We start from the raw sequence: 115,343 nt of genomic DNA on the forward strand, positions 1-115,343 counted from the left end.
CTACTCTTCTCCGCATACGCGGAGGTATTTCCTTCGATTTGTTATCTGTCTCAGACCACGGGAACTCTTCTCCGCATACGCGGAGGTATTTCCATGTCGAAGGCGGCGGCGGAGTTTATTTGTGACTCTTCTCCGCATACGCGGAGGTATTTCCTATGCGGAACGCAACGTTGTGCTGCGGCTCAACTCTTCTCCGCATACGCGGAGGTATTTCCGGCACCCTGTCCGGCACTCCGACCGCTGAGGGCTCTTCTCCGCATACGCGGAGGTATTTCCCGAAAATCGTGCCCATCTCAGACATGCTGGTGCTCTTCTCCGCATACGCGGAGGTATTTCCAAGTTCGCCGAGTTCCGTAAGTGGGCGGAAAACTCTTCTCCGCATACGCGGAGGTATTTCCATCGCGGAGAAAATCACCGAGTGGATCAACGGCTCTTCTCCGCATACGCGGAGGTATTTCCAACCCTGGGTCGTCTACCGCACTAACGGCAAGCTCTTCTCCGCATACGCGGAGGTATTTCCCTGTGCCCGGAAAGGCGCATGCCCCTCCAAGACTCTTCTCCGCATACGCGGAGGTATTTCCAACTTGCACTGCTCTAGCCTCCTCGAAATAAGCTCTTCTCCGCATACGCGGAGGTATTTCCAGGTTCTTCGAGTCCTTCACGGTCACCTTCGCCTCTTCTCCGCATACGCGGAGGTATTTCCCTCGCCGGTGTACCACGCCGCCATATCAACGACTCTTCTCCGCACACGCGGAGGTATTTCCAGTCCCGCGCCAGCCCCTTTTCTTTTTTCGAGCTCTTCTCCGCACGCGCGGAGGTATTTCCGTATAACCCCGCGCCGTTAAATCAGCAACAGCCTCTTCTCCGCACACGCGGAGGTATTTCCCCCAGCCGGGAGGAACGGGTTCGGCCACACGTCTCTTCTCCGCACACGCGGAGGTATTTCCACCGTGCAGTCCCCGGCGGATAAGCCACGCCTCTCTTCTCCGCACACGCGGAGGTAGTTCTCAGGTACCAAGCGTCAAGCTCGCCACCTACCTTGTGGCTCAGCCTTAACCCCCTACCGCTTTCGCAGCACCAGCACCAGGTTCGACACCGCGAACTCACGTAGCCCCGGCACGTGAACCATCCACCAGGCCCACCACGGGTGGTAACGCGGAAACGCGGCCAGCAGTTCACAGTCGCCGGCCTCCGCGGCAGCGTGCGCCCACTTCAAACCTTCACCGCAACCGACCTTGAACAGGGACTCGCCAAAGTAGTTCTTCGGCCGCTTGCCGTGCTTCTTCTCATACATGCGCCGCGCGCGGTCGCCACCCAGGTAGTGCGTCATCCCCATCTCGTGACCACCGAATGGGCCGTACCAAATGGTGTAGGAGTAGACGACCAGCCCGCCCGGCTTGGTTACGCGCAGCATTTCCTCGCCCATCGTCCATGGCTCGGGCACGTGCTCGGCAACGTTCGATGAGTATGTCAGGTCAAAAGCATCATCGCGAAACGGCAGTTCCAGCCCCGATCCGCGTACCGACGACTCCAGCTTGATACCTGCCGCCGCCATCTCGCCCACATCTGGTTCACAGGTGTAATATTCCACGCCACGCTGGGCAAATGCTCGGCCAAAGTACCCCGGGCCGCCGCCGACATCAAGGATGCGCTTGCCACGCAGAGAGGTATTCGTCGTAACGCTTGACGACGTGCCCACCGGCCTCCCTGCGCCCGGCGACTCCGCCGTACCAGCGGTGCCCGTCGCATCCACTGAACCATCCGCGCCAGCCGCGATGCTTTCTAGGAGGCCGATGGTGTCCTCGGCAAGGTGCCCGTAGAAGATATCGGGATCGGTTTGCTCGTATTTGAAGTCGTTGAGCAGACCGAATGAGCGCGACAGCGTAGCAAAGCTGCGCAGCTCTTTCAGAGCGGGCGGGACGATAAAAGCGGGAAAGCGAAAGCTGGTCACGTCAAACAATCTAATGGACTGGTTGGGTTTGGGAGTATGGATTTGAGCTAAAGCGGCAACGAAAGCCGCGCCGAGCGTTAGGCTCATATTGTTATGAAAATCTTATTGTTGTGTTGGCGCGACACTGGTCATCCCGAAGGTGGAGGTAGTGAGCGCTATTTGGAGCGCGTCGCAGGTTACCTTGCCGACCAAGGTCACACTGTGGTGTTCCGCACGGCCAGCTATGCAGGAGCACCGGCCCTTTCGCGTCGTGACGGCGTGACTTTCTCCCGCGCTGGTGGAGACTTCTCCGTCTACGTGCGCTCCTGGACCGCGATGCTGGGGGCTAGATTTGGCGTGGGGCCAATTGCCAAGGCGCTCGGCGGCAAGCCGGATGTCGTGGTCGATACCCAAAACGGTGTCCCCTTTTTCGCGCGGATTTTCTCCGGCGCGCCGACGGTGCTGCTGACACATCACTGCCACCGTGAACAGTGGCCAGTGGCGGGGCCGATTATTAGCCAGCTGGGGTGGTTCATCGAGTCGCGTCTGTCGCCGATGATTCACCGCCGCAGCCGCTACATCACGGTTTCCGAACCAAGTGCCGCTGAACTGGTAGAACTCGGAGTGTCGCCGGGGCGCATCGCGGTGATTCGCAATGGTGTGGACCCGATTCCGGAGGAATTGCAGTCGACCGAAATCATGGCAGACCTATCCGAGTGCGACGGTCCGGCACCGCATCTGGTGACGCTGTCGCGATTGGTCCCGCACAAGCAGATTGAGCACGCCATCGATGTGCTCGCAGATCTTGTGCAGGATCGTCCAGGTGCAATTCTCGATGTTATTGGCTCGGGATGGTGGCACGACAATCTCGTGGAATATGCCCGTGACAAGGGCGTTTCGGATCACGTGGTCTTCCACGGGCAGGTCACAGAGGCGGATAAACACCGCATCCTCTCCAAGTCGTGTCTGCATCTGATGCCTTCGCGCAAGGAGGGCTGGGGGCTCGCCGTCATCGAATCGGCGCAGCACGGCGTGCCGACGGTCGGTTACCGATCCTCGGCGGGCTTGCGTGATTCGGTCAACGACGGTGAAACTGGCCTGCTGGCCAGCGATGAAGCTGACCTGATTGCCAAGACACGACAGATTCTCGATAACGGCGAACTGCATCGCGCAATGTCCAAGGCCTGCGTCGCCCGTGCCGCGGAATTTGGCTGGGACAAGACCGGTGAGGCAGTTCTGAATGTCTTGGAAAACCCAACACTGGATAAGTTGCTACCTGCGGCGGGGCAGTAGCGCTTCCATTACTCCAGTCAGTAGCCCCGCCAGCAGCCCAGCGAGTAGGCAAAGAGTCCAGATTCCAAAGGCTGTCCACGCAGCTGCATAGGCCCCCTGGCTTGGTTGTGTGGCCGGCTCGATAACGCCGGGGACATGGTATAGCTGCAGGTCAGGTGTTTCATAGACGGGGTCTAACGCTGCCACAATGTCAGCGGAGTCGCCGAAGTTGCCGGGCGAATTCTCCACTAGGACCCAGCCAACGCCTTGGTCTCGAAGACTCTGGAGCGCAGACTCAAGCTCCTCGTGTCTCTTCGCACCACCGAGCAGCGTGCGCTCAACGGTTGTGGCTCCCTCGCCAGACACCGACTGCCCAGAGACAATCAGTTCGCCAGAGCTCACCACCGGAGCGGGCAAAATCTTCGTAGCCGGGTCGAGGACAGGACGCCCATTAATAATGCGGTAAGAACCGGCAGGTAGAACCGCAACGCGATCGTCGTCAAGCGCGACCACACCGGAAACCGCCGACCAGCCTTCCCATGACGGAATGGGGCGGAGTGGAGCGACATCGGCGGGCAGCGTGGGGACAGCGGCGATGATGATGAGCGCGCTGACGCCAGTAGCCAACCACTGGCCGATGTTGGCGGTGGCCCCGCGAGCGCGGCGTGCCAGGTATTCCGCACCGCTTGCGGCGAGGATGACATAGGCGGGGACGGCGAGCGCGATCCACTTTTGCGTATCACGAAGCAGGCCCGCGCCCGGGATGTGCTCCAGCGCCCAACCCATCATCAAAATGCCCGGCGTTGTTGCGGCGAGAGCGACGAGCATGATGGCCGTGGCGCCAGTGATAATCAGCCCCCGCCAGCGCTCTTGCGAATGCCAGGCACGACGGAATCCCAGACCCATAAGCACCAGGAGTGCCAGCACCATAATCGCCGAAAAACCAACCTCGCGCGTCAGTGGCACAGCCTGCTTATTCCAGATGCCACCCAATCCCAACAGGCTGCCGAGCGTGCCGACGTGTGCCTCTGCTCTGGCCGCAAATGCGGCAGCGCCAGTCGCATCGGAGGACCCAGCTGCACTCGGGTTCAGCAAAGATGCCACTAGCCACGGTGAACTGACCGCTACTGTTGTGGCCACAATCCAAGCGCGGTCGCGGCTATTGCGAGCGGTAACAATGCCGGTGATACCAGCCAAAAGGGCACCGGTCGGCGTGAGACCCGCAGCGGCAATTGCGCTGGTGCGCCACAAGGCACTACCCATCTGCGTTGCCAGAACAACTGCCGGAAGCAGCAATACGGCGATGACCAGTGACCACTGTCCCTGGAGCAAACGCTCGACCACAAACGGGTTCCAGAGCAGCATCGTCGGTGCAATCAGCTGGCTGGCTAAGCTCGGAGTCATGGGTACAAGGCCCGCACCGGATGCGCTACTGGTGCCCGAGCCGTGGCGAGTGAACCTGCGGGCGAGCTCAGCAGCTGCAAGACCACCAATCAAACAGGCGCCCACCATGCCGAAGCGCACCCAATGGCTGGCATCCACAAAGTAGCCCAGTGCCCACAGTGCGGTGTCCTGCGGAACAGCTCGTGCCGCAGCGGGGCCGAGTCCCAGGGCCGCGTCGGTAAGCGGTGGGTGATTGGGGATGACCATGTCGCGCAGCAGAAACATCGGTGCCCCAAAGCGACCATCGGCCGGGGCCTTGTGGGGCACAAAGAGCGGCCAGCACACGGCAGCGGTCAGCAGGAGAATCCACGACAACACAAAAACCCAGGCGACTCGCTCCGAATGAGAGTGAGCCGACTGGGTCAGAGTAGTGCGGAAACGTTGTGTCACGTGCCCTATATTAAATTATTTTTCGCTTTCCTCAGTGAAACTTAGGGTAAGCGAGAGCCTGTGGCACCGTAGTTTCGCGTCTTAGGCGGACTTGCTGCGAACACGGAAGCCAATCACGATGAGAACCAGGCCGAGGATACCGAGAATCCACGGTGCGACAGTGCCACCGATAGTCAGCGACTTACGGGCTTCCTTAGCGCGGTCCATCTGGCGGCCCTTGGAGCCTTCGTCCCACTGAGCGGTGTACTTCATCGCGGTACGGTTCTGCTCCTTGGCCTCCTTTTCACGGCCAGCCTTGGAAGCAATTTCTTCCGCTTCCTTGTCGTCCTTGGCGTAGAACATGAACATCTCTTCAGTACCGTTGACGATCACGCCAGAGGTCGGCTCGACGCGGACAGTACGGACGTTGGTGTAGTAACGATCCAGCTCGACGTCGTCGTCACCCTCCAGGCCCCACTTGTGAGCCGGGAAGCTCAGGCGCATGGAAGCCAGCGAGGACTTGTCAGCCTCGGTGAGCTTGCGGCCGTCGCGAGTGAAGTGCTCGGTCAGGGACTCGTAGAGGTTCTGCGGCGGAATGGTCATGGAGTACTTGTAAACCTTGACGCCATCCTGAGTTTCCTCACCGACAAAGTCAATCTCGAAGTTACGCATCGCCTGGACGTCGTAGTACGGGTAGGACTTCTTCTCAGCACCAAACGGGAACTGGTACTGGATGCCCGGACGGGTGAACGTCGGCGGCTTGGTGTCCGAACCACCCTGCGGTGCGTTAATAGCAACGCTGGAGATCGGGTCATCTACCGGGTACGCAGTGCTGCGGTCAACAGTGATGCGGTCGAGGGTCGCATTGATGAGGTTCTTCGGCTCTTCGCGGTCATCGCGCAGCAGAGTGGTACCGACCTGGAGAGTTGCAATCTTGTCGTCAGCCGGCTCCTCAATCTCAACGTGGCGCTTCGACTGCATCGGAGTCTTGTCGTTGATGAAGCAGTGGACCGGGAGATCGCGCTTCTCTTCGTCCGTCTCTGCCTTGCAGCGCGGGTCATTCTTGCGGTTTGGCGTTGGCTCATTCTTGCCCAGCTGGCTGGAGTCCAACAGAGTGCCGTCGCGCACCTCCGTGATGGTATCGCTCACAGTGTCAAGTGGGATGACCCGGAGGCGAGGCACCAGGAAGGTTGGCAGAAGGACGGCAATGACAATCAATGCAGCACCGATAATAATCAGTGCATGTCCGAGAGTTCTCTTCATCAGCGGATAGTCCTTTAACTGTACGTAACTTTCTGCTGCAAAACCTAGCAGGAAGTTAGGAGTTATGTGGTGTGTTTTTTAAAAATAACTTGTCGGGAAAACAAAAGAGTTTTGGAAAAACCGGCCTGAACAGGACTTATTTCATAATAAAATACAAGTGATTTTACTCATTCCGGTATCCGTGTAAGAAAGTACTATGACGTCCAAGGCATATGCGGCAGCGCCAAACGCTGGGCAAGACACAGTGTCGAGCTCTGTGCCGAACTCTACGCCGAACACTGTATCCAGCTCGGGATCCAGCACTGCATCGAGCTCTGCCACCACATTCCGCCCAGGCTTCCTGCCTTCGCTGGAGGGCCTGCGAGCTGTGGCTTCGATGGGCATCATCGGCACGCACGTCGCATTCCAGACCGGGCATGATGTGGGAGCCCTGTGGGAGCGCATCCTCGGCCGCTTCGACTTCTTCGTGGCCGTTTTCTTCGTGCTGTCCGGATTCCTGTTGTGGCGTTCTCACCGCTCGGGTTACGGCGGAATTCCCCGTCGTAAAGCATTGTCCGATGCCGACGGCGGACGGAAGAAGAGCTGGGCGAAGTACTACAAGAAGCGCGTCGCGCGCATTATGCCCGCGTACTGGGTGCTAGTGCTTATTGTGCTCATCGCACTGCCGGTGGGGCGCGGCGCGGATCTCAAGATTTGGCTAACAAATCTGACGCTGACACAGGTGTATTTCTCCGGCTCGCTGCACGGTGGGTTGACGCACCTGTGGTCGTTGTCGGTGGAGGTCGCGTTCTACATCTCGCTGCCGCTGTTTGCCATTGGGCTTAGCCGGTTGGACCCGCATCGCCAGCAGGGGCGCCGCATAGTGGCAATTTCCCTGCTTGCGATCTTGAGCTTCGGCTGGCCCTACCTGCCACTGCCGTACCCAGAAGGCGTTAACCCGCATATTCAGCCGATTGCCTACTTTTCCTGGTTCGCAGCTGGCATGATTCTCGCCGAGCTGGAATCGCTCCAGGGCGTCGATACCGATGCCGCCCGCGCGAAGGTGGAGACCATGCAGCGCTGGGCACGCCGCCGTTCGCTGTGGCTGGCGATCGCCGTTGGTGCGCTGGTTCTGGCTTCCTACCTGGGTCCCGAAGGGCTAGTCGAGCTCACCAACTGGGAATTCACCCGCCGCCTGCTGTGCGGTCTGGTCTTCGGTGCCGCCATCATCGGCCCCTGGACGATAGCGCCGGAGTCTCGCTTCCTTGAACACCCCATCATGCAGGCGCTAGGGCGCTGGTCGTACGGTATCTTCCTCTGGCACGTGGCGATGCTCTCCATTGCATTCCCGCTGCTTGGCGTGAAGCTGTTCACCGGACATCTGCTCAGTGTCACCATTGTCACGGTCGCACTGTCGATTCCGGTGGCCGCCGCCTCCTACGCGCTCGTCGAGGAACCTGCCCGCCGCTTCTTCGCACGCGTCTGGGTCAACCGCTAACGGCTTTTAATCAGCGGTGTTGTCGGTGTCGTCATCAGCACCGCCACCGGAAAGCATCGAGCAGCACGCCACGATCGTCAGCGCCGCCGTCAGCAGTAACTGAAGCGGCCAGCCGGCACCGGCGTAGTCATCCTTTGGCCATGGGTTCGCCGCCAGCACCAAGCCCGCAATCGACATCATCGCAGCAAGCGCCACAATTAGTGCATTTCGCACGTTCAGCCATGGTTTGACGACGTCCCCACGCTTCCGTGCCCAGAAAACCGCACCAAGGGTAGCGGCAACCACCACGAGGGCAACGACCACGCCAGGCCAGCTGGATACCAGGGTCACTGTCGCGGCAGCCGCAATGCCAATAGCCGCCCGCGGCAAGTCATTGCCCAGCGAAGATGCGGGAATCGGAGAGGTGAGAGCGAATCGTCGCCAAGCGAAAGCCAGCCCCACAGCGACCAGTGCGTACACAGCTGCGAGTGCGCCGCCTGCGAGGATTCCAGTACGCCAGGTCTGCTGCGGTGGATAGGTCAGCTCGACTGCACCACCAATTCCAGCCGGAATCGTCCAACCCTGCTGCCAACCAGAGACCGTTACCGGCTTCATGGGGGCACCTCCGACACGAAGCTCGTGGCCAGCATTGACAGAGATTGGCAACCACACGATGCGATCGTGGTCGGCAGCGTCAATAGGATTGTTCAGGTCGATTGGCGTGGCTTTCTGCTGCTCAGCTGACGGTGCGAAGTAGTCAGTCGAGGTGAGCGATACCCAATCGGACTTGGCATCGATGCGCCATGGCCCCGGCGAGAGCTCAATCTCTTCACCACAGGTCAGCCCGCGGTGATCAGAACCGTCACCGCGCTGGAGGCTGGCCCACGGGTCTCCGATGCTGCTGCGGCAGGTATCAGCATCGACCTTCACCTTTACCGGCTTCGGAACGGTGAACAGGCGCACCAGCGTGCCCTCGTGAATCTCCTGGCCAAAGACCCAACGCTGAGCCAGCGACGAGGAATTCGGTACCACCGGGACACGAACCGGCGTGAGGTCCTCCGCTATATCCTCGGCGGAAAGTTCCGCCTCTTCATCGGAATCGGGGTTGCTGGATTCGAATGCGTCGAAGCCAGTGTCCCGCTTTGGAATCACCAGTCCTAGCTCGGAGATAGCAAAGCCCACAGGAGCAATCTTTGCTGTGATGCGCAAAGATGTGGTCTTGCCGCCGGGCAGCGGAATGCGAGTCGTCTCACCCGGCACCAACTGTACGGAGCTGGAAGCCGTATCGGTCTGGATGCGCAGTTGCGCCGGAACGCGAGCACCGGTCAGGCTGAGCACTGCGTTATCGGTCGGTTCCTTCCACGACAGCTTGACCCACTCAGCCTGACTCTTGCCTGCCAGGGGTTCCCACCAGGTAGAGGTGTCGCCGTCGAGCATTGCGTTGACCGAGTGGTCAGCCGATGCACCACCGACGTTGTATGGCTCAGAGGCCGACGATGAAACCTCAATTGTGGCGCGACCCGTTGCTGTCTGTGTTAGCGGCAGTCCCGCGACGGGGTAGTCCGGAACGAGGTTGCGGACATATGAGTCCTCGTCTTCGGCCAGGATTGCCGACTCCGCTCCGACGACTTCACCATAGTTGCGGCCGCGGCGTGCGGGAGTGTCGGTGACAGTGCCGGCGTTCTTACCGGACAGGATGCGCACCGGGGCATCGGAATCGACCTCATCAAGCCGCGGGAGCACTTCAGGACCACCGGCGACCAGCGGCACCTGTGTAGTGTCCACCAACCGCGGCGAAAGGGCGTGATTGCGCAGCTCCTTCGGGCCCGCGCCCCAAATCTGGATAGCGGTATGGCCGTCCTCGTCCGTGAACTCCGCCACCTTTTCCATGGTCGGGGAGTCCTGCAGCGTGGAGGTGATGGCGCGCAGCGAATCGCCCCTCGAGGTAACTCTCAAGTCGTGGCGGACCAGCACATAGCCGATGCCATTGTTGCGCAGGGTGGCATCCAGTGCCGGTACCTCGCGGCCCCGAGTCAGCGAATCGCGCAGACCGTCGAGGCCGCGAATCGCCTCTGGGGGCACTAGTGGCACGGTATCGCGGACGGCCCAAGGCACGTCGGCAAGCGGCTGGAGCGGTTCGTCGCGAGTATTGCCCCATGTCTGATCAGCAAACGGCGATGATGGCACCACCAGCGTGCGGGTGTCCTCGCCCTGCTCATTCAGCCAGTCGGCAGCTTCGTGCCAGTAACCCGGAACCTCGGAAAAACCGCCTGCCGGAGCGAGGCGTGCGCTCCACGTAGGTGCGGTGGCACTGGCGATAACCACCAGAACCAGCATCGATGCGATAGCGCGCGGGTGCTTCTCAGGGTGCAGCCACTGCTGCCAGCCAGTGGCTGTTGAATCGCTCGCCGTCTCGTTCTTGTGCTCGTTCGCCGGCTCTCGCCACGGCCATGGCAGCTGGGCTGTCGCATGAGCGAAGCCGATAACAAGTGGCAGACGCACAATAGTGTCAAATTTGTGCAGGTTGCGCACTGCTGCGAGCGTGGAATCGAGCACCTCTCGAGCCGATTCCCACGCCAGTCCGAATGGCTCCGTCCAGGCCGCCATGATGACAAGCCCGATGAGCAGCATCATCAGCCACATTCGACGCAGCGGCAGCGAGCGCATGACCAAGCCAAGTAGTCCAATCGCCGCTACAGCCAGGGTGGCGTAAATGAGAATGGGCTCCGCGACCAGCGCATTTCCGCCGACTCGTTCGAAAGAGACAAACGGTGTCCACGAGGTGGAACCGCGGAGTGTCTCGCCGAGACTCAACCAACGAGTGGTCACACCGGAGGACTCGATGTAGTCCGTAAACGGTGGTGAGTACTTGCCCAGCAGCAGTAGCGGCACAATCCACCACATGCTGACCGCTGCACACGCAGCCAGCCAACCGCCGAGCATCGCCCACGCACGCCCGCGACGAGGCCCCGTAAAAGCGAAGAAGAGCAGCATCAGACCTGCGGGGATGCAAGCCGCCGCTGTACTGACCGCATTGACCGCGCCAGTGCACAGTACCGCTAGACCGGACAGCAATACGGCACGGGCAGTCGCACGCCAGGGCAGTTCCTCGCGCCGGGCTGCGACCCGCAGGAGCGGAAGCAGAATCCACGGTGCCAGCGCGACGGGCCAGGTCTCGGACGAAATCGCGCCCAACGTCGTAATCACACGCGGCGACAACGCGTACAACAATGCCGCCAATACGCGAGAGGTATGCGTGCCGACGTTTATAGCTTCGGCCACGCGATATGCGCCGGTAAAAGCCACGCAGAGAGTAAGGCTCCACCACAGCGCCTGAACCAGCCAGCCGGGCGCTAGGACATCGGGCAGCAAACTAAACAGCGCGAAGAATGCGCCCTGTGGAAAGAGATAGCCATATGCCTGGTTTTGGAGCTGTCCCAGCGGCATGGTGTCTGACCACATGTTGAGCGAGGCGGACAAAAACCCGATGGGGTCTTCTGTCAGGTCGTGCTTTGTGTCAGCGACAGTCTTGCCGGGAGACTGGATGAATGCCAGCAGGCACAGCAAAGCCCACCAAGGTACAAGCACGCGCTTACGCGCTCGAACAAAGGTGGGCATAGCTTTAAAGGAGGGTTAGCGTTAAAAACTTAACGCTGACCGTACTCGACACCGCCAAGCAGAGCGTCATCGGTGGAAACAGCCTGTGCTTCCGGAATTCGGTCTTCGGTCAGAGCCTGGCCGATGCCGAAGATAGCGGCACCACCGAGAAGGGCGCCAATGAGCGCCGAGGCCAGGGCAGGGCCAACGCTACGACGCTGCTCGGAATCAGTTTCGTATGCCATGTTGAGGACTCCTCGTGTGCATTAAGTCAATACTGTTTATAAAACTACACTCTGTGACTTCTGTAAACCAGTGGAACAGCTGGGATTCTCTCCCCGCCTTGAATTTTGAGCGGTTTCAGCGGTCATTGAGTTTTCTTAGTTGAGAGATTAACCCATTTTCTATCAGCTAAGTAAGTTTTTAAAAATTTTCTAGAAATTATTCCTTTTCCCCCGGAACGACGAGGACCGGGCGGCCAGCATTCTTCAGCAACGCGTCAGAGGTCGAGGCGGTGAACAGACCACGCAAACCAGTCACACCACGAGTGCCGGAGATAATCACGCCCGCATCGAGGTCGTGAGCTGCATCGACGATGGCCGACCAGATAGTAGTTTCCGTCTCTACCAAGTAGGGCTCCGCGACGAAGCCAGCCTCAGCGGCAATCTGTACACCCTCACGGCAAATACGGACGGCCTCGTCGTGAGCCGGATCGCCGTCTTCAGTCGTGGCATCCCAGTCGGGCTGCATCATGCCAGAGGCGCCAGCAGTGCGCGCTGCAGCGCGCTGCAGGGGTTCCCAGGCAGTCAGAATGTAGGCCTTCTTAACGCGCAGCAGTTTTCCGGCGTAGGCCAGCGCCCGCTTGGCTTCGTCGGAGCCGTCATAGGCAATGAGCATGGAATCAGAAATCGGTTCAACCATTTTCAGTTCAATCCTTACGTCAGAGATAGCCGAAAGACTGTCAATAGATACAGAAAAAGAGATGTCGCTGTAGTCCAGGATAGGACAACAGCGACATCGAGTACGTCAATCTTTAAAGCTACTCCGAACGAGCGGCTTGAATCAGATAGAGAGTCATTAACAGAAAGCGGTAACGTCCACTGTTATGGCAGCAGAACAAAATCCAGGGCAACCTCAATCAAAAGTTCCTGGGTCCTCGAAGAACGCCATTGCACTCGGCGTCCCCGTCCTTGTCATAGCCGTAATCGTTGCGGCGCTGAACTTGCGACCGAGTATCGCGTCGATCGGTCCGGTGCTCGATCAGCTCCTCTCCGACCTCGGCGCATCCTCCGCCTTTGGTGGTCTGATTACGGCCATTCCGGGGCTCGCGTTTTTCGCGATTGGGTTGTCCGCGGTGTCCGTCGGCAAGCGGATGGGCTTAAGCGGCGCGCTTACACTGTCTGCGACGTTGCTATTTGTCGGCCTTGCGGTGCGCCCGTGGGTGAGCAGCATCTGGCTATTGCTGTTGTTTACTGCGTTATCGGTTGCGGGCATTGCGCTGGGAAATGTGCTGCTACCTGCGTGGATTAAGGTGCACGGTGGTCGCCATACGGTCGTGCTGATGATGCTGTACTCCAGCATGATCGCCCTCGGCGGTGGACTGGGGCCAGCGACGGCATTTTTGATTAGCGATTCTCCCGAGACATCTGCAGGTGGTATCGAAATGTGGCGCTGGGCGCTTGCCGCATGGGCAATCACCGCCCTGGTGCAGCTCGTCGTGTGGTTGCCGCTGCGTGCACGCATCGGATTCGACTACCCGAAGGCGCCGGTCAGTGCCTCGGCAAGCACACCAATCTGGAAGTCACCGACAGCCATTGCACTGGCAGTTTTCTTCGGCGTGCAGTCGATGAACGCCTACGTGCTCATGGGCTGGATGCCGAAAATGCTTATCGACGCAGGTATCAGCGTAAACATAGCCACTGCAGCGTCCATGATTGTTCAAGGGTTGGGCATCATCGGCGGACTGCTGATGCCGCCGCTGATTGCACGGCTCCGCACCATGTCCTACGTCGCCTTTGGTCTCGGCTGCCTTTTCTTCCTCGGGTACGCGTTGATGATTCTGATCGACCAGCGGGGAGCGGCGGAAACTGGTGTTGGATACGCGATTGGGGCTGCGTTCCTGCTGGGCGTGGGTGGTTTTTGTTTCCCCATGGCTATCGCGCTGATTCCGGGCCGCACGCGCAGCCATGAGCTGACCGCGCGGCTGTCCGGCTTCGTGCAGCCAATCGGCTACATTTTCTCCGCAGTCGGGCCATTCCTGGTGGGTGTGGCCGCTGGAACGACGGAAACGTGGACACCTATTCTGGTCGTACTGCTTGGTACTACGGTCGTGCTTGCAGTGCTTGGGCTGGCTGTCGGTCGGCCAACGTACATTGATGACGAACTGGCCGACCGAGGTATCGGTGAAAAGAAGCCGGGGCGTATTCAGCTCGACTGAATTTAGGGGAGTTAGCTCCACTGCATTTGAACCCGGGCCAACTTAGCTTTGAACCTATGACAAAGAAAAAGAATTTAATCGCGCTGGCCTGGAGTTTTATTCTCGGACTGCTGTTCATTCCGGGTTTGATTGCCTCTGTTGTGCTTCTGCCGTGGATTCCGCTCATCGGCCGAGGTGCCGACTGGCTCTCTCGCTGGGTGGCATCGTGGTCCGGCACCCCGATTGCCAACCGCGTGACCAATCGTTGGTTCGACATCCGCAACTTCGTCAACTTGCTCGTCCAGTTGGCCATTGGCTTTGTCACCTTCACAGCGTGGGTCGGCGGCGGCTTCACTGTCGGTGTGCTCTTCGCTGCACCTTTCCTGGTTGATGAAGTGCAGTTTTTCAGCTGGACTCTGACGGACCCAACACAGAAAATTGCTGTTGCCTGGGTTTTCGCCATCCTCTTTTTGGCGCTGACCATCGCCATCAACTTCGGTGCCGGCCTGCTGTCCATTTGGCTCTCCCGCGTCATCCTCGCACCATCCAGCGAAGAAGTTACCCAATCCCGCGACGTGCTCATTGACTCCTTCTCAGGCGAGCGCCGCCGCATCGAACGCGAGCTTCACGACGGCCCTCAGCAACACCTGACCGCCTTGAAACTCAACATTGCCGCTGCTCGCATGGGTAAGACTGAAGAAGAGGTAGCCGAGGCGCTCACCGCCGCCGATAACAATGCAACGCAGGCGCTTGCACAGCTGCGCTCGGTGGTGCTTGGCATTGCTCCGCCGGTACTGTTTGAAAACGGTCTGGTGGCAGCAGTGGAGGAACTGGCCGCGCACTCCGGAATGCAGGTAGCCGTCCATGAAGATGGTGTCTCCGACTTCGGCCCGCTCGATGAGACCACAGCGTTGCTGGCGTACCACTGTGCAGCGGAAGCGTTGACCAATGCCACCAAACATGGTCACGCCGACAGCGCCGAGATCACTCTTGCGGTTCAGGCTCCAAAGAAGGCGCTCGTGTCCCATCTCGGTACGCTTACGGTCACCGTGCGCGACAATGGCGTAGGCCTGGAAGCACCATCGGGGGCGGACGCTGTAGACCTCGTAAAGCATGACGATGGAACCGGCATTGCAGGCCTGCGGGAACGGGCGGCAGCGCTCGGTGGCACCGTGTCGCTCACCAACGCCGACGGTGGTGCCGAATTGCGGTTGGAACTGCCCGTTCGCCAAGGAAGGACACGATGAAAATACTGCTGGCAGAGGACTCCGTACTCCTGCGCGAGGGGCTAACCGGCCTGCTGCGGGCGCTGGGGCACGAGGTCGTCGCCGTCGGCGATGCGGATCAGCTGCTCGCCACCGCCGAAGGGCAAGCGTTCGATGTCATCGTCACCGATGTCCGGATGCCGCCGAACATGCGTGACGACGGACTGCTCGCGGTCTCCACACTTCGCCAGGACAACCCTGACCAGCCGGTTGTGGTGCTCAGTCAATACGTAGCGGCCAGTTATCTGGATCGCCTGCTGCAGCATGGTGGCTTTGGGTACCTGCTTAAGGAACGCGTCTCGGATGTCGACCACTTCGTCGCAGCACTGGAAGAAGTGCGTGGTGGTGGTACCGTGGTTGACCCTGAAGTGGTCGCAACGCTGCTTACTGCAAAGCAGGACGGCATCGCCGCGCTGACCCCGCGCGAGCGCGAAGTGCTCGACCTGATGGCGCAGGGGCTTAGTAATAAGGAAATGGAAAAGCGCCTGGTGCTGACCGCTGGTGCAGTGAGTAAGCATGTGGCGAATGTGTTTTTAAAGCTCGGCTTCCAGCCGGAGGATAGCAACCGTCGTGTTAAAGCAGTGTTGCGGTGGCTGAGATACACTGCACCGTCGCCGTCGCCGTCGTCGTCGCCGTCGGCTTAGGTTGCGCCCCTGAATCAGCTCCATACCCACGCAAAAGCCCCCGCGCCGACTCCTTCGAAACGGGAGTCGGCGTGGGGATTATGGGTAATTGGTGCTACTCGGATATAAGAAAGGCGAGGGTGGAAGCCTCGTCATCGACGAGACGCAGGCTCCGACCGTGCGGTTGATCTACCAGCTGTTCCTTGATGGGATAGCGATCAGTGAGATTAAAACCGAGCTCGCTGCCCGCAAGATTCTCACCCCGCGCGGGAAAGAAGTGTGGTCAACCTCGACAGTGTGCTCCATCCTGTCCAACGAAAAATACAAGGACGACGCCCTGCTGCAAAAGACGTTCACCACCGATTTCCTTACTAAGAAGATGAAGGTCAACGAAGGCGAAGTACCCCAATACTATGTATCAGGTAATCATGAGCCGATTACCGAACCGCGTATCTGGGATCAGATGCAATACGAACTCGCCACCAGGCATGGCAACATATAGTCAGCGAAAGTCGGGTTGTTCTCCACCCGGCTGGAATGTGCTCGGTGTGGGGCGTGGTATGGGCGTAAAACGTGGGCGTCGAACACGAAATGCAAAGACGCAGTTTGGCAATGCAACCATAAATACACAGACGAACATCCCTGCAGCAGCGCGACGGTGAAAGACGAGCAGATCGAAGCGCTGATTGCGGAAAACCAGCGGTGTGCGCTCGACCAGGACGCCTGCCAATCCGCGTACGCCGAACTCGATACTACCTACCGTAAGACGCTCGCACGTAGAACAAGCCTGGAAAAAGATATCGCAGCGAACACCGCCAAGCACGCCGCCATCACCACAACCCTGAATGATCTGACAGGGGAACCTGTGAGCGAGTTTCACCCCGCACAATGGAGCGCACTTATCGACCACGCCATTGTCACCGAGGACGCGATCCGGTTCGTGTTCCGCACCGGTGAACAGGTGAGGATTGCCCTGAAAGGGTGATGTTCGTATCAGTTGACGTGCACAGTAGACACACCTCCCAGAAATATAGTAAGGTTAGGCATGCCTAAGAAGGATGGTGCTTACGTGAACGAAAGTGCAACGGATCGGGTTGTTGAAGGCGAGTATGGGTCGGCGAAGGAAAAATCAGTCGCTGGCCAGAACGCGATCCGTCAGCTATCGCAGCCGGTGAAAGGCAAACTGTTTATCGCGCAGGCCTTAACGTTCGCCTCTGGGGTGTTGGCTATCGCACCCTATGTGGCTTTGGTGGAGCTGGGAGCTGCGCTGATGCAAGACCGGGTGGACCCGGCGCGGGTGAACTGGATCGTGATGCTCCTTGTTTCTGCTTACATGGCGCGGTTGACTTTGTATTTTGTTGCGTTGGGCGTGACGCATTTTATTGACCTGTCGTTGCGTAATCAGATGCGTCGGCAAATTGCCGCCCGAATGTCGACTGCTCCGCTGTCGTGGTTTACCCGCGAGGGCGAAGGGAAGATCCGCAAGACCATTCAGGATGATACGGCCACGGTGCACACAGTGATCGCACACGGGCCGATCGAGAAACTGAACGCAATCGTCTCCCCGCTCGCCTTGTTGGCCTATGCGTTCGTGGTGGATTGGCGGCTCGCTCTGCTGTCGATTGCGACGATTCCGGTTTATGTGGGCATGTATGGCATGTCGATGCGTGGGATGAATGAGAAGACCGCGGAAATGGACACCAAGCTTGCTCAGGTTTCGGCAACGATGGCCGAGTTCGTTGCCGGTATCTCAGTGGTGAAAGCGTTCGGCAAGGTTGGCCAAGCACATAAAGCCTATTTAGATGCAGCTAACGAGTTTTCTAAGTTCTACCGGGCGTGGTGTATGCCGCTGGTGTCGATGTCGGTCGCCTCATTTTCGTGGGTGTCGATCCCGGTGTTGTTGATCGTGAACCTTGGCGGTGGCGCGTTGATGATGAACGCCGGTTGGGTGAGCATCTACGAGGTGATAGCGACGACGTTGATTGCCTTGGTGCTGCCGGGAGCGTTGATGGCAGTCGCAACCATCGCCTGGTCTTATCAGCTCGCAGGTTCAGCGGCAGTACGGCTGGTGAATGTCATGGAGCTACCGGCGTTGAGTCAGCCCGATGCGCCACAGACACCACACGGTCATGATATCGAGATTCGGGGTGTGTCGTATGCCTATGACGACACCCAGGCATTAGACGAGGTGAGCCTGAGCATTCCGGCAGGCACGGTGACCGCGCTGGTTGGCCCGTCGGGTGCGGGGAAGTCGACGTTGGCGAGTTTGATGGCCCGCTTTGATGACCCGGACGCTGGCACGATCACCATCGGCGGGGTTGATCTAAAGAGCATTTCCCAGGATGTGTTGTATTCGACGGTCGCATTCGTCCTGCAAGATGCACAGCTTATTCGCGACACCATCCACAACAACATTGCCCTGGGCGCGCGAGACGCAACCTTGGATCAGGTGCGGCAGGCGGCGAGAGCAGCGCAGATCGACGAGTTCATCATGAGCCTGCCAGATGGTTACGACACTGTGTTGGGGGAGGACACCCACGTTTCGGGCGGGCAGGCAGCCCGTATCGCGATCGCCCGGGCGCTCATGGTTGATGCCCCAGTGTTGGTGCTGGACGAGGCGACGGCGATGGCGGACCCGGAATCGGAATCGAAAATCCAACAAGCTCTCTCGACTCTTGCCAAAGGCAGAACCGTGATTGTGATCGCCCACCGACTGGCCTCGATCAGGGGCGCGGATCAGATTGTCGTCATGGAACGCGGGGGCATTGCTGTGGTCGGTAAACACGACGAGTTGTTGGGTAATGCGCACTATCAGGCACTTCTTGCCCAAGGTGCATGCGAGGAGATGACACGATGAATCAACTATTGCTGCCACGCTTTAAGCGTTTGATGGAACCCGCCTCGTGGCGAGACCTTTCGGTTGGTCAAGCGTGGGGTGCGGTCTCAGGACTGTGTCACGGCTTTGCCCTGCTCGCGCTACTCCCTGCAGCAAGCGCCTTGGCGACCGGAATGCCGGTGTGGGGGCTGTCGTTTTGGGGCTGGCTCATCGCCTTGGCGGTGTTCGCGGTGCTGGGCGTGGGCACGGAGTTTTATGGCATGCGCACCGGCTATATCGGCGCGCTTGGATTCATTCACGACGTCCACCAGGCAGTAGGTAACAAAGTAGCCCGCCTACCGTTGGGAGTGTTCGATTCGGGTAGCTCTGGACGGCTGTCGCGCATGGTCACCCAGGAAATGATGAACTTGGGCGAGTCGGCGGCACATTTCATTTTCTCTCTCGTCCAAAAACTCTCGGCCGTGCTGGTGATCACTGTGGGAACCTGGTTCTGGGATTGGCGGCTGGGACTGACCTTGACGATCGCGTTCCCGATCATGCTTGCCTTCCTCCATATTTCCCGTGTGCTTCTCGATAAGGGCAAGAAGGTTTCCGAACCAGCCGAATCGGAGCTGGCGGCTCGCATGGTCGAATTCGCCACCTGCCAAGGCGCGCTGCGCTCCTGCCATGTCGCCGACGACTACCCGGCCCTTGATCGGGCATTCAAACAGGCTGACCGCAAGGGTCGCAAAGCATTGTGGATCGAAACACTAGCGAACCTGATTAATGGGATGTTCGTTCAAGCGCTCATTGTGGTGATGATCTGGCTGACCGCCCAACTCGCCCTCGGCGGGCAAATGAATGCGCTGAACGCCGTGGTCACAATCGGCATGTGCCTGCGGTTCACCACCATGCTCCAAGACATCGGTGGCTGCATGACCGGGCTGGAAGAACGCCGCCAGCAGATGAACCACGTCGACAAGGTCATGGATGCCCCCGAACTGTCCGAACCCGATGCCTCTACACCGATAAACGCCCCTGGTGATGTTCGTTTCGAGGACGTCACCTTCGGCTACGATCCGGACACCCCGGTTCTCCGTGATATTTCCTTCCATGTCCCGCAAGGTGGCATGTGTGCCCTGGTTGGTCCATCTGGGTGCGGGAAGACGACGATCGCCCGGTTGGTTGCACGTTTCTGGGATGTGCAGTCCGGCAGCGTGCGCGTTGGCGGAGTGGACGTGCGCGAGCAGACCACCGAAGATTTGATGCGCCAGGTGTCTCTTGTCTTCCAAGACGTCTACTTATTCAACGACACTCTCGAAGCCAACATTCGCCTTGGCAACCCAGAAGCCACCGATGAAGAAATCAGGTGGGCCGCTGACCTGTCGGGCGTGACGGAAATCGTCAACCGCCTCCCAGATGGCTGGAATTCATTGGCGGGTTCTGGCGGGCGTGCACTGTCAGGTGGGGAACGGCAACGCGTCTCTATCGCTCGCGCCTTGGTGAAGAAGGCCCCGATCGTGCTTTTCGATGAGGCCACCAGCGCATTGGACGCGGAAAATGAAGCCAATATTGTTGCGGCGATGAATGAGCTACGCAAGCACTCCACGCTGATCGTGATCGCCCACAAACTTGAAACCATTCGACAAGCTGACCAAATTATTGTGCTCTCCCACGGTGGGCGTATCGCCCAGCGCGGGTGCCACGACGAGCTGGTCAACCAGCCGGGTCAATACCGCGATTTCTGGCAAGAGCGCATCAACGCAGGCGGATGGCAACTCGTCTAAACACAGCGCATATCAGCACATAAAAGGAAAAACTATGTCCACACCCACATCCTCGCGCCTCAACGCGCGCGACTTCATCAATATCGGCGTCTTCACTGCCTTGATGTTCGTCATCGTGTTTGCATTCGGAATGCTCGGGTTCATTCCGGCTGCCATGTATGCCGGCTTCTTGCTTTCTATCCTCGTTAACGGCATCGTCTTTGCGCTGTTTACTGCCCGCACTCCGAAGATGGGGGCGTTGACAATCATGCTGATTATCATCGAAATCCTCTTCTTCGTGACCGGCCACTGGGTGGGAGGAATTGCGATCGCCGCTGTGTTCGGCCTGCTCGCTGACTTGGTGATCACCAAGGGGCCGAAGAGCGTGAAAGTTCGTGTCCCGCTGGCATATGCACTGTTTATTCTGCCGATCTATGTTTCCCCGTGGATTCCGCTATTTATGAACCAAGACGCATATATGTCGCAGATCGCCGAACAAATGGGTGCCGAGTATGCCGCCAAGATGGCACAGGTCGTCACGATTCCGATTCTGCTGGGCTTCTTCGGCGTGATGCTCATCGTGGGCTGGCTTGCTGGTCTGTTGGGAACCAGGGTCGCGCGCAAACACTTTGAACGGGCCGGTCTTGTCTAAACTTCCCGACCCGCGCACCATTATCGCAGCGCTCGTCATCGTCTCCACCACGATCTACAGTGCCTACTCGCCGTGGTTCGTGTGTACTCTGGGCGGATTCGCCGCCGTGATGCTGACGAGCGCTACGATCAACCCCAACACGCTCGTGCGCCCGAGCTGGGTGGCCGTCTACCTGGCCACGTTTGCGGCTCTCGGCACACTCGTCTTCGTGATACCCCTGGTCTGGAAATCAACAGCCAGCGCGTTCCTCGTGCTGTTTCTGCAGTGGATGTGGCGATTCAGCGTCAGCGCAGGAATGGGAGCCTACGCGATCGGCGTAATCCGACCCGCCACCTTGCAAAAAGCACTCGCCAGCTCACGAATCCCGACCTGTTTCACGATCCCGATCTCAGTCGCGTTACGTGTGCTGCCCGTGATCGGCCACGAAGTTAAAGCGATCTCAGATGCCATGAAACTACGCGGCATGTCCGTGCTCTCACTGCGTGCGGCGCAATACTTCACAATCCCTCTGCTATCGACCGTGGTACGCAGCGGGGACGAACTGGCATCGGCCGCCCTCGTGCGCGGACTGGGCGGAACCGCAAAGCCCACCTCAGTCACAGTCGTGAAATTCCGAGTGGTCGACGCAGTCATTCTGCTCATCGTTATCGGCTTCGCGATATGGAGAATCGTCCTATGACAATAGCCCAAGCAACTAGGGTCACCTTCACCTATCGAGGAGCAGACCACCCCTCAATCAACGACGCAACCATCACCATCACACCCGGAACCGTCACCTTGCTGTGTGGCGCATCCGGGTCAGGAAAAACCACCGCACTACGGCTATTTAACGGGCTCATCCCGCACTTCCACGACGGCGACCTTACCGGAAACGTCACAGTCGACGACATTGACGTGGCACAAACAGACCTGCCACGCCTTGCCCACCACTGTTCGACAGTGTTTCAAAACCCGCGCACCCAGTTCTACACCACCCACGTGCGCCAAGAACTCGCCTTCGGCCCAGAAAATCTCGGCCGCGACCCGCAGGAGATCTGTGCCCGCATTGACGAGGTCGCAGCCGAGTTAGGTATCGCCGACCTGCTGGAATCCCGCGTCACACAACTATCAGGCGGACAGATGCAACGCGTGGCCTGCTCCGTCGCCATGTGCAACAACACGTCGCTGATCGTCTTTGACGAGCCAACCGCGAACTTGTCCGCTGACGTTATCGACCAACTCGCCACACTCATCGCCAGGCTCAAAGCCGATGGACACACCATCATCATTGCTGAACACCGGCTAAGTTTCCTTTCCGGGATCGTCGACCGTGTCTACTGCTTCGACAAAGGCAAGATTGTCCTCACCGCAACCGGCGAAGAGTTCTACGCTACCTCGGATGAGGAGCGCAAACAGCTTGGGCTGCGATCCCTAGTGCCCGTATCCATGCCGAGCCTGCCCGAATCAGAAGGTGAAGGGCTCACAATCGACAACCTCGCCTTTGCCTACCGCCACGGAAACACAGTCCTCAATATTAACCACGTGTTGTTTCCGGCAGGGAAAATCACGGCACTCCTCGGCCCGTGCGGGTCAGGCAAATCAACACTGGCACGCATTGTTTGCGGACTAGAAAAAGCCAAACATGCATCCATCACACTCGGCGGACAAAAATTCACCAGCCGCGACGCCTACCTTGTGATGCAAGACCCTACCCGACAGTTGTTCTCAGATACCGTCATCGACGAAGTCACGCTCGGCACGACCAAAGCCGAAAAGCAACACATCGATGCCCACGCGATCCTTGAAGAACTCGACCTTGCCGACCACGAGGCTGATCATCCGCAAGCACTCTCTGGCGGGCAACGTCAACGTCTGGTTATTGCTACAGCGCTTGCTGCGAACAAGAAAGTTTACATCTTCGACGAGCCCACGTCCGGTGTTGGCTACAAACACCTTGTCGCGATTTCCCGAGTAATGCGTAAACTCGCTGACACTGGTGCCGTCGTCATCGTCATCACCCACGATGCTGAACTCGTTACCGAGGTCGCCGACCACGCTATCCACCTCGACCAAATCAACGCCTGCTAACGCAAACGCTCACTCAGCCGAAAGAGAGGAAAGTGTTTCTACAGGTCAGAGTTAACGCGCTATACACTCGCTAACGCAAGCGATTTTCTTGACCCCCTTGGGGCATACTCGCTAACGCAAACGCCTACTTATCATTTTCGACGTCTAAGTGGAGCCGATGACGGGAATCGAACCCGCGCCGCCTGCTTGGGAAGCAGGAGTTCTACCATTGAACTACATCGGCACACAGTAGGCGGAATGATTAAAAGCACGCCACGGGATTGGCACAGTAGGTGTGGCATGCAGGAAATCAGTCGCCCTCTGTAACTTCAATGTAGCACTCTCGATTCGCGTCGAAAAAATTGGTTGGCAGCAGCTCCGCTGAATTTATCGCGGGCATATCCTGCAACCCGCGCACGCTGTGCATTACAGAGCGGTTAAGCTGGTCTATGTGTTGCTCTCAGATCGTGATATTCGTGCCGCTATCGATGCCGAAGGCTCCGGCCATCTCGGCATTGATCCTTTTGACCCGAAGATGATTCAGCCTTCGTCCATCGACGTGCGTCTGGACAAGTTCTTCCGAGTTTTTAACAACTCGCAGTACACGCACATCGATCCGAAGTTGCCGCAGGAAGAACTGACGTCCCCGCACGAGGTTCCAGAAGGGCAGCCCTTCATTCTTCACCCGGGCGAGTTCGTCCTGGCATCGACCCTGGAGTACTTCACTATTCCTCCGAACTTGGCAGGCCGCCTGGAAGGTAAGTCTTCGCTGGGGCGTCTGGGCCTGGCAACGCACTCGACCGCCGGCTTTATTGATCCAGGGTTTTCAGGTCACATCACGCTGGAGCTATCCAATGTGGCGAACTTGCCTATCGCACTGTGGCCAAATATGAAGGTCGGCCAGCTGGCACTGTTCAAGATGTCCTCGCCGGCAGAAGTGCCTTACGGTTCCGGCAAGCTCGGTTCGAAGTATCAGGGGCAGCGCGGCCCGACGCCGTCGCGTGCGTACCTGAACTTCCGTGATGAGGAATAAGGCACCTGAAACTCGGGATATGAACTCGGAATATAAATGAATTGTGAATAGCCCCGAGTGAATTCTCGGTGAAGAAATGGAAACAATTGTTCAATAAAGAGTTTCCGCAGGTGAAAAGCCTAAATATGGGCCTTTAGTTCACACCATTTAAGGGTTAAATCGGCTTGAGGGCCTTTTATCTTTCGATAAATAATAGCCCTTATGCGTATTACGGTTATTGGTACGGGTTACCTTGGCGCCACTCATGCCGCGGCGATGGCGGAGTTAGGCCACGAGGTTCTCGGCGTAGATGTTGATCCCGCCAAGATTGAGGCATTGTCCGCAGGCCAAGTTCCTTTCTTTGAACCCGGCTTGCCCGAACTGCTAAAGAAGCACGTTGAGTCGGGGCGACTACGTTTCACCACTAACTACGACGAGGCTGTTGAATTTGCGAACGTCCACTTCGTAGGTGTCGGAACTCCGCAGGTCAAGGGCTCGTACGCAGCCGATGTTCGCTATGTGGACGCGGCTATTACCGAATTGGCTAAGCGCGTCGTCGGCAAGCATCTAGTGTTTGGTAAGTCCACTGTGCCCGTCGGTACCGCACCGCGCCTGCAGGAGCTAGCTGCGAAGATGATCGGTGAGCGCGCCGCAGCCGGTGATGAGCAGTTGAAGAACACCAGCCTCGAGATCGCCTGGAACCCGGAGTTCCTGCGCGAGGGCTTCGCGGTAAAGGACACCCTGGAGCCGGACCGTGTGGTGCTGGGCACCCAGAAGCCGGGCATGATCCTCAATGGTGCTGGTCAGGAGGTCGAGTCAATCGCTGAGGACAGCCTGCGCGAGTGCTTCGGTCCTATCTTCGAGCGCGAGACGCCGCTTATCGTCGCGGACACTGCCACCGCAGAGCTGGTGAAGGTGTCGGCGAATGCATTCCTCGCCACCAAGATTTCCTTCATCAACGCGGTCTCCGAAATCTGTGAGGTCACAGGTGCGGATATCACCACGCTTGCCGACGCCATCGGTATGGATGCCCGAATTGGCCGCCGCTTCCTCAACGCGGGTCTGGGCTTCGGCGGCGGTTGCCTGCCGAAGGATATCCGCGCATTCATGGCCCGCGCCGGTGAGCTGGGCGTTGACCAGGCGCTGACCTTCCTGCGTGAGGTCGATGCGATTAACATGCGTCGCCGTGAAAAGACCGTTGACCTGGTGCGTGGTAGCTTCGGCGGCTCGCTGCTCGGCCACACCGTGACCGTGCTGGGTGCGGCTTTCAAGCCGAACTCTGACGATGTGCGTGACTCCCCGGCGCTGTCGATTGCTGGTTCGCTGTCTCTGGCGGGCGCTTCGGTGAGTGTTTATGACCCGCAGGCCATGGAGAACGCCAAGAAGAATTTCCCGACCTTGGAGTACGCACCGAGCATCGAAGCTGCCCTGGAAGGCACGGAGATGGTTGTCGTCGCCACCGAGTGGCAGCAGTTCCGCGACATCGACCCGGTGGCTGCGAAGAAGCTGGTCAAGCGTGCAGCAGTGCTCGACGGCCGCAACTGCCTGCCAGCCGACCAGTGGCGTGCCGCAGGCTGGGATGTCACCTGCCTCGGCCGCGGCTAAATGCTAGCCGCCCTCGAGCGCTTCGGAAACTTCATACCCTCCGGGGCCACGGTATAGGCGGCGATGAGGGTGGTAATCGGCACTGCGAGTACCAAAGCCACCGCACCGATGGTGGAACGCAGCAGCTCTGTGGCCACGACATCGGAGGTCAACGACTGCATCAGCGGCCGGTCGGAGACGCTTAACAAAATCGATAGCGGCAGTGCGGTGCCGAGGTACGCCAGTACCAGTGTGTAGACCATCGACGCGATGTGGTCGCGACCGACGCGCATTGCCGAGCGGAAGACCTCCATAGGCCGCGACCGCGGAGCTGCTTCGTAAAGCTCCTGGACGGTCGAGGCCTGGGCGATGGTGACGTCGTTAAGCACGCCCAACGCGCCGATGATGAATCCCGCCAGAAGCAGACCTGTGACGGAGACGTCAGGCAGGTAAAGCTGAATGAGCAGGTTGTCCTCGTTGCCGAGACCACGTAGCTGTGACGTGGAGATTGCGAGGTTGGCCAGGCCCGCCGCCAACACCATCGTGGTGAGTGTTCCCGCCAGTGCGGAAGCTGACTTCCAATTGATGCCATGTACGAGGAAGAGCACCGGGAAGAGGATCGCCGCGCCCGCCGTGATGGCTAAGGCCACAGGATCGCCACCGCGTAGCAGTGCCGGAACCAGGAATCCCATCACTGCGGCCAGCGTGATGCCAAGACCAATGAGGCTCAAGACTCCGCGAGTCATGCCGACGAGGATGATGAGCAGCACCGCTGCGCCGAGCCACATCCAGATGGTCGTGGTGCGATCCATGTCCAGGAAGGTGTAGGTGTTGCCGATGCTAGCGGTGTCGACAACCTGATCGGGCGCGAGGTCGACGACATTAGTGTCGGTGGCAGGAGCAGGAGCTTCGGGGGCAGCGGGGGCAGCGGGGACTTCTGCGTCGGATTCAGGTGCTGGTTCCTGCTCCGGGGCTGGAGCTGGTGCCGGAGCCTCTGCATCAGGAGCAGGCTCACCCTCTGCGCCCTCAGGGGCAGGCGCGGGAACAACGCCGGGAGCCGGTGTCATCAACCCCGGATCCGGCACGGCACCATTGTCGACAGCTCCGGTACCGGCCGCGTTTGGACGGTGAATTGCCAGGACGACCTTGTCTCCCTCCTCCAGCTCAATCTCGCCGGGAAGGCCGGATGCTTCCAGCAGAGTCTTCTTGCCCTCGTCTGGACCCGAGGTCAGCTCAATGACCGAGAGCTGGCACTTCGGCGCCGCGGGGTCATTGAGGGAGGCCGCCAGTCCTGGCCGCGGCTGGTCATCGAAGACGCGTCCGTTGTCAGGCGAATTGCACGCGCCGACGCTGTGCTTTACGACGGTTCCCTTAACCGTCTCTGCAGCTGACGTCTGTGACTGCAGGAATCCCGGCCCTGGGCTCGGAGCTTCACCCGATGGCCAGAGCCCAATCACTGCGAGGAAAGTGGCAATACCAGCAACTGTGAGAACTGTGGCCAGCAAGCGACGTGCTCTTGTGGGGTTGTGCCGCGGTTTCGTTGGTTTTGGTTTGGCTTGCGCAGGTTCGTTTTGCCGTGCCGGTGCTGGTTTTGAATGTGCGGCAGGCTCTGCATGTCGTGCTGGGGCAGCCGAAGTTGCAGAGTTGGGTTGATTCGCGGTATTGACAGCCCGGAACCGGCCGGTAGGGGAGCCGCTGTTCGAGTTCTTCAGTACGTCGAGATGCGCACCTATGTCGGAACCCGGAGCAACGCGAAAAGGTTGCTGGTTGTCAGAGTTCATTGAATCTTTTGAATGCCTGCCCACCCTTAATAACCTAATCGCTGCACCAGCACCGGAAGGCGTACCGCCATTCCGGCGCGCCGAGCCGTAGTCATCAGCGCTATGGCCCACCTATCGATGCAATACTCACTCATCGATGCGCTCCAGTGTGTCCATAAGTGAATAGCGCATCGATATGTGAGAAGGGCAGAACCAGTAGCGTGCGCAACCTTAAGTACTGCTATTGCTTGTAGCTGACCAGGAAGTTGCCTAGGCGCTCGATAGCTTCCTTCAGGTCGCGTGCCCACGGCAGGGTGACAATTCGGAAGTGATCCGGCGTCGGGTAGTTGAAGCCAGAGCCGCCGACCATCAGGATCTTCTCTTCACGCAGGATGTCGAGCATCAGCTTCTCGTCATCGTGAATTTCGTAGACGTTCGGATCCAGCTTCGGGAATGCGTACATTGCTCCCATCGGCTTCACGCAGCTTACGCCCGGAATTGAGGTCAGTCCCTCGTAGGCGACATTGCGCTGCTCCAGCAGGCGACCGCCTGGCAAGATCAAGTCCTCGATGGACTGGTAGCCGCCGAGTGCCACCTGAATGCCGTGTTGAGCAGGGACATTCGGGCATAGACGGGTGCTGGCCAGCAAGTTGATGCCCTCGATAAAGCCCTCTGCGTGGCGCTTCGGGCCAGTCAGCACCATCCAGCCCGCGCGGTAACCGGCCACACGGTAGGTCTTGGACAAGCCGTTGAAGGTGATACAGAGCAAATCCGGGGCCAAGGAGGCAGTGGAAATGTGCTCTGCATCGTCGTAGAGGATGCGGTCGTAGATTTCGTCGGAAAGCAGCAGGAGTGAGTGCTCACGAGCGATATCGACGATGGCTTCGAGCGTCTGGCGTGTGTAGACCGCGCCGGTCGGATTGTTCGGGTTGATGATGACAATAGCCTTCGTGCGATCCGTCACCTTCGAGCGAATGTCTTCGACATCCGGGGCCCAGTTATTCTCCTCATCGCACGTGTAGTGGACGGCCTTGCCGCCGGCGAGGGTGGTTGCTGCAGTCCAGAGCGGGTAATCCGGAGCTGGAATGAGGACCTCATCGCCCTCGTTGAGCAGCGCCTGCGTGGTGATGGAAATCAGCTCGGAGACGCCGTTGCCCAGCCAGACGTCGTTGACGTCGAAACGGGGGAAGTCCGGGTCCATCTCATAGCGCGTGACGACGGCACGGCGTGCGGAGTAAATACCCTTGGACTCGGAGTAGCCCTGTGCGTGGGGGAGGGCGCGGACCATGTCCTGCACGATGGTGTCAGGTGCATCAAAGCCGAACTTTGCCGGATTGCCGGTGTTGAGCATCATGATGCGGTGGCCGTCGGCCTCCATCTGTTCGGCGAGAGTAGTCACCGGACCGCGAATGTCGTAGAGGACGTTCTGCAGCTTGGAGGATTGGTCCAGTGTCTTCAGTGGAGTGCGGCGAGGTGCCCTGATGTTTCCACGACGGGCGGCAACACGGGCAGCACGGGACTGCTCGGCCTGAGCGGCCTGCGCAGCCTGAGCGTCCTGCGTTGTCTCGTTGGTGGTTTCGGTGCCCTGGGAAGTGTCTTTACTGGAACTCACCTGTCTAAGCATGCCACTTTTTTGCTCCCGCACCATGCTTTTCTCACAGCGGGGGCAGATTAATTGCACATTGATTGCGCAAAAGCGCCCTGCATGAGGATGCAGGACGCTTTACTGGGGTGCGGGCAGCTGGGGTTCTGGCTGCTAGTTACTGCTTAACTGCGGAGCCGTCGATCTGCAGGGAAATCTCGTTGCCAAGGAGCAGGCCGCCAGTCTTAATAGGAGCGTTGTAATCGATGCCGAAATCGGTGCGGTCAATCTTGGTGGCTGCCTCGAAGCCAACGCGAGTCTGACCCCATGGGTCTTCAGCGGAGCCGAAAATGTCGACATCCAGGGTGACCGGCTTGGTGATGCCGTTGATGGTTAGGTCGCCGGTAACGGTGGCCTTTTCTTCGCTCTGGAGCTCGATAGCGGTGGAAACGAATTCGAAGGTCGGGTTTTCGTCGGTGCCGAAGAAGTCCTTCGAGCGCAGGTGGTTGTCGCGCTCTTCATTGTTGGTGTTGATGGAGTTCGCCTGAATGGTCGCCTTTGCCGTGGAATTCTCCGGCTTGTCGGCATCAAAATTAATAACGGACTCAAACTCAGTGAACTGACCGTGGACCTTAGTGATCATTGCGTGACGAACGGTGAATCCAACGGTGGAGTGCTGTGCATCAAGAACGTAGTTGCCAGACTGAAGAGCCATAGTGAATCTCCTAAAAGTTAAAAGTATCTCGAATGTTTCGAAGTATTTTTGTCCGCCGGAACCAACTTCCGGTGTTGACGTGTCAACGATAACTCTAGATGTGATGATGTGTCAACAAAGGTCAAAGAAAATGCCGAATATTTTTTAGAAGCGCACATCCGGTCGGGCGATCGGTTCGGGGTTTTGTCATGGCTGGGCGAGGCTCCTTTGGTTGGAGGCGGTTCATATGGAGTCGTTTTAAGTGCTTATGCCCAGCATAACAGGCGTTGACATGTCAACAACTGCTATTTAGGATTGAGAATTATGCAATTCGGAATTTTTACAATTGGCGACGTCACAAAAGATCCCACGACTGGACAAATCCCTACTGAACATGAGCGCATTAAGGCAACTGTCGCCCTAGCGAAGAAGGCCGAAGAGGTCGGCCTCGATGTATTTGCTACTGGCCAGCACCACAATCCACCGTTTGTGGCACCGGCGAATCCGCCGATTTTATTAGCCAACCTCGCAGCACAGACCGAAAATCTGATTCTGTCGACTTCGACAACGCTGATTACCACCACCGACCCCGTGCGCATCGCCGAGGATTACGCCTACCTCCAGCACCTTTCCGAAGGTCGCATTGATCTCATGATGGGCCGCGGCAACACCGGGCCTGTTTATCCGTGGTTTGGCAAGGATATTCGCAAGGGAATTCCGCTGGCCATCGAGAACTATCACCTACTGCGCACCCTTTGGCGTGAGGAGAATGTGGATTGGCAAGGTCAATTCCGCACTCCGCTGCAGTCATTTACGTCCACACCGCGCCCGCTCGACGGTGTAGCACCTTTCGTGTGGCACGGCTCAATCCGCTCCACTGAGATTGCTGAGCAGGCCGCCTTCTATGGGGACGGCTTCTTCCATAATCACATTTTCTGGAATATCGAGCACACCACAGCCATGGTCAATCTCTACCGCCAGCGCTATGAGCACTACGGTCATGGTGCTGCTGATCAGGCAATTGTCGGACTTGGTGGGCAGGTCTTCGCCGCTGAGACGGAAAAGAAAGCCAAGGAAATTTTCCGCCCCTACTTCGACAATGCCCCGGTCTATGGACATGGGCCATCGTTGGAAGAATTCGAGAACATCACTCCACTGACCGTCGGCACGCCTGAGCAAATCATCGAACGTTACCTGGGCTATGCAGATGCCGTTGGTGACTACCAGCGCCAGCTTTTCCTCATCGATCACGCCGGCCTGCCGCTGGAGATCGCGTTGGAGCAGGTTGAGATCCTGGGAACCGAAATCGTTCTGGTCCTGCGTGAAGAGTTCGAGCGCCGCCGTCCGGCACACGTGCCCTCCGACCCGCCGACGCACGCCTCGCTCGTCGCCGAAGGCGCAGATTCCCCGCACCTGCTGGTCCGCCCGGCGGAAAGGAATCAGCAGTGAAAAACCTCGTCGTCGTAAGCGCTGGCGTTTCCGATCCATCGACCACGCGCATCCTCGCCAATCGCATCGCGGAAGCTGTTAACGTGCAGGTCTCCAAGCGCGGCGAAGGCCTCGAGATCGAGTACGTCGAGCTGCGCGAACTCGCTGTCAGCCTCGGCACGGCGATGTCCACAGGGCTTTACGACGAAAAATTGCGCGCCGCCCTCGATACTGTCAGCGGTGCTGATGGATTGATTGCCGCGACCCCGGTGTTCGCAGCATCCTACTCGGGGCTGTTCAAAATGTTTTTCGACGCCCTGGATAAGGATGCGCTGACCTCCATGCCGGTCATTATTGCTGCGACGGCTGGCACAGCGCGGCATTCATTGGTGCTGGAGTATGCGATGCGTCCGCTGTTTAGCTACCTTCGCGGCACCGTTATGCCGACTGCTGTATTTGCAGCCACTGAGGACTTTGGCGCTGGCGATGGTGCCGGCGGAGTATCCGGCGCGGAGATGAGCAATCGCGTCGTGCGTGCAGCTCGTGAGCTTGCCGAGTACCTTGTCGGTGTTCGCTCGGCAGTAGTCGGTTTTGGTCCAGATTTTGGGAACGAAGCTGAAGAAAAGGGTGCAGCGCATTCAGCGGGCGGGGCCAGCGAGGGGAATCAGGGTGCCAGCGCGCCGAACAGGCGACGCAGTACAAACACGCGGGTGGATACTAACGTCACGGATTTTGCCACACTTCTAGAGGGGCTCGACGGCACCGCGAAGTAGCCGCGCTCACGTGAAGGGGCGGCAGAGGAGGGGTAGGGGGTCAGCGCTCTTTAGCGGCACCACGGGAGGTTGTAGTAGTCGCAAGAGAAGGTATCGGAAAGAGCGTATTCCTTAACCTGCAGGTCGTCGCTGCTGGTCGTAGCTGTCGGTGCTGCGGTAGCGGTCGGGGCGCCGGTCAGCGCGCCCAGGGAAAGTGCTGCGGATGCAATGGTGGTAGCAAGAACAGAAGTGCGTCGAAACATTAGGTAGTACTCCGAAAGATATCTGCCTCGGCAAAGTGTCAAGGCTGTGTGGACTGCCGGACTTCGCCAGTGATTAATAAAGAAATCATAACTATTTAATCAAGAGTGTGAAGTGTGGAGGTCTCTCTACCTGCCCGCGCCTGGGGGTGGCCATTCGGCTACTCTCTGGTGTCTTTATGTAGGTGGGCTAGTGGCCGAAATGTTGATTGTCTAGTACCAAGTGGCCGACCGAGGCATTTTTGAATTGGTTCAAAAGGCGTAGTTCTGATGCGATTGAATTGATCGCCGAAATCTTATTGTGGCGCCCATAATCGCTGGTCAAGGTCAATTAGATGTCGTATTTTCGCGTGGTAGAAATCGGTGAGATTCCATTTTTACTATGTGGATAATCGCTGCGGCCGTCGTAAAGCCAGTCGAAAATTTTCCATTACAAAACGCTGAATTTCGACTTACCTTTGCAGGTGTCAGTTCAAGTATTTCCTTACGAGTTGCTCGTCACATCCTGAAAGGATTTCGCCGTGAAGAAGACCCTGCTCTCCGGCTCCATTGCAGCCCTGGTCACCATGTCCTCGCTGGCTGTCGCCCCGATGGCTGAAGCTGCCCCAGCCCCCACCCCGGGCACTGTCGGTGGCACTTGCTCCGTTGAAGGCCAGTCCGGCCAGTCCCTGAAGATCACCGGCTCGAAGTTCGAGGTCGAAGGTACTGCGACTGTCGCTAACTACGGCGACACCGACCTGCCGCTGACTCAGACCCTGAAGGAAGGCAAGACCAAGTCCTGGAACGTCGGCGGTTCGGTCGACTTCGATTTGCTCAAGCTCTTCCACGTCACCTTCAGTGCCGGCTACCAGTCCACTCAGACCTGGGAAGTTGGCCAGACCCTCGGCCCGTACCCTGTCAAGCCCGGCTACACCGGTGTTCTGGAGTATGGCTTCCTGAATCAGTCCTTCGAAGGTACTCACCTGACCTGTAAGGGCGGAAAGTGGATTGACGCGGGTCGTCCGTACTGGGGCACCATCCCGAAGGAGCGTCACATTCGCGTTTCCATGCGCGCCAACGAAGCTGACCGCTCCGTGGACGGTGCTGCTCCGCAGGTCAAGGAGTACGCCGTTTAAGACGGCCAGAGCCCCTAAAGCCTCGAAGCAGAAGGAAGTTTCTCCATGTTGAGCCTGAAAAAGAAGGCCCTGGCCTGCGCGGTGATGGGTGCAAGTCTTCTTGCACCAGGCATCGTTGGACAGGCCGCGGCGACCCCGCTGACCCAGACCCCTGACCAGGATGAGCACCACACCGGTTTCACCAATACGGATAAATGTGACCCGGTCAAGGATGCCAAGCGTCACCCCTGGGAACAGTGGATTACCGACGAATGGGACCGCTACAACGGCACTAACTCATTCACCAACCGCACTGACCGCCCTATTCAGTACACCCTCGAGGTGACAGAGGGAGTCAACGAGTCCGTAAAGGCCATGAGCTCCGGAAATATGTGGGACGTGTTCCTCCACGGGGTGAAGAACAAGTACGGCATCGTCGAGGTCAGTCAGTGGTCGGTTGGCGACAAGCTGGGCCCGGTGACCGTCAACCCCGGTGAGACCGTTCGCGCAGACTACGGCGTGCACATGAAGTCCTTCATTGGCCGTGTTCGCACCTGTGACCAGAAGACCGGCCTGTGGCGCGGTGAGCCCTACTTCGGTGAGTACAACGGCAAGGGGCCGTCGACTCGCTTCGTGGTCTGGCACAAGACCACCAAGGAGGGCGAGCACCGTCAGCAGTGGGCGCCTGTCAGCGGTAACTCCGGTGACGGCGGCCCGGCATCCGCCACGATTAACGACTAGGAGCAGTTATGAAAAAGCGTGTTGTCGCCATGTGCTTGACGACGGTCTTTGCGCTCGGACTCGGTGCTCCGACAGCGGTGGCCGCCCCGAATCCAGGAGCCGGTGAACCGTTCGCGCCGGAGGAGTGGGTACCAGTGCCCAAGCCGGCGGCAGTTGACCGCGGTCCGGCACCGGGAACCACTTGTGAAGCTCCGGGTTCGGTGGCTGAGTTCGTGGAAATCACCGGCTCTCGCTACGACGTTGAGGGCGTTGTTTCTACGAAGAATGACATCGGTGATGAGCCGATTCCGCTGACGCAGACCATCAAGGAGTCCAAGACCAAGAAGTGGTGGACCAATATCTCTGTCAGTGTGAAGGTCAGTAAGGAGCTCAACCGCAAGTACTCCTGGGAATACTCCCGAGAGATGGTTTGGAGCCTCGGGCAGAAGATCGGACCGTACGAAGTGCGCAAGGGTGAAACTGGTCGTCTGAGCTGGGGATTCCTGGTTGACGAGTTCGCCGGACAGACAGTTCGCTGCAACGCCAACTCGAAGACGTGGGAGCCAATTGGGCGCAGCTACTTCGGTGTGGCTCCGCGCGAGCGACATGTCGAGGTGACCATCCAGTAGTTACACAGTTCTCTCTCCACACTCAGCACGGGTAAAAGGGGCATATTCGCGAAAGTGAATATGCCCCTTTTTGCTATCTATCTCGGGCCTGCAAAGGCTCAATTCAGAGCCGCTAACCGGCCAAATCTCAGAGCCCCTGGTTATTCTGCGGCAGCGGATGCCGGCGGATGGAAGCCCGCATCTATTGCTTTCAGCGCCAGGTCCAGGCGAGAGGTAGCTCCAAACTTATTGAACATGCTGGAGAGATGCTTCTTGATAGTGCCCGGCGACTTGCCGAGCTCCTTGGCGATGTCGTGGTTCGATTTGCCGCGGCAGATCAGGCCGAGAACCTCTCGCTCGGCTTGAGTGATTTTGTACGAGGAAATGTTGCGGGACGGCAGAGTTTTAATCAGCCGAGTCGCAGAAATCGGTGAGATGACGGTGCCGCCCTGGAAAACATCTTCAACGGTGCCAATGACGGATTCCGGGCGGGCAGTTTTGAGAATGTAGCCATTTCCGCCGAGACTCAAGATTTTCAGCATTGTTTCATCGGTATCAAATGAGGTGATAGCGATGAATTTCGGTGGATTCTCCACCTTCTTAATGCGCTCAAGTAGCTCAACGCCGTCCATGTTGGGCATATGAATATCGGTCAAAACTACGTCAACGCCACCACGGGCAATAATGTTGAGAGCCTCGTGGCCATCGCTGGCTTCATCGACCACGGTGATATGCGGTGCCTTCTTGAAATAGGTTCGCAGCGTCGAGAGTACGAGTGGGTCGTCGTCGACAATGAGAACCTTAATGTCAGACATCCGCGAACCTTTCATAGAAGTTATAAAAACCGAACAATATCTGTCATCGTGTGATATTACTACGCTAACCAGGACTTTTCGAGAGATATCTTCGTCACAGGCGGCTCCTACACCAATCTTACGCTAGCGTAACCTACTGGTTGGTAGATGGCATGTGGAGTTTGCAATTCCACACATTTCCCTCTCGTTCTGACGTGATGGAACCGTCCCACGGTCGCACTCGCCGATGCAGTGAGGAAAGCCCCAAACCGCTCGAGAGCATCGCCCGCGGCAGAAAATGCGGTAGCGCCTTCGATATCTGATTGCTGATGTCGAGCGTGAAGCCATCTTCCTCATTGCTCAGCGCCAGAATGTGAACGTTCGTTTGCGGTTCGCCGTACTTCTGAATGTTCGTGCAGAACTCCGACAGCGCCGGCGAGATAACCTCTGAAATCTGCGTCAAAGAGGGCTCGGTTTCAATCTTCGTGGCCAGCGAAACGTTAAACCCAGCTTCCTGCAGTTCATCCTTGGCCTGTTGAAGCACCCTGCTCATGCTGGGAACTCGCTCATCCTGGCCGATAGCGGAGGTCAAAGAACTCTCGTCGTCAGCTGATTTCAGCAATGAAAGCAACTGGCGAAGCTGTAGCAGGCCTTCTCGGGAGGTCTCTGCGATGTCCTCCAGGGATTCTTCAAGTTTTTCATCGGTCCCTTCTCGCTCGATGGCGAGCGCCTGCGCCAGCATGGTTACGCGAGTAAAGGACTTGGCGGTGGAGTCGTGCAGTACGGTCGCCAACTCAAGGCGTTGTTCTTCCAGAGCGCGGTTAGATTCAATCGTTGCCCGCCGGCGTTGTTCTTTGTAGCGGCTGCGCATCATGCCGATGGCGTAGGCAATCACAAAAAGCAGTGTTGTCACAAAGGTCGCGACATGGTCGCGTGCGAAAGTACTTGTGTTTACGTCGTAGTTTGAAATCACCAACAACAGCAACGCAGTGATTCTCGCCGGCATCTTGTTGTTGTTAGCACGCATCACTTCCACGATGAGAAGCGCGCAGAAAATCTGCATTGGAGCCTGCTCTGTGGGAAGGAAAGTCAACGCCAAGAAATTCGCTGGGACAACCACCATGGCAAAGAGCGGCAAATACGTCGCCACTGCAACAAGAATGACCTGAAGGCCACCGATAATGGTCGGCAACAATAGATCAGAGTTGCTCTCGCGGAAAATTAGCGCATCGAGAGCAGTGAGGATCAGCGCAATGACCATCTCCACTGACCCCGGAGTCCTCAGAAAGTCCCTTATCTGTGACAGCGATTTCTTAATCACTACGCCAAGACCTCTTTCCACACCACAACGCGGTCATCTCTAACGGGATGCAGTAATCAATATGCAGTAATCAATATATTGTCAGTGCGGTTGAGAGTGCCATTTGCATGATTAATGCCGTGGCGCAGGGGTCGTCGTAAAGCACAAAAAATCCGCCCGGGAAGAATAACCTCTCGGGCGGATTTTTGCTTACTTAGCGAGTGCTACTTACGACGCGCCGATCCTGGCAGCGGAACTCCGTGCTGGTTGCGCGGAAGGTTCTTAGCGCTTGCCGACGGCGCCTGCGTCTCCTCGGCTGGGGCCTCAGTGGCCTGCTCGGTGGAGGCGGCATCTTCCGCCGACTGCTGTTCAGTAACCTCTGGCTGCGCCGGAGCCTGCTCTGCCACTGGCTGAGCAGGAGCCTCCTGAGCTTCGGTTTCCTCTGCTGCCGGGGCAGGGGTGCTAGCGACTGGCTTGGCCTTGCGTGCGCCACCCGGGATTGGAGCGCCCTTGCGTGCGCCGCCCGGAACCGGAGCACCGGATGCGGTCTTCGGCTGCTCAGCTGCTGGCTGGTCAGCTGCTGGCTGCTCGGACTCGGTGGCCGCTACTTCAGCAGCGGTGTCCTCGGCGGGAGCGGTTTCCTCGGCCTTCGGCTTGGCGGCCGGGGCTGCCTTCTTAGCACCACCTGGAACCGGGGCACCCTTGCGTGCGCCACCCGGAATCGGAGCGCCCTTGGTTGCCTTCGGAGCCTCAGCCGGAGCTTCGGTTTCTGCAGCTGCTGGCTCTGCCTGCGCGGCCGGCTTAGCGGCCTTGGCGCCGCCCGGAACTGGAGCGCCCTTCTTAGCGCCACCTGGAACCGGTGCGCCGGCCTTTGCTCCGCCTGGCTTCGGAGCGCCGCCCGGAGCTGGAGCACCCTTCTTGGCACCGCCTGGGGTCGGGGCGCCGCCCTTTGCACCACCTGGAACCGGGGCGCCGGCCTTGGCGCCGCCTGGCTTCGGAGCGCCACCCGGAGCAGGAGCACCCTTCTTGGTGCCACCCGGAGTTGGTGCGCCGGCCTTGGCACCGCCTGGCTTTGGAGCACCACCCGGAGTCGGAGCGCCCTTCTTGGCACCACCTGGGGTCGGTGCGCCGCCCTTGGCACCACCCGGCTTCGGAGCACCACCCGGAGTCGGAGCGCCACCCTTGGCGGCAGCGCCTGCAGCAGCACCAGCAGCTGCGGCACCAGCGCCGGCAGCGGAAGCCTTCTCTGCCTTCTTCTTCTCGGCAGCCTCAGCCTTCTTGCGCTTAGCTTCCTCTTCCTCGAGGCGCTGACGCTCTTCCTCTTCAGCCTTCTTCGGATCGACCCAGCCACGCTCCGGCTGCTCAATCCACTCCGGTTCGCGTGCCTGCGGCAGCTCGCCGTCGACCTTCACGGAGTCGCGGAGCATCTGGGCGATGTCCAGGACCTCCGGCTTCTTCTCGTCGTCCTCGATGACGTTGTTGACGCCATCGTTCATCATCGTCTTACAGAACGGGCAGCCGATGGCAATTGCCTCAGCGCCGGTTCCGACAGCCTCTTCGGTGCGGTTTACGTTGATGCGCTGACCGATGGTCTCTTCCATCCACATGCGAGCGCCACCAGCACCACAGCAGAAGCCGGTGTTCTTATTACGTGGCATTTCGACGAGGTTGGCGCCGGACGCGCCAATCAGCTCACGCGGAGCTTCGAATACCTTGTTGTGGCGGCCCAGGAAGCATGGGTCGTGGTAGGTGACCTGGCGGCCCTGACCCGAAGCAACCGGCTGCAGGCGGTTAGCACGAACCAGCTTGTTCAGCAGCTGGGTGTGGTGGACAACTTCGTACTGTCCGCCCAGCTCCGGGTACTCGTTCTTGAAGGTGTTGAAGCAGTGCGCACAGGTGACGACAATCTTGCGCTGCTTAGGCGGCACACCGTCGAAGACCTCGTCGAGCTGCTCGATGTTCTGCTCAGCCAACATCTGGAAGAGGAATTCGTTACCAGCACGGCGAGCGGAGTCGCCAGTACAACCCTCGGCCTGGGAGAGCACAGCGTACTTCACACCTGCGGTGTAAAGCATCTCTGCAACAGCCTTGGTGGTCTTCTTCGCATTGTCGTCGTAAGCACCGGCACAACCGACCCAGAACAGGTACTCGGTATCGTCGAAGCTCTCGACATCCTCGCCCCAAATCGGGACAACGACGCCTTCCTTGCGGACCTCATTGATCCAGTCGGCGCGAGTGGAAGCGTTCTGGCCCCACGGGTTGCCCTTGGTCTCAAGGTTCTTGAACAGGCCAGCCAGCTCGGTCGGGAAGTCCGACTCCACCAGGACCTGGTAGCGACGCATATCAACGATGTGGTCGATGTGCTCAATGTCAACCGGGCACTGCTCAACACAGGCACCACAGTTGGTGCAGGACCACAGAACGTCCTGGTCGATGATGCCCTCGTCGCCGTCGCCAACCAGCGGCTTGGTCAGGAGTGCTGCGCCAGCACCTTCGCCCTCGCGAGCGGTTTCGATGGTCTCGCCAGCCAACAGGTACGGGGCAGAAGCGTAAGCGTGGTCACGCAGCTGGTTAACCAGCAGCTTCGGGGACAGCGGCTTGGAAGTGTTCCATGCCGGGCACTGCTCCTGGCAGCGACCACACTCGGTGCAGGAGGTGAAGTCCAGCAGAGCCTTCCAGGAGTGGTCGGTGACTACGCCGGTGCCCATGGAGTCAACCTCCGGGTCAGCCTCTTCCAGGTTCAGGATTTCGCCGTTAGAGGTCATCGGCTTAGCCCCAGCGAGGGCGTTGTAGCCGTCAGCGTTGCGCTTGAGCAGGATGTTGGCGAACGCCAGGAAGCGGTGCCATGCGACACCCCAAGTTAGGTTGCGGCCAACAACGAAGAGCCAGACCATACCGGACAGCAGCTTAATCAGCGCGAAGATGGACACCATGACTTCGGAGGCCGGCAGAATCTGTGCGATACCACCGGTGACGAAGTTCGCCCAGGTCCAGACCTCGGCGCCAGTGTGACCGTGGTCGCCGTAGGTAGCCAGCTTGGCAGCCTTGACGAACATCATGCCCAGGCCCTCGATGAGGACGACGGCCTCAACGAAGTAGGCAGCCTTGGCGTTGGATCCGTAGAAGCGGCTCAGACGCTCCTTGCCCAGGTTGGTCTGGCGGACGAGAATCAGTGCCAGGATGCCCAGGGTGGTGCCCAGGCCGAGCAGTTCGTCGATGAAGTGCCAGGCGGTCAGATTCCTGAGGATTGGCCAACCACCGGCTGGCCAGAAGGTCTGAATGTACGCCTCGAACCACACTAGGGAACCGAGGAGGAAGCCCACCATGACGAACCAGTGAGCCACAGCAACGCCGGGCTTCTTGGCCATCTTGGTGTGACCGACGATCTCTCGGATCATGGTCCAAATACGGGTTCCCCATTCACCGGTGTGACCGTACGTCTTTTGGCCCACCATGATGGTCTTCACCATATGGGTGAATCCCTTAATAAAGATGAACCAGCAGGGCAGGGACAACAGGACGCCAATAACGCCGACTGCGACGGTGAATCCGGTAGATTCCGGAATCGCCGTGTCAGCCGTCGCCGCGGCGAGGTTGAGCACGCTCATAATGTTCCTTCTAGGCTGGCTCAGCCAGGGTGATGGCTGAGTGAAAATAGTTCTCTTGTGAGTTCTATCACGAGCCGCGGACGCTTACCTAACTAATGTGCAAAATAGTGCTGAATTCATCGATACACGGTGTAACCAGCGGTTATTTGACGAATTACGCAAAAAAATCGTTGTTTTATTCGAGAGGGGTTCGAGGGGGTTGACGCCTTCGCTTGACGACGGCGCGCGGCACTTTCGTCGTCACGCATTTGTAGGCGGAAGTGGCGGCGGAGTTGCGTGTATGTAGTTGTCGAGTGTTGTCGATTCGATGTTTTGCGGACGCATTGTGGGGGTAGTGCTGGAGTGCAGGGGTGGGGCTGTGTTGCGAGGTGGAGAAGATGTTCGGTGGCGTGTTGATTTTTGAAGATTGACTGAAGCGGACATCTATTCACATGCGTTACATCCTTAACTTAAATAACAATAGTGACTTCTGTACCTGTGTTTTGGTGGATAATTTGCTATTGGATCCCGGGATTTGCTGGCAGTTAACGAAAAAGTCATTAAATGTAACTCACTTTTATGAATCCCAAGTGGATTTAAAAGCCTCTACGTCCGCAATTTACCTGGTAGGCGGCGTGCTATTTTGGTGGCGAAGAGAGTGCCTGGCCACCCCCGCGTAATTCTTATGTAGGCGCCATTTTGTGTAGCGCCTAGTATTAGCGGCGTGATACTGCGGATTTATCCGCCTGATTCTAAATGGCATGTGGGGTATGGATTTTTCCGTGCCACTTTTCTTGAGAGGGACTTTAATGGCGCGATCTTTCCGTGCAATCGCTATGGCTGGAGCTGGCCTTATTCTTACTGCGAGTGCGGTCTTTGGCTCGGGCGCAGTGGCAAACGCCAATCCGGTCAGTGCAGTCGCAGTCAAGGCGTTCAATAGCTCGCTTGCGACTCCAGTGGTGGTTTCCCCGGTCGGACGTGCAGCTGCGGAGACTGCGTTACTTGATCCTCAGGTGCCGATTATTGTGCTCGGGGCCCGTCTCAATCCCGACTGCAGTGCTCCTGCTGTGTTGACGTCCCGATTGGAAACTGCACGTTCGCTGGCGCTGCGTCATCCGCTTAACCCGGTCGTCGTCACGGGTGGTCGTACTCGGCCGGGCTGCCAGACTGAGGCTGAGTACATGCGTGATGCGCTTGCATCTATGGGAGTGTGGAAGCGACGAATCACGATGGAAACAAACTCAGACTCCACCGTTGAAAACGCGGCAGGCACTGCATACCTTGCAGGATCGGGAGCCCGTGGCGTTCGTGCTGCTGTCATTGTGACTTCTCCAACGCACACACCGCGTGCACGAGACACCTATGCTGCCGCCGACAACTCGGCTCTGTGGCTGGCAGTCCCGTCGACTGTGAACTAGCAGTTTCTAGGAATTGGTGAAGTTTGCCTCGCGCTTTTCAGTGAAAGCGGCCATGCCTTCCTTCTGGTCATTGGAGGAGAACAGGGAGTGGAAGGTGCGACGCTCAAAGAGCAGTCCCTGCGACAGCGTCATTTCGTAGGCCTGGTTGATCTGTTCCTTAATCTGGGTAGTGGCAACCAGAGACTTCGACGCAATGGTGTCGGCGACTTTCAGGGCCTCGTCGAGAAGCGCGTCCGGCTCGACGACGCGGGCGACCAGACCTGCGCACTCAGCTTCCTCGGCACCCATCATGCGGCCGGTGAGGCACATCTCCATTGCCTTAGCCTTGCCGATTGCGCGGGTGAGACGCTGCGAGCCGCCCATGCCCGGAGAGATGCCGAGGTTGACCTCAGGCTGACCGAACTTGGCCTTAGCGCCAGCGATGATGAAGTCCGCCATCATAGCGACCTCGCAGCCACCGCCCAGGGCGTAGCCGTTGACGGCGGCGATAACTGGAGTGCGGACGGAAGTCAGAACATCCCAACGTGCGAACCAGTCAGAGGCATACATCTCGGTGCCGGACTTGTCCGCCATCTCCTTAATGTCCGCACCTGCGGCAAACGCCTTCTCGGAGCCGGTGATGATAATCGCGCCGATTCCCGAGTCGTTGTCGAAAGCGGTGGCTGCTGCGCCGATCTCTTCCATGGTCTTGTGGTTCAGGGCGTTCAGTGCCTTCGGGCGGTTCAGGGTGATAATGCCGACGCGACCTCGGGTTTCGGTAAGGATGTTTTCGTAGGTGGTCATTAGATACTCCTTTGGGATGGCTTGAGTTTGGTGAAAGTTGTGTATGTAGCCCGCAATTCCAAAATCTGAAGAACGTGGCTGCGGCTTGAAAAGTCTTTCCTGTATGCGAGGGTACCTGCGGTAGCGGGTGTCGTCAGGCTGTTTGAGCTGATAGGTGCAGGGTGGGGCGAGTTGGTGTCTTTTAGTGCTCGATGTGCCGGTGGCCATATTGGCTAACTAGACAGCTTTGTCTATATACTTCGCTTTATGTCGAACAAGAACACCGCAAACACGCACGAACTATGGGACATTGCTCGCAAGCTTCGGGAAAACCACACCTATGTTGACTTGACTCACGCGTTTCACGCCGGTCAGCCGAAATTCCCTGCGCTTCCCGACGAACAGCGAACACGGCTTTTCACCGTTGCTGAGCATGGATTTGAAATCGACCAGTATCAGTTTGTTGGCCAGTGGGGTACGCATGTGGATCCGCCTGTGCATTTCGTCCAAGAGACGAGAACTCTTGACAATATTGGCGTCGAGCAGATGATCCTGCCTTTGGTCGTCCTAGATTTCACTGCTGAAGTCGCTCGGGATAGTGATTTCTCCCCTTCGATTGCTGATGTCGAGGCGTGGGAGGAACGCAATGGTTTGATTCCGGGCGGTGCATTTGTCGCATTTCGCAGTGACTGGTCAAAGCGGTGGCCTGACGCTGAGGCAATGGCCAATGCGGATGAAGAGGGCGTGACTCACTACCCAGGATGGAACGTTGAGGTTGTCGAATGGTTGATAGACAACCGTGGCGTTGTGGCGATTGGGCACGAGACCACTGATACGGACCCCGGCATCGTGGCTCATGGTGGCAGCTTGCCGACGGAACTCTATCTATTAGGGCGTGACCGATGGCAGATTGAACTTCTGGCTGGGCTCGACCAGGTGCCGGAAACGGGGGCTCTCGTGGTTGCCTCCTGGCCGAAGCCAAAGGATGGGACGGGGTTCCCAGCTCGAGTTTTTGCTGTTTTGCCAGTGTAATCCTCCCACTGCCTTCGAACGGTTTTCGAATACGCCATAAAGCTTCGCCTAACTCAATCCGAGCCTAGATGCGTGATTCAGCCGTCATTGTTTGAGAGCTTTGCATTGTCCGTTCACTGCGTCGACCGAAACGACGAGCCGACAGCACGGATTATCCTCCGGCGTGCATTGTCAAGATCGGCCGGCTCTATGTGCTCGCATGGGGTGAGCTCTGTGAAGGCATGGGCGGCAGTGCCGCGGTGAAGGCGGATTCCCGAGTGGCAATCCGCCTGTGGTCTTAACCTCGCTTACGCAGTGAAACTACCAATGCGGCAATACCGGTCAGCGCGCCCACGAGGCCGAGCCCCAGGCCCCAGCCGCCAAGCGTGCTGCTCGAATCCTCGCTGGTAGCAGCTGCGGAATGCTCCACGTCGTCTGAGCGGCTATCGCCGTGGTTTGTCTCGCTGGTGCCATGGTTGTGGCTGTGGTCGTGGCCGTGGCTATGTTCATTGTCTTCCGACTTCTCAATCAGCTCCACAGTTGGAACCGGGTAGTCACTATCGTGGTCCTTTTCAGCCCAGTTCATCGAACCCTTTTCACAGGTTTGCAGCGTCGGCACCTCAACTGTCGACGGCTTTGCGTCATCAGCCACCTTCACGCTGAGCGTCAGAGAATCCTTCAGGTCCGACGGCAGTGGAGTCTTTGCGGTGTAGATGACCTTCTGCACCTTTTCATTCTTGCCAGAGCCGGTCGACTCCTTGGTGACATCCCAGTTCGCGTTCACGTTCGGCGTAACCTTTTCGAACTCCTCCGGGATGGTGAACTCGACCTTCGTCGTCGGCGAACCGTCGCAACCATGGCCGACCCCGAAAGCCAGATCCGCGTAGCCGCCAATCGGGGCAGACGACGGGGTTGCATGCACATGTGCGGATGCAATGGCAGGGAAGGCGAGGGTTAGTGCGGCGCTTGCCGACGCTACTGCGAGCCCACGGAAAAAGGGGAAATGGTGTCGCTGTGCATTCTGAGGCACGAAAAACTCCTAAATAAGTGGGATGAATTCTTGGCTCAATCGCCCCGTAAATGGGGAGAATTTAGACATGTATTAGTGGAGCCGCCAGAGCTGATTCGGTGTCAGGCCATGGGGTAACAAGGGCATGGCCTGTTGATGAGCCGGTGGCTGCAAAACACGTCAGGGGATTAGTCGGTTCGCTGTGCAGGAAAGTTCCCAGGGCTAGTGCTAGGAAATTCTTTGTCCCCCTGGAGTCCAGAGGCAGGATTCTGTATAGAAAATTGCGCTGTCGGCTACCGTGAGTGGCTTTAGAGCATAGTCTTGTAAAAATCTTTTATCGCGGTGACCTGCGGTGATGACGGTTTTTTTTAGAAAAGTTGAGTCGGGTTGGAATAACTTTGTCCCATAGTCCGTTGCATAGCATGACAAACATTGAGTCGGACACACTCAAGTTTGCTTGACAGATTTTCTACGGCAATGCAGACTTGAGCGCGTAAGACTTAAGGGCAATTCTTTTACTCTTCTAGAAAGGTGTTCATCATGGGACGCGCTGTTGGTATTGACTTGGGTACGACGAACTCCTGTGTCTCCGTCCTCGAGGGCGGCGAGGCTCAGGTGATTGCGAACGCTGAGGGTTCGCGCACCACTCCGTCGGTGGTTGCATTTGCAAAGAATGGTGAGGTCCTGGTTGGCCAGTCCGCTAAGAACCAGGCTGTCACTAACGTTGATCGCACTATTCGTTCGGTCAAGCGCCACATGGGTACTGACTGGAGCATCGAGATTGATGACAAGAAGTACACTCCGCAGGAGATTTCCGCTCGTACGCTGATGAAGCTGAAGCGCGACGCTGAGTCTTACCTGGGTGACGACGTCACTGATGCGGTTATTACCGTTCCGGCTTACTTCAACGACGCTGAGCGTCAGGCAACCAAGGAAGCGGGTCAGATTGCTGGCCTGAACGTCCTGCGCATTGTCAATGAGCCGACTGCTGCTGCACTTGCTTACGGTCTGGAGAAGTCCGACAAGGAGCAGACCATTCTGGTCTTCGACCTCGGTGGCGGTACCTTCGACGTCTCCCTGCTGGAGATCGGCGACGGTGTTGTTGAGGTTCGCGCAACTGCTGGTGACAACAAGCTCGGTGGCGATGACTGGGATCAGCGCATCGTTGACTGGTTGGTTGAGAAGTTCCAGTCCAGCAACGGCATTGACCTGACCAAGGACAAGATGGCTCTGCAGCGTCTGCGTGAGGCTGCTGAGAAGGCCAAGATTGAGCTGTCCTCCTCGCAGCAGGCATCTATCAACCTGCCGTACATCACCGTTGATGCTGACAAGAACCCGCTGTTCCTGGACGAGACCCTGTCCCGTACTGAGTTCCAGCGCATCACCTCTGATTTGCTTGACCGCACTCGTAAGCCGTTCCAGCAGGTCATTGCTGACGCTGATGTTTCGGTTTCCGACATTGACCACGTCGTGCTGGTCGGTGGTTCCACCCGTATGCCGGCAGTCTCCGAGCTGGTCAAGGAACTGACCGGTGGTCGTGAGCCGAACAAGGGCGTTAACCCGGACGAGGTTGTCGCAGTTGGTGCTGCTCTGCAGGCCGGCGTTCTGCGCGGTGAGGTCAAGGACGTGCTGCTGCTCGACGTCACCCCGCTGTCGCTGGGTATTGAGACCAAGGGCGGTGTCATGACCAAGCTGATCGAACGCAACACCACTATCCCGACCAAGCGTTCGGAGACCTTCACCACTGCTGAAGACAACCAGCCGAGCGTTCAGATTCAGGTCTTCCAGGGCGAGCGTGAGATGGCTGCAGCTAACAAGCTGCTGGGCTCTTTCGAGCTGGGCGGTATCGCTCCGGCACCGCGTGGTGTCCCGCAGATTGAGGTCACCTTCGACATCGACGCCAACGGCATTGTCCACGTCACCGCTAAGGACAAGGGCACTGGTAAGGAAAACACGATCACCATCCAGGACGGCTCCGGCCTCTCCAAGGAGGAGATCGACCAGATGATCAAGGACGCTGAGAAGCACGCTGACGAGGACAAGAAGCGCCGCGAGGAGCAGGAAGTCCGCAACTCGGCTGAGTCCATGGCTTACCAGACCCGCAAGTTCGCATCGGAGAACGAGGACAAGGTTTCCCAGGACATCCGCGACCGCGTTGAAGAGGCCGCCAAGGAAGTCGACGAGGCTCTGAAGGGCTCCGACATCGAGGCCATCAAGTCCGCCGTCGAGAAGCTGTCCACCGAGAGCCAGGAGATGGGTAAGGCTATCTACGAGGCTCAGGCAGCTGAGGGTGCAACCGCAGCCGAGGGTGCTGAGGCCGCTGACGCTGACGACAACGTCGTTGACGCTGAGGTCGTCGACGAGGACGAGAAGGACAAGTAAGAATGACTGACCAGGATCAGGGAAACCAGCCCACCCCGGAGGAGCCGGCCAACCTGGCCGATCAGGTCAACGAGGTCTTCGAGCAGGCCAAGCTTGACGACGACGTGGAGCCGGCGACCGAAGGTGCCGCCGGCGACACCGCCGCGGAGGAAGCTGCAGACCCAGTTGCAGCCATCCAGCGTGAGTTGGATGAGCGCACGGAGGACCTGCAGCGCCTGTCGGCGGAGTTCGCAAACTACCGTCGTCGAGTTGACCGAGACCGTGAAGCCGAGCGCGTACAGGCGAAGGCAAAGCTGGCTGGAGAACTGCTGGTTTTGGCTGATGACCTCGACCGGGCTGAAGAGCACGGCGACTTGGCAGACGGCACGCCGCTGAAGGCTTTCGCGGATAAATTCCGTGGCGTGCTGACCGCACAGGGTGTTGAGGAATTTGGTGCCGCAGGAGAGGAGTTCAACCCGGACATCCACGAGGCTGTCCAGGATCTCTCTGAAGGGGATGACAAGGTTCTAGCCAATGTGCTGCGCAAGGGCTACCGAATTAATGACCGTGTCATTCGTACGGCGATGGTAATCATCGGCGATCCGCAGTAGCGGAGACACAAGTGACGCAGATTTCTTTGAATTAGTTTTTCTGAAAGGAGGAGATGCACCATGACTCAACGGGAATGGGCAGATAAGGACTATTACGCTGACTTGGGCGTCTCTAAGTCTGCGTCACTCGACGAGATTAAAAAGGCCTACCGCAAGTTAGCCCGGGAGAACCACCCGGATAAGAACCCGGGTAACAAGGCCGCTGAAGATAAGTTCAAGCGAATCTCCGAGGCATACTCGGTGGTCGGTGACGAGGACAAGCGCCGCGAATACGATGAGCTGCGTGCAGCTCTCGCAGGTGGTTTCCGATTCCCCGGTGCCGCAGGTGCCGGCGGAGCCGGTGCTGCCGGTGCACGTGGATTCGACTTCGACGTGTCGGATCTCTTCGGCGGAGGTGCCGGATTCGGTGGCAATGCTGGTGGTGCAGGTGGCCTAGGTGATTTCCTGGGCGGCTTCGTAAACCGCAATGGTGGCGCTGGTGCTGCCGGGCGGCAGAAGGCCCGCCGTGGTGCGGATGTGGAGACAGAGATTACGCTCGATTTCCGCGAGGCTGCCCAAGGTGTCACCATCCCGCTGCAGCTCACCAACCCGTCGCCATGCACGAACTGCAATGGTTCGGGTGCAGCGCCGGGAACCTCACCGGTGACGTGTACCACCTGTCATGGTTCGGGATATGTCAAGGAGCAAAAGGGGGCCTTCGGCTTCTCCAGTCCGTGTGCGGACTGTGGTGGCCAGGGCACTCGTATCGAGAACCCTTGCTCGCAGTGTAACGGCACCGGTGTGACCACCCGCCGTCGTACCATCACCGTTCGCGTCCCCGCTGGTGTGGTGGACGGCCAGAAGGTCCGTCTTGCGGGCCAAGGTGAAGCGGGACTGCGGGGGCGTCCGGCCGGTGATCTCTTTGTCACCGTTCACGTTCGTCCGGATGAAGTCTTCACCCGCAGCGGCAACGACCTTGAGGTCACGGTGCCCGTGAGCTTCGGCGAGCTCGCGCTCGGCGGCACTATTACTGTGCCGACGTTGGGTGACAAGATTCGCGTGCGTGTCCCGGCTGGCACAGCCGATGGCCGAACACTGCGTGTGCGCGGTCGAGGAATCCCGAAGCGCAATGGCACTCCGGGTGACCTGTTGGTAACCGTGCGTGTGAAGGTGCCGACCAATTTGGACGACAATGCCACTTCGGCATTGCGTTCCTACGTCGAAGCGGAACGTGCCAGTGGGTTCAATCCTCGTGAGGGTTGGGCAGGTGCGAAATAATGTCCGACAACACTGAGGTCTATGTCATATCCGTAGCCGCGAATCTCGCGGGCATGCATGCGCAGACGCTGCGTAATTATGACCGACTCGGGTTGGTAACTCCGCAGCGAACCTCCGGCGGAGGTCGGCGCTACACCAAACGCGATGTGGCGCTGCTGCGTGAGATTCAGCGTCTGAGTCAGGAAGACGGCGTCAACCTGGCCGGTATTAAGGCCATCATCGACCTGACTGAGCGGGTGGATTCGCTTGAGCAGGAAAATGCAGAACTGCGAGAGCAGCTCTATCAAGCAAAGGCACAGGCTCGTCGTTCGCGAGGCGAACTGGTTCACGTCCCACGCTCTACGGCAGTGGTGATGTGGGAGCCGCGCACACGACGCCGGCACAAAGACAACCGCGGTGGGGAAAGGTAATCCCACACGGCTGAGTGAACGGACTAACCAGCGTCGCCTGGTTAGTCCGTTTTCTTTTGGCTTGTTAATTTGGGCCGTGGATTCGCAACCGCCGATCTGAGACGCCGGTCAGCTGTCAGTTAGCCACCGGTTGGTCTCGCGGGTGAAAACTTCGTCGTCAAAGTAGTGTTCGATGTGCGGGTTGCCCTGAACGTGCCGATACTTTTGAGGAATATCCTGCACGGGAGTGACCATGAAATCGGTCAAATCTCGCATGGACAGGCCATGCTCACTCAGGTTGAGTGTGTACGCGCCGAAATCCTTATCCGCTGGGTTTTTCCCATGAATCCCCAGTTCGGCAGGAATACGAATGGGGTCCATCGGGGACGTCGCCACTGCCACACGGTGGCTATTCTCATTTTCGGGTCGGACTGTGCCGTCCGGCTTGAGTAGTTTCATGTCGTTTGCGCGCTCCAGTCCGGGGCCAACGCCTGGCGGAGCTATGAGCAGCACCCTATCCGCGTAGAGGCCACTACCAAGGGAAGCCTGCGAGACCACCGTCGCCCCATAGCTATAGCCGGCGACAACGTGCCGCTGAGTAGAAGACGTGCCGTGGCTAGTAAGGCCACCGGCGATCGCAGTGTCACCACTATCGACGCCACCGGAACGCTCAATCAAACCAGCTTGCAAGTGCTGCAGGCGCTCAGCGGCAAAATTGTGATACTCGGTGCGTATGGCCTCACGGAGGTCGGGCGGCGCGTCATAGGAAAACAACACCACCGCCACATCCTCCGGATCTTCACCGGCGGCGTGGAAGGTCGCGGCTACGCGCTCGAACTGCCTGCTAGCGTCCTCCGCGCTAGAGCTGGTGCCGGGGACGAGAGTAATCACAGTCGATGCTCGCTCAACGTCACCGAACGCAATCGCAGAATGTCCAGGCGAGGACTCCAATAGTTGTCCAGGAGGCAGCCCCAAAGCCCGGGCGCGAGCGGACATGGCAGCGTCTATCTCCGATAGCGGTCTACTCGAATACGCCCCAGTCAATCCGCTCCCAACTTCCAAGTCCCAACCACCGTCAAGCCCTCTGTCAGCAGGGTTGCCAGTACCACTGCCAGCCTGTGATGGCTGCAATCTACCCGAGCCGCTAACTTCGCTTGCCACCAGTGGTGAAAGAGCTGATATTGCGCCCGCCGCCTTCTCATCGAGTCGGTTGAGTTCAGCCAAAGCCGACTGAATCCGAAGCTGCGAGGTTGCACGCCATTCGGCCATGGTGAAAGGCCCGGAAGGAATTTTGGGATGAACGAGGCTGCGCGCAATCGCAGACAGCATGCCCTCCGGCGGAGTCACCGCACCAGAAACCAGGTTCACCTGAAACCCCAGGTTGGTTGCCTGGTTTACCGCGGCGGTAAGTTCGCGGATGACGTCGTTAAGCATGGCGGCGGTGTCGCTGCAGCAGGCGGCGAGACGTTCGAGCGCGACGCTGCTCCGGCGCAGACGCGTGGAGCTGTGAGTGACAGAAACCTCGGCGGCGCTGCGATTGTCGCCGGCGAAGTCATCCTCTGAAAGCGCGTTGAGTGCGGCCTGGGAACTGTCGGCGGAATCGGTGAGGGCGCGCGCCCCGGAACGCAGTGCCCGGGCAAGCGTCTCCAGCGAATCCACACGCCACAGCAGCGCTTCGCCTACCGTGACCATGACAGCTTTTCCAAGGCGGCGGACTGGTCATGCTCGTGCGCGAGAGCGCTGACAGCGAGGGCATCGGCAGCCTGCGCAATAACGTCGATGTTTGTGCACGCAGCAAGCAATGATTCCGACCACTTCCCACAGGTAGTGGAGGCAGCGGGGACGATCCGTGAGCCGGGCAGGGCAGAGGTGAGCTCGGCGCTTCCCGGGGCAGCTGCGACGATGGTGGAAAGACCATCAATACGAGTGGAAATCTGCTGGTAGGAACGGCTTAAGGCGGATAGTTGAGCTGGGTTGACTGTGATGTGTTCGGCCATGTTTTTGATTCTGCTGGGTGGCGAAAGGCAGCGGAAGACCATCTTCAGCGAACTGTGGATAACTCTGAGCGGAAGCAACGCAGGAAGCCGCGCTGTGGATAACTTCAGGGCGGTCAATCCGGGGTAGTCGGTAGCATTTAGGCATGCGTATTGCATTGGCTCAGTTGGAATTGTCAGCGTCGGTTGAAGAGAATCTGGACGCGGTGAAGGTGACTATCGCGCGGGCAGCACAGGACAACGCCGATTTGGTGGTTTTCCCCGAGGCCACGATGAAGGCGTTCAATTCCGGTCGCCTGGATGTCGTGGCGGAGTCCAGCAGCGATAGGTTCGTAGCGGAGGTCTCGCAGGCCGCTCACGATGCCGGAATCAGCGTGGTGGTCGGCATGTTCCGGCCGGCAGATGAAGTGGAGCGCGACGGTAAGACGATGCACCGCGTCTTCAATTCGCTGCTTCTGGCTTGGCGTGATGAGGACGGCCCCGGTGTCGAGTTCTACGACAAACTCCACCTCTTCGACGCTTTTGGGTTTCGCGAATCGGATACTGTCGCGCCGGGCAACGCGCACGTGGTCTGTGATGTCCCGCTTGCCGACGGATCGTCGGTCGCCCTCGGTCTTGCGACATGCTTTGACATCAGGTTCCCGGAGCAATTCATTCAACTGGCCAACCTGGGCGCAGAGGTCATCGCGCTGCCTGCATCGTGGAATGACGGCCCGGGCAAGGTAAGGCAGTGGCAGACGCTGGTGTCGGCACGCGCACTGGATAGCACTTGTGTGATTGCGGCAGTCGATGCAGCCCGGCCTGGTGGGGCGAAGGCCGCGGGGAAAGATGAGGGGCCGACCGGCGCGGGGCACTCCATGTTGGTCAATGCGGACGGCGGAGTTATTGCCTCGGCGGGCTACGACCCGCAGTTGCTTGTGGCCGATGTGGATATAGCGGAGGTGGAGCGGATTCGTCGCTCGATTCCGGTGCTGGAAATTCGCGATCAGGGCTAGCCGGGAAGCAATGAAGCGGGCCGAGTCGAGGGGGCGAAGATTGCGGGATATTAGCCTATAGTTCTACCGATTCGGGCGAAGTCCTTTATATTTCTTATCATGCTGCTCCACATCCTCTGGGTCATCGGAATTACGGCCGAAGGCGTCACCGGCGCACTAGCGGCCGGTCGAATGCGCATGGATCTCTTTGGAGTTTCAACAATTGCGTGCATGACTGCTATCGGCGGCGGTACCCTGCGCGATGTCATTCTCGGTCACTATCCGTTGGTGTGGGTTGCAAGCCCACAGTATTTGCTGGTTATTGTCGGTGCAGCACTGATCACGGTGCTGTTGGCCGACTTCCTGATGAAGCACTTCCGGGTCGTGTTCTTGGTCGCTGACGCAATCGGTTTGTCGGCGTTTTCCATCATTGGTGCCCGCGTGGCCATGGAAATGGGGCACGGCGTCATCATCGCTATTGTCGGCGCCGTTCTTACCGGTGCGTTTGGAGGTGTGCTCCGCGACCTGATGTGTGACCGCGTCCCGCTGGTGTTTCAAAAGGAGCTCTATGCCTCCATCGCAGTCGTCGCGGCGACGCTTTACTACGTGCTCGACATGGTTGGCCTGCACGAGAACATCAACATCATCTGTGCGGTGCTGTCCGCACTGTTCATTCGACTAGCGGCGCTTTGGCGTGGCTGGTCGCTGCCGGTATTTGACTATCAGGGGCGCGATTAAAACACAGTACCCAGAAAAACTCTCAGCAAAATACTCTAATTAGCTCAGCAGAATCGATAGTTGTTGCTGAAAAGATTGCCGTTATGGATTTTTCTGGATTCCTCTCCGGTATCGGAGACCCCGAAGCTCTACTCCAGGGGTTTGGCCCTTGGGTGCTTGCGGGGCTTGGACTCATCATCTTTATTGAGTCCGGTGTGCTCTTTCCTTTTCTGCCCGGTGACTCGCTGTTGGTCACTGCTGCCGTCTTAAGGTCAGAGCTAGATGTCCACACCTGGCAGGTGCTGGTTATCGGTATTATTGCCGCGGTGCTGGGTGATCAAGTCGGTTACTTCTTAGGCCACTCCTTCGGCCGCAAACTGTTCAGCGACAATGCCAAGGTGCTCCGAACTAATCGGCTGGAAGCGGCCGAGAAGTTCTTTGCCAAGTACGGACCACTGTCGTTGGTGCTGGGGCGATTTGTTCCCATTGTGCGCACCTACGTTCCGCTGGCGGCGGGCACTGCGAATATGCCCTACGGAAAGTTCATCGGCTGGAATGTCACCGGTGCGATTGGCTGGGTCGCCAGTATGGTCGCTGTTGGTGTGCTGCTGGGCAACATTCCGGGAATCACCAGTTCCATCGACAAGATCATGTTGCTGGTCATTGCAATTTCCGTGCTACCGGTTGTCATTGGTGGTGTGAATGCGCGTCGTAAAGCAGCTGTTGCGAAGCGCTCGGTGTAGGACGGTGCTGTCGTAAGGGCAGAGGCGCCGACAGAAAAACTCCCGCACCAAGAAAACCTGGTGCGGGAGTTTTTAATTGCGCTAGCGACTACCTAGAGGTGCGCACAAGCGCAGATGCACAGCACGGACGATTAGGAAATCGAAGCCTCGTAGATGCCCTTGACGGACTCAGCCATAGTTGCGTTGAACTCTTCGTCGGACTGCTGAGCGGACAGGCCCTCAGACAGTGCACGGGAGAAGGAAGCAATCATGCCGTGGTTGCGGGACAGGCGCTCGTTGGCGTCCTCGCGCTCGTAGCCACCGGACAGGGCGACAACGCGCATGACCTTCGGGTGCTCAATCAGCGGCTTGTACAGGTCATCCTTGGTTGGGATGGAAACCTTGATCATGACCTTCTGGTCATCAGCCAGGTCATCCAGGCCAGCGAGCAGCTCGCGCAGGACGATGTCCTCAGCCTCTGCCTTGTCAGCAGCGTTGATGTCGACCTCCGGCTCCAGGATCGGAACCAGACCGTGGGACAGAACCTGCTTGCCGAACTCGAACTGCTGAGCAATGTTGGCCTTGATGCCCTCTTCGTTTGCCTCAGCAATGAAGGAACGCATCTTGGTACCGAAGATGCCCTTAGCGACAGCGCGCTCCAGCAGCTCATCCAGGCCCGGGCACGGCTTCATAAGCTGAACGCCGTTTTCCTTGTCTGCCAGGCCCTTGTCAGTCTTCAGGAACGGGACGATGCCCTTCTTTTCCCACAGGTACTGAGCGGTCGGGATTCCCTCGATGTCGCGATCCATTGTCTGCTCGAAGAGAATCGCGCCAATAATCTGCTCAGAGTTGAAGGACGGGGAAGTGATGATGCGGGTACGCATCTCGTGAACCAGGTCGAACATTTCATCTTCGTTCGAGTACTGATCCTCGTTGATGCCGTACAGGCGCAGAGCCTTCGGGGTAGATCCACCGGACTGGTCGAGAGCGGCGATGAAGCCTTTGCCCTCAGTCATCTGACGTGCCTGCTCGATGTTCATTCGAGTCCTTTCGTGAGAATGAAGGAATGTCACCTACCAGGGTAACCAAAACAGTATGAGTGCGCTGTCCACCCATCACTCACATGGGGGAAGTTGAATCCGGCGGGAGTGTGCTGGTGAGGACGTCGGGCGGTGTGTCGGAGTGTGTTCGCACGTGGTTTCTGGAGCTTTCCAACGTTTTCTAGTGCTTTCCGGCGTGCTACTACGCTTAACGACGCTGCCGAGCTCAATCCTTTTTGCTATAGGTGTGGTGTGAATCACGGTCGGGAAATTGAAAAACTTGAAGTTGAGTGGAACAGACTCAAGGTTGAATGCGTTATGGGTAGTGAATGACAAAGTTGAGCCAAAGGGGCGCAAGTTATGAGTTTTACACCAACAACTAAGACTGGAGAAGTTCTCCAGGAAGCTATGAAGGCCGCGACCAGCGCGGGTAACCCGGATATCCGGCCTGGGCACATTCTGGTAGCACTGCTGGAGCAAAAGGGGGGTATTGCGGCTCCACTGCTTGAAGCAGCGGGCGTTAATCCTTCCGGGGTTTTGACCCGCGCTAAGGAGTTGGTCGCGGGGTACCCGTCGGCAAGCGGGGCGAATATGGCGAACCCACAGTTTAATAGGGACGCCGTTAATGCTCTGAACGCCGCCGAGGAGCTGGCGGGGGAGCTGGGAGACGAGTACGTTTCCACGGAAATTCTGCTTATCGGTGTGGCAACTGGCCAGTCGGAGGCGGCAACTGTGCTGCAGTCGGCGGGTGCTACTGCCGAGGCGTTAAAGGGTGCGCTGACTAGTGTGCGTGGATCGAGGAAGGTAACAACGGAGAATCCAGAAGAGCAGTACCAGGCTCTGGAAAAGTATGCGACGGACTTAACCGCGCGGGCACGTGAGGGCAAGATTGACCCAGTTATTGGCCGCGATGCGGAGATTCGTCGCGTGGTACAGGTCTTGAGTCGTCGTACCAAGAACAATCCGGTGCTCATTGGTGAGCCGGGCGTTGGTAAGACGGCCATTGTAGAGGGGCTGGCACGACGCATTGTTGCAGGTGATGTGCCGGAATCTCTGAAGGGCAAGACGCTGATGAGCCTGGATTTGGGCTCTATGGTCGCCGGTGCGAAGTATCGCGGTGAGTTCGAGGAGCGCCTGAAGGCGGTTCTGGACGAGATTAAGGAATCCGACGGTCAGATTATTACCTTCATCGATGAGATTCACACCATCGTTGGCGCTGGCGCCACGGGTGATGGCTCGATGGATGCGGGCAATATGATCAAGCCGATGCTGGCTCGTGGTGAGCTGCGTCTGGTCGGTGCGACGACCCTGGATGAGTACCGCAAGTACATCGAGAAGGATGCTGCGCTGGAGCGTCGTTTCCAGCAGGTCTTTGTCGGTGAGCCGAGCGTTGAGGACGCCATTGGTATTCTGCGTGGTCTGAAGGAGCGCTACGAGGTCCACCACGGTGTTCGCATCCAGGACTCCGCGCTGGTGGCTGCAGCAACGCTGTCGGACCGCTACATCACATCCCGCTTCCTGCCGGATAAGGCTATCGACCTGGTTGATGAGGCCGCATCGCGTCTGCGTATGGAGATTGACTCCTCGCCGGAGGAAATCGACTCCGCGGAACGCATCGTGCGCCGCCTCGAAATCGAGGAAATGGCCCTGGAGAAGGAAACTGACATCGCGTCGAAGGAACGCCTGGACAAGCTCCGTGAGGAACTTGCAGATGAGCGCGAGAAGCTCAACGCTCTGAAGACTCGCTGGCAGAACGAGAAGTCCTCGATTGATGATGTCCGCTCCGTCCGCGAAGAGCTCGATGCCCTGCGCACTGAGTCCGAAAAGGCTGAGCGCGAAGGTGACTACGGGCGCGTCGCAGAGCTGCGTTACGGACGCATCCCTGAGTTGGAGAAGAAGCTGGAGGCCGCCGAGGAATCGGTCGCTGACGCAGAGGAAAACTCCATGCTCAAGGAGGAGGTCACGCCTCAGGAAGTCGCTGAAGTTGTCTCCGCCTGGACGGGTATCCCGGCTGGCAAGATGATGCAGGGTGAGACCGAGAAGCTGCTCGAAATGGAGCTTAACCTCGGCCGTCGCGTTGTTGGTCAGACTGCCGCTGTGGAGGCTGTCTCCGATGCTGTCCGCCGTTCGCGTGCGGGTGTTGCCGATCCGAACCGTCCGACTGGTTCCTTCCTGTTCCTCGGTCCAACTGGCGTTGGTAAGACAGAGCTGGCCAAGGCGCTGGCGGAGTTCCTCTTCGACGATGAGCGTGCGATGGTGCGCATCGATATGTCCGAGTACGGCGAGAAGCACTCTGTCGCTCGTCTGATTGGTGCTCCTCCTGGATACGTCGGCTACGACGCTGGCGGTCAGCTCACCGAGGCTGTTCGTCGCCGTCCGTACACCGTCGTGCTTTTCGACGAGGTCGAGAAGGCTCACCCGGACGTGTTCGATGTGCTCCTGCAGGTGCTCGATGAGGGTCGCCTGACCGATGGTCAGGGCCGAACCGTGGACTTCCGAAACACGATTCTGATTCTGACCTCCAACCTCGGTGCTGGTGGTACGCATGAGCAGATCATGGATGCGGTCAAGATGGCCTTCAAGCCGGAGTTCATCAACCGTCTCGATGATGTGGTGATCTTCGATCCGCTGACCTCCGAGCAGCTGCGCGGCATTGTGGACATTCAGGTCCGTAACCTGGCAGAACGCCTGGAGGCACGTCGTCTGGTGCTGGATGTCTCCGATGAGGCACTGGATTGGCTGTCGGAGCGCGGCTACGACCCGGCCTACGGCGCCCGTCCGTTGCGTCGCTTGGTGCAGAAGGCAATCGGCGATGAGCTGGCACGTCGACTGCTCGCCGGTGATGTTCGCGATGGTGACCGCGTAGAGGTCACGGTTGCTGACGATGGCGAGTCGCTGAAGGTTGTCGGCTATGACGAGGATGGCGTAGCCCGAGTCTAGGGCGCCTGATACTCAGGGTGATAACTGCACAGCAGGCTGTCTGTTTGTTGGGGCGGTTTGGGAGAGTTTTCTCCTGAACCGCCCCTTTTTTGTGCTTTTATTGTCCGGACTTATGTGTCTTGTGACCGACCGTGTGGGCTTGTTGCATTCCGGTCAGTCTGGAGTGCGCCGGTATAGTGCGCAAATATGACTAACTTTCAGTGGCGACCAGCGACAGACTCCGACCTCCCCTTCATTGCCTGGATGGACGAACTAACGGAAACGTTCGGAGATGAAAGTCAGCCACTGCCGGAAGATTATGTAGTCACGAGGCGTCAATACGTCGACCAGTGGGACGCGAGTCAGGGCGGGGTTATCCTTTTCGCCACTTCGCTTGACGACGCTGACCTCGAGTCGCTCAGTAGCGACATGACCCGCACTGATCCATTTGAACCGAGGGTTTCTCGCGAGGCTACTTACAGTGCGGCCGCCATTAAGGCGGAATGGTTGGAGCGCGGGGATTCGTCGTCAAGCGAAGAGCACGAGAGCTACGAAGTGCCGGTGGGGGCGGCCTGGCTGCGTACGTTTACGCAGGACGGACCGGGGTACGGTTTCGTGGAAAATGGGATTCCTGAGGTAGCGATTGCGCTGCGTCCAGGTGTTGTTGGGCGCAGGCTGTCGCAGCCGATGATTGCGGGGCTCCTTGAGTATGCGCGTGAGCTGGGGTACCCGGGGGTTAGTCTGGCTGTCCATGATGCCAATCCGCGGGCGGCGAAAGCTTATGTGAAGGCGGGGTTTGAGCTAGTGGGACGCTCGAGCTTCCCGGACCATGACGTGATGGTGGTGCGGTTTTAGGGTTTCGGCGTGCAGTTTTTGGTGGGGGCTGCGCGGGTGGTGAGGGACTGCGCGGGTGGTGGGGTGTTTAGGTCAGGAGCGTGGCAGCGTTTCGGAAAAAGGTTCGAAAAAGTTGAATTAGGGGGTTGTCGGGTGTCGAATGGGTGTGCGATAATGTGGGGGAGGGAAATTAGTTAGTCCATTTGGGGATTCGGATTGCTAGCGTTTTAAAAGGGGGGTGGGGAAATGTCTACACCATCGGCGTCAAACGGCGGTGGACCGCTTTCGACATCGCAGGTTTTAGATGCGGTTGCGCAGTTTGAAGCTCTGTCGACAGTCATCGTGGAGAACTTCGAAGTACTTGCACCGGATCATGCGCACGACGCATATAAGTCGATTGAGAAAGCGCGAAAACGACTCGCAGTAATTGATGCGACTTATGTGGAGACAATGAAAGGGCGGATGCCCAGCGCGGAGCACCGAAGGATCGCGTGGCTAGCGCAGGAGATGCGAATCTCGCGAGCAGAAGCGAGGCAGCGTATCAATGTCGTCGGACGTCTGAGTAGGAATGTTGATCCGTTTGCTCCGGCGAATGAGGATGTGCGAATGCCGAACCTTCGTCAGAAAGTTGAGGAAGGTGTTGTCGGTGCGGATGCTGTTGCGAAGATTGACAAAGCCGTTCGCGAGCTGCCGGCAACGGAGCATGCACAGCTGTCTAGGCTGCTGGACAAGCACATTGCAGATTTAGTGGACAAAATCCGTGTTGATGATCTCAATAAATTGCCGAACCGTCTGCGGGCGATGCTGGGGGTTGATGACCCGTATACGGATGAGGACCGTGCTCGGAAACGAAGCCTAAAAATCGGTGCTCAAGGGCCGGATGGCATGAGCCGGTTGAGCGGTGTGGTTACGCCTTCGTTTGCGGCGGTGCTCAAAAGGCTGCAGGCAGATTATGCGCGACCTGGCGGGTTGCTCGAAGAAGGTGCCGATGACCAGCGGAATCCGGAGCAGCGTTTCCATGATGCCGTGGAAGCGGCGGTGAATGGGGGCTTTCAACCGGGCGGTGAGCTTCAGCCGGCGCGGGGGACGACATCGGTGGTCACCGTCGCGCATATCGCAGATGTGGCAGCGTTAGCTGGAGTCTCCCTGCCTGAGGGGGAAGATTTTGTACTTCCTGGATCGGGTAAAGCGGTCTCAGACGCGGGAGTGCGAATTTCCATTAGTCAGGCCGTGCAACAGATGGTCGATAGAAATTCGTTCCTCCAAGTCTTGGGGAATGAGGGGCAGACCTTGTACTTTGGTCGATCCCGCAGGCTGGGGACTTTGCCGCAGTATCTGGCCCTTCTTGGAGAGGAAGGAGGTTCCTCCGCGCCGGGCATGGGCACTCCGGGAGCTATGTGCGATGTTCACCATGTGCAGTCGTGGGCTTCCGGTGGTGGCACTGACCTGGATAATCTCACGTTGGTGGATCCGGGTACGCATCGAAAGATCGATGATGCTCGATGTGATGAAAATGCTTGGTGGACGCTCCGGCCGGATGAGGTGCCGGAGATTCTAGGAACTGACGAAGGGGACGGGGTTAGCGGGGAGTGTGAGCCGGCCTCTACTGATCGTGTGGTCTGGGTGCCCCCGAAAGACGAGGAAGGAAACCGGAAAGCGGAATCCAATGAGGACCCCGATACGTTCGATAGCCCGGGGCGCTGGTTGCGTCGTAAAGCGCGAGAGAAACGGACGAGGGACACAGCGGATGGCAATGGTGGGACGGGACAGGATCCCGGTGGGTAGTCGGATTGGGAGGCGGGGCCTGGCTTAGAGGTTGATCTTCCGTTTCGTAGTCAGCTTTGCGTTAATGAAGCGGTTAAGAAAAGGGGTGCCGACGCTGGCGGCATAGTGCAGTAGTTTTTCTGCGGTGGCACAGCCGATTCCATGGCCGGTGCCTGAGATGAAAACGGCCATGTGGGCAGCATCTTCAGACACCTTCCCAAGCTCCTAGTTTTAATAACGTACATATCGCGCTACCAAGTCAATCGATTTAGAATCCGGAATTATGACAACATCCATCTCGGTACAAGAGCTTCGTGACAAGATTGCCGGCGGCGGTCGCATCGTCGTCGTTGACGCACGCTGGTCGCGTGCTAAAAAACCATATGACTCCTACGCCACGGCTCACATCCCACTGGCCGTGTTCTGTGATCCCGAGTTGGACCTAGCAGGTGTTCCAAGCCGAGAAGCTGGTCGCAACCCGTTGCCGGATATCGAGCGTGTGCGCGATGCCGTCCGTCGATGGGGAGTCCGCTCGGAGCATCTGGTGATCGTCTACGACGCGGGCGATGGACTGTTCGCGTCACGTGCTTGGTGGATTCTGCGCTGGGCAGGTTTGGAGAATGTGCGTGTCCTCACCGGTGGGCTAGCTGCTTGGGAAGCAGATGGAAACGAGACTGCCTTCGGGCCCGGAAATCTGCCGCGGCCTGGAACGATTGCAGTGAGTGAAGGCAATATGCCTGTTGCCAGCCTCGATGACGTGCGCACCTGGTCTGAGCGTGGAATTTTGGTGGATGCGCGTGAGCCCAGCCGTTTTGAAGGTCGTAGTGAGCGCGTCGATCTGCAGGCAGGTCACATCCCGGGTGCCGTGAACCTGGCGGCTCGCAGTCTGCAAAATGCCGACGGCTCCTTCCTGCCTGTTGAGCAGCTCCGTGAGCGCTTTGCCTCCGTCGGTATCGAAGACGGTCGCAATGTAGCGGTCTACTCCGGTTCCGGTCTTCATTCCTCGCTGTTCATTCAGGCTATGGAAGAAGCGGGCATCACGGGCGCCGCTCTGTATGTCGGCGGCTGGTCCCAGTGGGCTGGCGATCCGAGCCTGCCTATCGTCCGCTTCTAAGCGGGCCCGGGCCAGGGCGACCGCCCCGGGGCCCTTGATGTGCCGTCCATGTGGCTTTTGCCCCTCGCCCTTTACCGTCCTAGAGAGTCCCGTACGCTCTCTCCTCGGGCATTGGCATTGCGCCAGACGGGGGACGGCATCTTGTCGCTGACCAAATAGAACTGCTTCTGGCTTAAGCTAGGAGATTAATGATTCCCCTAGTATTCACCCTCGCAGCGATTCTCATCATCGCCGCAGTCGCGCTGTTCGTTGTCGACCGCCGCCGTCGCAGCATAAGTGAGACTGCTGTGGCGTCTCCGTCATCGCCATCGCTTTACGACGAGCCCTCGGACTTCACCGGCGAAGTAACCGGTGTGGCGGCAGAAGATGTTGTGCCCGAACTGCCGGATTCTTCAGAGCAAGGAAGCTCCGAGACAGCTTCTGTGGCGAGACCGAATATCGCAGCTGATGCTGACTCTCACTCTGAGGTTGCCGCTGAGACTGATAGCGCCGCTGAAGTTGATTCTGAAACTGAGGTTTCGACGACAGAACTGGGGACTTCAGCTGTAGAAAAGACACCGACGGAGCCTGAATCTGTCTCGGGAATCGAGCCGGCGGCCACTGCTGAAATGCCCGAAGCAACAGAAGACGCGGGTGCTGCCGAAACATCGGAAGCAGCAGCTGATCTGAATGCGGGAACGGACGTGACTCTCCGAAGCGGCGCGGAGTCTGGCACAGAATCTGGAGCAGGGCCTGGCGCGGAGCCAGCCGAGTCGGTGACTGCTGAAGATACCGATACCGCGGATGAGCCCGAGACAGGTTTAGTGGGCGATGCCGTTGCCACAGGGGCCGACAGCACCACCGCTGCTGACGCTCGCACTGGAACTGTTGGGGGTACAGAATTCCGGGCTGCAGCCGGCGAAAATGCCGAGACTGACGAAGTGCCGCAATCATCCGATCGTGCGGCGCGCACCCAGGCCACCCAGGCCACCCCGCACACTGAGCCCACCCAGCCCGCGCAACCGCAGCGCGCTCAGCAGCAATCAGTGGCCCCTATCCGTCGACGTATCAGCGGTCGCCGTGTGCGTCACTTGCGGAAGGCCTGGGCGCAGGAACGTAATTCTGTCTATAACCGTGTGGACCATGAGCTGCCGTCGTACTGGCAGCGTACGCCGGACGGCGATGCCAAGGCCGTGGTCTCCGGTTTCGCCTTTGGCCGGGAAATGCACCTCGCCGATGTCGGCGGCATCACCACCATCGCCATCCGCCGCTCTGTATCCAGCGATGAGGTTTTCGAGTTGCGCCGCAGCGGCGGCACGACGCTGCCTCACGTAGCTACCGAAGCCGGCCTGGTAGTCGCAGCTACCGACCCAGAGCTCATTCATCGCATCTTCGACGACCGTGCAACCCGCATGCTTGCCGACGTACACCCGGCCATTACCCGCATGTGGTCCGAAAACTCCTGGTCCTTGGCTCAGCTGATTGATAATTCAGTGCCAGAGGACTGGGACGGTGCACTGGCATCGCTGTCGGACTTCTCCGACATTGCGCGCAGGTTGCCACCGGCGGAAGGCGAAACCGTCGCTCCGGACACTAATCAGTGGGATCCCACTCGTTTGCAGCTCACCGAGCAGTCCGTTGACTCTGGTTCCTTGATTTCGGATGGAACCGGGCGTGGGCACTTGCACGCGGTACCAGATCAGCGTCGCAACGGTTCTGCTAACCACGAATCGCAGGATCACAGCTCACAGAACGGGCATGCCCAGAGTCACAGCGCGCAGAATAGCAAGGGTGAAGAGCCGCTGGACGTTGAGGAAATTGTTTACGCAGATTCTCCTTCGTCCTCGTCCGCTGCTACCGCGGATGCAACCACGGATGATTCGCAGTGGCCGTCGCAAAGCAATGCACAACCCACGGTGGTGCAGGCGATTGACGGTTCGTCGTGGCGCCCTACGCGGGATATACCGCTGGATCCGACGGCGCTGCCTTCGCGGTCGACGGCACGAAAGATGGGTGCAAACGTTGGCGAGTCGGAGGACATTGGAGATTCTGGCCAGCAGATTCCTGCGCTTGGGGAGGACCCCGAACATAGCCGGATGCGCTCGAGCCAGGGGCGTGTGGTGCGATCAAATGTGAAGCCCGCCAGTATTTTTACCGACGCCGCCCCAGACCTCGACAGCAGCGACGACCCCACCGAATCTATGTCCGAGGACAAGGGCGTAACCCCTGATTCCGCGGACGAGTAGAACCAGACATATCCTTGAGCACACAGTCGTTTATTTAGGAGACAACCTCAGATGAGCATCCACACGAGCAATGTCAATCAGGAGAAGCTGCAGCGTTTGGCCGAGCTGGTCAAGGAGCTGGCGGTTGTTCATGGCAAGGTCACGCTGTCGTCTGGACGTGAGGCTGATTACTACGTTGACCTGCGCCGCGCCACTCTACATCATGAGGCCTCGCGTCTGATTGGTTCTCTGCTACGAGAGCTCACTGGAGACTGGGACTACGCGCACGTCGGTGGTCTGACGCTTGGCGCGGATCCGGTGGCTACCTCTGTCATGCACGCCGAAGGGCGTCCAATTGATGCCTTTGTGGTGCGTAAGGAAGCCAAGAAGCACGGCATGCAGCGCCGCATCGAGGGACCGGACATTGTAGGCAAGAAGGTCCTGGTTGTGGAGGACACCACCACCACGGGCAACTCGCCGCTGACTGCCGTCGCTGCACTACGTGAGGCCGGTGCTGAGGTTGTCGGTGTCGCCACGGTGGTTGACCGCGCGACGGGCGCCGACGAGGTCATCAAGGCTGAAGGCCTGGACTACCGTTACCTGCTCGGTTTGGATGACTTGGGTCTGGCCTAAGAATCTGAGCGCTAGAGCTATCGCCGAGCCTCACCCTGCTCGCCGAGCCTCACCCAGCTCACCGCCCCAACGCAGTCCCACGAAAGAGGAACATCCCCATGACCACCAAGCGCGCAGGACTCCTGTCCAAGCTCACCACGACCAAACTTCCCGGCACCAAGGAAACCGTCGCTGACATGTTTGTGCGTCGCACGGGCGAGGGCCTCGGCGCACTCGTCGGTATCGCCAGCGCAAGCTCCGACACCCGCCGTGCCCCAGAACGTGCCGGCTATATCGCCGCCAGTGCGGTCAACGTTGTCTCCAGTGCCTTCGGCTGGGAGACTCCACGTCGAGTTTCCAAGACTGTCCTCATGCCACTGTTGGCGGCCAATGTTTGGCGCCGTCGCCACGAGACGTCTCGCTTTACGACGACCACCCTGCTCATCGGCCTCGCCGGCGGTTGGCTGGGCGACTTGATTCTCATGCCGAATAAGCCGAACCTGAACCGCGGTTCTGTGCCGTTCGCAGTTAACCAGGTTGCCTACCACGTGCTGCTGTGGCGTGCCGGAGCTCGGATTAGCGCGCTGCGTGCTGCCATTCGCTTCCCACTGTGGGCTGGTTCGGTACCGCTGGTCGGTGCTGTAAAGCCCGAGGCGCTGCCCGCTGCTGTTGGCTACGGTCCGCTGCTGGCTGTGACCTCCGCACTGGCCGATGACCCGGCGCTGCTGGAGGGTGCCGGTGCTGTCGGTACTGATGAGCAGACCGGCCTGCCGATTGCCGATGCCGCCTACGGCCTCGGCCACGGTGGCAACCTGTTCCTCGTCTCCGACACGCTACTGATGGCTCGAAAGATGTTTGCGGAGGAGGGCGTCGTCGGCAAGCTTCTGAATGCGGCAGTGATGGACACCTACACCGTGGCGCAGTTGTTCCTGGTCGAGGGGCTGTTGGCTCTTGACCGCGCCTGAGCCCGGGAAGGGGCCGACGGAATGGTTTGAGGCTCGTGTCGGGGTGGGGCCGTGGGAGCAGGAGCACCCGAACGAACCCCGGCCGACCGGCCCAGAATACGATGAGCAGCTTCTGGATGAGGGCGACCGACGTAATGTCGTCGATGCCTACCGCTACTGGACGATGGAGGCTATCGTCGCGGAGCTGGATAAGCGTCGTCATCCGTTGCATATCGCCATCGAGAATTTTGAGAATGACTCCAACATTGGCACCGTGGTACGCACCGCAAATGCCTTCCTGGTGGAGGCCGTGCACATCGTGGGGCGCAAGCGTTGGAATCGTCGCGGCGCGATGGTGACTGACCGCTACCAGCACTTGCTGCACCACGAGACGGTGTCGGAGGTCATTAGCTGGGCGCGCGAGCATGATTTGGCTGTCGTGGCCGTGGACAATGTGCCGGGCTCCGTACCCATCGAAACCGTTGAGTTGCCCGAGCGTTGTCTTTTGCTCTTCGGCCAGGAGGGGCCGGGAGTGACTGAAGAAGCACAGCAGGCGGCGGATTTGACGGTGTCGATTGCCCAATTTGGCTCGACGCGTTCGATAAATGCGGGGGTAGCGGCGGGTATTGCCATGCACTCTTGGATTCGTACTCATGCAGATATCACCGCGGCCTGGTAATTGTCTGCTTAGGTGTTTTATTTCGAAGGCTGTTTTAGAGCTGTTTCGCAGCCGTTTTAAGGAGAGCCAGTGGTTCTAAAAATGTCGCGTCCGGAGGCCGAAACGTGGGCCTATCGTGCGGACGTGGCTGAACAGGCGATTCGCAACCGTCATGCGGCGAAGCTGTGGGGTCTTCCGGGCACGAATTTGGCAATGGCTTCCTGGCCCGCGCCGCTTCGACATAAGGTCTTCATCAACTGGCATTACTGGTGGCAGGCGCAGTATCTCGACTGCCTGGTAGACGCAGCCAAGCGCGTGCCTTCTAAGGAGAAGTACCGCGCTATCCGCCAGACCACTCGGGGTATCCGCATTCGCAACCTCACGCTGCTGACCAAGAACAAGTACTACGACGATCGCGCGTGGATGGCGTTGGCGCTCGGGCGTGCCGACGCTGTCCTCGGCGCATCGGTGCCCAAGAAGACGACAGCACGGCTGATTTCATGCTTGGGCGATGGTCGGCAGGAGTCCACGGGTGTGCTGCCGTGGCGTGAGCAGGACCTCTTTTTCAACGTCCCCTCGAACGGTCCTGCAGCCATCGCTCTGGCCCGGGCTGGTCGTATCAAGGAGGCAGAGGAACTTATCGATTGGGTTTACGCCAACCTCCTGTCGGACTCAGGGCTGCTCTACGACGGCATTCGCTTGTCCATGGCAGGTGCCGTCGTGCAGAAGGGCATGTTTACGTACAACCAGGGTGTCATGATTGGCGCTTGCCTCGAAGTGGGACTTGCGCTTCGGGCGCACGGCCAGCGTGAACAGGCGACGAAGTATTTCACGCGCGTGCAAAACCTCATCCACGCGGTGGCAAAGGATTTGGCGACCACCGACAATGTTATCGCCGGTGCCGGTGGCGGCGATGGTGGTCTGTTCAACGGCATCCTGGTGCGATACCTCGCCGATGCGGCGGTGCGTTTGCCTGGAGACAATCGCATGAATCGCGCGGCAGCTCGCATTGCTCGCCGACTGGTTCTGGCTTCGGGGGAGAAGTGCTGGTACCACCGCCTCGAGGTTGATGGCCTGCCGCTTTTCCCCGCAGATTGGAACGATAATGCTCAGTTCCCACAGGGCGGTTCGGTTGCGCAATCAGTCGGTGGCGCGGTTCGCGGTTCGGCGATTAAGGAGCGTGACCTCTCTGTCCAACTGTCGGGTTGGATGCTGATGGAAGCGTGCGCCCGAGTGGCCGATTTTGTTGCGACCAAGCTGGAAAATGGTGAGTCGTTGGATTCGACGAAGCCGAGCTGCCCGGAGTAGTCGGGGAACGCTAGTTGGTCGTCATCTGGCGCTTGCCGACGTTGTACCACCGCGCTGTGCCCGCCGTTGCCAACAGGGAGTCACCTACTGAGCCCCTGCCATCGCCACGTGATGCCTGGCACAATAGGACGCATGAAACTCAATGACATGATGGCTCCTGCTCCCGTGAAGCTCCCCGTTCTTGACGAGGCCGTTGCTGCCCGCAACGGTGGCGCAAGCCCGGAGGCCGTGGTTCGCGCATGCCCGCGCGATTCCCAGGCTTGGGCGGATTTGGCTGAAAGCGCCTTGTCCGAGGGCCAGGAGATTCAGGCCTATGCCTTCGCTCGCACTGGTTACCACCGCGGTCTGGACCTGCTGCGTGGAAACGGCTGGAAGGGGTTCGGAGCCATTCCGTGGGAGCACGAGCCGAATCGTGGTGTGCTCCGCGCCTTCGCAGCGTTGGCTAAGGCTGCTAAGGCTATCGGCGAGGATGATGAATTCGATCGCATGATGGCGTTGCTGCGTGACAGTGATGAATCCGCGTTGCCAGAACTGGGTCTTTAATCGCGCACAGAGATTCAGCGGGCACATAAGAGTGCACAACAGCACAACGGGTACATAAAAAGCGCACAGTTTTTTACATGAGGATGGTGACTTCGGCATGGCTGGCATAGCTGGTGGGGAAGATAAGGATGCCGCAGCTGCCAGGAATCTAGAGGACCTTGCTCCCGCGCATGTCGACGACCTCGTCGAAGCTAAGGAAACGCAATTCGTCGAGGATAATCCGCGCCCGGATTTCCAAGATTTTCGCAATACGTACCTACATCCGGCCTCCCGCGCAGCAAACAAGTTGCGTCAGAAAGTGAGGCCCCGCACGCGTTTCCTCCATGCGATTGACCGTGTGCGCTCCCGTTGGATGCTCATTGTCCAAGCCACGTTAGCCGCTGGGTTGGCCTACTGGTTCGCACTTGAGGTACTGGGGCACCCCAACCCGTTCTTCGCGCCGATGGCCGCTTTCATCAGCCTCAACGTGATGACCGCAGGTCCTCGCTTAAAGCACTCTGTGGAGTTGGTGCTCGGTGCCTCGTTGGGAGTCGGCATTGGTGATGTGATTATCTCCATCCTCGGCTCGGGTATCTGGCAGCTGACCGTCGGTGTGTTCGTCGCCATGGTCATCGGTGTGTTTGTCGGTCGAGGACCGCTTGTGGTCAACCAAGCGGCATCTTCAGCCGTGCTCATCGCCACCATTATTCCGCCGGGCACCGCTGGTTCTTATTACCGAATGATCGATGCTCTCGTCGGTGGTGTGGTGGGCATTATTGTGCTCATGATATTGCCGCGAAGCCCGCTGGCGGGTGCTCGCCGCAAGGTGGCCAAGGTCCTCGACATGGGTGCAGATGTACTTTATGACATCGGCATCGGCATGAAAGAGGGCGACACCGATCGCATCCGCACCGCACTGAGCGTGGTGCGCTCCATGCAGGCGCAAGTCTCGCTGATGGACCGCACTGTCGCCGACGCGGGCGAGCAGGTCCGTATCTCGCCGTTGCTCTGGCGCTCCCGGGATCGAATCCACTCGCTGTCACGTATGGTTCATCCCGTCGACAACGCCATGCGCAACATCCGTGTGCTCGCGCGTCGCGCTATCACAGCACGTGAGGACCACATCGACTTCTCGTCCGAACTGTGCGCACTTGTTCTCGGCGTGTCTGAAGGTACGCGTCTGGTCAGTCATGTGCTTGACGACGAAGCCGCCGTGCGCCGAATCCCAGAGTGGGGCGAGTTGCCTTTCGAGTCCGGCGACATCGCTATCGCTCAGCTTTCCGAGGGATCCGGAGAGGTCAAGCTTGAAGACGTGGTTCGGTACTTGCGTCGTCTAGCGGCGAAAATGCACCCGCGCGTGATCGAGGACGCAACGCTGTCGGAACAGGTTGTGTTTGCGCAGTCCCGCTCCTTGGTGGTGGACCTGTTGCAGGTGTGTGGCCTGTCCAGACGTTCAGCTGTGGCAACGCTGCCGCCGACGACGCCGTTCCCAGCAATGCCACCGGAGGTATGGGACGAGTAGCCGGTGAGGCGTGGGCGAGTAGTGGCTCGCTAGGCGCCAGGCGGTTACTGCCCACGTGCTCCGGCGCACATGCTACTGCCCACGTGCTACTGCAGCGTGCTCTAGTGCGGTACGCGCTTGACCTCGACGCCACCGAAAGCGACGAAGCCGCGCACAATAATCTTCGGAGCCTGTCCTGCGCCAGGAGCAGGAAGGTTACGTCCCGGGTTTCCAGTAACATCCGTGCCTCCGAAGATGGGCAGCACGTCGACATCAACCTGGTAGTGGTCGGGGACAATGACGTCGACTCCACCGAAGGCGCAGCCAATGTTGACGACAGTAGCTTCCGCGGTCAGGATGGCCTCGCGGAAATCCAAGCCAGTCCCGCCGAAGGCCGCCACCGTGGTGTGCGTGGGAGCGCACGTCCATGGGCCTCTCTTGTCGGTGCCGCCGAAGATGCCGATGGAGAGCTTCGAACCAGTTGCCGCGGCGGAGCTATCAATCCGAGCTGGTTGATGATTGTTGGCTGCATTCGGTGCCACCGAATGGTGCTCGTCCGGGACGCTGTGTAGGTTCGGGCGCAGGTTAGGGTTTGGGTGCGCATGTGGAGTCGGCTCGGCCAGGTTCGCGGGCAGCGACAAGTCCTGTGTCAATGCGGGCAACTCATCGATGTACGTCGCCTTTTGGGCTTTCTCGGTGCGCTCCTGCAATTCCGCAAAGTCAATCTGGCCATCGCGGAATGCCCATTCCAAGCGTTCCAGCGCAGTGTGGCGGGCTTGGTCGCCAGCGCGTAGCCGTGGGGTGTTGTCAGTCATGATGCTGTCCTATCGAGGCAGTGGCGGGCAGTGGCTTTAACACCCAAATGTTATCTGTACTCGAACTTTCGCGCAGGTCACTTTCATGCACGCCACTTTCGCACAGGCAGACCGTGGCTATTGCCCGCCGCAGTTAGTGCACAATCTGCAAGTCGCGAAGGTGTCGGTACAGAGTTGTCTTCTCTCTCGGCTTTCGTGACTCCACGCCATCGCGCACATATCGGAAGCCCAGGCCACCAACTTGAACTGCCCGACCCGTCATCGGACGGTGTAGCTCGCGGGCCGGGGCTTCTTTCGCTTTACGACGGCCACCGCGCCCCAATCCGAGTCGGCTCAGCAGGCCTTTGCCGCTCTCACCCTCGTTACCGTTTTCCGCATCCGGCGCCGGAACTTCGGCCGCAACGATGCCCGGGGCATCGGGGGTAGGGCGAATCTGCAGGCCGGTGGATGTGCCGGAGAACATCTGATGCTCGTCGACATAGACCTCGCCAGTAAACCCGTTTGCCGAGGACACTCCGGTAATTCCCGGCTCTGTCAGTAGGGCGTAACCAACAATTGCGTGGCCGGTGTCGTCGCGAATCAGCGGCACTGGCGTCGTCGGGCGTGTGAGCGCGGCCGCCGCATCGAGCCCTTCTCCTCCTTCGATGCCCCAGTTTTTGGCCGCGGTCGAGGGCGCGGTGGGGACATGTGCCACTTCAATCCACAGGAGGTTCTTGCGCATCAGGTAGGTTGCCACGGTAGCCAGTGCCGCGTCGGTGCCAACGACCACAATTCGTAACGGCTCGCTCGGCTTTTGCGGAGCGGGTTGCGGAGCGCCTAAGTGGTCGACTTTCTTCTGCTTGGAGATTTCCTCCGGCGTCGGAGCTGTATCGACAGGCAGTACGTCCTTGGCCAGGTCGTCGATGAAAGCCAGCTCCTTGCGGGTGGGGATCATCGCGACGTCGTGAAGCGCATAGGCGGGTGGTGCCGGAGTAGCTGGTGCTGATGGTGTGGACGGTGCTGATGTAGACCATGATTGGCGGAGCAATTGGGAAAACGCGGGTACATCGGGGCCACACTGCAGCACAACAATACGCATAGGACTACACTCTAATGCGTCGTCTGCAATCCCAGGAGTTGAAGTAGGACTATGGCCGCAATCATTATCGTCGGTGCCCAGTGGGGCGACGAGGGCAAGGGCAAAGCAACCGATATTCTCGGTGGCCGCGTCGACTACGTCGTCAAGCCCAACGGTGGCAATAACGCCGGCCACACCGTTGTCGTTGGCGGTGAGAAGTACGAGCTGAAGCTGCTTCCGGCGGGTGTACTGTCGGAAAACGCTGTGCCGATTATCGGTAACGGCTGTGTGGTCAACCTCGAGGCGCTTTTCGACGAGATTGATGGCCTCGAAGCTCGCGGTGCAAAGGCCTCCCGCCTGCGCGTTTCCGGCAATGCCCACATGGTTGCTCCGTACCACCAGACGCTGGACCGCGTGACCGAGCGCTTCCTGGGTAAGCGCGCTATCGGCACCACTGGCCGCGGTATCGGCCCGACGTATGCCGACAAGGTCGGCCGTACGGGCTTGCGTGTCCAGGACATTCTGGATGAGTCGATTCTGCGCCAGAAGATTGAGTCTTCGCTGGCTCAGAAGAACCAGATTCTGGTCAAGCTGTACAACCGCCGCGCTATCGACCCGGATGAAGTCTTTGATTACTTCATGGGCTTCGCCGATCGTCTGCGCCCGATGATTATCGACTCGGAGTTTGAGCTCAATCAGGCTTTGGATGCCGGCAAGCACGTCCTCATGGAGGGCGGCCAGGCCACCATGCTCGACGTCGACCACGGCACCTACCCGTTCGTGACCTCCTCGAACCCAACCGCTGGTGGTGCCTGCGTGGGCACCGGCATCGGCCCGACGAAGATCACTTCGGTGCTGGGCATCATGAAGGCCTACACCACCCGCGTCGGTGCTGGCCCGTTCCCGACGGAGCTGTTCGACAAGTGGGGCGAGTACCTGCAGACCACCGGCGGTGAGGTCGGAGTCAACACCGGCCGTAAGCGCCGCTGTGGTTGGTACGACTCGGTGCTGGCTCGCTACGCCGCGCGCGTCAACGGTTTCACGGATCTGTTCATCACCAAGCTGGATGTCCTGACTGGTATCGGCGAGATTCCGATTTGTGTCGCTTACGACGTTGATGGCGTGCGTCACGACGAAATGCCACTCACCCAGTCGGAGTTCCACCACGCTGTCCCGATTTACGAGACCATGCCTGCATGGGACGAAGACATCACTGGCTGCCGCACCTTCGATGAGCTGCCGGACAAGGCCAAGGATTACCTGAACCGCCTGGAGGAGCTCTCCGGCGCTCGCATTTCCTACATCGGTGTTGGCCCGGGTCGTGACCAGACCATCGTTGTCCACGATGTGCTGGACAACTAGCGCTGGGCAACTAGCGCTGGGTACTTAGCCTGGGGGGCAGTGGCGAACTAGCCGGAAAATAGTCCGGCTTTCGACCCGGCTTTATCGAACTGTTAGATAAAAAATCTTCGGTGTCGAAACTGCTGGCTGCTGTAAAAAAGAACATTTGCTAACCACGAGAAGGCTCTGGGAATTGTCAGTTGACACTGGCATCCCAGAGTCATTTTTGTATCGTAGGCCTCACCGCGTGGTCCAACGACAGAAGGCGTGTGGTTTTCATGCAAAACACAGGACACCGAGTACAACGACTGGCAAGTTCCGCCGTACTTTCCGGCGCGATGGTTTTCTCCGCAGTAGGTGGAGCCGTTGCAGCTCCCGCGGCTCAGGCGGAACCGGCCCCAGTGCCGGCACCGGCTCCGGCGAAGGCAGATAGCTGTACCCCGAACCCGGCAGCACCTGAAATCCAGGAGGCCCTGGATAAGGTCAACAGGGAGCGTCCGAACAACCATGATGGGTGGAAGTACACTGGCACCTCCAACTTCAGCCCGTGTAGCGATTTGAGCTTTGCTCTCGCAGATCAGGCCAAGCAGGGCAACGCTCAGTCCTCCACTGTGCTGTTGATGTTCCACAAGGGTGAGTTCATTGGTACGGACTCTGACCGGCCTCAGCACATCAACAAGGTGACGCCGACCCCTGATGGTAAGAACATCTCGGTCATCTACCACGACTGGGAGGCCCAGGAGGCCGCAGGTGCGCCGAACGCTGATGCGGCCAAGTTCACCTCTAATGTTCACTTCTTCTGGAACGGAGATCACGTCGTCCACGAGGGCAAGATTCCCGGCGGCGCGACACCCGCTTCCTAAGGACTCCCGAGAATTTTCGAGAGCTTTCGAAAATTCTTGGACACTCCCGGGGTCTCTTGAGTTTTCCCAAGTAAACTCAATTCAGAGTCGGACATGAGAAAGTAATGCTCCGTCGTAGCGCAGTGCTTGAGAAAACTTGAGAGAACAGAAGAGGTTCCAGCCATGAGTGGTCATTCAGTTCGTCGCGGGTCGATGCTGGTTAGCGCGGCGGTCGCAGGTGTAGTGGCTTTGTCCGGTTGCTCCACTGATGAGACCGCAGCACCGACCTCTGCTTCTCAGGTAGATCAAGAAACGACGACCATCACTACGACCACCACTGTCGAGGATGACAGTGAAAGTGCAGATACCCCCAATCCGGATGTCGATGACAACGACTCCGATGGGGGTTCTTCTGCGCCAACCCAGGAAGAGGCTTTCGAAGAAGCGGTTGCCGACCTGAACTCAATGGAAGGTGGCAATGGCAGCGGTTGGACAGTCACGGACGATACGAACTGGGATACCACCAGCGAGTTGACCTTTGCCTCAGCAGTACAGAATGAAATTACGCATTCAACTACCGCTGGTGCAGTGCTGCTGTTTCATAAGGGCGAGTACGTGGGTACCGCCGGTGGTCCGCAGACAATCAACTCGGTCGAGGGCGATGGCAAAACTGTGACCGTCAATTTCTTCGATGTCAATAAAATGATCGAAGACGGCGGTGCCTTCGCCTTTAAAGACCAGTACAACGCTCCCGTTACGTACTCCTGGGATGGGTCAGAGGTCGCTCAAGAAGGCGAGATTCCAAAAGCAGAGGGAAATTAAACGCTCACCCCGCACTCTCTCCAGATGCGAGTGCTGTCAGGCCGTTTTAAAGTAGTGGCGCGCCACACAGTTTTCATCTAGATTTCTGTGTTCCGTAAACCTCCGACGGTAGTTTGTCGACACTGTGTTGTCGGTACTGCGCCGTCGCTATGAAGTCGCTAATACTACGCCCAAAGAGGAAAATCACCGGCCATGTCTTCTCGCAACTCATCTGACTCCATGTTTGACGAACGGACCAAGCAGAGCGAGCAGCCTCAGAATTCACGCGTCCACGGCACGCGCCGCGCAATCGCGGCCATCGCTATGGGCGCGTTTGCTATTTCTCCTATTGCAGCCTGCAGCAATGATGCAGACAACGACGCGGCATCGTCGTCAAGCAGTGCAAGCGCGGTCAGCACTACGTCGAGCGAAGAGAAGACCTTTGAAAAGCAGCAGGTTGCTGAGCTGAATGCGGCCGCGAATGTGCGGCCGGCTGCGATGGCTAAGCTGCCGGAGGGTTTTGATCTGCAGTCGCACCGTGGTGGTCGCGGTGAGTGGACGGAGGAGTCCAAGCAGGCGATGATCAACTCGTTGGAGCTGGGCGTTACGACGTTGGAGCTGGACATCGTCCTGACGAAGGATGGCGTGCCTATGGTCTGGCACGATCCGGAGATCCAAGACGATAAGTGCTCGGACACCGAGCCAGTGACGGAGGGGGATCCGCAGTACCCGTACGTCGGCAAGCTCGTGCATGATCTCACCTATGAGCAGGTACAAACCCTGGTCTGTGACAAGAAGCTCGAGGACTTTCCGGATGCGGAGCCAATCAAGGGCAATAGGATGATGACCCTGCCGGAGCTGTTCGAGCTGACTAAGGACAACCAGGACATCCACTTCAACATTGAGACCAAGATTGAGGGCGAAAAGCGCGCTGACTCGGCAGAACCGCAGGAGTTCGTCGATGTGATTCTCGACGAGATTGACCGCGCGGGTGTGGCTAATCGTGTGATGATTCAGTCCTTCGATTGGCGCTCGCTGCCGCTGGTCGCGGAACGGAACCCGGAGATTCCGCTGGTCATGCTGTGGGACGAGACCACCTGGAAGAAGGATTCTCCTTGGATTGGCGATGTCAATTACGACGAGGTCAATGGCGACATCATCGAGGCCGCCAAGCAGCTCGGCGTGCAGGTGCTCTCGCCGACGCACAGCATTCCTTACGGCAAGACACCGTCAGATGCTGACTACCACCCGGTCGCCACGCCGGAGCTAATCTCCCGTGCGCATGAGGCCGGCATGAAGGTGGTGCCGTGGACCGTAAATGAAAAGGAGACCATGCGCGAGCAAATTGCCGCTGGTGTCGACGGCATCATCACCGACTACCCGACGCGACTGCGCGAGGTCTTGGCCGAGCTGAAAATGCCGCTGCCGGAGTCCGCTCCGGTGGGTGATGCAGCGATGTCGACGAACTAGTAAACCCGGCCAGCACCAGCGGAAACTCGTCTGTATCCCTGTTTTGCCCATGTTTAGCTCTGCGGGCCGAGCATGTTTCGTGTCACACTTGACCTTATGACGCGTTTGAAAGTGCTTGCCGACGTTGACACGGGTATCGATGACAGTCTTGCTCTCGTCTACCTCGCGGGGTTGCATACCGCAGGCGAGATCGAGCTGGTGGGTGTGACCTGCGCAGGTGGTAACACCACTGCGGCATGGTCCGCTCGCAACACCAAGTACATGTTGAATCTCTGCGGTTGTCCGGAGGTTCCGGTTGTCAGCGGTTTCGAGGGGCCCGCTGACCGTGAACTGACCACCACGCCTGAGACTCATGGCCCGTACGGGCTGGGCTACAACCTGGCACCACCGGCCGTCATCTACGAACCGGGGCGCTCAGGAGCGGCGGATCCGCTGGCGCTGTGGCGACGAGTCATCGAGCAGGCACGGTCGACGGGGGAGAAGGTGCACCTGCTGGTCACTGGCCCTATGACCACCTACGTGGCCGCTTTGAAGAAATACCCAGAACTCATGCGGGAGCTCGACGGCGTGACCATTATGGGCGGTGCTGTGGACTACCACGGTAACGTCACCGAGTTTGCGGAATGGAACTTCTGGGTCGACCCCACCGCGGTCACCGAGGTGTTCGGCACCGCAGGTGCTGTGGCCGTCGAGCGCCCGGAGGATGCCGTGCGCAGCATCGCCACCGCCGCAGGCGCGCCGGTGCCGACGCTGGTTCCGCTCAATGTCACCGAGACCATCACCATTAGTGATACTGAGATTGAATCCTGGCGAGATGCCGGTATGAACTCGGAGCTGCTGCGTGTTCTGCGCCGCTCGCTGAAGTTCTACTTTGAGTTCCACCAGGGAGTTGGAGTCGGTTACAAGGCGCAGGTTCATGACCTCTTCGCTGCGATGGTGGCCGTCGGTGCGGTGACAGGGGAAGTGGAGAAGATGCGTCTCGTGGGCGTCGATAAGCGAACCTTTGCAGCTGAGCCAGCACGCCGCGGCCAGGTGGTGGAGGATTCAGCCGGAGCGGTGGCGAATGTTGTCCTGGCCGCTGACCGTGAGGTGGCGCTGGCTGAGTTCCAGCGGGTGTTCCCGCGCTAGGTTCCCGCCCGTGCCCGCCGCGGTGAATCAGCTCGCTGTCGTATGCTGGAGGCAATCAATTTAACAGCTGCTGGTTGCGCAGCGTATGTGCCGTAGACGAAAGCGAATTTATCTCGATGTTCACCCCTGAAGCCACCGGAACCCCGTACCAGCCGGGAGCAACGCGAGTTCTGCTGCTCGGCTCTGGCGAGCTCGGCAAGGAGGTGACCATTGCTTTCCAGCGTCTTGGCGTTGAGGTGCACGCTGCCGATCGCTACGAGCATGCACCGGCACACCAGGTAGCTCACCACGCCTACGTGTTGAATATGTCGGACCCTAGCGCACTGCGGGACCTGATTCTCCAGGTCAAGCCACACTTCATCGTCCCTGAGATTGAGGCTCTGGCAACCGAGGTGCTGGCAGAGGTCGAGGAAGATGAGACGCTGGACGTCACCGTTATTCCGACCGCACGGGCGACTCAGCTGACCATGAACCGAGAAGGTATTCGCCGCCTGGCTGCGGAAGAGGTGGGACTGCCGACTTCCCGCTATCACTTCGCCTCCAGCTTTGATGAGTTCACCGCAGCTGTTGATGAGATTGGCTTCCCATGCGTGGTCAAGCCGGTCATGAGTTCCTCGGGCAAGGGACAGTCCACGCTGCGTTCGCCGGAGGATGTCCAGGCCGCGTGGGATTACGCCATGAGTGGCGGTCGCGTTGAGTCCGGTCGCGTCATCGTGGAGGGCTTCGTTGATTTCGACTATGAGATCACGCTGCTGACCGTGCGCTCCGTTGATCCGGAGACTGGCGAGGGGGCAACGTGGTTCTGTGAGCCCATCGGCCACCGTCAGCAGGATGGTGACTACGTTGAGTCCTGGCAGCCGGCAGCCATGAGCGAAAACGCCCTGGACAATGCGCGCTCTGTCGCCGCGCGCATCACCAACGCGCTGGGCGGTCGCGGTATCTTCGGCGTCGAGCTGTTTGTCCGCGGCGATGAAGTGTGGTTCTCCGAGGTCAGCCCGCGCCCGCATGACACCGGCATGGTCACCATGGGTACGCAGCGTTTCTCCGAGTTCGAGCTGCACGCGCGCGCAGTGCTGGGGCTGCCTATCGACGTCACGCTGGTGTCCCCGGGAGCTTCCGCTGTAGTCTACGGCGGTGCTGACATCGAGCAGCCGGGCTACACCGGCCTAGCTGAGGCCATGGCTATTCCGGAGACAGACATTCGTATCTTTGGTAAGCCGTTTGCCGGTCCGCGTCGCCGCATGGGTGTTGCTGTTTCGACCGCAGATTCTGTCGACGCTGCTCGTGAGCGTGCATCGGAGGCGGCATCAAAGATTAAGGTCGTCGAACTGGGGTAGTTCGACGACCTAGTGTGCGCTGCTGGTGTTGCTTGGGAAAGGAACGCTGCAGCGCACTTTTTTGTGCCCGCTGTGGTGCGTAAGCTACTTGATCTACTTGGACTTCTGTACCGGTGGCTCGGCCGACCAGGGGAAGACGATCCAGTCATCGGTGTGCTTCCAGACGTAGTCCGGTGCAATCTCCGAGCGGGACTTGCCGTAGAGCACAGCGGAACGGACTTCAGCGCCGTGCTTCTTGAGTAGGTCGAGCACCAGATGCAGCGTGCGACCGGAGTCAGCCACATCGTCGACGACCAGCAGGCGGCGGTTGGAAATCGATTCGATGTCCAGCAGCGGCTCCAGCAGAACCGGATCCGGCAGGGTCTCCGCCACGTCGGTGTAGAACTCGACGTTGATGGCGTCAGAGAGCTTGACGCCCATGGTGTAGCTGAGTGCGCCTGCTGGCAGCAGGCCACCGCGGGCCACGGCGATAATAATCTCCGGGTCGAAGTCCGAGTCGACAATCTGCTGTGCCAGTTCACGGGAGGCGACGCCGAAGCCTTCCCAGGTCAGAACTTCCTTGACGTCCAGGTTGGATGAGTCTGCATGATAAGCCATGTATTAACTCTAATCCGAAAATCGACTGACGTGCATAATCAACTGTCCGGTTAGACCCGATGCGCTAGCTCGCGACGGTCTCCACAACAGCTTCGTGCACAGCTTCGGCCACGTCATCGGCATCTGGCTGCTTTGCGACGACCGTGGAGGCCGTAACCATGTCAGCCCACTCGACCAGCTTCTTGCGCTCGCGGCCTTCGGCTTCGCCCGCGGCACGCTCGGCGGCGTCGAGTGCGTGCCAGCCCTCCCAGGTGGTGACCTGGAGGCCCTTGTCGGCCAGGAACTCGTCGACGTCGTTATGCGTGGGCTTTGCAGGTGCGGCCAGGCGACCTGCCTCCCAGTCGGCGATGAGGTTGCCGACAGCTTCGTTGGCATCGCCCTTGGTGTTACCGATTAGGCCGACCGGGCCACGGCGAATCCAGCCGGTGGTGTACAGGCCCTGGATGTGGTTGCCGTCGATGTCGTCAAGCACGCGGCCGCCGGCATCTGGGATGGTGTGCGTGCCGGTATCGAACGGTACGCCGGTGACTGCGTCGGAGCGGTAGCCGACTGCGCGGTAGACCGCACCGACCGGCCATTCGGTGAACTTGCCGGTGCCGCGGACGCCACCCTCGCCGTCGAGTTCGGTGCGTTCGGTGCGGATAGCGCTGACGTGCTGTACCCCATCTTCACCGGTCTCGCCGATGATTTCGACCGGGGACTCGAAGAAGTGGATGAAGAGCTTGTGCGGGGCGCCCTTTGGCTCGCGGATGGCGTAGTTTTCCAGAATCGTACAGACCTGATCGGTGATCTTGGACTCGCGACGGGACGTTTCGGAGGCGGCATCGTACTGGATGTCCTCCGGATTCACGACAACCTCAATGGTGTCAGAGTGGTCCAGTTCCTTCAGCTCCAGTGGAGTGAACTTTGCCTGAGCCGGACCGCGACGGCCAAAGACATGGACTTCGCGGGCGGCATTCTTTGCCAGGCCGTCGTAGACGTTGTCGGCGATTTCGGTGACGTGCAGCTCATCGGCAGTCTTGGCGAGAATACGGGCGACGTCGAGGCCCACGTTACCGACGCCGATCACAGCGACCGACTCAGCAGAGAGGTCCCATTCGCGAGCAAACTCCGGGTGGGAGTCGTAGAAACCTACGAACTCACCGGCGCCGTAGTGCTCCGGCAGGTCCGAGCCCGGGATGTTCAGATCACGGTCGCCGGTCGCGCCAGTGGCGAAGATGATGGCGTCGTAGAACTGGCGCAGTTCATCAACGCTGACCTGCTTGCCGACGTCCACGTTGCCCAGTAGTCGAACCTGCGGCTTGTCCAGCACTCGGTGGAGGGACTTAATGATGCCCTTGATGCGCGGGTGGTCTGGCGCAACACCGTAGCGGATGAGGCCGAACGGCACTGGAAGGCGCTCGTAGAGGTCGATGGCGACATCGCGGCCGGACTTCATCAGCGCGTCGGAGGCGTAGATACCGGCCGGACCCGAGCCAACCACGGCTACACGCAGCGGCGTGGTGGAGTTGGCGAGATCGGGCAGTGAGGAAGCGGCCGTGTTCTGGGCTGCAGTCTGGTCGTTGGTCATTGGGTGGAATCCTTTTTCTACGTTTTCTTTGTCGCGATTGCTTATCGTAGACCAATCGGTCTATGCTTGCTGAAACAGAATATAGACAAACTGGTCTACAAAAAGCAAACACAAAACACCGCAAGAATCACTGCTTTGGCTTGAGAGGGTTTTGCTGCGCATCGCTTCTGCTGAATGAGCTCTGAAAGGGGCTCGGCGTGCGGGCATCGTGGCAACGGCAGGCTCTGGTTGGGTAAGCGGGGAAGGGCTTGTCATGGAAAAACTCATAGTCTTCGTGCTAATCGGCCTTGGCGCGCAATTAGTCGACGGCACTCTGGGGATGGCTTTCGGTGTCACCGCTACTTCGCTGTTTATTGTCGCTGGTAGTAGTGCTGCCACTGCGTCGGCGGTGGTCCACGTAGCAGAGGTGGGTACGACACTGGCCTCCGGTATTTCACACTGGCGATTCGGCAATGTCGACTGGCGACGCGCGCTGAGTCTTGGCGTGCCGGGTGCTATCGGTGCCTTTATTGGTGCGACCTTTTTGGCGAATCTCGACGGTGATGCTGCGACGCCTGTGACCTCGACAATCTTGCTTTTCCTCGGTCTGTGGGTGATTATCCGCTTCGCCTTTTTGGCCAGTGTTAAGCGCAAGAAGAAGGCCTGGGGGGCGAAGAAGCTCGCTCCGCTGGGGCTCTTTGGTGGCCTGCTTGATTCCACGGGAGGTGGTGGTTGGGGGCCTGTTACCACCTCAACTTTGCTCGGCGCTGAGGCTGACCAGCCGCGCAAGATTATCGGTACTGTCTCTGCGGCGGAATTTCTCGTTGCCTCGGCGGCTGTACTGGGCTTTTTGCCCAAGCTGCGGGAGGAATTTACCCAGCATGCCGCACCGGTAATTGGTTTGTTGTGCGGTGGTGTGATTGCGGCACCCTTGGCTGCGTACCTGGTGGGGCGCATTAATCCGCGGCTGCTTGGGATTGCGATCGGCGGCGTGTTGGTGGGGCTGAATATTCGCACTCTGTTTTTGTCGCTGGTTTCTGGTGGCGTGCTGGCAACGGTTCTGCTCGTGTGGGCTTTTGTTGTCGTCGCGCTGGTGCTGTGGGCGCGTTCGCACGACACTCTTCCGGGGCTGCGTCAGCGGATCCAACTTGAGCCGACTTCTCAGTCTCCCTCGGCTGATGTGTCTAGTTCTGGATCTCCATCACCCGCTTCGGTTGATGTCGGGGCCGAGGATGCTTCTGAAGGTGTCAAAGTGGGTGCGAAAAACGGTGTCCGCGTGGGCGAAGCGGGGGTCCGCTAGGTATCCGAGCGTGTCCCGGCTTGCACTAGCCAGACTGGTCGGTCTAATGTTGCCTGCAATGCAACGTAGACCAAACGGTCTATAAAGATTAGAAACTAATTCGGTCAACGAGAACAAAACGAAAGTGATTCGGTAGATTCCCCATGAGCTCTCCTACGAAAACCGCCGAGCGTCCAGCTTCCGCAGCGGCTACCCGACGTAAGAAGCGCGCACCGAAGCCACAGGGGCAGTGGCTTATCGACGGCCGCGAGCCACTTAACGACGACGAGCGCATTAAGAAAGAAGATGCTGGCATCGCCGTTAAGCAGCGTGTTATCGACATCTACTCCAAGCAGGGGTTTGACTCCATCCCCGCGGAGGACCTAGCGCCTCGCTTTAAGTGGATTGGCCTCTACACCCAGCGCAAGCAGGGGCTTAGCGGTGAGCACACCGGTGTGAAGACCAACGCCGAGCTGCAGGACAAGTACTTTATGCTCCGCGTCCGCCTCGACGGTGGCCAGACCACCACCGAGGGCATTCGCACCATCGGCGAGATTTCCCGCGACTTCGCCCGCGACACTGCGGACTTCTCCGACCGCCAGAACGTCCAGCTGCACTGGATTCGCGTCGAAGATATGCCGGAGATCTGGGAGCGCCTTGAGCGAGTTGGTCTCGACACCAACTTTGGCTGCGGCGACGTTCCCCGCGTTATTCTAGGCAGCCCGGTTGCCGGTGTTGCGGCCGATGAAATTGTCGACGGCACCAACGCCATCCGCCGCATCAAGGAGGAGTACCTCTCCGGCGACGAGTTCTCCAACCTACCGCGTAAGTTTAAGTCGGCAGTTTCCGGTTCCCCGCGTCTCGATGTCACCCACGAGGTCCAGGACGTTGCCTTCGTCGGTGTCAATCATCCAGAGCACGGCCCCGGTTTCGACGTTTGGGTCGGTGGTGGTCTCTCCACCAACCCGATGCTCGCCCAGCGTCTCGGCGCCTGGATCCCAGAGGACGAGGTTCCCGAGGTATGGGCGGGCGTGTGCCGCATCTTCCGGGACTACGGCTACCGTCGCCTGCGCAATCGTGCGCGTCTGAAGTTCCTCGTTGCCGAATGGGGCGCGGAGAAGTTCCGCCAGGTACTCGAAGACGACTACCTCAACCGCAAGCTTATCGACGGCCCCGCACCCGAACCTTTCGAGGGCGACCGTGACCACATCGGCGTGCACAAGCAGGCCGACGGTCTCAACTACGTCGGTGTTAAGCCCGCTGTTGGCCGTGTTCCGGGCTCTGACCTGGTCAAACTCGCCGACATCGCCGAGCGCCACGGTGTTTCCCGCGTCCGCACCACCGTGATGAAGGAGCTCATTCTCCTCGACGTCACCGACGACCAGGTCGACTCCCTGCTCGCAGAACTCGACGAAATTGGCCTGTCTGCCAAGCCCTCAGCTTTCCGACGGGGCATCCTGGCCTGCACCGGCCTAGAGTTCTGCAAGCTCGCACTTGTCACCACGCGCCAGCGCGCAATTGATTTGGTGGGCGACTTGGAGGAACGCCTCGGTGACCTCGACGTCCCAATCACCATTGCGCTCAATGGCTGCCCGAATGCCTGCGCCCGCACGCAGATTGCCGACATCGGACTCAAGGGGCAGATTGTCACCGACGACGAGGGCAACCGTGTCGAGGGTTTCCAGGTTCACCTCGGTGGTTCGCTGGGGCTCGATGCCAACTTCGGCCGCAAGGTTCGCGGACACAAGGTCACCTCGGCAGAACTGGGTGACTACATCGAGCGCGTCGTCAATCACTTCAAGGAACAGCGCCACGAGGGTGAACAGTTCCGCGAGTGGATTGTCCGCGCTGATGAGGAGGACCTGAAGTGAGTGAATCTCCCAATGGGGTTCGGTCGCAGGGGCCGTCGTCAAGCGAAAAAGACGAGACGCCAGCGCGACTGGGAATCGGTGGCCGAAGCGCACACCCCAATCCGAACCGGGGTGCGGTGATGCATTGCCCTTACTGCGGCGGTGATGATCTGTGGCCCGACCTGGAAACCGATTACGCCTGGCAATGCCGCGAATGCTGCCGGGTATTCACAGTGAAACTGCACGGACATATCGATAGAAAGGTGGCGTCATGAGCACGGGACTGAAAACCGCTGAGGTCATTAAGACTCAGGAGGCGCTCGCGCGTGAAGACGCGCTGGACAACCCGGAAACTGCTCGCCGTCTGATTGAGCTCGCACTGGAGTGGGGCTCCAAGCTGGAGACCGCCACTGCTGGGGAAGTATTGGAATGGGGTGCGGAGCACCTGCACACGCCACTGGCTGTGACCCTGTCGATGCAGGACACAGTGTTGGCGGAACTGGCTGCTCGGCACGCGCCGGAGGCAGATCTGATTTTCCTGGATACCGGTTACCACTTCCCGGAGACCCTCGACGTGGCAGAGCAGGTCGCACAGCGTTACGACAACCGACTGCTGTCGATTGAGCCGAAGCGCACCCGCGCCGAGCAGGACGCCGAAGAGGGCGTTGATCTGTACAAGACCGACCCGACGCGTTGCTGCGCATTGCGGAAGGTCGAGCCGCTGTCTGCCGTGAAGCGCCCCTACGAGGGCTGGGTCACAGGTCTGAAGCGCGTCGACGCGCCGACCCGCGCACACACGCCGGTACTGGAGATCGACAAGACTGGTCGCATCAAGCTCAACCCGTTGGCCACCTGGACAGATGAGGATGTTGCCCAGTACATCGAGGACAACGACCTCATTGTGCATCCGCTGACGCAACAGGGGTTCCCGTCGATTGGCTGCGCGACATGCACCGCGCGAGTGGCAGAGGGCGCGGATCCGCGCTCGGGTCGCTGGGCGGGCTCCGAGAAGACTGAGTGCGGATTGCACCTCTAGTTCGAGCGGCTAGCAGACAGCTACTTGCCGCCAGCCACTAGCCGCCCGCCGATAACCGATATCAGCTAAAACAGAGCAGTTACAACAGCCAACACAGCCCCAACAGAAAGAACCCCCATGACTAGCTCAACCACCGTTTCCGTACAAAACCGCCTCGACCCGCGGCTTGCCGAGCTGGAAGCCGAGGCCATCGACATTATTCGCCAGACCGCCGGTCAGTTCGAGCGTCCGGCACTACTTTTCTCCGGCGGAAAGGATTCCGTCGTCGTGCTCGAGCTGGCCAAGCGCGCCTTCGCACCGGCGGGTATCCCGCTGGAGCTGCTCCACGTCGACACCGGCCACAACTTCCCCGAAGTTATTGAATTCCGCGACAAGATTGCCGCTCAGCCGGGCATCAAGCTGCACGTAGCCAAGGTCCAAGACTGGATCGACAGCGGCGTGCTCACCGAGCGTGCCGACGGCACCCGCAACCCCTTGCAGACCGTGCCGCTGGTGGAGACCATTGCCAACCGCGGTTACGATGCCGTTCTCGGTGGCGCCCGCCGCGATGAGGAGAAGGCCCGCGCAAAGGAGCGCGTGTTCTCCGTCCGCGACTCCTTCGGCGGTTGGGATCCACGCCGTCAGCGCCCTGAGCTGTGGGGCCTCTACAACGGTCGCCACGCCGCCGGAGAGAACGTTCGCGTTTTCCCGATCTCGAACTGGACCGAGGCCGACGTCTGGGCCTATATCGAAGCCCGTGACATCGAACTGCCTCCCATCTACTTCGCCCACGAGCGTGAGGTGTTCAACCGCGGCGGCATGTGGTTGGCACCGGGCGAGTGGGGTGGCCCCCGCGACGGCGAGACCCTCGAGGTTCGCACTGTCCGCTACCGCACTGTCGGTGACATGAGCTGCACCGGCGCTGTCGAATCGACTGCCACCACTATTGCGGAGGTCATGGAGGAACTTCGCACATCCAAGCTCACCGAGCGCGGCGCTACCCGCGCAGATGACAAGTTGTCCGAATCCTCCATGGAAGACCGTAAGAAGGAAGGTTACTTCTGATGAGCCAGCCAAATTCCCCAGCTACCCTGATTTCCGCTGACCGCGCCACTCGCGCTCGTCGCACTCTTCGCCTGTGCACCGCTGGCTCCGTCGACGACGGTAAGTCCACCTTCGTCGGTCGCCTGCTGCACGACACGAAGAATATCCTCGCTGACCAGTACGAGGCCGTCGTCGCCTCCTCACAGGCGCGCGGTCAGGAAAACCCGGACCTGTCGCTGCTGGTCGACGGTCTGCGGGCCGAGCGTGAGCAGGGCATCACCATCGATGTCGCCTACCGCTACTTCGCCACCGACGTCCGCTCCTTCATCCTCGCCGACTGCCCAGGTCACGAGCAGTACACCCGAAACACCGTCACCGGTATGTCCACCGCCGAGGCCGTCGTTTTGCTTATCGACGCGCGCAACGGCGTCGTGACGCAGACCAAGCGTCACGCAACGGTGGCCGGTCTGCTGGGCGTTCGCCACGTGATTTTCGCAGTCAACAAGATTGACCTACTGGACTACAGCGAAGAGGCCTTCCGCGCCATTGAGTCGGATGTGGCAGCACTAGCAGAGCGCCTGGGTCTGCAGAACACCTTCGTTGTTCCAGTGTCGGCTCTGGTCGGCGACAACATTGTCGATTCTTCTGAGCACACTCCGTGGTACGAGGGGCCGACCGTGCTGGAGCTGCTGGAAAACCTCAACATCGGTGCCGACCTGGAAACCGATGCCGAGGCTGACCTGCGCCTGCCCATCGACTATGTCATTCGCGATCACGCCACTGAATACCGTGGTTACGCCGGCCGTATCGCCGCAGGTAGCGTGCGTGTGGGCGATGTTGTCTCCGTAGACGCCAACCGTCAGGCTACGGTCACGAAGATCACCGTGGCAGCTGAGGATGTCACTGAGGCCGTGGCCGGCCAGTCGGTGGCCATCAGCCTGGATGCCGAGTTCGACCTCGCCCGTGGCGACCTCATCAGTGGCACGCGCCCGGAAGACGTGCGCCGTTTCTCCGCCGTGGCCGTCCACCTTGCAGACAAGCCGTTGGCAGTCGGTCGCGTCGTAGAGGTGCGCTATGGTGCCGCACTGGTGCGTGGTCGTATCGCTTCCGTCGATGCGCTCATCGATATCGAAACCGGTGAGCCCACCGGTGTGGCTGATCAGCTTGCAGTCAACGACGTCGCGGAGATCACCGTCGAGGTCGCACAGCCGCTGCCGGTCGATGCCTACCGCGTCGGTGGCCGTGTCGGTGCATTCCTGCTCATCGAGCCGGGCACCGGTGACACCCTCACCGCAGGCCTCGTGCGTGGCGCTGCCCAGTAGAGCCGCCAGGTAGAGAAACCAGAAAGCACAGCTAGCGAGCCTGAGGAGACCATCGATGACCGCACTGATTCTGCTTGCGCACGGTTCTCGGCACTCAGAGACCAAACCGGTGCTCGAAGACGTGGTCGCGCTCGTGCGCGAGAAGATGCCGCTCACCCGCCTGGATGCGCCCTCTCAGATTCGCCTCGCCTGGCTGGACCTCGACGAGCCCTCGCTGGATACCGTATGTGCCGAGCTCGCCGCTGCCGGCGAGACTCAGGCACTGGCTGTACCGCTGCTGTTCACCGATGCGTTCCACTCGCGAGTCGACGTTCCCGAGCAGGTTCGACTCTGCGATCGGCATGGTGTTGACATCACAGTGGCTGAAGGTCTCGGGCTTGGCGACGGCACGAAGCGCGCCGTCGTAAAGCGAATCATCGAAGCGGCGGAGAATGCATCTTTTTCCTGGCCGGTCGATGCGCTGGTGATGGGGGTCGGCTCCTCTGATGAGGATGCCAATGCGGCGGTGCACCAGTTTGCGGAAAATCTTGGCGGGATGCTGCCGGGACATGTGAGTGCGGCATTCGTGGTCGGGCCTGAGAAAATCAAGGGAGCCGATGCTGTGGCCGCGGCACAGGAGCGTGCGGCCAAGCGCGGTCGCGGACTCGTAGTGGTGCCGCTGTTTACCGCGCCGGGCCTATTGTGGGATCGAGTCATCGAGGCGGGCGCTGCCGACGGTGCTGGTCAGGTGGCTTTTGGTGAGCCATTGGCCGAGCTGTTGGCGCCGATTGTGTGCTGCCGCTGGGACTCGCGCGCCGCGTACACGGACGTGAAGGTAGTGGCGTAGCCGACGCTTTTTATCCGTCCTAGTTACTCGCCGTTACTCGCCCTTGGAGTGGGTGACCATCTCATCCCACTCGACATACTTCTTGCGTTCGCGGCCCTCGGCCTCGCCAGCGGCGCGTTCCGCAGCATCGAGCTTGTGCCAGCCCTCCCAGTCCAGGTAGTCGATGCCTTTGGACTCCAGCAGCTCGTTGATAGCGGACAACTCCGGCTTCGACGGGTTGAATTTCTTGCCCTCTGCGGCATCGGCCAGCAGATTGGCCACGGCCTCGTTGGCATCGCCCTTGGTATTACCAATCAGGCCGACCGGTCCGCGGCGAACCCAACCGGTGGTGTAGAGGCCAGTGATGGCCTCGGCTGCTTCATCCTCGGTGTTGTCGGATTCGATGACTCGACCACCGACGTTGGAAATGACATTCTTCACGTTGTCGAACGGGATACCCGGCAGCGCATCAGAGCGGTAGCCCACGGCGGAGTAGACAGCGCCGACCTTCCAGTCGGTGGTCTCTCCGGTCGGCCGCAGCCCGCCAGCACCGTCGTATTCCATGCGCTGAGTGCGCAAGCCTGTCACATGCTGCTGGCCGTCGGTACCCTCCTCGCTGAGGATTTCCACTGGCGACTCGAAGAAGTGAATGTAGAGCTTGTGCGGTGCGTTCTTCGGCTCACGGATGGCGTAGTTCTCCAGGATGGTGCAGACCTGGTCGGTAATCTTGGAGTTGCGACGCATAATCTCGGATGCGGAGTCGTAATCAATATCGCGCGGATCGACAACGACCTCGACGTTCGGTGAGTAGTCGAGCTCCTTGAGCTCCAGCGGGGTGAACTTGGCCTGTGCCGGGCCGCGGCGGCCGAAGACGTGGACTTCCTTGGCCTTATTTGTCTTCAGAACCTCGTAGACATTGTCCGGGATTTCTGTGACGTGCAGTTCCTCACCGGTCTTCGCCAGGATTCGGGAGACATCCAGCGCGACGTTGCCGACTCCGACGACGGCCACGGACTCCGCCGAGAGATCCCAGGTGCGCTCAAAGAGTGGATTGCCGTCGTAGAAGCCCACGAATTCACCAGCACCAAAGTGCTCCGGCAGATCCGCACCCGGCGTTGGCAGCGCGCGGTCGCCGACGGCACCGGTGGCGAAGATGACGGCGTCGTAATGCTCCTTTAATTCGTCGAGCGTGATGTCCTTGCCGAACTCAACGTTGGAAAACAGGCGCAGCTCCGGCTTTTCCATCACACGGTGTAAGGCCATAATGATGCCCTTGATACGTGGGTGGTCGGGGGCGACGCCGTAGCGGATTAGACCGAATGGAGCCGGCATCTTTTCAAACAGATCGACTTCCACGTCAGTACTGGATTTCATCAGTGCATCGGAAGCATAAACACCGGCCGGGCCAGAGCCAATTACGGCAACGCGGAGCGGGCGATTCATGAAGTGTGTCCTTCTTTCTCTAATGCTTTACGACGGTCACGAGGCCGCGGCATAAGTAGCTGCCAGCGGTGACCTCGTGGGGAAAGGAGTTATTGGTGAGCTATCGGTTTATTCGACATTCCCAATGGTAGCGCCCCCAATCGTAGCGATAACTTACGAAAAATCGAGAGGTGAGCATCACATCATCGGTGAGATGCTTTTGAAGGCATACAAAACTAAATGTGACCTTAGTCACGTCTAATGTGGGAATTTGGGCTAGTTCACTAGAAAAACCGCATAAAAGCCGCGATTATGCGGGAAAATTGTTGGAATCTGTGGGGAAAAGTGTGGCTACCAGGGGTAACCAAAGAGGTTTGAGTCCGCCGTGAGATGTAAGGTGACTCACAATAAGATGAAAATAATGATTTGGGACTCAGCGGGATTAGATTCAGCAGGATTAGAAGCTCAGCATGGTCTTGAGCCTCCGGCAGTCCAACGGCTCGAGCCAAGTCAACGTTTAAATAAGTCAACGATTAAGCGCAGTGCGAGAAAGGAACGTCGGTGAGCGATAAGAACGCCCAAGCGTCCACCAACAACTCCGCAGTCCTGATTACTTCAGTGGACCGCGCAGACAATCTGCAAGATGTCATTACGGCATTGTCTGAGGCACTGGGTGGGGCACGTTGCCTCCACACTGTCGGTGGGGCGCACGGCGCCACCGTGGATCAGGTTGTTGTGGATCCGGAATCCGCGCTTGACACCATCGTCAGTGCTGTTGAGGCTGATCGCGCTGCTAACGAGGGGGCGGCTGTTCTGACCGGCTCCGGCAACCTCGATTTTGACTTCCGCATTGCCACCGTCGCCGGCGCCGGTGTCATCGTTGTCGCTGGTGGCGAGGGCTGCCACACAGAGGCCGCAAAGGCTCGCGTTCGTTTGGCTCTCAGCAGTGCAGCTCAGCGTCACAGCGAGGTACTCGCAGTTGTCCTTACAGGGGAGGAGGCAGCTGAGGCTGCTAAGACTCTCGAGCTCGACGTTCCCGTTGTTGCCGTTGACGATGCTGAGGGGCTGCGCAAGGTCGTAAGCCGCGAGGTCACCGCAGTGATGACTCCACAGCGTTTCCAGTGGTGGCTATTGCAGCGCGCCAAGGCTGATAAACGCCACATTGTGCTGCCAGAGGGGGACGATGACCGCATTCTTGAAGCCGCTGATTACCTCCTGCGCGAGGACATCTGTGAGCTCACTATCCTCGGCGACCCGGATGCGATGAAGGCACGCGCCGCCGAACTGGGTTTTGACATCGACGCTGCCCATCTCTGGAACCCGCAGACCTCCGAATATGTTGAGCAGTTCGCGGAACAGTTCGCAGAGATGCGCAAGGCCAAGGGGGTCACGCTGGAGCAGGCCCGTGAGACGATGCAGGACATCTCCTACTTTGCGACGATGATGATTCACAACGGGCTTGTCGACGGCATGGTTTCCGGTGCAGCCCACACGACTGCTCACACCATCCGTCCATCCCTGCAGATTATTAAGACCAAGCCGTCGGCATCCACGGTGTCGTCGCTATTCCTCATGGTTATGGATAACTCGCTGTGGGGTTTTGCGGACTGCGCGGTGCTGCCGAAGCCGGCTCCGGAGCAGCTGGGTGAAATCGCGGTAGTATCCGCTGAAACTGCAGCTTCCTTCGGTATCGATGCTCGTGTCGCCATGCTGAGCTACTCCACTGGTGCGTCCGGCACCGGTGAGGATGTTGACCGTGTGAAGGCTGGTCTGGCCAAGGCCAAGGAGCTGTCTCCTGACCTCGCTGTCGACGGTCCACTGCAATTCGATGCCGCTATTGACCCGTCTGTGGCAGCGAAGAAGATGCCGGATTCCTCCGTTGCGGGTAAGGCAACTGTTTTCGTGTTCCCGGATTTGGACGCCGGTAACATCGGTTACAAGATTGCCCAGCGCTGTGGTGGTGCATTGGCAATCGGCCCGATTCTGCAGGGCTTGAACAAGCCGGTCAACGACCTTTCCCGTGGCGCCACGGTGCCGGACATCATCAACACGGTTGCAATTACCGCTATTCAGGCTGGAGGAAACTAATTATTATGTCCCGTCACGTACTTGTTTTGAACTCCGGTTCCTCCTCTATCAAGTTTCAGCTGGTAGATCCGGAGAAGGACTCAACGCAGCCGCCGTATGTCTCCGGTCTGGTGGAGCGCATTGGTGAAGAAGACGGCATTATTAATCTGAAGTTCTCCGGACAGAAGATTGAAATCACTGAGCCGATCGCTGACCACGCCAGTGGTCTTGACCGCGCGTTCGAGCTGATGGATGAGCACGGTGTTGGTCCGGAGTCGGTGGATATTGCGGCCGTCGGTCACCGCGTCGTTCACGGTGGTCGCCTGTTCTCTGGACCGGAGCTGATTACCGACGAAATCGTCGGCATGATCCGCGACCTTATTCCGCTGGCGCCGCTGCACAACCCGGCCAATATCGTAGGCATCGAGGAGTCTCGCAAGCTGCTTTCGGACGTGCCTCACGTCGCCGTCTTCGACACTGGTTTCTTCCACACCATGCCGCCAGCTGCTGCTCTGTACCCGCTCAACGCAGAGGTCGCATCGAAGTTTGATATCCGTCGTTACGGCTTCCACGGCACCTCGCATGAGTTTGTTTCCAAGCAGGTGCCGGACCTTCTGAATAAGCCGGCAGAGGAAATCAACCAGATTACGCTGCACCTGGGTAATGGTGCGTCGTGTGCGGCTATCCGAGGTGGCCAGGCGGTGGATACCTCGATGGGGCTGACCCCGCTGGCTGGTCTGATGATGGGCACTCGTACCGGTGACATTGACCCGGGCGTCATCTTCCACCTCTACCGCAACGGCATGAGCATCGACGAGATCGACAATCTGTGCAACCGCCAGTCCGGTCTGAAGGGTGTCTCTGGTGTCAATGACTTCCGGGTTCTGCAGGAGCGCATGGATGACCACGACCCGGATGCTTGGGCTGCATACCAGATGTATGTCCACCAGCTGCGCCGCTACATTGGTTCTTACATGCTGATTCTCGGCCGCCTCGATGCCATCACCTTCACCGCAGGTGTCGGTGAGAACCATGTCGGTATTCGCCGTGATTCGATGGCTGAGCTTGAGAACTTCGGTATCAAGATTGATGACGAGCTCAACTCCCAGCCGAATGACGGCCCGCGTCTGATTTCGGCGGAGGACTCGAAGGTCAAGGTCTTCGTGGTACCGACCAATGAGGAACTGGCCATTGCTCGCTACGCAATGAGCTTCGTGGAGTAGGTTTTGAGGCAGGGGCACTGACGAGTAGGCAGGGGCTCCTGTAACCCTCCGTAATCGACGGCTGCTAGATGCCCCATCTGTTGAATCGGCAGCTGTAACTCAACAAAAATGAGCTCGCTCCCACTGCCTTCCAAACTGGAAGAACCTAGTGGGGCGAGCTCATTTTTCACCGCCGGGGCGACTGCGCCTATGCCTCAACAGGCTCAGTCACCCGGTCATCGTTTCAACGCATCAGCGCAGCTAACTACCAGATGTAGACGCCGTCGCCGACCTGCAGGGTATCGAAGTACTTCACAGCATCATCGTGGTTCAGGTGGATGCAGCCGTGGGACATCTGATTAACAGAGCCCTCGTGGAAAGCTTCGCCGTCGTTGGTGAAGTACACCGAGAACGGCATCGGACCGTTGTAAGGACGGGACCACTCATCGCGGACCTTGCGGGTAACGCTCAGGTGGCCGCGGGTGGTTTCGTAACCCGGCATACCGGAGGACATTGGCACCGGACCGTAGGTGATGTTGCCATTTTCCTGCAGCCAGGTCTTCTGGTTAGCCAGGTCAACGCATGCGCGGGCGCTCGGCGGGCACGGGTTGTTTGGCTCTGGGCGTGGTTCAGGGCGTGGCTTCTGCTCTGGCTGTGGAGCAGGGGCAGGCGCCGGCTCAGGCTGCGACGGCTCGTCCTGGCCCCCCAGCAAACCGAAAATCTCGTTGACGACGCGGGTGGCTTCGGCCTTCTGTGCAGCTGGCAACGGCAGGCTGTCGATGGCGTTCAGCAGCTGAGTTTTGACCTTGTCCGCCACCTGCTTGTTGTTTTCAGCGAACTTGAAGTTTTCATTAATCAGAGCGACGACCGAATCCGGCAGCTTCACCGAAGAGGAATCCAGTACCTCAGAGAGCTCAGGGGCAAGGTCGCCCGAATTCAGAGTCGAGATCTCCGGCAGCTTGAGGTCCCGAACACTCTGGCTAAGCGACTGCAGGTCTGGAGAAACCGGCAGGGCAACGGCAGTGCCGGCCCCAATACCAAAGGCGGTGGTGAGGGCTGCAGCGCTGATAATTACGCGCTTAGCGCTGCGGAGAGAGGATTTCGAAGAGGCAAACATAGAGGATATCTTAAACCACGAAAGGCAATTCTCTCTTTATTCACCAATTCTGGGGTGGCGCTCAGGCCCACAACAGCATGTTTGACCAGGTTCGGTAAGGAGCTGTTAGAGAGCTAACGCCAAGTCCGTGGCCGAATGAGATTTGCGATATCCACCAAGTTGTAGCGGTGTCGCGGAAACTGCGAAGAGCGTGCCAGCATCCGTAAGTCTTTTTCCAATCCTTCACGCAGGCCGGCCACGGTAAAGGGCGCATCGAAAAGACCATTGGAGCTAGCTGCATGGTCGAGGTTCGAGCTGCGCAACCAGTTCAGCGCGGACGCCATCACGGCGATGCGCAGCTGTGGCATGCGCGGTTCATTCGTCGGCAGCTCCACCAGACGACGCGCAGCACGGCGAATTCTCGATTCAGTTAACTCGGAGGGCATCCCTGAGGTGAGCATCAGAATCGTCGTCAAACGTGCCATGCGATGGTGACGGGAGTTACCGGGTACGCGGTCAAGCTGGGAGATAGCCATTTCGTGTTGGCGCTCAGAGGCCAGCTGACGAGCTAGCCCGAAGGCGGAGGATACCGTCGTCGGGTTGGCCGCCCACACGACGGCGTAGAGACGCAGGGTGTTGAAACGAATCGTCTGAGGCGACAGGGACTCGCTGGCCCAGGCGGGGGAGAAGATCTCGGGCGTATCGGCAGCGACATTATCCAGCGCGCTGCTCAAGTTCGCGGCGGCGCGGGCGACAGCGGGCTCGAGGAGAGATGCGTTGGCGATGCCCAAGCGCTGTTGAATCAACTCGAGAGTCGCTGCCAGCGCCAACTTCGGGGCGGGCTCGCCGGGCAGCATCGTCAGCACGTGGTGGAACGAGGCGAGGGCATCGTTGAATTGGTCGAGAAGCAAATAAGTCACGCCCTCGTACCAGTGGTAACGCCAATCGCGCTGCAAACGTTCAGAGACATCGCGGAGGCTGTCGCGGGCCTCATCAATTAATCCGAGGTCCAGTTTCGCACGCACGATGCCCAGTGGAATTTCCACGGAAGAGCCATACTCGGGTTCGGACAGCGCATTGGTCAGTGTTTCGATAAGTTCGTTGGGCTCTGTAAACGACGAGGCACTCAAGATGCGCGCACCCGGATCTGTCGGGTTAATCAGTGGTACAGGCAGCGCGAAGGTCACTTCTTGCGGAGTGATTTCCACGCCGCGGGTGATGCCGTCGACAAGCTGATCGGTGCGGAACACCAGGTGCTTGGTGCCGTACGTGGAACGCTGCGGCGAGAAATTCGACACCGCCTGCGGGAATTGCACGCCGTCGCGCACCGCCAGAATCTCGCGCAATACGCCGATGAGCTGCACACTCATCTCTTCGGCAGAACCGAAGCGAGCCTCCGGGTTCTCGTGGCAAGCGCGTAGTAGGAAGCGGTAGAGCGAGTAAAAACGGCGGAATAGAGGCTCTTCGACAGGTGAGGGTAGCTCCGGGTCGTAGACGCCGTTGGTCGCCGGCAACTTCAGAATCAGGGAGGCCAGCGTGCGGCCGACTGTGTAGATATCGCTGGCAATCGTCGGTCCCGTCGTGGCAATCTCCGGCGCCTGGAAACCGGGCGTGCCGTAGATATGGCCGTAGGCGCCGATGCCGGTGACCGCGCCAACGTCGATAAGCGTGACGTGGTCTTCGCTGAGCAGCACGTTGTCCGGCTTCAAATCGTTGTAGACAACGCCGCGCGAGTGCAGGTAATCCAGCGCGGGGAGCAGCTCCAGGATGTAGCCAATTGCCAGGTCACAGGGCATGACGCCGTCTGGGTAGCTCCGTCGCTGTTTGCGTAACGACGGGCCGCCGACGTACTCCATCACAATGAAGCCGGTGGCGCTGTTGGCGTCCGTCTCATCGATGAAGTTGATGATTTTCACAATTCCCGGATGCGAGATTTCCGCGAGGAACTCGCGTTCTGCCTGGACTACGGCGAAATCCTTCTCATTTTTCGCTGCCATCATGCCCTTGAGCACGACCCAGCGATCCGAGACATTGTGGTCAATCGCCAGATAAATCCAGCCGAGACCGCCGTGGGCAATCGGGCCCACAATTTCGTACTGATCCGCCACGATATCGCCGGCTTTCAGGCTCGGCGCCGGCTTATTCGTCGCGTGAATCTTCTCATCACTCATTACTGCATCGCGCGGATCCTGCGTTGTGATGTACGGCAGGTGCACCATGCCGTCGGCGACGGTGCGTCCACGGTGCGCAGTCGATCGCTTCCGGCGAAAGTCCTCCAACGCTTTCCGGTGCGAGGCCATCGACGGATCTGGTGCCTGGGTGCCGGGTTGGGTCGTCACGCTTGACGACGAGCCTCCGCGCCCCAACAATTCGGCGATATCGAACTCTTCGTCATCGTCATCATCGTCCGCAAAAGGGTCGAAGGCGACAGCGGCAGTGCCGGGCTCTTGTTCGTCGTCTTCATCGGCGAATGGGTCGAAGGCGACGGCCTGAGTGGCAGCTGCCTCTGCCTCTGCGTGAGCATCCTCCTGGGGCTCCGGCGTGTACTGGGGATGCTGGGCTTGCTCGGATTGCTGGGCTTGTTCGGAGAACTGGTTTTCGTCGCTCATCGGTTATCCACCTCGCCTTCTGGAGCAGCTTCCGGTGTGGGGGAGATTCCAAGTATGTCTTCATCGTCGCCGTACTGTGGCGATGGCTGTGTACCGCTTGGCAGGAAGGGGCCGAACCAAGTGTCGTAGAGGGACTGCCAGGTGCCATCGCTGGCCATACGCTCCAGGGTCGCGTTGATTTGGCGAACTAGGCCTGGGTTCCCCTTGGATACACCGGCCGCGTAGCTTTCCTCGTTCAAGCCCCGCTGGACAATGGCGGTAGCCGGATCTTGGTCGTTGATACCAGCGAGGATGGTGTCATCGGCAACGACAATCTCTGCCTGGCTGTTTTGAAGTGAAATGAGGCAGTCCGACCAGTTACCGACCAACAGCAGCGTATTGTTCGGCGAGAGCCGTCGAATCAAATCCTCGGTAGTGGATCCCCGGGAAACGCAGATGCGACCGTCCTCGACGTCCTCGGGGGAAGCATCGCCACCCGGCGAAGAGACTAGAACTCCAGCTCGTGCTGTCAAATACGGTGTGGAGAACAGCACCCTTTCGCGCCGGGCATCGGTGACCGTCATAGTGCGCAAAACGACATCGACAGTGCCGTCTTCGAGTGCGGCAGTGCGTTCGTTGCTGTCGACGAACCGAAACTCGACAGCATCGGGATTGTCAAAGATGTCCCGGGCAATCTCTTGTGCCAGGGATACTTCAAACCCCGAGAGCTCTCCGCTGCTGAAGTCGCGGAAGCTGAGCAGGTTCAATGATTGGTCAACACCAACGATGATGCGGCCGCGCTGGTAAATCTCCGGGATTCGCTCTTCCGGTGTTTGGTCATCGGGGGCGAGTGTGGACAGATCTGGGGTGTTGGCTTCTGCCGCAGGCTTCCTCGAGGAGGCTTTGTCGTAGAACGCGCCCGGTGGCAGGGGAAAGTCACCGGTGGCCTCCAGGATTGTGCGCGAGTAGGGATCGTCGGCAAGCGAATCGGTCGCGCAGGCACTGACGGTGAGGCCCGCGACGGTGAGTGCACCAAGGATGGCTCTGCGCCGCCAGCCGGCGAGACCGCGGAGCGATGGGGAGAACGGAACGATCATAGGTACTCCAGAAGCCGGTGTCGGAAGCCGAAAACAACCAGAACTGCCGCGATGACGGTCAGTGTAACCGTGGCGAGGGACAGTGCCGCGATAGCGCGACGGGATTGGTCGAGGTTCTCACGGGCGGTCAGGCGGGACTCGGCGATGGAATTCTGTAGCGACTCATCGACCTGGTTGAACGCAGCCGCCGACGAGCTGGCATTATCCACATCGGTCGCGATGCGAACCGCACCGGCGTAGTCGCCTGAACTCAAGTGCTCCATCATCAGGTTGTGACCGGACTCCCAGCTGTAGATACCGTGGATGGCGGCTCTGACATCGTCGTCCGGCGCATTGGCGTCCACTCTTTCCAGCTCGCCGACCAGGGTGCGCACCGACTGCGAGAAGGACTCCGCATCCGCGGGCTGACGGCGCACTAAGCCGAGGGTTTCGCTGGCGCGTAGCTGCTGGGCATCAATGCGTACTTGGGTTAGGGCATGAACATCCGGGCGCTGCTCTCCGAAGAGAGAGTTGGACTGCCACGGCTGAGTGGTGGCAATTCCCACACCGACAAGTGCGATGGCCATCAGCATGGTTGCACCAAACAGGCCGACGTTGAATAGTCGACCGGTGCGGCGAGTCAGCCACCACTGTGTGATTAGCAGCATCAAAATTGCCGCTGCCAGGCCCGACATCGGGAAAAGAGGTGGCTTCGATAGTTGGCGCTGCTCATCATTAGTGGTGGTACTGGTGCGTTCGTAGAGCGATTTTGCAGCTGGCAGAATCTGGACCTGCATCAAGTTTGAGGCAGAGGCGAGGTACGCGACACTGACGGGATTGCCCTGGCGCGCATTCGCGCGAGCTGTCTCGACCATGCCGGTGTAGACCGGCAACAGCCGCTGTACAGTCGCGATATTCTTCATCTCTGGGGCATCGACGTTTTCAATGCCCGTAGCTGCGCGGGTAGCGGACATGGATGCTTGTGCGATGACATCGTCGAAGTTGCTGACCAAGTCCTGGCTGCTGTTGAGTGTGCCGCGGGAAAAGGCGGTGTTGGCCGACGCATCGGCAATCGTCAGCGAGGCATAGAGATTCTGCGAGGCATTGGCCATCGGCTCGCTCAGCTGCGAAATTCGGGTGAGCTGCTGCTGGCGTTGCGAGGTTGTTTGCCACATGGATAGGCCGGCGGCCAGAATAGCGACGATGAGGATGAGGGCGACTGTGGTCAATCGGCCCGGTGACGTCATCAAAAATGACGCTGACCGGCGCACATACGTGGCCGACGGGCCGAGCTTGTCGTAGAGACGCTCACCGAGAAAACGTGTCAATCTCCGGTTGCGCGGGCCAATTTCCAGGGCATCCACACGCAGGTCGGTATCACGCGGAGAGTCTGTTAGGACTGTTGGGGTTGTGGCCGTTGCTGGGGCATTAGCCGAGGACTCTGTAGTTTCCAGAGCAGTTGATGGTGCCGCACTCTCGGTAGCCGGGGTGGTGTCGGGAGTATCTTTCGATTCCTTTGCCGCCTGAGCCGCAGTGTGTGTGTCTAAGCTTTCGCCACCAGGAGTGGTGCGACCGCTGAAACGAGTTCGGCGTGGAGCACGATTCTTGCGGTGGAATGGGTTTCGGTTTTTGTCGTGGGCACGGGAATGAGGCGCACTTGAAGTGGTTTCACCCATGTGCACGTGTCCTTCCGACGTGACCGAAGTCGCCCGCGACGATCTCTCCGCTCAGAGCAACGTTAGTTCCTTGCAAATCTTAGTCGCTCGGGCTTGTGACGGAAAACACAAGGGTATCTGGCGTAGGGTGGAGACATGCTTCAGGATGGAAATGGTTGGGCAGCCGGCCCCAACGGTACGCGCTGCTGGGGACGCTTCGGAGCTGCAGGGCTGCTGATTGTGAGCCCTCAGCGCACTGTGCTTATGCAGTATCGAGCTGACTGGACATCGTTCCCCCTAACGTGGGGTGTTCCTGGTGGGGCTTGTGATTCTCATGAGGCTCCTGAGGCGACCGCGCTGCGTGAAACGGCTGAGGAAACTGGGCTGCTGGAGCATCAGCTTCGCATCCTCGACACGCAGGTCACCACCGGTCCCTTCCCAGCCGATCCGAATCGCCCCGAGCTCGCCGGCGGCTGGAAATACCACACGGTCTACGCACTAGCTGCCGAAGAGCTGGAGACGAATCCGAACGAGGAGTCCCTAGAGTTGCGCTGGGTTCCGCTTGACGACGTCGACAGCCTCGATCTGCTGCCGCCTTTTGTGGAATCGTGGCCCCGGGTGCGCGCGCACCTCGAGAAACTGCTGGAGGCCCTTGACTAGGTGTCGGCTTCGCACCTACCGGCGCTCTCTGCGTCGACTACTTGGAGTCGGCAACTGCTGCCGCGCCAGCGGCCAGCGCGGTGACGGTCAGGACAGACGGCCATGCGCCAATCTTCTTAGCCAGCGGGTGTGAGAGGCCGAAAGCGCCGAGGTAGGCGGCTACTAGGCCGGCGGCACCCAGGGCGCCGGTCTTTGCATTCCAGGTGCGTGCTGCGTATGCGCCGGCGGCACCCAAGATGACGCCACCGAGCGGACGAATGCCTGTTTCGCGAGCGGTGAGCCAGCCGCCGATGAGGCCAGTGGCCACGAGCGGAGCGGTCTTTACGTCTTTTGCCTTCTTCAAAGTAATAGCCATAAGCATCATCGTACCTAGTAAGAAGGGCTTGGCGGCGCGCTTTTAGAACGGCTCCTGGCGGCGCTGGTGCTCCTCAACATAGCTTTCCGAGTGCTCCGCCAGCTTTAGTAGCGAGGGCAGTGCCTTAATTAGCGCACGAACGTCCTTTTGCGACATTGTCCGCACAATTTCGTACACCAGCGCACCCCAGTGGTCGATAAGTTGCTCCAGCAGCGTTTCGCCATCGCTGGAGACATAGAGGTTCTGCGCACGGCGATCCTTTGCGTTGTTCTCGCGTTCAATCAGTCCGTTGTCGAGTAGACGGCGAACTGTTGCCGAAACGTTGGACGGGCGTAGGAAACGCAGGCGTGCAATGTCGGATACGCCGCAGCCCGGGTGGGTTGAAATAAAGTGCAGTACTTCCATTTCCGACTGGGAAATGTCCATCCTGGCATTCGGGCGCTCACCGAGGCGGCGAGTCGATGCAAGGAAGTCATACAGGCCGATGGAAATCTTCTGCACGCTTTCGCGCAGGGATTCATCGGACTCAGTCGAGTCATCCGCGGTGGGGAAGCCGCTCGCTGGCTCCGGGGTAGTGGTGCGCTGAGGGGAGCGTGCAGAAGTCATGATCTTCCTTCCCGACGTAATGAATTGATGTTCTGAATAAACACCTTATATCGTCGAAATAACTTTCTGTGGTGAAAATTTGTAGATTGAACAAAAAGTTAGACTCATAAGTGTTGTGCGGGTGCTTTATCACCCATTTCTGCCCCTGATTTTAGGGGCTGGCAGCAAAGACTCCGCTTTACGACGGCCCCAGCGACACCCCCTAGTAGGAACTAGGCCTACGCGCTTTTCCGCCCGTTTATCTACACTTCGTAATCCACAATCACCGGAGCATGGTCGGATGCGCCTTTGCCCTGACGCTCTTCGATGTCGATGAATCCGGCGGACGCCTTTGCCGCGAGGTCGGGGGAGGCGAGCTGGAAGTCGATGCGCATGCCCTCATCCTTGAAAAAGCGGCCAGCCTTGTAATCCCAGTAGGTCCACTGGTTTGGGGTGAATTGGCGAGTTACTTCCTTCATGCCCGCCTGCTCCAGCGCATAGAAAGCTGCGCGTTCAGGCGGTGTGACGTGTGTTTTCCCTGCGAAGGCTGCCATTGACCAGACATCGCCGTCGGTCGGGGCAATGTTGAAGTCGCCGCCCATCATGAAGGTGGCCTCCGGGTCGTCGTCAAGCGTGGCGATGATGTGCTGACGGAGCCGCTCCAGAAATTCGAGCTTGTACTCGAAGTGCGGGTCGGTGATGTCGCGGCCGTTCGGGATGTAGAGGCTATGGACGCGCACGCCACCGCAGGTAGCGGCGATATGGCGGGCCTCCAATGCGGGAGTTGCGTCGGGGTCCTTGTTGAAACCGGGCTGACCGGGGAACTCTGCCTGGATGTCCTCAAGGCCGACGCGGGAGATGATGGCAACGCCATTCCACTGATTCAGGCCGTGGTGGGCGACTTGGTATCCCAGCTCTTCAAAAGCAGCGGTGGGGAATTGGTCGTCCTTGCACTTGGTTTCCTGGACGGCCAGGACATCAATGTCATTCCGGCGCAGCATTTCCACCATTCGGTCGAGGCGAGTTCGAGCCGAATTGACGTTCCAGACACAGATTCGCATATCAACGATTGTAAAAGGGGAACGAAACGGCGGCCTCATGCGTTGAACAAAGCAGTGACAAAATAGGCGGACAAAAACGGATAAGGTGGGCGGAAGTCCGGTAGGAAAGGGAGTTTCGAGGTTGGCTAACTGGGACGATCGCCGTTACGGCGGCGAGTACAGTCCGACGGATTACCTGGGTAGTAGTGGCAGGAACGCTTATCGGGAACACGACGCATATGCGGCGTACGATGCGGCAATGCCGTATCAGGAAGTGCCATATCCGGTAGCAAACATTCCGGTCGGCTATGAAAGCGGGTACCCCGCTAGCTATGGGGTGTCTTCCTTCGGTGAGCTCAGTGCTAATCCCAAAGTCGCGCCGCTGACCGCTCAAATGGCAGTACACCTGGGCTTTGACCCCAATCTGGCCAATGGCTCAGTGGCACGTCGTGGTGGTGCGCTGTTGGTGGATTCTGTCATCTACACTGCATTGATTGCCTCCATTGCAGTTCTCACTAGCATCGTGGGGACATCGGACAGCGGCGTAATGGTGATGCTGATCAGCCTCTTCCTCGGTCCCGGTGGTTTTTACCTCTACCGCGTGGCGGGGGACTCCATCTTCGACGGGTCGCCGGGTAAACACGCCATGGGCATGAAAATCGAAGGTGCACACGGGATGCCAGTCTCAGCCCGCGATGGTTTTGTGCGCAATGCCTGGATTCTGCCGTCGATGATTCCGGTCGCCGGTTGGTTTGTCTCTGCGGGCCTGGCTGGCTGGATTGCGATGGGTGCGTCCCGCGATCCGCTGGGGAGAGGTCGTCATGAACTCTCGGTCCACACCCGTGTGGTGGAAAAGCCGGAGACGCGCGAGCTGCCGCGCGGGCAGCGCCGCATGGACAATCGCATGGGTAGCAAAGAGCAGCAGGGCAAGCAGCTGAAGCGGATTAAAAGGGTTAAGCGCGGGAAGTAGGGCGATCAGGGCGAGCAGCGCAGGGCCGAAACGTAACCCCCGGCCCCTAAGCCCCTGTCAGCTCCGCGTAGCGGTGCCGGTGGTGCTCGGTAAAACCGAGTGTCCGGTATAGCGCAATGCCAGGCTCATTTGAGCCCAATACCTGCAGATATGCAGAATCTGCCCCGTGTTGTGCGCCCCAGTGCATCATGTGAATTCCCAGTAGGGTGCCAAGTCCTCGGCGGCGCATATCGGCTGCGACTTCCACAGCGGAGAACCCGAGCCACACACGGCCGTCGTCCGATTCGGTCAGCGTGCCGCGCGTAATGGCTACCGTGCGTATGCCTTCAGGCGCATTGTTGGCAGGCACTTGCAGGCGTCCGAAGCACATGCGGCCATCAATTTCATTGCGCAGAAGCTGTAGTGCATGCTCGGACAGCGTGGTACCGCGGAAATGGTAGAGCCCCAGCCAGTCGTCGTCAGGTTGATCAGCGATATCCACCTGCACGTCTGCAAGCTCGACGCTGTGCTCATCGAGCACCTGTTCGGCGCTGTGCTCATCAAGCACCTGTACGGCGCTGTGCGATTCAGCTGCCAATTCAGCAGGCGGCAAATCCCCATCGAGTGAGCGCGTCATAACCACAATGTCCGGCCCGACCGTCCACTCCGGCCCCGCGACCAGCGCCTGTGCAGGTTTGGCGATTCTATCCGGAATCGCAATCCGCACCGGCAAATCGTGGGAATCGTAAAACGACTTAATCTTCTCCAACGGCACCGGCTGAGTGCTGGCTCCGGGTTCGAGCGGCAGCGCGGAGTTGGAACGCTCCGTAATGCCATCGCCGGCTCGCAGCAGCCAGCCCGACTCCACCACATGCGCGATACCCGGGAAGGCCTTCGCTGTCGCAGTTTCCACGGCGCGAATATCCGAATTGCGCACCGGATGATCCGGCAGGGCCTTCACAATCAAAATGTGCTTATCGCTAAAGTCCACCGCTGCCACGGATTCGTCGGCACGCACGCCAGCACGAACCTGCGGACGCACGACGAACGGATCCATGCTGAGCACATGCCCAATGACGTCCGTAGTCTTCTTGCCGCTGGCCAATGCTTCTTCATCGGTCAGCGCGCGCCGCACAATGACACGACGTCCCACCGCCACTTCACCGACGCCCCAGCGGGAAATCGGTAGCTTCTGTGCTGCATTTTCGCTTGCCGACGACTCCAATTGCCTATCCGCCACGATCTAATCCTCGTGGCCGAACGGATCCGGATCCACGCCCGGCATCCAGGTCAGGCCGCCCTCGGTCCAACCGGCGCGCTTGATTTCCTTCTTGGCCATGCGCTTCCAACGACCGGTGAGGCAATCGGTATAGAGGAACCCATCTAGATGGCCGACCTCGTGCTGCATGCAGCGAGCGAGGAAACCGGTGGCCTCGATGCGGACCTCTTCGCCGTTTTCATCCAGGCCGGTGACGACAGCCTTCTCCGCGCGGTTGGTGGGGAAGGACAGGCCGGGTACAGAGAGGCAGCCTTCGTCATCGGAACCGTCGTCATTAGGCATGGTCTTCGGGATTTCACTGGTGGTCAGCACCGGATTGATGACGCAGCCGCGGTGCCAGACGTCGTCATCATCGGGGCAGTTGTAGACGAACAGACGCTTGCCGACGCCCACCTGGTTGGCAGCCAGCCCCACACCGTGGGCGCGGTCCATGGTTTCGTACATGTCCTCGATGAGCTCACGCAGCTCGGAGATGTCCTCGGTTACCGGCTGGGTAGGAGTGTGGAGAACGGGGTCTCCGGCAATCACAATGGGACGGATAGTCATGTCGCTGATTCTACTCGGCGTCCATGTTTTCTATATCGCCTGGTGATGTCAGGGGTCTTGGAGACGTTGGGCGATGTCGGAAGTGGTATGTAGGGCTGGGCGGCTGGGCCTTACCATGTATCTTCGCTAAGTATCTGCATAGGCAGTGTTGTGCAGAATAGAAAATCAGGGCGAGTGGGAAGGAAAGCGGGGTGCGGAAAATGGTGAGCAAGAAACCCATAGGCGGCAGCCACGAACCTGAGACTGAGCTGCGGCCTGACTCATCCGAGCATCCCGGACTCGCGGGCGATACCGGCGGCATTGAGCCCATTTTGGCGCAGAAAATGCTGGATTTTGAGAAGGAATGGCTGAAAGTTGCCCGCCGTGGGCCGCGTATGGCCGGTGCGCGGCAGGAGGCAATTCGGCGTCGCTTTGCCGAGGACTTCGGCAACAACACAATCCGTTACCACCAGGTACTTTCGCGACTTCTCGATTCTCCGGCAGCCGAAGCGGCCGAACCCGTGTTGGTTCATCGGCTGCGCGCCGTGCGGGACAACCAAGACGCATAAGGTTCAAGTTTCACTTCACGGTTCGGCGGCAGAACATATAGGATGTGGGATGTGTCTGACCAACTAAACCCTCAGAATTCGCCGCGTCCGGGCCGTCATCGACTCGATGACGACTTCGACGACTTCGATGAGTACAGCGATTACGCGGAGGCTCCCGCCGCTGGCGGCGCCCATGCGTACTCCGAGCCGTCGGATGCTCAACACACAGCGCCAAAATCTGCGGCTCCCGCCGCTGGTGCAGCTGCTGCTGGTGCCACCGCCGCCTCGACCGGTGCCAGCGCTGGGGCTGCTAGCAATTCCGCAGCTGCTGATGGTGTTGATGACGGCGACATCGGCGACGGTGCCGGTGATGGCCGCTACATGCGCGTTCTCGCTATCGTGCTGCTCGCTATCGGCGTGTGCCTGGTCGCCTACGGTGCCTATGCACTCAGCACACGTGGCGACGATGCCGAGAACACCGGCCAGAATGACACCTCGGCATCCGCTCCGGTTGACTCTGGTGCGCCTGCTGACTCGGCCAACGGCAGTGATCCGGCAAAGGATGGTGCTGTTGGAGATGGTGACGGCGAGGTTCCGCCGCCGCCACCGGCAAATGAGCCAGGCAAACCGGTTCCTCCCGCTGAGAATCCGCCGGCACAGGATGAGGCCAACGAAGCGCCCCAGATTGACCGCAAGACTGTCAAGGTCAGTGTCCTGAATAACTCTGAGGTCGTGGGCCTCGCCGATGACCTGTCCAAGCAGATGGGCGAGCAGGGCTGGGGCGCCGGCGAGACCGGCAATGCTCCTGAAGAGAAGATGGGTGTGTGGGAGAAGACCACCGTCTACTTCGACCCGAGGAACGAAGAGGAAAAGGCCGCCGCTGAGCAGATCGCGCATGACAACGGTTGGGAAGCCGCACCTCGCGATGACCGCCTCCGGGACGCTCCGGCGGGAATCGTCGTGGTCGCCACTGACCCGGCTCACTAGACTCCCGGCCCACCAGGCTTTGGTCTCTCACTAAGGTTTGCGGCCTAAGTCTCAAAACCTGCCGCCGTGGTGCGAAGCCCCATAGCTTTCCAAGTCCCGCGTAAGCCACACATTTCATGGCCTACGCGGGGCTTTTGCATATTTTGCAGTCTCAAACAGATCACGGCTGAAAAAGGGGTACTAGTATTCTGCTAGTAGCCAGTGAGGTCTGTGAGGTTTTTATGTTCGCCGTAAAGCGTCGTCGTGTTGCTGTCGCCACCGCGTTGGGTTGTGCTGCAACACTGTTGGTGTCCTGCTCGGGGGTTGAATCCAGCAGCGACAAGGACGGGAACGCAGGCGCGTCGACAAGCACTGCGCCAGTGAGCGTAGATCCGGCTGCACCGAAGCTGACCGAGCGAGTCAGCGCCTATAACTTCATCCGAACAAACGACGACGGATCAATGAAAATGCTGGCAACTGTACAGGTCATGAGCGCCAAGGGATGGATGGGACTGTCCGACGAAAAAGGTCAGTTCACTACCTTGGATAAGGGCAAGTACACAGTGCAGGCGCGCGGTGCATCTGGCTGCAGTGGCATCGGCAGCCCCGCAACCGAAGGGTTGGGTGTCATCGGCGAAGTGCACGTCGATGACAAACGGAATGCAGATGTCTGGAACGTTCCGTCCAAGGTGGATGAAGACAGTTTCACCACAGTTGCGCTTGTCGATTCCAACGGTGACCTTGCCTCCTGCGCAAAAACCGTCACCTGGACGGAGCCAACTGAGGAAAACGACTCCTAGTGTGAAAAAATAGCGGTATGACTGAGCAATTTTCCGGATCGGCGCAGCCATCACTGGGAGTGGAATGGGAAGTGGCGTTCGTTGACCGACGAACGCGCGACACCGCCCCCGCTGCCGCCGAGGTGCTCGACATCATCGATGCGGAGCATCCCGGACATGGGCTCCAGCGAGAGTTCCTCGCCAACACCGTAGAGCTCGTCACCGGTGTGCACACGAACGTGCCCGGTGCCGTAGCGGAGCTCCAAAGCCAGCTGGACATGGTTCTCGAGGCCGCTGATCGCGTTGGGGTGGATGTGTGGTCATCGGGCTCGCATCCGTTCGCCCGCGGTACTGCTCAGCAGGTCAGCGCTAAGGGGCACTACTCCGAAATCATCAACCGCACTCAGTGGTGGGGTAACCAGATGATCATCTGGGGAGTCCACGTCCATGTTGGCATTAAGGACTCCGAACGCGTTTGGCCGATCATTCAGGCCCTGGCAACGAAGCTGCCGCACATGTTGGCGCTGTCTGCCTCCTCACCGGCCTGGAACGGTGAGGACATGGGTTACGCTTCCAACCGAAGCCTGCTCTACCAGCAGCTTCCCACCGCTGGTCAGCCGCCGGCGATTTACACGTGGCCCGAGTGGGAGTCCTACATGCACGACCAGTCCCGCTCCGGCGTCATCAATCACACCGGCTCGATGCACTTGGACATTCGCCCGGCATCAAAGTACGGCACCATTGAGATTCGTGTCGCTGACGCTACCTCTAACCTGCAGGAACTCGCCACTATCGTGGCATTGACGCACTGTCTGACGGTTTACTACGACCGCATGTGGGAGGCTGGCGAGGAGCTACCGTCGCTGCAGTCCTGGCACATCGCCGAAAACAAGTGGCGCGCCGCCCGCTACGGCATGGACGCGCTGGTCATCGTGAATCGCGATACCGACGAGCGGTGGGTTCGCGACGAACTCCGTGAACTTGTGGTTCAACTCGCCCCGCTTGCCGACGAACTGGGTTGCCGAGCCGAACTGGAATTCGTCAACAACATCGTGGAAATGGGCGCGGCATACGAGCGGCAGCGCACTGTGGCGGATGCGGCCGGGGCGCTGCCTTCCATGGCTACCGAGGACGACGTACGGGCGAACGAAGAGCGCATTGGCCACACCCCGTGGCGTGCCGCCGTGGATCTTGCGGTGCAGGAACTGCGCGCCGGGCATCCGATAGCGCCTGCAGATTTCCACGAGCAAGTAGACGACTAGCCGTCGTTAAGCGGTGTGTGCCCAGACAAAAATTAGTGACTAGGCCTATAGCACTTTTGGGGTGCATAAACCTAGCCACTAACTGAAGAAAGGCGCCCCCCCCTGGGCGGCCCCGGTCGAACCCGGTTCCGCTCCAGGTCGGGGTCCAATCTTGACGGGGAGTGTCCTCTCGTTATTCCCGGCTGTCATCGCGGGCGAGGCTGTCCTCGTCGACGAGCCTCTCTTTGAACGCCTCGTGGCCAACGCGGTTACTAACAATTGGCGATGTACCCAGAGCAAACAGGATAATCAGGGTCAACAGAGCCAAGTCACTACTAGTAGTTGTGTGAGCTGACGCGTGCGTGGCGACGTGCACAAGCGAGCCCGACAGCGTCAAAATTAGCCCCAGTGTTTGTGGCTTGGAGGATGCGTGCATCCGACTGATGGTGTCGCGGAAGCGTATCAATCCCACGGACGCTGCAACGCACAGTAGCATTCCGGTGAGAATGAGTGTGATGGCGATAATGTCTGCCACGAGAATCATTTGGACTCTCCCTTCGCTGTTTTCGGAGCTGCTGTCGGTGTTGCCTTAGGCGCTGCTTTCTGTGCGGTTTTCTTTGTGGCGACCTTTCCGGCTGCTTTCGCCACACCCTTTCGGGAGCCCTTCGCGGGCTGCTTTCCGTCATCCGGAACACGGAACTTGGCGACTGCCAGCGAAGACAGGAAACCGAGCAGCGCAATGATGAGCATTGGATAGACCACCGAAGTGTCCAAGCTCCAGGCCATGAACGCAGCGAGCATGCCCTGCAACATTGCAGTCATGGACTCCAGCGCCACCAGGCGGTCCAGTGAGTTTGGTCCTGCGATCATGTGCCCGAGGGTAATCATCACCGCAATGAAATAGCCTGCAGCAGCTACGCCGAGCAGAATGTTAAAAACTTCCGGGTTCATCGGCTGCTCCTTTCTCCCCTTTTTCGCTGCTCGTTTCGCCTTGCTCGCCGCTTTTCGCACTGCTCGGCTGCTCTTCGCCAGAGCCTGGCTTAGTCGGTTGCTCATGTACATCGCGGTTCTCAAACGCGCGAATCACCCGTCGCTCGATTCGGGTCAACTGGTTGATTTGCTCGGCTACCTTGCTCGTCGACGACGCGTCGAGAATGTGCATGGTCAGCGTCTTTTCCCGCTTGTCGATGTCCACGATGATTCCGCCCGGCTGCAAGTTAATCAGTGCCATTGCAGTCGTGAGCGAAATATCGTCGTTGGTGCGCATAGGGACCTTGATGATGGCCGTCGGTGGTGGATCAGCTCGTCGGATGGCCAGCCAGGAGACACTGATTGAGGCCTTCACAAAGTCGATTGTCCAGGAACCGAACAGTCGCACCATGCCACCGAAGTTGATGTCCAGCGCGCTGTTTGGCGGGATAGGCATGGCGAGGTTGAGCAACGTGGCTACCAGGATTCCCGAAAGCACATTGGCAAATGTCACTTCGCCCCACAGCATGACCCAAATAATCACTGTGAATAAGAAGAGCAGGATTGAAATACGTGGTGGTCGCTTTGCAGCCACCTTGGCGCGCGCTTTACTCATCAGCTTTCACCTGCTCCTTCCAGCGTGCTGGTGGCACGTTCGGTCGCTGAATCCGACTTCCATGGGCTCTTGGTGCGGCCTGGGTTTTCCAGCTGCTCCAGGCCCTTGTCATCGGCCGAGTCGATACCGAGGACCGCTGCGCGGTACTCATCAACATTCGCGACGTTGCTTGCCGCTTCGGTAGCCACATTGGACAGTGGCCCGGCCAGAACGGTAACCCCCACAGAGGCAATCACCAGCAGGGCCGTCGGCATCACCATGCCGAGTGGCATCTTGCCGACGTCGTCACGCTCTGCGATAGCAACCATCTGAGTCCTTTCCCGGAGCGCGGCTGGCTGCGCAAGCACGGTGTCGCCCTCGGGGGCGTCGGAACGGTCGCGCCAGAAGGCCTTCGACCAGACGAGAATCATGGTGTAGAGGGTCAGCAGGCTGGTGATGATAGATCCCGCAACCAGAATCCATGCGGTGGCGGATCCGTTCTGTGCGCCGGCCTCGATGAGCATGACCTTGCCCAGGAAGCCTGAGAACGGTGGGATACCACCGAGGTTGAGCGCGGGCACGAGGTATAGCAACGCCAGCAGCGGCGACGTCTTGGCCAGGCTACCGAGGCTGCGCAGGGAGGACGAGCCCGCCTGGCGCTCGATAAGCCCGACCACCAGGAACAATGCCGTCTGCACCAGAATGTGGTGGACGATGTAGAAAATCGCGCCGCCGAGTCCCAGCGTATTGCCGACGGCAATACCGAAGATCATGTATCCGATGTGGGATACCAGCGTAAAAGACAAGAGACGTTTAATGTCATTTTGGGCCATGGCACCGAGAATGCCCATGAGCATTGTCGCTAGGCCAGCCCACATCAGGACGTCGTCAAGCCTGCCGTCTGGGAAAACGACACTGCGCGTGCGGATGATCGCGTAGACACCCACCTTCGTCAGCAGCCCCGCGAAGACCGCGGTAACCATCGACGGTGCGGTGGGGTAGGAGTCTGGCAACCACGCCGACAGCGGGAACACCGCCGCCTTCACTGCGAAGGCGACGAGCAGCACTGCGAAGATCGCGGTGCGGGTGCCATCGGGGATGTCCTCCATGCGCAGGGAAATGTGTGCGAAGTTCACCGTGCCGACCGCTTGATAAACCAGGCCAATCGCCAGCAGGAACACCATCGAGGACAACATGTTGACCATCACATACGACACGCCTGCGCGAATGCGTGACGACGATGCCCCCAGCGTGAGCAACACGTATGAGGCTACGAGCAGAACCTCGAAGCCGACGTACATGTTGAACAGATCGCCGGCCAGGAAGGCCATGGAGACGCCCATGTTGAGCAGCATGTACGTCGGAACGAAGACGGAGATCGGCTCATCTTCGTCACCATCGCTAATACCCTGGCCGATGCCGAACCACATCACGGCAAAGAGGACCAGCTGAGAGACGGTGATCATCAACACTGCGAGGTTGTCGGCTACGAGCGTGATGCCGATTGGTGCGTCCCAGCCGCCCACCTGGACCGTGTGGACGCCGTGCGCGTAGATGAGATACACCAAGGCGCTGGCGACTCCCAGCAGGCTGCCGAGCGAGATTAGCGCGATCGCCTGCTGTGCTTTGGGAAAACGTGCCAGCAGCAGAGCAATTGCGGCGGTGGCGGCGGGGACGATGATAGGCAGCGGAATTAGTGCCAGAATTATTTGCTCAGTCGTCATCGTCGTCACCTCCTGGGGAGTTTGATGGCGGGGTCACGGGCTTTTCGAAACTGGCCGGACCGAAGCTATCGCCGGCCTCTGTGGGACGACCGGTGGTGGGATCGTCGGACTTGTCGTGGTCCGGAGCAGCTGATGGGTCGCTGGCCCGACGCATTGCCAGGCTGCGGTCCTCGTGGTCATCTTGCACGTGATCGCCGATGCGGTAGCGGTGCTGGCGATAGAGCAGAGCCAACAGGAATGCGGTCATGCCCATGGAAATAACAATTGCGGTGAGGATAAAGGCCTGGGGCAGTGAGTCTGCCTGAGCATCGCTGACCAGCGATTCCCTATCCCAAATTGGTGGCCGTCCCGGCGAACCAGAGCCAAGCAGGATGAGCAGGTTGATACCGTTGCCCATCAGCAACAGTCCCATGAGCATCCTGGTCAACGAACGATCGAGGAACAGGTACACCCCTGTAGCAATCAGCGTGCCGACAGTTGCTAGCAGAACAAAATTGAGAATCACGGGTGTGTGTCCTTTCCTTCGGTCCTAGCTGGGGCTGTCGGTTCTGAAGCCTCTGAGGTGGCTGTGTTGGCAGAGTCTGCGGGTTTAGTGCCGGCAGGTTTAACGCTTGCAGGATTAGCGCCTGCGGACTTAACACCTGCGGGCTTAGCCGCCGCCAACTTGCTGCGCAGCTGGCGGGACTGGCCGAGTGCGGCTCGATTCACACGACGTGAACGATCACGCTCAGCGCGAAGGTTTATCTGAGCGTCGATGCCACCGCCCAAACTGCGCAGGATGTAGACAATCGTGCTAACCACGATCATGTATACGCCCAGGTCAAAGAGCATCGGGGAGACAACAGTGACATCTCCGAGCAGCGGAATTTCCCGCGAGCCATACGTAGAAGTTAGCGGTGCCCACCCCACAAACAGTGGCCACAACGCGCTGAGTGCCGACACCAGCAAACCGCCGCCGAGAAGCATCTCGTTAGGAATCGGCAGAGTTGCCGCCAACTCACGACGACCACCGATGAGATAACGCATGGTCAGTGCCAGCGCAGCCACGAGACCACCGGCGAAGCCACCGCCGACATCGTTATGGCCGGCAAAAAAGAGATAGAAGGAAACCACCATCATGGCGGGGAAGAGCACGCGCGATGCCACCAGCACCATGATCGGGTAGCGCAACCGCTCGGCTTCACCGGACTCATCGAGAGTGTTCAACCAACGGTTGGTGCGGCGAGCTCGATTCCGCTGCGGCTTAATCTTTGAACGCATATGCATGGTATGCGTGCGGAAGACCAGTGAGGTAATCCCCAGAGCCACCATCACCAGCACGGTGATTTCACCGAAGGTGTCCCAGGCGCGGATGTCGACAAGCAGTACGTTGACTGCATTCTGGCCGTGTCCAATATCGTGCGCCAGCGGCGGAATGTCGCCCGAGATTGGCTCAGTACGACGGGAGCCCATGGCGTAGGCGGCCAACACGGGAACCGTGACACCGACTGCAATGGCCAACCAAGCACGGTGTCGTGTCCACCTCGGGTTCGATGCCGGTGCCCGCGGGGAGAGCGTACGCAACACCAACACGAAAATAATCATTGAGACCGTCTCGACCAGCAGCTGCGTCAGGGCCAAGTCAGGAGCGCCGTACATGGCGAAAATAATGGCCAAGCCGTAGCCTGTCACGCCTACCAGGATGACCCCGGAAAGCCTGTTCTTCTGCCGGGTAGCGGCCAGCGCCGCGATAATCATGATGAGCGCAACTGCACCCTGCGGAGCAGAGTCCCACAGTTCCATTCGCAGCTCATCGCGCTCGCCGAGCAACAACGCACCGATGGACAGCACGATGAGGGTCAGCAAAATGACCGCTTCATTCAACGGGAGGGAACCACGCTGGGTCGCAGCAGTGACACGGAGAGAAAGACGGCGGGCCAAGTCCAGGATTCCGTCGTAAAGCGCATCGGCACTACCGAGAGCCGGCTGATCAAACTGCAGCTGACGCACCAGATTACGCTGCCAATGCATGATGGCACCCACGAGTAGAATTGTGGCCGTCAGTGCCAGCGGAAGGGTGAATCCGTGCCAGAGCGCCAGGTGCGTTTCTGCTTCCGTATTCGGGAATGCGCTGGTGAGGTAGGGCGAGATAATCGAGTCGAGGACGCGGGGAACCAGGCCGAAAACCAAACCTGCCAGCGCCAACAGCCAAGCCGGGCCAATCTGATCCCACGTCGGGGAATCCATCTCTGCCACGGCAGGGGAAGTGCCACCGCCGCTGGCGTGGGTGCTGGACTTGGTCGCAAACGCGGCGCGCAGCAGGTACAGCGAGTACGCTACGGTCAGAATCGAACCCACGACGAGGCCAATGGTGGTAAACACCGACGGCATCCCATGCAGCGGATCAGCATTGAGCGTGGCCTCCAGCGCAGCTTCCTTGGCGACGAAGCCGAAGAACGGCGGCACACCCATCATCGATGCAGCGGCGAGAATCGAAATCACCAGCAACTGCGGCGACTTTCTACCGAGCCCAGAGAGCTCACGGATATCGCGCGTACCAGTCAGCCTGTCAATTGTGCCCGCGACCATAAACAGCGCGGCCTTGAACATGGCATGGCCGAGCGTCAGTGCCAGGGCTGTCAGCATCGTCGCACGCGTGCCTATCGACGCGACTGTGATGATGAATCCCAACTGGCTGACAGTGCCATACGCCATAATCAGCTTGAGATCCTTCTGGCGCAGGGCCATCCAGCCGGCCATGATCATGGTCAAGAGGCCGAGCGGGATGATGATTGGCTGCCACGCGTTGGTGTCATTGAAGGTCGGCGCGAGCCGGGCAACCAGGAACACACCGGCTTTGACCATCGCTGCCGAATGCAGGAAGGAAGAAACCGGGGTAGGGGCGGCCATTGCACCGGGTAGCCAGAAGTGGAAGGGCGCGATAGCGGACTTCGACAGCGCACCAACGACCAGCAGGATTGCGGCCGTGGATACTGCCGTGGAGTCCAGCTGTGCCGCTGTCAGAGCGCCAGGCGCGGTGAGTTCGGAGAAGTTCCAGAAACCGGTGGTCACTCCCATCAGAACGATACCGACCAGCATGATGAGGCCACCCAGCGTCGTGACCAGGAGCGCCTGGCCTGCTGCGCGACGGGAGGAGGCGCGCTCGGCGTAGTAGCCCACCAGGAGGAAGGACAGAACCGAGGTAATTTCCCAGAAGACGAACATCAGCATGATGCTGTCGCTGATGACCAGGCCGTACATCGCCGCAGCGAAGGCGATCATTTGGGCTGCGAAGGAACCTACGCGGCGACGTTTGCCGAGTGGCGGGTTGATGAAGTAACCGGAGCAGTACACCAGTACGAGAAAGCCGATGGTCAAAACCAGCGTGCCGAAGAGCGATTCAATAGGACCTAATCGCAGGTTTACATCCAAGTGGATAATGGGCATCCACGAAAAATGCGTGACGGCGGGTTGCGTGAGTGCGGAAGTTTCCCCGTTGCCATTGTCTAGAGCTAAGCGAACGAGATGGGTGCCGGTGTAGATGGCACCGCCTGCCAGCGGGAGGCTGAGTACGAGGAACCCGCGGGTTCCGAGCCACTTAATCGTCCATGGTGCAAGCGCTGCCGTAACGAACAGGATGCACAGGAGAGAAGTCACTATTCCATAATGATTGGAACACGCCAGTTCATGCAACCCCGTTTTAGGGACTTAAGCATTTGAAGCGGTGTTAACCGAGTGTGTGAAAACGGTCAATTGTTTCTGGGAAAGTGAAAATTTGGGGGTGAGTTGTGGGGGGGGGAGCGGAAGTTGGGCATTTTTTGGGGCTTGAGCGGCTGACTGCTCAAGCCCCAAATCAGTGCCATTACTGCCCCGTTACCTTGTGAGTGTCCCCGATAATGGGGATAGTCGCTGGTCCCGGTATGGCTTACCTGCCCTGTAGTTTCCATAATCCGGGGGGGTGTTGCCGCCGGGTGCCAGGACTTTCGATGACAGCTGATAGGGACACGGCCAGTTTTAAACTAGGTCTCTTTGTAACGTGGGTGCTTGCAACGAAGGTCATGACACCAGCGACTGGAACAACGCCATACCCATCTCGTTTTCTAGGAGCTCATCATGTCTCCGGAGCATTCCATCGACATATTCCTTGGGTTAGACGTCGGCAAATCTGAACACCACGCCTGCGCCTTAGACCGTGATGGCAACAAGGTCTTCGACAAACCGTTGCCTCAACTCGAATCCGAACTAGCAGGCGTTTTTCACCAGCTTCAGAAGCTTGGCACCGTGCTCGTGATCGTCGACCAACCCAACACCATCGGCGCACTACCGATTGCTGTAGCCCGGGACTGCGGTTGCGAAGTCGGATACCTGCCAGGTCTTGCGATGCGCAAAGCTGCAGATCTCTATCCGGGACGTGCAAAAACAGACAAACGCGACGCATTCATCATCGCCGACACCGCCCGCACAATGCCCCACACGCTACGTGCCGTCGACCGCAATGATGAGGTACTCTCCGCCCTAAAGATGCTGTCCGGCTTCGATGATGACATCGCCCGCGATTGCACTCGCACTGTCAATCGGCTTCGCAGTGTCCTCACCCAGATCTACCCCAGCCTGGAACGAGTTTTTGCTGGTAGCACCCTGACTCGCACGCCGATCCTGGAATTATTGATCCATTACAAGGGGTCGCAGGGGCTAAAAAGAGCCGGATACCAACGAGTGTTGAACTGGATGATCAAGCGCACACGTAAAGACCCCACCCCGCTGGTAGACGACATTTTTACAGCGCTGAAAGCTCAAACAGTCACCGTGCCTGGAAGCGATGCCGCCGAGTTAGTAATTCCTCAACTGGCTGCAAACATCCAGGCCCTCAAAGAGCAACGAAACACCATTGCTGAGCAGGTTGAAGAGATGCTCGCTGATTTCCCTCTTTGTGAGGTCTTGATGAGTATGCCCGGAGTCGGCATCAAGACCGCAGCGCAGATCCTTCTTGCGATCGGTGATGGCTCCGACTTCGCTAGTGCTGGCCACTTAGCTGCTTATGCTGGAATAGCACCCGTG

Annotated in this window: 99 protein-coding genes and 1 tRNA gene (1 of these 100 running past the window's edge); 60 read left to right on the forward strand and 40 right to left on the reverse strand. The window is 59.1% G+C overall.

Annotated elements, in window-relative coordinates; genetic code table 11:
* Window positions 1-1,060 precede the first annotated feature (1,060 nt).
* Entirely contained in the window at window positions 1,061-1,951 is an 891-nt protein-coding gene (locus HMPREF2547_RS06925; protein WP_246819646.1) for a class I SAM-dependent methyltransferase, read from the reverse strand.
* Window positions 1,952-2,044: 93 nt separating this feature from the next.
* On the opposite strand from HMPREF2547_RS06925, the gene HMPREF2547_RS06930 reads away from it, so the two are divergent.
* Window positions 2,045-3,223, forward strand: a complete 1,179-nt coding sequence (locus HMPREF2547_RS06930; RefSeq protein ID WP_070605301.1) for a glycosyltransferase family 4 protein — start codon at window positions 2,045-2,047, stop codon at window positions 3,221-3,223.
* Here the strand turns inward: HMPREF2547_RS06930 and HMPREF2547_RS06935 are convergent.
* Both HMPREF2547_RS06935 and HMPREF2547_RS06940 read right to left on the reverse strand, forming a co-directional pair.
* Window positions 3,203-5,035, reverse strand: a complete 1,833-nt coding sequence (locus HMPREF2547_RS06935) for an MmpA family trehalose lipid delivery protein (protein WP_070605304.1) — start codon at window positions 5,033-5,035, stop codon at window positions 3,203-3,205. The two genes, HMPREF2547_RS06930 and HMPREF2547_RS06935, sit on opposite strands and share 21 nt — an antisense overlap.
* Window positions 5,036-5,116: 81 nt before the next feature.
* Entirely contained in the window at window positions 5,117-6,277 is a 1,161-nt protein-coding gene (locus tag HMPREF2547_RS06940; RefSeq protein WP_048734381.1) for a cell envelope lipid trafficking protein PgfA, read from the reverse strand.
* A 196-nt stretch (window positions 6,278-6,473) separates the two neighbouring features.
* On the opposite strand from HMPREF2547_RS06940, the gene HMPREF2547_RS06945 reads away from it, so the two are divergent.
* Entirely contained in the window at window positions 6,474-7,754 is a 1,281-nt protein-coding gene (locus HMPREF2547_RS06945; protein WP_049171762.1) for an acyltransferase family protein, read from the forward strand.
* Window positions 7,755-7,760: 6 nt separating this feature from the next.
* On the opposite strand, the gene HMPREF2547_RS06950 is transcribed toward HMPREF2547_RS06945, so the two are convergent.
* From HMPREF2547_RS06950 to HMPREF2547_RS06960, 3 genes are all read right to left on the reverse strand, one after another.
* Complete coding sequence (locus HMPREF2547_RS06950; RefSeq protein ID WP_070605306.1) at window positions 7,761-11,351, reverse strand: alpha-(1->3)-arabinofuranosyltransferase domain-containing protein; 3,591 nt, start codon at window positions 11,349-11,351, stop codon at window positions 7,761-7,763.
* Between the two features lie 29 nt (window positions 11,352-11,380).
* Window positions 11,381-11,575, reverse strand: a complete 195-nt coding sequence (locus tag HMPREF2547_RS06955) for a DUF2613 domain-containing protein (RefSeq protein WP_005510537.1) — start codon at window positions 11,573-11,575, stop codon at window positions 11,381-11,383.
* 196 nt (window positions 11,576-11,771) lie between these two features.
* On the reverse strand, window positions 11,772-12,251 hold the full coding sequence (locus HMPREF2547_RS06960; RefSeq protein ID WP_005510532.1) for a universal stress protein: 480 nt from the start codon (window positions 12,249-12,251) through the stop codon (window positions 11,772-11,774).
* Window positions 12,252-12,435: 184 nt separating this feature from the next.
* Between HMPREF2547_RS06960 and HMPREF2547_RS06965 the strand changes: the two genes are divergently transcribed.
* From HMPREF2547_RS06965 to HMPREF2547_RS07010, 10 genes are all read left to right on the forward strand, one after another.
* The gene (locus HMPREF2547_RS06965; RefSeq protein ID WP_083296873.1) at window positions 12,436-13,767 is read left to right on the forward strand and encodes an MFS transporter; all 1,332 of its coding nucleotides are present in this window, start codon (window positions 12,436-12,438) and stop codon (window positions 13,765-13,767) included.
* Window positions 13,768-13,823: 56 nt separating this feature from the next.
* Window positions 13,824-14,993 (forward strand): sensor histidine kinase, encoded by a 1,170-nt coding sequence (locus HMPREF2547_RS06970; protein ID WP_070437227.1) that lies wholly within the window; start codon window positions 13,824-13,826, stop codon window positions 14,991-14,993.
* A complete protein-coding gene (locus HMPREF2547_RS06975) occupies window positions 14,990-15,655 on the forward strand; it encodes a response regulator transcription factor (RefSeq protein ID WP_070437225.1) in 666 nt (221 codons plus the stop codon). Before HMPREF2547_RS06970 ends, HMPREF2547_RS06975 begins: the two co-directional genes overlap by 4 nt.
* Window positions 15,656-15,746: 91 nt before the next feature.
* Complete coding sequence (locus HMPREF2547_RS10990; RefSeq protein WP_070429408.1) at window positions 15,747-16,136, forward strand: recombinase family protein; 390 nt, start codon at window positions 15,747-15,749, stop codon at window positions 16,134-16,136.
* Window positions 16,137-16,151: 15 nt separating this feature from the next.
* Window positions 16,152-16,619, forward strand: a complete 468-nt coding sequence (locus HMPREF2547_RS11000; RefSeq protein WP_224433374.1) for a recombinase zinc ribbon domain-containing protein — start codon at window positions 16,152-16,154, stop codon at window positions 16,617-16,619.
* Window positions 16,620-16,703: 84 nt separating this feature from the next.
* The gene (locus tag HMPREF2547_RS06990) at window positions 16,704-18,491 is read left to right on the forward strand and encodes an ABC transporter ATP-binding protein (RefSeq protein ID WP_070437316.1); all 1,788 of its coding nucleotides are present in this window, start codon (window positions 16,704-16,706) and stop codon (window positions 18,489-18,491) included.
* Complete coding sequence (locus tag HMPREF2547_RS06995) at window positions 18,488-20,236, forward strand: ABC transporter ATP-binding protein (RefSeq protein ID WP_070437222.1); 1,749 nt, start codon at window positions 18,488-18,490, stop codon at window positions 20,234-20,236. The genes HMPREF2547_RS06990 and HMPREF2547_RS06995 overlap by 4 nt, the downstream gene beginning before the upstream one ends.
* 34 nt (window positions 20,237-20,270) lie before the next feature.
* Entirely contained in the window at window positions 20,271-20,867 is a 597-nt protein-coding gene (locus HMPREF2547_RS07000) for an MptD family putative ECF transporter S component (RefSeq protein WP_070437219.1), read from the forward strand.
* Window positions 20,860-21,546, forward strand: coding sequence for an energy-coupling factor transporter transmembrane component T family protein (locus HMPREF2547_RS07005; RefSeq protein ID WP_070437217.1), 687 nt, complete (start codon window positions 20,860-20,862; stop codon window positions 21,544-21,546). The genes HMPREF2547_RS07000 and HMPREF2547_RS07005 overlap by 8 nt, the downstream gene beginning before the upstream one ends.
* The gene (locus HMPREF2547_RS07010) at window positions 21,543-22,934 is read left to right on the forward strand and encodes an ABC transporter ATP-binding protein (protein ID WP_070605308.1); all 1,392 of its coding nucleotides are present in this window, start codon (window positions 21,543-21,545) and stop codon (window positions 22,932-22,934) included. The genes HMPREF2547_RS07005 and HMPREF2547_RS07010 overlap by 4 nt, the downstream gene beginning before the upstream one ends.
* 149 nt (window positions 22,935-23,083) lie before the next feature.
* Here HMPREF2547_RS07010 and HMPREF2547_RS07015 read toward each other — a convergent pair.
* A tRNA-Gly gene (locus HMPREF2547_RS07015) sits at window positions 23,084-23,157 on the reverse strand.
* 207 nt (window positions 23,158-23,364) lie between these two features.
* Here HMPREF2547_RS07015 and dcd point away from each other — a divergent pair.
* On the forward strand, window positions 23,365-23,946 hold the full coding sequence (gene dcd / locus HMPREF2547_RS07020; protein WP_038626826.1) for a dCTP deaminase: 582 nt from the start codon (window positions 23,365-23,367) through the stop codon (window positions 23,944-23,946).
* 201 nt (window positions 23,947-24,147) lie between these two features.
* The gene (locus tag HMPREF2547_RS07025) at window positions 24,148-25,530 is read left to right on the forward strand and encodes a UDP-glucose dehydrogenase family protein (RefSeq protein ID WP_070602390.1); all 1,383 of its coding nucleotides are present in this window, start codon (window positions 24,148-24,150) and stop codon (window positions 25,528-25,530) included.
* On the opposite strand, the gene HMPREF2547_RS07030 is transcribed toward HMPREF2547_RS07025, so the two are convergent.
* From HMPREF2547_RS07030 to HMPREF2547_RS07040, 3 genes are all read right to left on the reverse strand, one after another.
* Window positions 25,527-27,014, reverse strand: coding sequence for a YibE/F family protein (locus HMPREF2547_RS07030; protein ID WP_070605309.1), 1,488 nt, complete (start codon window positions 27,012-27,014; stop codon window positions 25,527-25,529). The two genes, HMPREF2547_RS07025 and HMPREF2547_RS07030, sit on opposite strands and share 4 nt — an antisense overlap.
* Window positions 27,015-27,510: 496 nt before the next feature.
* Window positions 27,511-28,881 (reverse strand): pyridoxal phosphate-dependent aminotransferase, encoded by a 1,371-nt coding sequence (locus tag HMPREF2547_RS07035; protein ID WP_370449407.1) that lies wholly within the window; start codon window positions 28,879-28,881, stop codon window positions 27,511-27,513.
* Window positions 28,882-29,029: 148 nt separating this feature from the next.
* A complete protein-coding gene (locus HMPREF2547_RS07040) occupies window positions 29,030-29,566 on the reverse strand; it encodes a YceI family protein (RefSeq protein ID WP_016421578.1) in 537 nt (178 codons plus the stop codon).
* Window positions 29,567-29,869: 303 nt separating this feature from the next.
* Between HMPREF2547_RS07040 and HMPREF2547_RS07045 the strand changes: the two genes are divergently transcribed.
* Both HMPREF2547_RS07045 and HMPREF2547_RS07050 read left to right on the forward strand, forming a co-directional pair.
* Window positions 29,870-30,994 (forward strand): CE1758 family FMN-dependent luciferase-like monooxygenase, encoded by a 1,125-nt coding sequence (locus HMPREF2547_RS07045; protein ID WP_070605312.1) that lies wholly within the window; start codon window positions 29,870-29,872, stop codon window positions 30,992-30,994.
* Window positions 30,991-31,746, forward strand: a complete 756-nt coding sequence (locus tag HMPREF2547_RS07050) for an FMN reductase (RefSeq protein ID WP_070605314.1) — start codon at window positions 30,991-30,993, stop codon at window positions 31,744-31,746. The genes HMPREF2547_RS07045 and HMPREF2547_RS07050 overlap by 4 nt, the downstream gene beginning before the upstream one ends.
* 50 nt (window positions 31,747-31,796) lie before the next feature.
* Here HMPREF2547_RS07050 and HMPREF2547_RS07055 read toward each other — a convergent pair whose 3' ends face one another.
* Window positions 31,797-31,988: a hypothetical protein gene (locus tag HMPREF2547_RS07055; RefSeq protein WP_049171743.1), complete on the reverse strand. Its 192-nt coding sequence runs from the start codon at window positions 31,986-31,988 to the stop codon at window positions 31,797-31,799.
* A gap of 518 nt (window positions 31,989-32,506) precedes the next feature.
* Here HMPREF2547_RS07055 and HMPREF2547_RS07060 point away from each other — a divergent pair.
* Genes HMPREF2547_RS07060 through HMPREF2547_RS07070 form a run of 3 tightly spaced genes read left to right on the forward strand, consistent with a single transcriptional unit; the run spans window position 32,507 to window position 34,428 of the window.
* Window positions 32,507-33,100 carry a hypothetical protein gene (locus HMPREF2547_RS07060; RefSeq protein ID WP_016421574.1) on the forward strand — a complete coding sequence of 198 codons (594 nt, stop codon included), beginning with the start codon at window positions 32,507-32,509 and terminating at the stop codon, window positions 33,098-33,100.
* 45 nt (window positions 33,101-33,145) lie between these two features.
* Window positions 33,146-33,820, forward strand: coding sequence for a hypothetical protein (locus tag HMPREF2547_RS07065; RefSeq protein WP_005511744.1), 675 nt, complete (start codon window positions 33,146-33,148; stop codon window positions 33,818-33,820).
* Between the two features lie 8 nt (window positions 33,821-33,828).
* Window positions 33,829-34,428 (forward strand): hypothetical protein, encoded by a 600-nt coding sequence (locus HMPREF2547_RS07070; RefSeq protein ID WP_005511781.1) that lies wholly within the window; start codon window positions 33,829-33,831, stop codon window positions 34,426-34,428.
* Between the two features lie 140 nt (window positions 34,429-34,568).
* Here the strand turns inward: HMPREF2547_RS07070 and HMPREF2547_RS07075 are convergent, their stop codons facing one another.
* The 3 genes from HMPREF2547_RS07075 to HMPREF2547_RS07085 all read right to left on the reverse strand — a co-directional run bounded on the left by HMPREF2547_RS07075 (window position 34,569) and on the right by HMPREF2547_RS07085 (window position 40,109).
* A complete protein-coding gene (locus tag HMPREF2547_RS07075; RefSeq protein ID WP_016421571.1) occupies window positions 34,569-35,222 on the reverse strand; it encodes a response regulator transcription factor in 654 nt (217 codons plus the stop codon).
* A gap of 133 nt (window positions 35,223-35,355) precedes the next feature.
* Window positions 35,356-36,462, reverse strand: coding sequence for a histidine kinase (locus tag HMPREF2547_RS07080; protein ID WP_222865634.1), 1,107 nt, complete (start codon window positions 36,460-36,462; stop codon window positions 35,356-35,358).
* Window positions 36,463-36,725: 263 nt separating this feature from the next.
* The gene (locus HMPREF2547_RS07085; RefSeq protein ID WP_070605316.1) at window positions 36,726-40,109 is read right to left on the reverse strand and encodes a heterodisulfide reductase-related iron-sulfur binding cluster; all 3,384 of its coding nucleotides are present in this window, start codon (window positions 40,107-40,109) and stop codon (window positions 36,726-36,728) included.
* Window positions 40,110-40,897: 788 nt separating this feature from the next.
* Here HMPREF2547_RS07085 and HMPREF2547_RS07090 point away from each other — a divergent pair.
* Complete coding sequence (locus HMPREF2547_RS07090) at window positions 40,898-41,506, forward strand: YdcF family protein (protein WP_049189446.1); 609 nt, start codon at window positions 40,898-40,900, stop codon at window positions 41,504-41,506.
* A gap of 6 nt (window positions 41,507-41,512) precedes the next feature.
* Here HMPREF2547_RS07090 and HMPREF2547_RS07095 read toward each other — a convergent pair whose 3' ends face one another.
* Window positions 41,513-42,289: an enoyl-CoA hydratase gene (locus HMPREF2547_RS07095; protein ID WP_070605318.1), complete on the reverse strand. Its 777-nt coding sequence runs from the start codon at window positions 42,287-42,289 to the stop codon at window positions 41,513-41,515.
* Between the two features lie 246 nt (window positions 42,290-42,535).
* Here HMPREF2547_RS07095 and HMPREF2547_RS07100 point away from each other — a divergent pair, with 246 nt between their 5' ends.
* Window positions 42,536-43,300, forward strand: coding sequence for a cyclase family protein (locus tag HMPREF2547_RS07100; protein WP_070605321.1), 765 nt, complete (start codon window positions 42,536-42,538; stop codon window positions 43,298-43,300).
* A gap of 277 nt (window positions 43,301-43,577) precedes the next feature.
* Here the strand turns inward: HMPREF2547_RS07100 and HMPREF2547_RS07105 are convergent, their stop codons facing one another.
* Complete coding sequence (locus tag HMPREF2547_RS07105; protein WP_049171733.1) at window positions 43,578-44,309, reverse strand: YcnI family protein; 732 nt, start codon at window positions 44,307-44,309, stop codon at window positions 43,578-43,580.
* A gap of 519 nt (window positions 44,310-44,828) precedes the next feature.
* Between HMPREF2547_RS07105 and dnaK the strand changes: the two genes are divergently transcribed.
* Genes dnaK through HMPREF2547_RS07125 form a run of 4 tightly spaced genes read left to right on the forward strand, consistent with a single transcriptional unit; the run spans window position 44,829 to window position 48,927 of the window.
* Window positions 44,829-46,670: a molecular chaperone DnaK gene (gene dnaK, locus HMPREF2547_RS07110; RefSeq protein ID WP_048734453.1), complete on the forward strand. Its 1,842-nt coding sequence runs from the start codon at window positions 44,829-44,831 to the stop codon at window positions 46,668-46,670.
* A gap of 2 nt (window positions 46,671-46,672) precedes the next feature.
* Window positions 46,673-47,260, forward strand: coding sequence for a nucleotide exchange factor GrpE (gene grpE / locus HMPREF2547_RS07115; RefSeq protein WP_016421563.1), 588 nt, complete (start codon window positions 46,673-46,675; stop codon window positions 47,258-47,260).
* Between the two features lie 60 nt (window positions 47,261-47,320).
* The gene (gene dnaJ / locus HMPREF2547_RS07120; RefSeq protein WP_005511752.1) at window positions 47,321-48,517 is read left to right on the forward strand and encodes a molecular chaperone DnaJ; all 1,197 of its coding nucleotides are present in this window, start codon (window positions 47,321-47,323) and stop codon (window positions 48,515-48,517) included.
* Entirely contained in the window at window positions 48,517-48,927 is a 411-nt protein-coding gene (locus tag HMPREF2547_RS07125) for a heat shock protein transcriptional repressor HspR (protein ID WP_016421562.1), read from the forward strand. Before dnaJ ends, HMPREF2547_RS07125 begins: the two co-directional genes overlap by 1 nt.
* Window positions 48,928-49,035: 108 nt before the next feature.
* Here the strand turns inward: HMPREF2547_RS07125 and HMPREF2547_RS07130 are convergent, their stop codons facing one another.
* Both HMPREF2547_RS07130 and HMPREF2547_RS07135 read right to left on the reverse strand, forming a co-directional pair.
* Entirely contained in the window at window positions 49,036-50,598 is a 1,563-nt protein-coding gene (locus HMPREF2547_RS07130) for an alpha/beta hydrolase (protein ID WP_070605323.1), read from the reverse strand.
* Complete coding sequence (locus HMPREF2547_RS07135; RefSeq protein ID WP_016421560.1) at window positions 50,586-50,903, reverse strand: hypothetical protein; 318 nt, start codon at window positions 50,901-50,903, stop codon at window positions 50,586-50,588. The genes HMPREF2547_RS07130 and HMPREF2547_RS07135 overlap by 13 nt, the downstream gene beginning before the upstream one ends.
* A gap of 143 nt (window positions 50,904-51,046) precedes the next feature.
* Here HMPREF2547_RS07135 and HMPREF2547_RS07140 point away from each other — a divergent pair, with 143 nt between their 5' ends.
* The 3 genes from HMPREF2547_RS07140 to HMPREF2547_RS07150 all read left to right on the forward strand — a co-directional run bounded on the left by HMPREF2547_RS07140 (window position 51,047) and on the right by HMPREF2547_RS07150 (window position 53,334).
* The gene (locus HMPREF2547_RS07140) at window positions 51,047-51,895 is read left to right on the forward strand and encodes a carbon-nitrogen hydrolase family protein (RefSeq protein ID WP_049193760.1); all 849 of its coding nucleotides are present in this window, start codon (window positions 51,047-51,049) and stop codon (window positions 51,893-51,895) included.
* Window positions 51,896-51,994: 99 nt separating this feature from the next.
* Entirely contained in the window at window positions 51,995-52,612 is a 618-nt protein-coding gene (locus HMPREF2547_RS07145; RefSeq protein WP_016421558.1) for a trimeric intracellular cation channel family protein, read from the forward strand.
* A gap of 83 nt (window positions 52,613-52,695) precedes the next feature.
* Window positions 52,696-53,334: a DedA family protein gene (locus HMPREF2547_RS07150; protein WP_016421557.1), complete on the forward strand. Its 639-nt coding sequence runs from the start codon at window positions 52,696-52,698 to the stop codon at window positions 53,332-53,334.
* A 131-nt stretch (window positions 53,335-53,465) separates the two neighbouring features.
* On the opposite strand, the gene HMPREF2547_RS07155 is transcribed toward HMPREF2547_RS07150, so the two are convergent.
* Window positions 53,466-54,353 (reverse strand): fructose bisphosphate aldolase, encoded by an 888-nt coding sequence (locus tag HMPREF2547_RS07155; protein WP_038626781.1) that lies wholly within the window; start codon window positions 54,351-54,353, stop codon window positions 53,466-53,468.
* A gap of 360 nt (window positions 54,354-54,713) precedes the next feature.
* Here HMPREF2547_RS07155 and clpB point away from each other — a divergent pair, with 360 nt between their 5' ends.
* From clpB to HMPREF2547_RS07170, 3 genes are all read left to right on the forward strand, one after another.
* Window positions 54,714-57,293 (forward strand): ATP-dependent chaperone ClpB, encoded by a 2,580-nt coding sequence (clpB, locus tag HMPREF2547_RS07160; RefSeq protein ID WP_070605325.1) that lies wholly within the window; start codon window positions 54,714-54,716, stop codon window positions 57,291-57,293.
* Window positions 57,294-57,479: 186 nt separating this feature from the next.
* Entirely contained in the window at window positions 57,480-58,127 is a 648-nt protein-coding gene (locus tag HMPREF2547_RS07165; RefSeq protein WP_070605329.1) for a GNAT family N-acetyltransferase, read from the forward strand.
* 225 nt (window positions 58,128-58,352) lie between these two features.
* Complete coding sequence (locus HMPREF2547_RS07170) at window positions 58,353-59,891, forward strand: HNH endonuclease signature motif containing protein (protein WP_049169846.1); 1,539 nt, start codon at window positions 58,353-58,355, stop codon at window positions 59,889-59,891.
* A gap of 24 nt (window positions 59,892-59,915) precedes the next feature.
* On the opposite strand, the gene HMPREF2547_RS10905 is transcribed toward HMPREF2547_RS07170, so the two are convergent.
* The gene (locus tag HMPREF2547_RS10905; RefSeq protein WP_187401481.1) at window positions 59,916-60,083 is read right to left on the reverse strand and encodes a hypothetical protein; all 168 of its coding nucleotides are present in this window, start codon (window positions 60,081-60,083) and stop codon (window positions 59,916-59,918) included.
* Window positions 60,084-60,153: 70 nt separating this feature from the next.
* Here HMPREF2547_RS10905 and HMPREF2547_RS07175 point away from each other — a divergent pair, with 70 nt between their 5' ends.
* The 8 genes from HMPREF2547_RS07175 (at window position 60,154) to HMPREF2547_RS07210 (ending at window position 68,754) form a co-directional block, all read left to right on the forward strand.
* Complete coding sequence (locus HMPREF2547_RS07175) at window positions 60,154-60,984, forward strand: sulfurtransferase (RefSeq protein ID WP_016421551.1); 831 nt, start codon at window positions 60,154-60,156, stop codon at window positions 60,982-60,984.
* Window positions 60,985-61,172: 188 nt separating this feature from the next.
* A complete protein-coding gene (locus tag HMPREF2547_RS07180; protein WP_070605332.1) occupies window positions 61,173-63,209 on the forward strand; it encodes a type III secretion system chaperone family protein in 2,037 nt (678 codons plus the stop codon).
* Window positions 63,210-63,260: 51 nt separating this feature from the next.
* Window positions 63,261-63,821: an orotate phosphoribosyltransferase gene (pyrE, locus tag HMPREF2547_RS07185; RefSeq protein ID WP_049169851.1), complete on the forward strand. Its 561-nt coding sequence runs from the start codon at window positions 63,261-63,263 to the stop codon at window positions 63,819-63,821.
* A gap of 98 nt (window positions 63,822-63,919) precedes the next feature.
* The gene (locus HMPREF2547_RS07190) at window positions 63,920-64,765 is read left to right on the forward strand and encodes a lysoplasmalogenase family protein (protein WP_016421548.1); all 846 of its coding nucleotides are present in this window, start codon (window positions 63,920-63,922) and stop codon (window positions 64,763-64,765) included.
* A complete protein-coding gene (locus HMPREF2547_RS07195; RefSeq protein WP_038626765.1) occupies window positions 64,752-65,423 on the forward strand; it encodes a TrmH family RNA methyltransferase in 672 nt (223 codons plus the stop codon). Before HMPREF2547_RS07190 ends, HMPREF2547_RS07195 begins: the two co-directional genes overlap by 14 nt.
* 69 nt (window positions 65,424-65,492) lie before the next feature.
* Window positions 65,493-66,710: a glycoside hydrolase family 76 protein gene (locus tag HMPREF2547_RS07200; RefSeq protein ID WP_049169856.1), complete on the forward strand. Its 1,218-nt coding sequence runs from the start codon at window positions 65,493-65,495 to the stop codon at window positions 66,708-66,710.
* A 132-nt stretch (window positions 66,711-66,842) separates the two neighbouring features.
* Complete coding sequence (locus tag HMPREF2547_RS07205) at window positions 66,843-67,253, forward strand: DUF3151 domain-containing protein (protein WP_016421545.1); 411 nt, start codon at window positions 66,843-66,845, stop codon at window positions 67,251-67,253.
* A 97-nt stretch (window positions 67,254-67,350) separates the two neighbouring features.
* A complete protein-coding gene (locus HMPREF2547_RS07210) occupies window positions 67,351-68,754 on the forward strand; it encodes an FUSC family protein (protein ID WP_005510217.1) in 1,404 nt (467 codons plus the stop codon).
* A gap of 101 nt (window positions 68,755-68,855) precedes the next feature.
* Here HMPREF2547_RS07210 and HMPREF2547_RS07215 read toward each other — a convergent pair whose 3' ends face one another.
* Both HMPREF2547_RS07215 and HMPREF2547_RS07220 read right to left on the reverse strand, forming a co-directional pair.
* Window positions 68,856-69,548, reverse strand: a complete 693-nt coding sequence (locus HMPREF2547_RS07215) for a DUF1707 SHOCT-like domain-containing protein (RefSeq protein ID WP_070549992.1) — start codon at window positions 69,546-69,548, stop codon at window positions 68,856-68,858.
* Window positions 69,549-69,681: 133 nt separating this feature from the next.
* Window positions 69,682-70,626: a hypothetical protein gene (locus HMPREF2547_RS07220; RefSeq protein WP_224433541.1), complete on the reverse strand. Its 945-nt coding sequence runs from the start codon at window positions 70,624-70,626 to the stop codon at window positions 69,682-69,684.
* 51 nt (window positions 70,627-70,677) lie between these two features.
* Between HMPREF2547_RS07220 and HMPREF2547_RS07225 the strand changes: the two genes are divergently transcribed.
* The 6 genes from HMPREF2547_RS07225 (at window position 70,678) to purT (ending at window position 77,524) form a co-directional block, all read left to right on the forward strand.
* Complete coding sequence (locus tag HMPREF2547_RS07225) at window positions 70,678-71,967, forward strand: adenylosuccinate synthase (RefSeq protein WP_016421542.1); 1,290 nt, start codon at window positions 70,678-70,680, stop codon at window positions 71,965-71,967.
* 257 nt (window positions 71,968-72,224) lie between these two features.
* Window positions 72,225-72,809: an LppP/LprE family lipoprotein gene (locus HMPREF2547_RS07230; protein ID WP_069358963.1), complete on the forward strand. Its 585-nt coding sequence runs from the start codon at window positions 72,225-72,227 to the stop codon at window positions 72,807-72,809.
* Window positions 72,810-72,971: 162 nt separating this feature from the next.
* The gene (locus HMPREF2547_RS07235; protein WP_048734507.1) at window positions 72,972-73,610 is read left to right on the forward strand and encodes an LppP/LprE family lipoprotein; all 639 of its coding nucleotides are present in this window, start codon (window positions 72,972-72,974) and stop codon (window positions 73,608-73,610) included.
* Between the two features lie 192 nt (window positions 73,611-73,802).
* Window positions 73,803-75,059, forward strand: coding sequence for a glycerophosphodiester phosphodiesterase family protein (locus HMPREF2547_RS07240; protein WP_069358962.1), 1,257 nt, complete (start codon window positions 73,803-73,805; stop codon window positions 75,057-75,059).
* A 96-nt stretch (window positions 75,060-75,155) separates the two neighbouring features.
* Window positions 75,156-76,187, forward strand: a complete 1,032-nt coding sequence (locus tag HMPREF2547_RS07245) for a nucleoside hydrolase (protein ID WP_070439045.1) — start codon at window positions 75,156-75,158, stop codon at window positions 76,185-76,187.
* A 116-nt stretch (window positions 76,188-76,303) separates the two neighbouring features.
* On the forward strand, window positions 76,304-77,524 hold the full coding sequence (gene purT / locus HMPREF2547_RS07250; RefSeq protein ID WP_070439007.1) for a formate-dependent phosphoribosylglycinamide formyltransferase: 1,221 nt from the start codon (window positions 76,304-76,306) through the stop codon (window positions 77,522-77,524).
* Window positions 77,525-77,617: 93 nt separating this feature from the next.
* Here purT and HMPREF2547_RS07255 read toward each other — a convergent pair whose 3' ends face one another.
* Window positions 77,618-78,121 carry a phosphoribosyltransferase gene (locus tag HMPREF2547_RS07255; RefSeq protein WP_048734520.1) on the reverse strand — a complete coding sequence of 168 codons (504 nt, stop codon included), beginning with the start codon at window positions 78,119-78,121 and terminating at the stop codon, window positions 77,618-77,620.
* Window positions 78,122-78,185: 64 nt separating this feature from the next.
* Complete coding sequence (locus HMPREF2547_RS07260) at window positions 78,186-79,691, reverse strand: FAD-dependent oxidoreductase (RefSeq protein WP_069358961.1); 1,506 nt, start codon at window positions 79,689-79,691, stop codon at window positions 78,186-78,188.
* Window positions 79,692-79,944: 253 nt separating this feature from the next.
* Between HMPREF2547_RS07260 and HMPREF2547_RS07265 the strand changes: the two genes are divergently transcribed.
* The 6 genes from HMPREF2547_RS07265 to HMPREF2547_RS07290 all read left to right on the forward strand — a co-directional run bounded on the left by HMPREF2547_RS07265 (window position 79,945) and on the right by HMPREF2547_RS07290 (window position 87,006).
* Window positions 79,945-80,970, forward strand: coding sequence for a sulfite exporter TauE/SafE family protein (locus tag HMPREF2547_RS07265; protein ID WP_069358960.1), 1,026 nt, complete (start codon window positions 79,945-79,947; stop codon window positions 80,968-80,970).
* A 143-nt stretch (window positions 80,971-81,113) separates the two neighbouring features.
* Window positions 81,114-82,820, forward strand: coding sequence for a nitrite/sulfite reductase (locus HMPREF2547_RS07270; RefSeq protein ID WP_069358959.1), 1,707 nt, complete (start codon window positions 81,114-81,116; stop codon window positions 82,818-82,820).
* Window positions 82,821-83,070: 250 nt separating this feature from the next.
* Window positions 83,071-83,835 (forward strand): phosphoadenylyl-sulfate reductase, encoded by a 765-nt coding sequence (locus HMPREF2547_RS07275; RefSeq protein WP_048734528.1) that lies wholly within the window; start codon window positions 83,071-83,073, stop codon window positions 83,833-83,835.
* 117 nt (window positions 83,836-83,952) lie between these two features.
* Entirely contained in the window at window positions 83,953-84,879 is a 927-nt protein-coding gene (cysD, locus tag HMPREF2547_RS07280) for a sulfate adenylyltransferase subunit CysD (RefSeq protein ID WP_049189477.1), read from the forward strand.
* Complete coding sequence (locus HMPREF2547_RS07285) at window positions 84,879-86,180, forward strand: sulfate adenylyltransferase subunit 1 (RefSeq protein WP_049189478.1); 1,302 nt, start codon at window positions 84,879-84,881, stop codon at window positions 86,178-86,180. The genes cysD and HMPREF2547_RS07285 overlap by 1 nt, the downstream gene beginning before the upstream one ends.
* Window positions 86,181-86,235: 55 nt before the next feature.
* A complete protein-coding gene (locus HMPREF2547_RS07290) occupies window positions 86,236-87,006 on the forward strand; it encodes a sirohydrochlorin chelatase (protein ID WP_069358958.1) in 771 nt (256 codons plus the stop codon).
* A 33-nt stretch (window positions 87,007-87,039) separates the two neighbouring features.
* Here the strand turns inward: HMPREF2547_RS07290 and HMPREF2547_RS07295 are convergent, their stop codons facing one another.
* Complete coding sequence (locus HMPREF2547_RS07295; RefSeq protein ID WP_069358957.1) at window positions 87,040-88,428, reverse strand: FAD-dependent oxidoreductase; 1,389 nt, start codon at window positions 88,426-88,428, stop codon at window positions 87,040-87,042.
* 741 nt (window positions 88,429-89,169) lie between these two features.
* On the opposite strand from HMPREF2547_RS07295, the gene pta reads away from it, so the two are divergent.
* On the forward strand, window positions 89,170-90,495 hold the full coding sequence (gene pta, locus HMPREF2547_RS07300; RefSeq protein ID WP_246819648.1) for a phosphate acetyltransferase: 1,326 nt from the start codon (window positions 89,170-89,172) through the stop codon (window positions 90,493-90,495).
* A 5-nt stretch (window positions 90,496-90,500) separates the two neighbouring features.
* A complete protein-coding gene (locus tag HMPREF2547_RS07305) occupies window positions 90,501-91,697 on the forward strand; it encodes an acetate kinase (protein WP_016421525.1) in 1,197 nt (398 codons plus the stop codon).
* Window positions 91,698-91,941: 244 nt separating this feature from the next.
* On the opposite strand, the gene HMPREF2547_RS07310 is transcribed toward HMPREF2547_RS07305, so the two are convergent.
* The 4 genes from HMPREF2547_RS07310 to HMPREF2547_RS07325 all read right to left on the reverse strand — a co-directional run bounded on the left by HMPREF2547_RS07310 (window position 91,942) and on the right by HMPREF2547_RS07325 (window position 98,112).
* Window positions 91,942-92,793 (reverse strand): L,D-transpeptidase, encoded by an 852-nt coding sequence (locus HMPREF2547_RS07310; protein WP_016421524.1) that lies wholly within the window; start codon window positions 92,791-92,793, stop codon window positions 91,942-91,944.
* A gap of 113 nt (window positions 92,794-92,906) precedes the next feature.
* Window positions 92,907-95,381 (reverse strand): serine/threonine protein kinase, encoded by a 2,475-nt coding sequence (locus tag HMPREF2547_RS07315; RefSeq protein ID WP_070605338.1) that lies wholly within the window; start codon window positions 95,379-95,381, stop codon window positions 92,907-92,909.
* On the reverse strand, window positions 95,378-96,457 hold the full coding sequence (locus HMPREF2547_RS07320) for a glutamate ABC transporter substrate-binding protein (protein ID WP_049169891.1): 1,080 nt from the start codon (window positions 96,455-96,457) through the stop codon (window positions 95,378-95,380). Before HMPREF2547_RS07320 ends, HMPREF2547_RS07315 begins: the two co-directional genes overlap by 4 nt.
* Window positions 96,454-98,112: a hypothetical protein gene (locus tag HMPREF2547_RS07325; protein WP_049169894.1), complete on the reverse strand. Its 1,659-nt coding sequence runs from the start codon at window positions 98,110-98,112 to the stop codon at window positions 96,454-96,456. The genes HMPREF2547_RS07320 and HMPREF2547_RS07325 overlap by 4 nt, the downstream gene beginning before the upstream one ends.
* 135 nt (window positions 98,113-98,247) lie before the next feature.
* On the opposite strand from HMPREF2547_RS07325, the gene HMPREF2547_RS07330 reads away from it, so the two are divergent.
* A complete protein-coding gene (locus tag HMPREF2547_RS07330; RefSeq protein ID WP_049169897.1) occupies window positions 98,248-98,751 on the forward strand; it encodes an NUDIX domain-containing protein in 504 nt (167 codons plus the stop codon).
* 37 nt (window positions 98,752-98,788) lie between these two features.
* On the opposite strand, the gene HMPREF2547_RS07335 is transcribed toward HMPREF2547_RS07330, so the two are convergent.
* From HMPREF2547_RS07335 to HMPREF2547_RS07345, 3 genes are all read right to left on the reverse strand, one after another.
* Entirely contained in the window at window positions 98,789-99,106 is a 318-nt protein-coding gene (locus tag HMPREF2547_RS07335) for a hypothetical protein (RefSeq protein WP_172954624.1), read from the reverse strand.
* 42 nt (window positions 99,107-99,148) lie between these two features.
* Window positions 99,149-99,712 carry a MarR family winged helix-turn-helix transcriptional regulator gene (locus HMPREF2547_RS07340; RefSeq protein ID WP_016421518.1) on the reverse strand — a complete coding sequence of 188 codons (564 nt, stop codon included), beginning with the start codon at window positions 99,710-99,712 and terminating at the stop codon, window positions 99,149-99,151.
* A 242-nt stretch (window positions 99,713-99,954) separates the two neighbouring features.
* The gene (locus tag HMPREF2547_RS07345) at window positions 99,955-100,752 is read right to left on the reverse strand and encodes an exodeoxyribonuclease III (protein WP_038626705.1); all 798 of its coding nucleotides are present in this window, start codon (window positions 100,750-100,752) and stop codon (window positions 99,955-99,957) included.
* 121 nt (window positions 100,753-100,873) lie between these two features.
* Here HMPREF2547_RS07345 and HMPREF2547_RS07350 point away from each other — a divergent pair, with 121 nt between their 5' ends.
* Window positions 100,874-101,701 (forward strand): RDD family protein, encoded by an 828-nt coding sequence (locus tag HMPREF2547_RS07350; protein ID WP_222865547.1) that lies wholly within the window; start codon window positions 100,874-100,876, stop codon window positions 101,699-101,701.
* A gap of 46 nt (window positions 101,702-101,747) precedes the next feature.
* Here HMPREF2547_RS07350 and HMPREF2547_RS07355 read toward each other — a convergent pair whose 3' ends face one another.
* Entirely contained in the window at window positions 101,748-102,920 is a 1,173-nt protein-coding gene (locus HMPREF2547_RS07355; RefSeq protein ID WP_049169902.1) for an N-acetylglutamate synthase, CG3035 family, read from the reverse strand.
* A gap of 3 nt (window positions 102,921-102,923) precedes the next feature.
* Window positions 102,924-103,505, reverse strand: coding sequence for a peptide deformylase (locus tag HMPREF2547_RS07360; RefSeq protein WP_049169904.1), 582 nt, complete (start codon window positions 103,503-103,505; stop codon window positions 102,924-102,926).
* A gap of 200 nt (window positions 103,506-103,705) precedes the next feature.
* Between HMPREF2547_RS07360 and HMPREF2547_RS07365 the strand changes: the two genes are divergently transcribed.
* The 4 genes from HMPREF2547_RS07365 to HMPREF2547_RS07380 all read left to right on the forward strand — a co-directional run bounded on the left by HMPREF2547_RS07365 (window position 103,706) and on the right by HMPREF2547_RS07380 (window position 107,039).
* Window positions 103,706-104,053 carry a DUF3263 domain-containing protein gene (locus HMPREF2547_RS07365; protein WP_016421513.1) on the forward strand — a complete coding sequence of 116 codons (348 nt, stop codon included), beginning with the start codon at window positions 103,706-103,708 and terminating at the stop codon, window positions 104,051-104,053.
* Between the two features lie 42 nt (window positions 104,054-104,095).
* Window positions 104,096-105,019 (forward strand): LytR C-terminal domain-containing protein, encoded by a 924-nt coding sequence (locus HMPREF2547_RS07370; RefSeq protein WP_222865186.1) that lies wholly within the window; start codon window positions 104,096-104,098, stop codon window positions 105,017-105,019.
* Between the two features lie 221 nt (window positions 105,020-105,240).
* Window positions 105,241-105,798 (forward strand): hypothetical protein, encoded by a 558-nt coding sequence (locus HMPREF2547_RS07375; protein ID WP_049169906.1) that lies wholly within the window; start codon window positions 105,241-105,243, stop codon window positions 105,796-105,798.
* A gap of 17 nt (window positions 105,799-105,815) precedes the next feature.
* The gene (locus HMPREF2547_RS07380; protein WP_070605339.1) at window positions 105,816-107,039 is read left to right on the forward strand and encodes a glutamate--cysteine ligase; all 1,224 of its coding nucleotides are present in this window, start codon (window positions 105,816-105,818) and stop codon (window positions 107,037-107,039) included.
* A gap of 172 nt (window positions 107,040-107,211) precedes the next feature.
* Here HMPREF2547_RS07380 and HMPREF2547_RS07385 read toward each other — a convergent pair whose 3' ends face one another.
* The 6 genes from HMPREF2547_RS07385 to HMPREF2547_RS07410 are packed head-to-tail and all read right to left on the reverse strand — an operon-like array spanning window position 107,212 to window position 113,945.
* Entirely contained in the window at window positions 107,212-107,562 is a 351-nt protein-coding gene (locus HMPREF2547_RS07385) for a monovalent cation/H(+) antiporter subunit G (protein ID WP_016421509.1), read from the reverse strand.
* Window positions 107,559-107,969, reverse strand: a complete 411-nt coding sequence (locus tag HMPREF2547_RS07390; RefSeq protein WP_070605341.1) for a monovalent cation/H+ antiporter complex subunit F — start codon at window positions 107,967-107,969, stop codon at window positions 107,559-107,561. Before HMPREF2547_RS07390 ends, HMPREF2547_RS07385 begins: the two co-directional genes overlap by 4 nt.
* Complete coding sequence (locus HMPREF2547_RS07395; RefSeq protein ID WP_070605344.1) at window positions 107,950-108,603, reverse strand: Na+/H+ antiporter subunit E; 654 nt, start codon at window positions 108,601-108,603, stop codon at window positions 107,950-107,952. The genes HMPREF2547_RS07390 and HMPREF2547_RS07395 overlap by 20 nt, the downstream gene beginning before the upstream one ends.
* A complete protein-coding gene (locus HMPREF2547_RS07400; protein WP_049193797.1) occupies window positions 108,603-110,306 on the reverse strand; it encodes a Na+/H+ antiporter subunit D in 1,704 nt (567 codons plus the stop codon). Before HMPREF2547_RS07400 ends, HMPREF2547_RS07395 begins: the two co-directional genes overlap by 1 nt.
* Complete coding sequence (locus HMPREF2547_RS07405; protein ID WP_048760372.1) at window positions 110,296-110,811, reverse strand: Na(+)/H(+) antiporter subunit C; 516 nt, start codon at window positions 110,809-110,811, stop codon at window positions 110,296-110,298. The genes HMPREF2547_RS07400 and HMPREF2547_RS07405 overlap by 11 nt, the downstream gene beginning before the upstream one ends.
* Window positions 110,808-113,945, reverse strand: coding sequence for a Na+/H+ antiporter subunit A (locus tag HMPREF2547_RS07410; RefSeq protein WP_083296874.1), 3,138 nt, complete (start codon window positions 113,943-113,945; stop codon window positions 110,808-110,810). The genes HMPREF2547_RS07405 and HMPREF2547_RS07410 overlap by 4 nt, the downstream gene beginning before the upstream one ends.
* 453 nt (window positions 113,946-114,398) lie before the next feature.
* On the opposite strand from HMPREF2547_RS07410, the gene HMPREF2547_RS07415 reads away from it, so the two are divergent.
* Window positions 114,399-115,343, forward strand: the 5' portion of a protein-coding gene (locus HMPREF2547_RS07415; RefSeq protein WP_070605352.1) for an IS110 family RNA-guided transposase. The gene runs 267 nt beyond the window's last position; only the first 945 of its 1,212 coding nucleotides appear in the window; it begins with the start codon at window positions 114,399-114,401; its stop codon lies off the right edge, out of view.

Source organism: Corynebacterium sp. HMSC055G02 (assembly GCF_001809065.1).
Classification (GTDB): Bacteria; Actinomycetota; Actinomycetes; order Mycobacteriales; family Mycobacteriaceae; genus Corynebacterium; species Corynebacterium jeikeium_D.

Coding starts and splice junctions, on each gene's coding strand:
- HMPREF2547_RS06930 (WP_070605301.1), top strand. CDS start 2,045: ATGAAAATCTTATTGTTGTGTTGGCGCGACACTGGTCATCCCGAAGGT.
- HMPREF2547_RS06940 (WP_048734381.1), bottom strand. CDS start 6,277: ATGAAGAGAACTCTCGGACATGCACTGATTATTATCGGTGCTGCATTG.
- HMPREF2547_RS06945 (WP_049171762.1), top strand. CDS start 6,474: ATGACGTCCAAGGCATATGCGGCAGCGCCAAACGCTGGGCAAGACACA.
- HMPREF2547_RS06950 (WP_070605306.1), bottom strand. CDS start 11,351: ATGCCCACCTTTGTTCGAGCGCGTAAGCGCGTGCTTGTACCTTGGTGG.
- HMPREF2547_RS06955 (WP_005510537.1), bottom strand. CDS start 11,575: ATGGCATACGAAACTGATTCCGAGCAGCGTCGTAGCGTTGGCCCTGCC.
- HMPREF2547_RS06960 (WP_005510532.1), bottom strand. CDS start 12,251: ATGGTTGAACCGATTTCTGATTCCATGCTCATTGCCTATGACGGCTCC.
- HMPREF2547_RS06965 (WP_083296873.1), top strand. CDS start 12,436: ATGGCAGCAGAACAAAATCCAGGGCAACCTCAATCAAAAGTTCCTGGG.
- HMPREF2547_RS06970 (WP_070437227.1), top strand. CDS start 13,824: ATGACAAAGAAAAAGAATTTAATCGCGCTGGCCTGGAGTTTTATTCTC.
- HMPREF2547_RS06975 (WP_070437225.1), top strand. CDS start 14,990: ATGAAAATACTGCTGGCAGAGGACTCCGTACTCCTGCGCGAGGGGCTA.
- HMPREF2547_RS06995 (WP_070437222.1), top strand. CDS start 18,488: ATGAATCAACTATTGCTGCCACGCTTTAAGCGTTTGATGGAACCCGCC.
- HMPREF2547_RS07000 (WP_070437219.1), top strand. CDS start 20,271: ATGTCCACACCCACATCCTCGCGCCTCAACGCGCGCGACTTCATCAAT.
- HMPREF2547_RS07010 (WP_070605308.1), top strand. CDS start 21,543: ATGACAATAGCCCAAGCAACTAGGGTCACCTTCACCTATCGAGGAGCA.
- HMPREF2547_RS07025 (WP_070602390.1), top strand. CDS start 24,148: ATGCGTATTACGGTTATTGGTACGGGTTACCTTGGCGCCACTCATGCC.
- HMPREF2547_RS07040 (WP_016421578.1), bottom strand. CDS start 29,566: ATGGCTCTTCAGTCTGGCAACTACGTTCTTGATGCACAGCACTCCACC.
- HMPREF2547_RS07045 (WP_070605312.1), top strand. CDS start 29,870: ATGCAATTCGGAATTTTTACAATTGGCGACGTCACAAAAGATCCCACG.
- HMPREF2547_RS07055 (WP_049171743.1), bottom strand. CDS start 31,988: ATGTTTCGACGCACTTCTGTTCTTGCTACCACCATTGCATCCGCAGCA.
- HMPREF2547_RS07065 (WP_005511744.1), top strand. CDS start 33,146: ATGTTGAGCCTGAAAAAGAAGGCCCTGGCCTGCGCGGTGATGGGTGCA.
- HMPREF2547_RS07070 (WP_005511781.1), top strand. CDS start 33,829: ATGAAAAAGCGTGTTGTCGCCATGTGCTTGACGACGGTCTTTGCGCTC.
- HMPREF2547_RS07075 (WP_016421571.1), bottom strand. CDS start 35,222: ATGTCTGACATTAAGGTTCTCATTGTCGACGACGACCCACTCGTACTC.
- HMPREF2547_RS07080 (WP_222865634.1), bottom strand. CDS start 36,462: ATGGTCATTGCGCTGATCCTCACTGCTCTCGATGCGCTAATTTTCCGC.
- HMPREF2547_RS07085 (WP_070605316.1), bottom strand. CDS start 40,109: ATGAGCGTGCTCAACCTCGCCGCGGCGACGGCTGACACGGCGATTCCG.
- HMPREF2547_RS07090 (WP_049189446.1), top strand. CDS start 40,898: ATGGCGCGATCTTTCCGTGCAATCGCTATGGCTGGAGCTGGCCTTATT.
- HMPREF2547_RS07095 (WP_070605318.1), bottom strand. CDS start 42,289: ATGACCACCTACGAAAACATCCTTACCGAAACCCGAGGTCGCGTCGGC.
- HMPREF2547_RS07100 (WP_070605321.1), top strand. CDS start 42,536: ATGTCGAACAAGAACACCGCAAACACGCACGAACTATGGGACATTGCT.
- dnaK (WP_048734453.1), top strand. CDS start 44,829: ATGGGACGCGCTGTTGGTATTGACTTGGGTACGACGAACTCCTGTGTC.
- grpE (WP_016421563.1), top strand. CDS start 46,673: ATGACTGACCAGGATCAGGGAAACCAGCCCACCCCGGAGGAGCCGGCC.
- dnaJ (WP_005511752.1), top strand. CDS start 47,321: ATGACTCAACGGGAATGGGCAGATAAGGACTATTACGCTGACTTGGGC.
- HMPREF2547_RS07125 (WP_016421562.1), top strand. CDS start 48,517: ATGTCCGACAACACTGAGGTCTATGTCATATCCGTAGCCGCGAATCTC.
- HMPREF2547_RS07130 (WP_070605323.1), bottom strand. CDS start 50,598: ATGGTCACGGTAGGCGAAGCGCTGCTGTGGCGTGTGGATTCGCTGGAG.
- HMPREF2547_RS07135 (WP_016421560.1), bottom strand. CDS start 50,903: ATGGCCGAACACATCACAGTCAACCCAGCTCAACTATCCGCCTTAAGC.
- HMPREF2547_RS07140 (WP_049193760.1), top strand. CDS start 51,047: ATGCGTATTGCATTGGCTCAGTTGGAATTGTCAGCGTCGGTTGAAGAG.
- HMPREF2547_RS07145 (WP_016421558.1), top strand. CDS start 51,995: ATGCTGCTCCACATCCTCTGGGTCATCGGAATTACGGCCGAAGGCGTC.
- HMPREF2547_RS07150 (WP_016421557.1), top strand. CDS start 52,696: ATGGATTTTTCTGGATTCCTCTCCGGTATCGGAGACCCCGAAGCTCTA.
- HMPREF2547_RS07155 (WP_038626781.1), bottom strand. CDS start 54,353: ATGAACATCGAGCAGGCACGTCAGATGACTGAGGGCAAAGGCTTCATC.
- clpB (WP_070605325.1), top strand. CDS start 54,714: ATGAGTTTTACACCAACAACTAAGACTGGAGAAGTTCTCCAGGAAGCT.
- HMPREF2547_RS07165 (WP_070605329.1), top strand. CDS start 57,480: ATGACTAACTTTCAGTGGCGACCAGCGACAGACTCCGACCTCCCCTTC.
- HMPREF2547_RS07170 (WP_049169846.1), top strand. CDS start 58,353: ATGTCTACACCATCGGCGTCAAACGGCGGTGGACCGCTTTCGACATCG.
- HMPREF2547_RS07175 (WP_016421551.1), top strand. CDS start 60,154: ATGACAACATCCATCTCGGTACAAGAGCTTCGTGACAAGATTGCCGGC.
- HMPREF2547_RS07180 (WP_070605332.1), top strand. CDS start 61,173: ATGATTCCCCTAGTATTCACCCTCGCAGCGATTCTCATCATCGCCGCA.
- pyrE (WP_049169851.1), top strand. CDS start 63,261: ATGAGCATCCACACGAGCAATGTCAATCAGGAGAAGCTGCAGCGTTTG.
- HMPREF2547_RS07190 (WP_016421548.1), top strand. CDS start 63,920: ATGACCACCAAGCGCGCAGGACTCCTGTCCAAGCTCACCACGACCAAA.
- HMPREF2547_RS07205 (WP_016421545.1), top strand. CDS start 66,843: ATGAAACTCAATGACATGATGGCTCCTGCTCCCGTGAAGCTCCCCGTT.
- HMPREF2547_RS07210 (WP_005510217.1), top strand. CDS start 67,351: ATGGCTGGCATAGCTGGTGGGGAAGATAAGGATGCCGCAGCTGCCAGG.
- HMPREF2547_RS07215 (WP_070549992.1), bottom strand. CDS start 69,548: ATGACTGACAACACCCCACGGCTACGCGCTGGCGACCAAGCCCGCCAC.
- HMPREF2547_RS07220 (WP_224433541.1), bottom strand. CDS start 70,626: ATGCGTATTGTTGTGCTGCAGTGTGGCCCCGATGTACCCGCGTTTTCC.
- HMPREF2547_RS07225 (WP_016421542.1), top strand. CDS start 70,678: ATGGCCGCAATCATTATCGTCGGTGCCCAGTGGGGCGACGAGGGCAAG.
- HMPREF2547_RS07230 (WP_069358963.1), top strand. CDS start 72,225: ATGCAAAACACAGGACACCGAGTACAACGACTGGCAAGTTCCGCCGTA.
- HMPREF2547_RS07235 (WP_048734507.1), top strand. CDS start 72,972: ATGAGTGGTCATTCAGTTCGTCGCGGGTCGATGCTGGTTAGCGCGGCG.
- HMPREF2547_RS07240 (WP_069358962.1), top strand. CDS start 73,803: ATGTCTTCTCGCAACTCATCTGACTCCATGTTTGACGAACGGACCAAG.
- HMPREF2547_RS07245 (WP_070439045.1), top strand. CDS start 75,156: ATGACGCGTTTGAAAGTGCTTGCCGACGTTGACACGGGTATCGATGAC.
- purT (WP_070439007.1), top strand. CDS start 76,304: ATGTTCACCCCTGAAGCCACCGGAACCCCGTACCAGCCGGGAGCAACG.
- HMPREF2547_RS07255 (WP_048734520.1), bottom strand. CDS start 78,121: ATGGCTTATCATGCAGACTCATCCAACCTGGACGTCAAGGAAGTTCTG.
- HMPREF2547_RS07260 (WP_069358961.1), bottom strand. CDS start 79,691: ATGACCAACGACCAGACTGCAGCCCAGAACACGGCCGCTTCCTCACTG.
- HMPREF2547_RS07265 (WP_069358960.1), top strand. CDS start 79,945: ATGGAAAAACTCATAGTCTTCGTGCTAATCGGCCTTGGCGCGCAATTA.
- HMPREF2547_RS07270 (WP_069358959.1), top strand. CDS start 81,114: ATGAGCTCTCCTACGAAAACCGCCGAGCGTCCAGCTTCCGCAGCGGCT.
- HMPREF2547_RS07275 (WP_048734528.1), top strand. CDS start 83,071: ATGAGCACGGGACTGAAAACCGCTGAGGTCATTAAGACTCAGGAGGCG.
- cysD (WP_049189477.1), top strand. CDS start 83,953: ATGACTAGCTCAACCACCGTTTCCGTACAAAACCGCCTCGACCCGCGG.
- HMPREF2547_RS07285 (WP_049189478.1), top strand. CDS start 84,879: ATGAGCCAGCCAAATTCCCCAGCTACCCTGATTTCCGCTGACCGCGCC.
- HMPREF2547_RS07290 (WP_069358958.1), top strand. CDS start 86,236: ATGACCGCACTGATTCTGCTTGCGCACGGTTCTCGGCACTCAGAGACC.
- HMPREF2547_RS07295 (WP_069358957.1), bottom strand. CDS start 88,428: ATGAATCGCCCGCTCCGCGTTGCCGTAATTGGCTCTGGCCCGGCCGGT.
- HMPREF2547_RS07305 (WP_016421525.1), top strand. CDS start 90,501: ATGTCCCGTCACGTACTTGTTTTGAACTCCGGTTCCTCCTCTATCAAG.
- HMPREF2547_RS07310 (WP_016421524.1), bottom strand. CDS start 92,793: ATGTTTGCCTCTTCGAAATCCTCTCTCCGCAGCGCTAAGCGCGTAATT.
- HMPREF2547_RS07315 (WP_070605338.1), bottom strand. CDS start 95,381: ATGAGCGACGAAAACCAGTTCTCCGAACAAGCCCAGCAATCCGAGCAA.
- HMPREF2547_RS07320 (WP_049169891.1), bottom strand. CDS start 96,457: ATGATCGTTCCGTTCTCCCCATCGCTCCGCGGTCTCGCCGGCTGGCGG.
- HMPREF2547_RS07325 (WP_049169894.1), bottom strand. CDS start 98,112: ATGGGTGAAACCACTTCAAGTGCGCCTCATTCCCGTGCCCACGACAAA.
- HMPREF2547_RS07330 (WP_049169897.1), top strand. CDS start 98,248: ATGCTTCAGGATGGAAATGGTTGGGCAGCCGGCCCCAACGGTACGCGC.
- HMPREF2547_RS07335 (WP_172954624.1), bottom strand. CDS start 99,106: ATGGCTATTACTTTGAAGAAGGCAAAAGACGTAAAGACCGCTCCGCTC.
- HMPREF2547_RS07340 (WP_016421518.1), bottom strand. CDS start 99,712: ATGACTTCTGCACGCTCCCCTCAGCGCACCACTACCCCGGAGCCAGCG.
- HMPREF2547_RS07345 (WP_038626705.1), bottom strand. CDS start 100,752: ATGCGAATCTGTGTCTGGAACGTCAATTCGGCTCGAACTCGCCTCGAC.
- HMPREF2547_RS07360 (WP_049169904.1), bottom strand. CDS start 103,505: ATGACTATCCGTCCCATTGTGATTGCCGGAGACCCCGTTCTCCACACT.
- HMPREF2547_RS07365 (WP_016421513.1), top strand. CDS start 103,706: ATGGTGAGCAAGAAACCCATAGGCGGCAGCCACGAACCTGAGACTGAG.
- HMPREF2547_RS07370 (WP_222865186.1), top strand. CDS start 104,096: ATGTGGGATGTGTCTGACCAACTAAACCCTCAGAATTCGCCGCGTCCG.
- HMPREF2547_RS07375 (WP_049169906.1), top strand. CDS start 105,241: ATGTTCGCCGTAAAGCGTCGTCGTGTTGCTGTCGCCACCGCGTTGGGT.
- HMPREF2547_RS07380 (WP_070605339.1), top strand. CDS start 105,816: ATGACTGAGCAATTTTCCGGATCGGCGCAGCCATCACTGGGAGTGGAA.
- HMPREF2547_RS07385 (WP_016421509.1), bottom strand. CDS start 107,562: ATGATTCTCGTGGCAGACATTATCGCCATCACACTCATTCTCACCGGA.
- HMPREF2547_RS07390 (WP_070605341.1), bottom strand. CDS start 107,969: ATGAACCCGGAAGTTTTTAACATTCTGCTCGGCGTAGCTGCTGCAGGC.
- HMPREF2547_RS07395 (WP_070605344.1), bottom strand. CDS start 108,603: ATGAGTAAAGCGCGCGCCAAGGTGGCTGCAAAGCGACCACCACGTATT.
- HMPREF2547_RS07400 (WP_049193797.1), bottom strand. CDS start 110,306: ATGACGACTGAGCAAATAATTCTGGCACTAATTCCGCTGCCTATCATC.